Here is a 110,403-nt window from a genome sequence, read left to right as displayed (position 1 = left end):
TCCCACCACTGGCCACGCCGGCCGGGCCCACACAGCGGGGAACCACGACCGACGCCGGCAGGATCACCGACGTCCGTTGCGCCAATCGTCCCTGATAAGACCCGCGATTGCACGTACTAATCCCTCAACTGGTATGAGGATCATCCGCATCCGGGCGGATCGCCGCCCTGGCCTGGGCAAACTCTTCCGTCGCCTGACAGCGGTTTACAGCCCTTGTCGGCCTCAGTTGTGCCGGATCTGTGCCCGATGATCTTCGCCCGGCCCTGCTTCCGGCATGATCTTGGAAGCCTCCTCTTGCACCCGGGTTGGTGATCTTCTGGCAGAGTGATCTCGGCTGGTCGGCGGACGGGCGACCGAATTCCGCCTGTGGGCGGTCGAACGCCAAGACACGAAGGGGGAATCGGTGGCAACGCTGCTTCTGAGCCGGCCGTTCGACGCTGGCGCTGTGCTTAGGCGGATTTGGGTGACCGTGGATGGGCGTCGAGTCGCCGGGCTGCGACCTGGTCAATCCGTCAGCCTCAACATCGAGGATGGCCCGCGTGTCGTTCAGGCGGCCTTGGACTGGACCCGCAGTGAGCCCCTGTCCGTGCAGTTGAGCGACGCAGAGGCGGTTGCGCTGGAAGTGTCGGTCCCTGTCCGCGCCTACTGGCGAACATGGGTTAGACCGAGAACGGCTCTGGACATCCGGCGGTCCCCGCTGCCCCCTCCCCGTTAGGCCTCCTAGCCATCCCGTCAGCCTTCGTCCGCACACCGTGGAGTGGGTGGGGCCTGCCCGGTCAAGGTGGAGCACCCCACTGTCTGAACGACCTTGACCGGGCAGGCCCCACCCGCTCGGCTTTGCCCGGACGGAGGTTGTCGGGGTGGCGCCACCATCCCAGAGCGCCCGAGCGCCCCGCCGGAGGCACTGCCTTTGTCTCGACCAACTTGAAGCCCCGGAACTGCCATCGATCATGGCGGTCCGGGGCTTCTTCGTATGTCGCGCCGCCGGCGGGCTATCACCGTCGCGCCTCGGGCCTCCGGCCCGGCCCAGGTTCGGCGGCGCGAGCGGCCTGCGAAGCGGGCCGCCTTGATCTCGTACAGAAAGTTCTCACACGACACCACTGCACACCACTGTCGTGTCCCGGCTGATGCTTTACACCGGCGTCCCACCAGATGCTTGACATGATCGGATTTCGGCGCCGGGCGGTGAGGGATGCAGTCTCCTCCGGAGGGGTTGCCAAGGCCGAGCGCCTGTCACTGCTTCTTCCATCGAGCGGCCAACTGGTCGTGCTGCGCGACGAGTTCGTCGCGGGTCGCTCCTCCGCCGTAGACCGAACTCCACAGCAGGCCGCGGAAGCGTAGGTAGTCGTGGTCCTCCGCAGTCGCCTTCTCGTCATCGTCAAGCGGCCAGCCTCTGCTCGCCATGTACTTCTCGCGCGCAGCCCTGATGTCGGCCATACGAATCACTCGTTGGTAGTCGTTGAACGCCGGGTCGTCCGGGTTGATGACGGGCAAAACCTCAGTGCCTGCTGTGAAACCAAGAGCCGCGAACAGAGCCAATACGGCATCCTCCATCACCGGCAGCTCGTCCTGCTCGCTGCCAATGATGGCTGTGATGGCCTCCGTCGAAGGCGTCCGGCCTGCTTCCATCGCCCAGGTACCCAACGCATGCACCGCGAGGTCCGGGTCGACCCGCCTGGGCCTATCCTCCACGTGCTGGTAGCCGCACGGCTCATCGTTGTTGGGCAGGTGCAGCGAGAAGCTAGGGCCCGCCGGAGTCCGGCCCTCCAGATGGGCGCAGGAGCTGTTGGACACGTATGCCGCAACAGCTGGCGCCGCCGTGGCCGCCATGAGGTCGTCCACCCCCGCGGACAGCCGCAACTGCTCGGTGGCGAAGGGCCTGACGCCCACTCGCTGCCAGCCCTGGCCCAGGTCGTAGAGCCCAACCTTGTTGCCCCATGGGTTTGGCGTGGCGAAGTGAGAGCCGAACGCCTCACGCACCCCCGGCTGCATCGGAAGCGTGGCGGTAGTCGGCCTTGCCAACAGGAGCGTCCCGAACCAACCCATGGGGCCGAACTCTACGGGGGTAACGAGATCTAGGCCGTCAAGCATGTCCTGGGACGGATTCGTCAAGCCTCAGGTGGGACTAGACAGACGAATGATAGGGCACTCCCGGCCCACATCGACTTGCGTTTCATTGCTGTCGCTGAAAGCATACATCGCGACACTTAGGGGGCAGGATGGCAAGCGAGGTGGACGAACGAGTATCAGGACGCTTCTGGTTTGCGGACAACCCAGATGTTGTCGTACCAGGGTTACTAGACCTCACCGGGAACCGACCGAGGGTAGAGCTACTAGGCGCCCTGTCCAGCTTCGTCCAGGAGCTTCCTAGCGAGTCTCCCGGCACTAGGGTCTACGGGCCAGCTGACCTCTCGGGCCCTCGGACTATCCATGGTGCCCTTATTGGAGGCACAACAGCCGTCACCATCTGCAATGCCTATCAGGTCAACCACACCGTCAAAGGTTTTACCCTCAACTTCGATGAGCCGAATTCCGGGTTGCAGCGGGAGGTTCTAGAGGGCGCTTATGCAGTGGTCGGCGCTCATTTGGACGGACTCGATGCGCGAGTCCAGCAGGCGCGCTTTCGGATTGCGAAGCAAGACCCATGGTGTTACCACGTCGGACTGTCTATGACGAAAGGGCCGAATGGTATACATCTTCACTACGATGAACCGGACCCCCTCTCGACTCCATTGACTGACACAACAGGCACGTTGTCGCTGGAGGCTTCAGCGACATTCTGTCATCCGCGAATAGCTGGCGCCTTCATCGAAACGAAGACCTGGGTGCGGGTTGCGATAGACGAGGGCATTACAGTTCGCGAGGCCTGGCGGCGCTATGCCGTCGCATCCAGCGTTCTGCTTAGCCTTCTTCACGAGAGGGACTGCCCGCCGGTGGCCTTCGAAGTCCGCTCGCCAGAGGACGGGATATGGTGCAAGGTAGTAATGCCTGGCTTGAAGCCCGATCCTCTGGATATCCGCTCGGGCAAGATTGACGAGCCGGGTCTTATTAACCGGCAAACGTTCGGCATGGAGCGGCTTGCTAAGTGGTTCGAGCTCATCGAAGCACTCCGACCCCTTCCGCACCTTGCAGCCGGAACGATTGAACAAGCCGGCCGAACCGTCCAGAATCAGCTCCTGGAGCTGGCCACGGCTGCCGAAGGGCTGCATAGGCGCCTGTATCCAGATGAACGCCAACTGACGCAAGAGCAGGTAGATCAGGCGCTTGAGGTGCTTTCGACCTGCTCAATCGAGGATGAGGCAAAGGGACTCCTTTCTGGGGCTCTACGCATCTATCTCTTCGCCCCAAGCTTTCCCAAGCGTCTCCAACGCCTTGCACGGGATGTGTCCCCCGTTGCTCCTGGCATGACCGGGCGAACGAACAGATGGCACCGCTTGATTAGCAATGCCAGAAATGGGTTCGCTCACGCACTCGACAGCGACGAATCAGAAGATACAATTTTCTCACACCTCACGCTCACCAAGTCCCTTAGGTGGCTTATGACTGCCCGCCTACTGATAGAGCTAGGCGTGCCACACGAGATTCTGAAGCCAGCCTTCGAGCGGCATGAGAGATACCAGCAGTTCCTCCGGAGTGCGAAGCGGGATTGCCCTCAAGTGTATGGGGAGGCTTAGTGGGTGTCGGTCGTTGCGACCAGTTGGCTACTAGCGATAGGGACGCCACTGGCCGTAGGATTGTCGAGTGAACCTATCCGATCGGGCATCAGCTGTCGCTCAGCAGCATCTAGCCGAAGCGCTCCCGCGACGCTGGCGGCACGTTCAAGGCGTGGCGGCTAAGGCACGGAGGCTCGGATCACTCACCAATAATGACGATGAGATACTGGAAGCTGCGGCCTGGCTGCACGATATCGGGTATTCGCCGGGCATTGCGAATACCGGGTTTCATGCATTGGACGGTGCTCGGTGGTTGATTCGCCAGGGATTTGAGCCCCGTATGGCGGGTCTTGTTGCCCACCACTCGTGCGCTCTATACGAGGCCGAGGAGCGAGGATTGGCCGACACCCTGGCTGCTGAATTTCCATATGAGGAGTCATCTACGTCTGATGCTCTTGCATACGCCGACATGACAACTGGGCCGGACGGCCAGGATTTACGGGTCGAGGCTCGACTCGCTGAAATCCGGTTGCGATACGGCCCGGACCACCTCGTGACACGGTTCTGGCAACGAGCAGAGCCCGCCTTGATGGCATCGGTTCGCCGAACTGAGGCGAGGATGGCAGCTCAACCGATGTAGGGCTCGCGTCGCTGTTCGAAGCCGTGATCGATGCGGAGCCGCATCGAAGGGTGGATCGACAGGCTGTCCAGTTCGTCCTGCGGTACCCAACGCACAGCTGACGACTCGTCGCTGGTCGTCGGCTTGCCTCCGATGTACCGGCTCCGAAAGCAGATGGAGAACTGCTGCCGCACCTCGCCGTCGCTGTACTCGACCACGTGGTTCGGATTGGTGTAGATCCCGACCACGCCCATCACCTCGATCTCGATGCCAGCCTCTTCGCGGGTCTCCCGCACCGCCGTCTCGGCGATGTACTCACCGAGGTCCTGGGCGCCGCCGGGTAGCGCCCAGAGGCCGTTGTCGGTGCGCTGGATGAGCAGCACCCGTCCCTGCTCGTCCTGAACGAAGACGGTCACGGCAACGACGATGCTGTTCGGCTTCGGCGCATCGGGGTTGTTGAAATGCTCGAGCTGGCCCAAGGAGGGCACCTTCCACTCCCTCCGGCACTTCTTCGCCACCACGTTGATGAGCAACGGCGTCGAGCCCCAGGAGGTCCAGAAGGCACTGCGGCACGCCAGCCTGCGGATCACGCTTGAGACCTACGTGCACTGGCTGCCGAAGAAGGACCGGCCGCGCGGCCTGGTCGGCAAGATCCTCCGTCCCACGGCCACCAGCCAGCCGGGTAACTCGCCCGACCAAGACCCCCGCTAGGTTGTGCCCTACTTGCGCCCGATGATCTTTTCTAGGTGTTTTCCCAGCTAAATACCCCTCTACATCCTTCTATCAGGGATTGCACGTACTAATCCGGGCTCCCTCGTGATGTCCGGTTCGCCCGCGGCGGACCGTGGCGGGACGCAGGTCGCCCCACGGTGGGTCGGCGGCGGGCCGCCGACGGTGTTGCGGTACGAAAGCAGGGTGAGTGCCACCCGTGTGACCTTCCCCGCCGCCGTGCCGACCCCCGACCCCTCGCCGTCGGCCGAGTGCCTCCAGGACACCCTCTGCAAGGGCGTCCTGGACGTGACCGGCTCGGTCTGGTTCGCCGAGGGCAGCTACTGGATCCTGCTCAAGCCGCTGCGGGTCGTGCTGATCCTGCTGCTGGCGTTCACCGCCCGGTGGGCGTTGCACCGGACGATCAACCGGCTGGTCCGCACCACCACCGACGCGGCGGTGCCGACCGTGCTCCGGCCGCTGCGCGAGCGGATCCCGTCGGCCGCGCCCGACCCGGCGGAGTTCGTCCCCGAGCGGCGCCGGCAGCGGGCCGAGGCGATCGGGTCGGTGCTGCGCAGCCTGGTCACCGCGTTCGTCTTCGGCATCGCGCTGCTGATGGTGCTCAAGGAGTTCAGCTTCGACCTGGCCCCCCTGCTGGCCAGCGCCGGCATCGCCGGCGTCGCGCTCGGCTTCGGCGCGCAGAGCCTGGTGAAGGACCTGATCGCGGGCCTGTTCATGCTGATCGAGGACCAGTACGGCGTCGGCGACACGGTGGACCTGGGCGAGGCGATCGGCGTGGTGGAGTCGGTCGGGCTGCGGGTCACCACCGTCCGGGACGGTCGCGGGGTGCTCTGGTACATCCGCAACGGCGAGATCGTCCGGGTGGGCAACAAGAGCCAGGGCTGGGCCCTGGTGGTGGTGGACCTGCCGATCGGCTTCGCCAGCACCGAGCAGGCCAGCGCCGTGCTGCGGACGGCGGCGGCCTCGCTGGCGCTGGACCCGGAGCTGGCCCCGGAGATCGTCGAGGCGCCCGAGGTGCTGGGCGTCGAGCAGATGACGGTGGACGGCGCGGTGATCCGGACGGTGGTCAAGACGACCGCGGACGGGCAGTTCGCGGTGGGCCGGGAGCTGCGCCGCCGGCTGGCCGAGGCGTTGGAGAACTCGGGCATCACCGCGAAGATCGCCGCCGCCCGGCTCTATCCGGGCCTGCCACAGACCGGCGGGGCCGGTCCGGCGGGCCCGGTGGAAACCCCCGGCACCGGCCAGGGTGGGGCCACCTGATCCGCGCCTGACGACCGGAGACGGATTATCCGAAATCTGGGGGTCGCGGACCGCGCGGCCCCTCGGGTATCGTCCGTTCGTTCAGTCGGAGATGCGACGACCAATCCGTTCGCCCTAGCCAGTTGTCAGACGATCGGGCAGAATCCGGTGCACGCGCTCCCGCCGGAGCGTGATCATGTCCTCGCTGATCCGTAGTTCTGACGACGGGGTCCCGTCAGGCCGTCACGAGTGGCCGCTCGCGGGGCACGATGGAGGCGACGGTGTCCGACGAGCGACCCTCTCCGGACGGGCCGGCCACATTCCGGGAGGTGTTCGGCCAGTCCGAGTACCGGGCGGTCTTCGCGGCCACCATGTTCTCCTGGGTGGGCGACTACGTGGCCAAGGCCGCGGTCACCGTGCTGGTCTACCGGCAGAGCGAGTCGATCGCCCTCTCCGCCGCCGCGTTCGCGGTCAGCTACCTGCCCTGGCTCGTCGGCGGGCCGCTGCTGGCGGCGCTCGCCGAGCGCTACCGCTACCGGCAGGTCATGGTGGTCTGCGACCTGATCCGGATGGCGCTGATGGCGCTGATCGCCGTGCCGGGCGTGCCGGTGTGGGTGATCCTGGCGCTGCTCTTCGCCACCACGCTGGCCAACCCGCCCAGCCAGGCCGCCCGGTCCGCGCTCATGCCGGCCATCCTCACCGGGGACCGGCTGGTCCTCGGCCTGTCGCTGAACGCCAGCTCCGCCCAGGCCGCGCAGGTGGTCGGGTACCTCCTCGGCGCCGCGGTGGCGGCGGTGAACCCGACCGTCGCGCTGCTGATCAACGCGGCCACCTTCGCCGTCTCCGCCGCGCTGACCCGCTTCGGCGTCCGCGACCGGGAGCCGGCGATGACCGCCGCGCACCGCAGCCACCTGCTGCGCGAGACCGGGCAGGGCTTCCAGATCGTCTTCGGCACCCCGGTCCTGCGGGCCATCGCCGTGCTGGTCTTCAGCGCCATGCTCTTCTCGATCGTCCCCGAGGGGCTGGCCGCCGCCTGGGCCGGCGAGAGCTCCGGCGACGGGCTGGACAGCGGCGTCGCGCAGGCCGTCATCATGGCCGCGAACCCGGTCGGGTTCATCCTCGGCGGGCTGGTGGTGGGCCGGGCGGTCGCGCCGGCCCGCCGGCTCGCCCTGATGCGGCCGCTGGCGCTGATCGCCCCGCTGGTGCTGGTGCCCACGCTCCTCGATCCACCGCCGGTGGTGGTGGCCCTGCTCGCGGCCGCCTGCGGTTTCGCCGTCGCCGGCCTGCTCCCGACGGCCAACGGGCTCTTCGTCCGGGCCCTGCCCAACGGCTACCGGGCCCGCGCCTTCGGCGTGATGGCCACCGGCATGCAGGTGATCCAGGGCGCCTCGGTGCTGGTCACCGGGCTGCTCGCGGACCGCTTCTCCATTCCGCTGGTGGTCGGCCTGTGGAGCGCGGCGGGCGTACTGCTGATGCTCTTCACGGCCCTGCGCTGGCCGGACGCGGCGACCATCGACGCGGCCGTCGCGGCGGCCGACCGGGCCAACCAGGACGACGCCGCAGCCCGTGACGCGGCCCGTGACGCGGCGCACGCTCCCCGGCCCCGCGCCGGCCGGGCGGCGGACGGCCGCCCCGGCGAGCGGAGCCGCCACAGCCACGCTGTGACGTGATCGGCAGCCGTCCCGGCCGGTCCGCGGCGGTCGGCGCGCCGGGGCACCTGGCAGGATGGAACGGTGAATCCCGCAGCTGAGTCCGACCGGCCCGGTGCGTCGGTGACCCTCTTCGAGGCGGTCGGCGGCGAACCCACCTTCCGCAAGCTGGTCGACGAGTTCTACGCCGGCGTCGCCACCGACCCGCTGCTGCGCCCGTTGTACCCGGAGGAGGACCTCGGGCCGGCCGCCGACCGGATGACGCTCTTCCTGATGCAGTACTGGGGCGGCCCGAACACCTACTCCGCCCAGCGCGGGCACCCTCGGCTGCGGATGCGGCACGCGCCGTACCGGATCGGCGCGGCCGAGCGGGACGCCTGGCTGCACCATATGCGGCGGGCGGTCGACCGGCTGGACCTGCCGCCGGAGATCGCCAAGGCGCTCTGGGACTACCTCGAGCGCGCCGCGTACTTCATGGTCAACGTGATGGAGGACCCGGCCGGGGACGCCTGAGGCGCCGCAGCGGTCGCGACCGGCCCGCGCCGGCCGTCGACCGTCGGCTCAGAGCAGCGCGCCCTCGTCGTGCAGCCAGTCCACGAAGGTGGTCGCCACGGCCGCGCCGCAGTCGAGCATCTCGACCAGGAGCGCGTCGTGGGTGCCGGCGCCGAGCGGCACCTGGAGCTCGGCGTAGATCGGCAGCTGGCCCCGCTCGGTGGGGTCGCCGATGTACGCCTTGCAGAACCGGCGGGTGTGGTTCCACTCGTTGACCACCCGGTAGGCCCGGTCCGCCCAGTCCGGCGGCACCGTGGCGTGTGGACGGGCCCGCATCACCAGGATCTCGTCCTCGGGGCCCTCCAGGGTGACCAGCACCGCGTGCCGCTCCCACATGGCCAGCAGATTCCCGTCGCCGTCGGCCAGATACCGCACGTCGAGCAGGTCCAGAGCCTCACAGACCCGGCGCAGGGTGACCGGCTCCACGCTGACCGGCATGTCCGTGATCACGGGCCGGTCGGCGGACGGGCAGTCGTCCCCCGGCTGCCGGGGGGACGGTGGTCCGACCCGGACGGTGCTGTCCACTGTGATCCCGGTTCGAGTTTCCGGGTCGCCGCCAGCGGCGGGACCAGGGCGCCATGACCACCACGGCATCGCTCGCGCACCTCACTCCCCAGCGGATCCGAACGCCTACGGTGCGTTGGATCCGAGGATGGACGGTACCCGGACAGCCGGGTTGAAGCACCCCCCCAACGACAGCCCCAGGCCAGAAGAATGACCGTGGGTCATCCGTTCGGATGATCCTTCACCGGCCGGATCGCCAGCACCGAAACCTTGCGCGACCAGGCCGCTCCGTACGGTCCCACCAGGCCGACCCAGCGGCCCGCCACGCGTACCTGGACCTCGCCCGGGGCGTCGGCCGGCCCGAGGAAACCCATCCTGACCAGGCCCTGGACCAGGCGCTGGGTCACCTCGACCGGCTCCCCCGGCGGGTCGTCCGGGGTGACCACCACGGCCACGTGGTCCAGCAGCGCGTCGCGCAGCACCCGCTGACCCACCGCACGGCCGCCCACACCCTCGGTGGCGGCGGTGCGCAGGGTGCCCGCCGCCGCCTCGGCGATCCGCCGCAGCTCTCCGGCGGGCAGCGTCTCCACCCGTCGGCTCGCCGCCGGCGGCAGCGGCCAGCGCCACCGGTCGTCCCGCCGGCCCGGCAGCGCCCCACCGGCGGACGCCAGCTCGGCCAGCAGGTCGGCGGCGGCCACCGTGACGTCACCCGGCCCGGCGCCGGCCACCGTGCGGACCACCAGCACGTCCCAGGGGAGCCGGGCCCAGAGCGCGGTACGCCCGGCTCCGGCGGCCGGACGGAGCCGGACCACGGTGGCCGGGTCGAAGCGGACCAGCCGGGCCAGGAAGGCGCCCGCGTCGGCGACCCCGTCCAGCCCGTGCCCCGGCGTCACGACGGGCGCGCCACTCACGCCGCCCCGCCCGCGGGCGCGTACGCGAGCAGGAAGGCGTGCTCGTCGGAGGTGATGCGGCGGGGCCGCTTGGCCTCCAGGTCGAACGGCACCAGCACCGAGCGGGCGGTACTGGCCAGCACGTCGCCGTCGTACAGCTCGTAGGCGACGGTGAACCTCGACGCCCGGATCTCCTCCACCCAGAGTTCGATCCGGACCGTGGGGGCCGCCTCCGCGGTGGCCCGGCCCAGCGCGTAGTCGACCGGGCGCAGGTAGTCGACCTCGTGCCGACGGATGACCACCCCGTCGGCGAACGAGCCCACCCCCCACGCCCGGCCGCCGGCGAACATCAACGCCACCCGCGCCTCCTCGTAGAGGGTGAGGAAGCGCGAGTTGTTGACGTGGCCGTACGCGTCCAGGTCGGACCAGCGCAGCGTGCAGTGGTAGACGAACCGGTCAGACAAGGGTCAGCACCGGTCAGTCACGGGTGAGCTTGCGGTAGGTCACCCGGTGCGGGCGGGCCGCCTCGGCGCCGAGCCGGTCGACCTTGTTCTTCTCGTACGCCTCGAAGTTGCCCTCGAACCAGAACCACTTGGAGGGGTTCTCGTCGTCGCCCTCCCAGGCCAGGATGTGCGTGGCGACCCGGTCCAGGAACATCCGGTCGTGGGAGATGACCACGGCGCAGCCGGGGAACTCCAGCAGCGCGTTCTCCAGGCTGGAGAGCGTCTCCACGTCCAGGTCGTTGGTCGGCTCGTCGAGCAGGATGACGTTGCCGCCGATCTTCAGCGTCAGCGCCAGGTTGAGCCGGTTGCGCTCGCCGCCGGAGAGCACCTTGGTCGGCTTCTGCTGGTCCGGCCCCTTGAAACCGAACGCGGCGATGTACGCCCGGGACGGCATCTCGACCTTGCCCACCATGAGGTGGTCCAGCCCGTCGGAGACGACCTCCCAGACGGTCTTGTCGCCGTCGAGGCCCTGCCGGGCCTGGTCGACGTACGACAGCGAGACGGTGGGGCCGACCTTGACCTCGCCACCGGTCGGCTGCTCCAACCCGACGATGGTCTTGAACAGGGTGGTCTTGCCGACGCCGTTCGGGCCGATGATGCCGACGATGCCGTTGCGCGGCAGCGAGAACGACAGGCCGTCGATCAGCAGCCGCTCGCCGAAGCCCTTGCTCAGGCTGTGGGCCTCGATGACCGTGCTGCCCAGCCGCGGGCCCGGCGGGATCTGGATCTCCTCGAAGTCCAGCTTCCGGGTCTTCTCCGCCTCGGCGGCCATCTCGTCGTACCGGTCGAGCCGGGCCTTGGACTTGGTCTGCCGGGCCTTGGCGTTGGAGCGGACCCACTCCAGCTCCTCGGAGAGGCGCTTCTTCATCTTGGCGTCGCGGCGACCCTCGACGGCCAGCCGGGCGGCCTTCTTCTCCAGGTAGGTGGAGTAGTTGCCCTCGTAGGGGTAGGCCCGGCCGCGGTCCAGCTCCAGGATCCAGTTGGCCACGTTGTCGAGGAAGTACCGGTCGTGCGTGATGGCGACGACGGTGCCGGCGTACTTGGCCAGGTGCTGCTCCAGCCACTGCACGCTCTCCGCGTCCAGGTGGTTGGTGGGCTCGTCGAGCAGCAGCAGGTCGGGGGCCTCCAGCAGCAGCTTGCAGAGCGCGACCCGGCGGCGCTCACCACCGGAGAGCTGGGTGACGTCGGCGTCCGGCGGCGGGCAGCGCAGCGCGTCCATGGCCAGTTCGAGCTTGGAGTCGATGTCCCAGGCGTCGAGGTGGTCCAGCTCCTCCTGGAGCTTGCCCATCTCCTCCATCAGCTCGTCGGAGTAGTCCGTCGCCATCAGCTCGGCGATCTTGTTGAACCGCTCCAGCTTGGCCTTGGTCTCGGCGACCGCCTCCTCGACGTTGCCGAGGACGGTCTTGGCGTCGTTGAGCGGGGGCTCCTGGGCGAGCATGCCGACGGTGTAGCCGGGCATCAGCCGGGCCTCGCCGTTGCTCGGCCGGTCCCAGCCTGCCATGATCTTGAGCAGGCTCGACTTACCGGCGCCGTTCGGGCCGACCACACCGATCTTGGCCCCCGGCAGGAAGTTCAGCGTCACGTTGTCGAGCACGACCTTGTCGCCGTGCGCCTTGCGCGCCTTTTCCAGGACGTAGATGAACTGGGCCACGGTGCGGGCTACCTCCGTCGGTTGCTGTCGCCGATTGGCGGGCACGGCGCGGGCTGCGACCTCCACCCGCCGCCGCCGGCCGGGAGCCGGCCGCGCGCACGCCGTCGTCAATCCTGACAGGTACGGCGCGCTGCGCCCACATCACCCCGCCCGAGCAGTACGCCGCGGGTCGCGTCCCGGCGGGACGGCGGACTCTCCGGCGGGCCGGGGTACGGCCGATTCCCGGCCGGTCAGCAGGGGCTGTCACCATGATCACGAGGACGGTTCAGCGACCGTGGGACGGGTAGGAGACTCCGGCACAGGGTGCCAGAGGCCGCAGCTACGCTCAGTACGCTCAGCGCGGTGGACCCGTCAGTACCCGGAGGTGGCCGATCGTGACCGTCCGTAGCTCCTTTGTCGTTGTGGCGAACCGATTGCCGGTCGACGAGGTGAGCACACCCGAGGGACGGCAGTGGCGACGCAGCCCGGGCGGGCTGGTGACCGCGCTGCACCCCGTCCTCGTCGAGCACCAGGGCACCTGGGTCGGCTGGGCCGGGGGCACCGGGGCCGCCCCCGAACCGTTCGACCTGGAGGGCATCGGCCTGCACCCGGTGCCGCTGAGCGCCGAGGAGCTGGAGCGCTACTACGAGGGCCAGTCCAACGCCACCATCTGGCCGCTCTACCACGACGCGGTCGAGACCCCGGCGTACAAGCGGCGCTGGCGCGAGGCGTACCGGCTGGTCAACGCGCGGTTCGCGGAGGCCGCGGCGGACGTCGCGGCCGAGGGCGCCACGGTCTGGGTGCAGGACTACCAGCTCCAGCTGGTCCCGGCGATGCTGCGCGAGCTGCGGCCGGACCTGAAGATCGGCTTCTTCCTGCACATCCCGTTCCCGCCGATCGAGCTGTTCATGCAGATGCCGTTCCGCACCGAGATCCTGCGCGGGCTGCTCGGTGCCGACCTGGTCGGCTTCCAGCAGCGGCTGGCCGCGCAGAACTTCGTCCGGCTGGCCCGGCACCTGCTCGGCCTGCGCTACGAGGGCCAGATGATCCAGGTGGACGGCCGGCAGGTGAAGGCCGGCGCCTTCCCCATCTCGATCGACACCCAGGAGATGGAGCGGATGGCCGCCGACCCGGCGATCCAGGCCCGGGCCAAGCAGATCCGCGAGGAGCTGGGCAACCCGAAGACGATCATCCTGGGAGTCGACCGGCTCGACTACACCAAGGGCATCGAGCTGCGGCTCAAGGCGTTCCGGGAACTGCTCGCTGACGGAAAGCTGACAGTGCCGGACGCGGTCATGGTGCAGGTCGCGACGCCGAGCCGCGAGCGGGTGGAGCACTACCAGGCACTTCGCGTCAAGGTGGAACGCGAGGTTGGTCGGATAAATGGCGAATTCGGACGGGTGGGCGTGCCCGCGGTGCATTATCTGCATCAGTCGTACAGTCGCTCCGAACTGGCCGCGATGTACGTCGCGGCCGACGTGATGATGGTGACCCCCCTGCGAGACGGAATGAATCTGGTGGCCAAGGAGTACGTGGCATCGCGCGCCGACCAGGGCGGCGCGCTCGTGCTCAGCGAGTTCGCCGGCGCGGCCACCGAGCTGCGTCAGGCATTCCTGTGCAACCCGCACGACCCGGACGCGGTCAAGGACGCCCTGCTGCGGGCCGTACACGTGGAGAAGCCGGAGGCCCGTCGACGCATGCGGATCATGCAACGTCATCTGCGCGCCCACGACGTGGGGCACTGGGCGAAATCGTTCCTCACCGAGCTCGGTGCTCCCGGGGCGGAGGCCGCGTGAACGCCCCCACCGACATCCTGACCCCCGCCGCCGGGACGATGGACCCGGAGCTGCGCGCGGCGATCGGGCGGATCGCCCGGGTCCCCCAGCTCCTGGTCGCCTGCGACTACGACGGCACGCTCGCGCCGATCGTGGAGGACCCGAGCAAGGCCGTGCCGCTGCCGGAGTCGGTCGCTGCGGTCCGCGCGCTCGCCGCGCTGCCGCAGACCACCGTCGCGGTGGTCTCCGGTCGCGCGCTGCGCGACCTGGCCGCGCTCTCCCGGCTGCCCAGTGAGGTCCACCTGGTCGGCAGCCACGGCTCCGAGTTCGACATCGGTTTCGTCGAGCGGCTCTCCCCCGAGCTGGTCGCCGTCCGCACCCGGCTGCGCGACGCGCTGCGCGAGATCGCCGCGGCCCACCCGGGCGTCCGGTTGGAGCGCAAGCCGGCCAGCATCGCCATGCACACCCGCGGGGTCGACCCGCAGGTCGCGGCGGCGGCCATCGAGGCGGTCCGCAACGGGCCCGCGAAGTGGGGCGACGTCACGGTCACCCAGGGCAAGGAGGTCATCGAGCTGTCGGTGGTCGCCACCCACAAGGGCACCGCCGTCGACCAGCTGCGTACCCAGCTCTCGGCCAGTGCCGTGCTCTTCATCGGCGACGACGTCACCGACGAGAACGCCTTCGGCAACCTGCACGGGCCGGACATCGGCATCAAGATCGGCCCCGGGGACACCCAGGCCCACTTCCGGGTGGCCGAGCCGCTCGACGCGGCCCGGGCCCTGGGCCTGCTGCTGGAGACCCGCCGGCACTGGCTCTTCGGCGAGCGGGCCGTCCCGATCGAGCGGCACTCGATGCTCGCCAACGGCCGGACGGTCGCCCTGCTCACGCCCGAGGCCAAGGTGAGCTGGCTCTGTCACCCCAAGCCGGACTCGGCGGCGATCTTCGCCGACCTGGTCGGCGGCAGCCCCGCCGGCCACTTCACAGTGGGGCCGGAGCGCGGTGGCATCCCGCTCGGGCAGCGCTACCGCAGCGGCACCATGACCGTGGAGACCCGCTGGTCCGGGCTCACCGTCACCGACTGGCTCGACCTGCCGGCCCGGGAGACCACCCCCGACGGCCCGGCGATCATCACCGGCGACTCGACCCTGGTCCGGGTGCTGACCGGCTCCGGCAAGGCCCGCATCGACTTCGCCCCGCGCCCGGAGTTCGGCCAGGTCGCCGTCCAGCTCCAGCCGATGGACGACGGGCTGCTGGTGCTCGGCTCCAACGAGCCGGCCGCGCTCTACGCCCCCGGCGTCGAGTGGGACGTCACCAACGACGGCGGCTACGAGACCGCCCACGCGGTGGTTGACCTCTCCGCGGCCGGCGGTCAGGTGGTGCTGGAGCTGCGCTTCGGCACCCACAGCCTGGAGCACCACGCCGTCCCGATCCACGAGCGCCAGGCCAGGGCCGAGCAGCCGTGGAAGGACTGGGTGGCCTCGCTGCGGCTGCCGACCACCGCCCGTGAGCTGGTCGCCCGGAGCGCGCTCACGCTGCGCGGCCTCTGCCACGAGGCGACCGGCTCGATCCTGGCCGCGGCGACCACCTCGCTGCCGGAGGAGCTGGGCGGCGTCCGGAACTGGGACTACCGCTACTGCTGGCTGCGGGACGCGGCGATGACCGCCCGCGCGCTGGTCGACCTCGGCTCCATCGAGGAGGCGGAGGCGCTGCTGCGCTGGGTGGACGGCTGCATCGAGCGCACCGGCGGCCACCCGGAGCGGCTGCACCCGCTCTACACGGTCGACGGCTACGAGCTGGGTGCCGAGGCGGTCATCGACACCCTGCCCGGCTACGCCGGCTCCCGGCCGGTCCGGGTGGGCAACCTCGCCAACCACCAGCTCCAGCTCGACGTCTTCGGCCCGATCGCGGACCTGATCGCCGCCGTCGCCGACGCCCGGGGCTCGGTGCGCGACGACGAGTGGCGGGTGCTGGAAAACATGGTCGAGGCGGTCCGCCGCCGCTGGCACGAGCCCGACCACGGCATCTGGGAGGCCCGCCTCCCCCCGCGGCACCACATCTTCTCCAAGGTGATGTGCTGGATGACCGTCGACCGGGCGCTGCACGTCATGCGCCAGCACGGCGGCGAGGACCGGCCGGAGTGGGTGGAGCTGCGCGACCGGATCGGCGCCAACGTGCTCGACAACGGCTGGCACGAGGAGGTCGAGGCGTACAGCGTCGCGTACGGCGACGAGGACATGGACGCCTCCTCGCTCTGGATCGGCCTGTCGGGGCTGCTGCCGGGCGACGACCCGCGCTTCCTCTCCACCGTGCTCAAGATCGAGGCGGACCTGCGCAGCGGCCCGGTCGTCTACCGGTACCACTGGGACGACGGCCTGCCGGGCCGGGAGGGCGGCTTCCACATCTGCACGGCGTGGCTGATCGAGGCGTACCTGCGCACCGGCCGCCGCACCGACGCGGAGGAGCTGTTCATGCAGATGGTCGACACCGCGGGCCCGACCGGGCTGCTCCCCGAGCAGTACGACCCGCTCGCCGAGCGCGGCCTGGGCAACCACCCGCAGGCGTACAGCCACCTGGGCCTGATCAAGTGCGCGATGCTGCTGGACAACATGCTCAAGCAGTGACCTGAGCAGCGACGACGGCGGCCGGGGAGATCCCTCCCCGGCCGCCGCCGCGTCTCCGCCCACGCCCTCGCCCCGGTTTGCGGCGTGTCGGGGTTTCCCCGTGCGCGGACGCCCCGACACGCCGCAAATCGGGGCCGGGTGCGCGCGGGGCGCCGAGGGGGTCAGGTGTCGAGGGCGCCGACCACGTCGCCGATCACCACGATGGCCGGGGGGCGCAGGCCAGCGGCGACCACGTCGTCGGCGACCGCGCCGAGCGTGGAGCGCAGCGAGCGCTGGGAGCCGGTGGTGCCCTCCTGAATCACGGCGACCGGGGTGGCCGGATCCTTGCCGTGCGCGGTGAGCGTCGCGGTGATCGCGGCGAGGTTCTTCAGCCCCATCAGGACGACCAGGGTGCCGCGCAGCCCGGCCAGGGCGGGCCACCGCACCAGCGAGTCCGGCGAGTCCGGCGCGACGTGCCCGGACACCACGGTGAACTCGTGGGCCACCGCCCGGTGGGTGACCGGGACACCGGCCACCGCCGGCACGGCGATCGCGCTGGTCACGCCCGGCACCACGGTCACCGGTACGCCCGCCTCGGCGCAGGCCAGCAGCTCCTCGCCGCCCCGGCCGAAGACGTACGGGTCGCCGCCCTTGAGCCGGACCACGACCTTCCCGGCCAGTGCCCGGTCCACCAGGATGCGGTTGATCTCCTCCTGGGCGCGGGACGGCCCGTACGGGATCTTGGAGGCGTCCACCAGCTCGACGTCGGGGCGCAGCTCGTCCAGGAGCAGCCCCGGCACCAGCCGGTCGGCGACCACCACGTCCGCCTCGGTGAGCAGCCGCCAGCCCTTGACGGTGATCAGCTCCGGGTCGCCCGGACCGGCCCCCACCAGCGCCACCCGCCCGGGCGCGGCCTCCCCCGGCGTCGCGCCCCGTCCGGCGGCGGCCAGGCCGGTGCGGACGGTCAGCAGCTCCCTAACGGCGTCCCGGACGTCCATCGCCCGGCGCGGGTCGCCCCCGCCGAACACCGCCACGGTGACCGGCCCGTGCCGGGTCACCGCCGGCGTCCACGCGGTGGCGGCCAGGCGGTCGTCGGCCCGGACGCAGAAGATCCGGCGCTCGGCGGCGGCGGCGCTGACCGAGGCGGCGGCGAGCGGGTCGTCCACGGCGACCTGGACCAGCCAGGCGCCGTCCAAATCGGCGGGGGCGAACCGGCGCGGCGCCCAGTGCAGCCGGCCGGCGTCGACGTGGGCGTGCAGCGCGGGGGTCAGCTCCGGCGCGACGAGGAAGACGTCCGCCCCGGCGTCCAGCAGCGCCGGCACCCGCCGGGTGGCGACCGCTCCCCCGCCCACCACGACCACCCGCCGCCCGGTCAGCCGCAGGCCGAGAGGGTACGGGCTGGCGCTCACGCCGCCACCCCGCCGGGCTGCGCGGCGGCGCGCGGCGGCCCGCCACCGGGCCGGATGCCTCGCTCGTTCACTTCTCGGAGACCCCCGCCGAGTCGAAGGTGGCGACCTCGTGCAGCACCCGGACCGCGCCGGTGACCACCGGCAGCGCCAGCAGCGCGCCGGTGCCCTCGCCGAGGCGCAGGCCGAGGTCGATCAGCGGGTCCAGGCCGAGGTGGCGCAGCGCCACGGTGGCCCCCGGCTCGGCGGAGCGGTGCCCGGCGACCATCGCGCCGACCGCCGCCGGGGCCAGGGCCGCGGCGACGAGCGCGGCGCCGGCGGCGATCACCCCGTCCAGCAGCACCGGGACGCGGCGAGCGGCGGCACCGAGGATCAGGCCGGCCAGCGCCGCGTGCTCCAGCCCGCCGACGGCGGCGAGCACGCCGAGCGGATCGGCCGGGTCGGGCCGGTGCCGGGCGAGCGCGGTCCGCACCACGCCGACCTTGCGCCGGTACGTCTCGTCGTCCACCCCGGTGCCCCGCCCGGTGGTCTCGGCCGGGTCGGTGCCGGTGAGCGCGGCGACCAGCGCCGCCGACGGGGTGGTGTTGCCGATGCCCATGTCGCCGGTGAGCAGGATGCCCGCCCCGGCGTCGACGAGTTCGCCGGCGATCCGGATGCCGGTCTCCAGCGCCGCGCGGGCCTCGTCCCGAGTCAGCGCCGCCGTGACGGTCATGTCCCGGGTGCCCCGGCGGACGTTCGCGGCGACCAGGCGCGGGCCGAGGGCCCCGGCGTCGTCCGGGTCGACCGGGAGCGGGGTGGCCACGCCGACGTCGACCACGGTGACCGAGGCACCGGCCTGGCGGGCGAACGCGTTCACCACCGCACCGCCGGCCAGGAAGTTGGCGATCATCTGAGCGGTGACCTCCTGCGGCCAGGGAGTCACCCCCTGGGCGTGCACACCGTGGTCACCGGCGAAGATCGCCACCGCGGCCGGCTCGGGCAGCGGCGGCGGGCACGCGCCGGCCAGCCCGGCGAGGCGTACGGAGAGATCCTCGAGGGCGCCGAGGGAGCCGGCGGGCTTGGTCAGGCGGGCCTGGAGGTCGCGCGCGGCGGCCATCGCCGGCTCGTCGAGCGGCCCGATCGCCGCGATGGTGGTCTCCAGCATCATGCCTCCAGGATCTCGGCCAGTACCTCGATGAACGCGTCGGTGGTCGCCGGATCGCGTACGGCCACCCGCAACCAGTCCGGCCCCAGGCCGGGGAAGGTGTCCCCGCGCCGGACGGCCCAGCCGCGCTCGCGCAGCGTCTCCCGTACCCGGTCGGCACCGGCCAGGTGCAGCAGGACGAAGGCGCTGGCCGGGCGGCCCGCGACGCGTACCCCGGGCAGGGCCGACAGGCGCGCGACCAGATGGTCGCGGTCGGCGGCGAGCCGCGCGGCGATCTCGCGCTCGGCCGCGACGGCGGTGGGCGACGCGCAGGCGGTGGCGGCGGCGAGCGCCGGGGTGGAGACGGCCCAGAGCGGCTGGACGGCGGCAAGCCGGTCCAGCAGCGCGGCCTCGCCGAGCAGGTAGCCGATCCGCAGGCCGGCCAGCCCCCAGGTCTTGGTGAGGCTGCGCACCACCACCAGTCCGGGCAGGTCGCGCCGGCCGGCCAGCGACTCGGGCTCGCCGGGCACGCCGGGGGCTGCGGTGGTGTCGGCGAACGCCTCGTCGACGACGAGCACCCGGCCCGACCGGGCCAGGGCGGCCAGGTCGGCAGCGGGGTGCAGGACGGAGGTGGGGTTGGTCGGGTTGCCGATCATGACCAGGTCGGCGTCGGCGGGGACCCGCGCCGGGTCGAACCGGAAGCCGTCGGCGGGGTCGAGCAGCACCCGCTCCACCTGGTGGCCGGCGGCGCGCAACGCCGCCTCCGGCTCGGTGAACTGCGGGTGCACCACCACCGGGCGACGTACCCCGGCCAGCGCGCGGGCCAGCAGCACGAAGCCCTCGGCGGCACCGGCGGTGAGCAGTACCTCCTCCGGGGGACGGCCGTGCCGGGCCGCGACGGCCGCGCGGGCGGGCCCGGGGTCCGGGTACGCGGCCAGCTCCGCCAGCGAGGCGGTCAGCGGGTCGGCCAGCCAGTCCGGCATGGTGTCCCGGCGGACGTTGACGGCCAGGTCCACCAGGCCCGGGGTGGCCTCGACGTCCCCGTGGTGCCCCAGGTCGGGCACCGGCCCGGTGCCCAGGGGCACCTCGATCAGCTGACCACGCATGTCCGTGATCCTGCCGGGAAGCCGCCGTAGGGGACAGCGCATCCCGACGTGGGGCGCGTCACCGCTCGGCAGCAGGCCCGCCCGTTTATGAATTCTTCTCATTTCCGAATCGGAAATGTCATAACTTGACCATGTGAGCAACCGACCCCTTGCTGCCGCTGGTCGTTCCGTTCCCCTCCTTCGCGCCGGGCTGATCGCCGGCATCGTCGTCGCCGCCGTGGCCTACCCGTTGGCCGCGGTCACCGGCCTCGGCGCCAAGGCCACCGCCCACGCCGTGGAGCAGAAGACGAACATCCTGCGCACCGCGCTGCCGGCCGAGACGTCGTACCTCTACGCCCCCGACGGCAGGACGATCCTGACCATGTTCTACGAGGAGTACCGGCAGTACACGAAGCTGTCGGACATGTCGCCGAACATCCAGCAGGCGATCATCGCCGCCGAGGACAACCGCTTCTACCAGCACCACGGCGTCGACCCGAAGGGCGTCGCCCGCGCCTTCGTGGCGAACGCCCGCTCCAACGGCGTCTCCCAGGGTGCCTCGACGCTCACCATGCAGTACGTCCGGATGGCCCTGCGGGACAGCGCCACCACCCCGAAGGAGGTCCAGGAGGCCACCCAGCAGACCAGCCTGCGCAAGGTCCGGGAGATGCGGATGGCCCTGGACATCGAGAAGGAGCTGACCAAGGACGAGATCCTGGAGCGCTACCTGAACTCGGCGTACTTCGGCCACCGGGCGTACGGCATCTACGCCGCCTCGCAGATCTTCTTCTCCAAGACCCCGGCCACCCTCACCCCGGTCGAGGCGGCCACCCTCGCCGGGCTGGTCAAGTCCCCCTCCGAGTACGACCCGATCACCTCGGACCAGAAGGACGCCACCGGGCGCCGCAACTACGTGCTCGACCGGATGGCCCAGCTCGGCTACCTGTCGCCGGACGCCGCCGCGGCGGCCCGGTCCGAGCCGATCCGGACCCGGGTCACCAGCCCGGCGAACGACTGCGTCTCCCTGCCCAGCCGGTACCAGACCTGGGGCTTCGCCTGCGACTACGTGAAGAACTGGTGGAGCGCGCAGCCCGCGTTCGGCGAGAACCGGCTGGAGCGGATGGACAAGCTGCGCCGGGGCGGCTACCGGATCGTGCTCAGCCTCGACCCGAAGATCCAGGCGGCGGCGGAGAAGAACGTCGGCGCGAAGGAGAACGTCGGCAGCCCCTTCGCCAACGGCATCGTGGTCGCCGAACCGGGCACCGGCCGGATCAAGGCGATGGCGGTGAACCGGACGTACTCGCTGGACCTGGCCGAGAACGGGCCCAGCTCCAACCCGGAGGCCGGCCCCAACGTCAAGGCGAACTTCCCGAACACCGTGGCGCCCCTGCTCGGCGGCGGCAGCCTCCCCGGCTACCAGGCCGGATCGACGTTCAAGATGTTCCCGATGCTGGCCGCGCTGGACGCCGGGTTGCCGCTCTCCACCACCTACGACTCGCCGCACCGGTACCGGTCCGCCGTCTACGACGGGTGGTCCCCGTCCAACGCCAGCGGCGCGATGACCGGCCGGCAGACCATGTGGTCCGGCTTCGGCAAGTCGGTGAACACCTACTTCGTGCAGCTGGAGGAGCAGATCGGCGCGGACCGCGGGGTACGCCTCGCCGAACAGCTCGGGCTGCGCTGGCGTACCGACGTGGACCGGGACCACGCCTCCCCCGCCAAGGCCAAGAAGTGGGGCGCGTTCACCCTGGGCGTGTCCGACGCCACCCCGCTGGAGATGGCCAACGCGTACGCCGCGATCGCCGCCGACGGGCGGTACTGCGAGGCGATGCCGGTCGTGTCGATCACCAACCGGGACGGCACCCCGGCGACGTACCGGACGGCGTCCGGGATCGAGCGGGAGGTGGCCAAGCCGCGCTGCCGCCAGGTGGTCAGCGCGGACGCCGCCCGGGCCGCCACCGACGCCGCCCGCTGCCCGACCGGGGACACCCCGGCGAAGGGCAACTGCGGAGGCTGGTCCACGGCGGACAGCGTCCGCGGCACGGTGGGCCGCCCGGTGGCCGGCAAGACCGGTACCACGGACAGCACCCGGACGGCCTGGTTCGTCGGCTACACGCCCGAGCTGGCGGCGGCGAGCTTCATCGCCGACCCGGACAACCCGTTCAACGCGGTGGGCGACGGCCAGTCCCAGATCCCCATCGCCGCGGTCGCCCAGACGCTGCGCGACGGTCTCAAGGGCGCGCCCACCCGCCAGTTCACCCCACCGTCGGACCGCATCGTGGGGTGAGCCCGGCTCGCCCCACCCGGATACCGGGAGCGCTGCGTCAGGAACGGTGCGGTTCCTGACGCGGCGCTTCCGTCTCGCAGGCGGTGGCCGACTCCTTGCAGGTCGGCGGCCGGGGTCAGTGCAGGTCGGCGGCGACCAGGGACCAGAGTTCCAGGTCGACGCGGGCCCCCCGGACGAAGCCGGCATTGCGCAGCAGGCCCTCGTAGCTGAAGCCGGCCTTCTCGGCCACCCGGCGGGACGCCACGTTGCCCGGCGCCACCCGCAGCTCGACCCGCTGGAAGCCGTGCTCCAGGATCAGGGCGATGGCCAGCGCGTCCACCGCCTCGGCGGCCAGCCCGAACCCGCGGGCGTCCGGGGCGAGGGCGTACGACACCTCGGTGAGCCGGGCGCCCCAGTCGGTGCGCCGGGTCCAGAGGCAGCCGACCACCCGGGCGTCCTCGCGGCGCAGGACCGCGTAGTGGTCGCCGTCGCCGCTGTCGCGCCGCTGCCGGGCCAGGTCCGTGCACCAGGCCTGCCCGTCGATCTGCCCGGTGGCGTCGGCCAGCGGCAGCCAGCGCTGGGTCTGCCGGTCGGCGAAGACCTCGTCGACCGCGTCCGCGTCCGCCGCCACCAGCCGGCGCACCTCGATCCGCGGGGTGGAGACGGTCAGGTCCGGAAAGCGGCGCACCGCCACCTGCCCGATCACGCCGGCGCTCCGACGCCCTCGGCGATCCCGGCCGCCGACACCAGCCGGGTCGCGATCGCCGGATGGGCCGCCCAGTGCAGGCCCAGCTGGGAGGCGTGCACGCCCCGCCACACGAACCCCTCGGGTGACCCGCCCTCCCAGCTCCACGCCGGGCGCTCGCCGGCCCGGGGCGTGAGCACGGCGCCGTGCTGCTTGTAGCCGACCACCGTGGCACCGGCCTCGGCGACCACGCTGGCGGTGCGGGCAGTCGCCTCCCGGTACCCGACGACCAGGCCGTCGCGGCTGGCGCCGATCGCGTCCAGCACCCCGCACATCGGCCGGCCGTCCAGCTCGCGGGCCAGCCAGAGCAGGCCCGTCCCCTCGGCCAGCACCGGGCGGCCGGTGCGGGCCAGCTCGGCCACCGCGATGCAGAGCCTGCGGTTGGCGGAGAGCTCATCGGCGTACGACTCGGGCAGGCCGGCGCCGACGACCAGCGCGCGGGTCCCGGCGGGCAGCGCCTCGTCGCGCAGCGGGTCGACGGTGACCACCTCGGCGCCCGCCGCGCGCAGCAGCTCGGCGGTCTCCGCGTAGCTGTAGCTGCCGCCCGGCCCACCCGCCAGCGCGACCAGCGGACGACCCTCCACGGGCACGGCCGGCGACGGCGACCAGGGCTCGACGGAGAGCGCGGGCGCGGAGCGAGCCAGCGCGAGCAGCCGGTCCAGCTCGACGGTGCCGGCCACCGCCTCGCCGAGGCGCCGCACCGCGCGGGCCGCCTCGGCGTCGCCGCCGACCACCGGCAGCACGCCGTGCCGCCGGGCGGGCAGCACCGGGGGCAGCTCGTGCCGGCGCAGCGCGCCGTAGACGGGGACGTCGACGTCGTCCAGCGCCGCCCGCAGCATCGCCTCGTGCCGGGGCGACGCGACCTGGGTGAGGATCACCCCGCCCAACCAGAGCTGGTCGTCGTAGGAGCGGAAGCCGTGCACCAGGGCGGCCACCGACTGCCCCATCGCGGCCACGTCCACCACCAGCACGACCGGGCTGCGCAGGGTGGTGGCCACGGCCGCCGTGGACTCCGCCTCGGGGCGCCCGGCCACCGAGTCGTACAGCCCCATGGTGCCCTGCACCACGGCCAGGCCGGCGCCGGCGGCGCCGTGCGCGAAGAGCGGCCCGAGCCGGTCGGCGCCGACCAGCCGCGCGTCGAGGTTGCGCCCGGGCCGACCGGCGGCGAGCCCGAGGTACGCGGCGTCGACGTGGTCCGGGCCGACCTTGAAGCCGGCGACGTCCAGGCCCCGGTCGGCGAGGGCGGCCAGCAGGCCGATGGCCAGCGCGTTGGTGCCGTGTCCGGAGGACGGCGCGCTGAGCACGAGGCGCGGCACGGCGGTCATCATCGACTCCTCGCGGGCGACGGGTGGTGGTACGCGGACGACCGGGACGATCACGACCGGAAATCCGCTCGCGTGACCATACCCGTCCACACCGACGCGTGGCGGCCGCCGACCGGTCGACGCCCCGGGCCGGCGCGGTCAGTGGCGACGGTCATACGGGTAGCCTCGTGCTGTGTACCGGTTCCTCCTGACGCCACGATGGCTGGGCATCCTCGCGCTGACCCTGGTCGCCGCCGCGGTGATGGTGCAGCTCGGCAACTGGCAGCTGGACCGCTACGAGCAGCGCACGGCGGTCAACGAACGCATCGACGCCGGCAGCCGGGGCACCCCCGCGCCGCTGCGCGAGGCGCTGCCCGCGCCCACCGGCGGTGCCGGCTCGGTCGGCCCGGCCCCCGCCGAGCGCGCGGAATGGAGCCGGGTCACCGCCACCGGCCGGTACGACGCCGCGAACGTGATCCTGGTCCGGGGCCGGACGGTCGAGAGCAAGGTCGGCTTCGAGGTGCTCGCCCCGCTGGTGCTGGCCGACGGCACGGCCGTGCTGGTCGACCGGGGCTGGATCCCGCCCGCGCCGGGTGGCGCGATGGCCATGCCGCAGGTGCCCGCCCTGCCCACCGGCGAGGTGACCGTGGTCGGTCGGGTGCACCCCACCGAGACCGGCGGGGCCGGCGTGGACCGGCGCGAGGGCCGGCTGGAGACCCGCCGGGTCACCGTCGACAAGCTCGCCCGCGAGCTGCCGTACCCGCTGCACGGGGCGTACCTGCTGCTGGACGAGCAGACCCCGGCGGACGATCCGGCCTTCCGCGCGGTACCGATCGGGCACACCAACAACTGGCAGAACTTCGGCTACGTCGTCCAGTGGTGGCTCTTCGCCGCGATGTCGCTCTTCGGCTACGGCTGGGTCGCCCGGCGGGAGGCCCGGCGCGCGGCGGGGCTGGACGCGCCGAAGGGGCCGGTCGACCGGGCCGCCGAACCGGTCACCTGAGCCTGATCGCCCGGCCGGCGCGCTGCCCGGCCGGGTGGAACCGGACACTCGGGCGGCTCCCGGGACAGCGGGGGACGTTGTAGTGTCCGCCCGTGATCGACGAGCCGGTGAACCCTGACCCCACGATGCCCACGGCCGAGCCGGTGACGGCGACCTCCCCGGCCTACGACCCGTGGGGCGCCATGCCACCGGCACCGCCCACCGCGCAGTTCCCCCCGCACTCCCCGCCCACCGCGCCGCTGCCGGCGGTGCCGCCGGTTCCGCACTCCGCGCCGCCCGTGACGGCCCAGTTCGCCGCGCCGCCGGTCCATTTCTCGGCACCGCCGGCGATGCCGCCCGCGCCGTTCTCCGCGCCGCCCGGGGCGATCCGGCCCGGGCCGTACCCGCCGGTGTCCGCGCCGGCGCTGCCGCCCGCCGGTTACCACCCGGCCTGGCCGGAGGTGGTGGCGGTGCAGATCGCCGAGATCGTGGTGACCCCGCCGGTGATCCGGACGCCGGCCGGGGTGCTGCCGCTGGCCGGCGCGTCCTGGCACGTGGCGGACTACTGGCAGAAGGAGGAGAAGATCGCGACCTGGGCACTGGTCTGCGCCATCGTGGGCTTCTTCTGCCTGACGTTCTTCAGCCTGTTCTTCCTGCTGGTCAAGGAGACCCGCCACCACGGGACGGTGCAGGTGACGGTGGTCAACGGCGCCCACCAGTACGTGGCTCGCATCCCGGTGGTGGACCAGGGCCAGGTGCAGCACATCAACAACCAGGTCAACTACGCCCGATCGCTGTCGACCTCCTGATCCCGGGCGGCCCGAGCGTCACCGGCCGGCGGGCTCAGCCGCCGGCTCGCCCGGCGTGGATCGCCCGCACCATGTCGATGGTGTCCGCCTCGGCGGCGGTCTTGTCCTCCCGGTAGCGCACCACCCGGGCGAAGCGCAGGGCCATCCCGCCCGGGTAGCGGGAACTGGTCTGCACCCCGTCGAAGGCGATCTCGACCACCTGCTCGGGGCGTACCCGGACCACCCAGTCGCCGCGCTCGACGGCCAGCGCCAGGAACCGCTCGGTCTGCCAGCGCAGCAGCTCGTCGGTGAGGCCCTTGAACGTCTTGCCGAGCATGACGAAGTCGCCGGTGTGCGGGTCCCGTGCGCCGAGGTGCAGGTTGGAGAGCCAGCCCTGCCGCCGGCCGCTGCCCCACTCCACGGCCAGGACCACCAGGTCGAGGGTGTGCCGAGGCTTGACCTTCACCCACGCCGCACCGCGCCGGCCCGCGTCGTAGGGCGCGTCCGGCGCCTTCACCACGACGCCCTCCTGGCCCGCGTCGAGCGCGGCGGCGAAGGCCGCGCCGGCCTGCTCGGCGTCGTCCACCGTCATCCGCCCGACCAGCAGCGACTCGTCGACCGCGCCGGCCAGCGCCGCCCACCGCTGCCGGCCGGGCCGGTCGATCAGGTCCTCCCCGTCGAGGTGCAGCAAATCGAAGAAGTACGGCGTCAGCACGGTCTGGCCGGTCGTCTCGGCGGCGGCGAGCACCGCCGGGGCGACCGGGGCCGCGCCGGTGGTGCTGGGCGTGGTGCGGCGGGCGGCGCGGCTGGAGGTCTGCTGGAAAGGCAGCGGCCGGCCGGTGGCGTCCAGCCCGATCGCCTCGCCGTCGAGCACCAGCTCGCGGGCGGGCAGCGCGCGCACGGCCGCGACCACCTCGGGCACCCGGAAGGTGATCTCGTCGAGGCTGCGGGTGAAGACGGCGATGTCGCCGCCGGAGCGGTGCACCTGGATCCGGATGCCGTCGAGCTTGACGTCCACCACCGCCGGTACGCCGGTGGCGTCGAGCGCCGCGTCGACCGACGGGGCGCTCTGCGCCAGCATCGGAGCGAGCGGACGCCCCACCTGGAGCCCGAAACCGGCCAGCGCGGCGGCGCCGCCGGAGAGCGCGGCGACCGCCACCGCGCGCAGGTCGCCGGCGAGCAGCAGGGCGCGGCGGACGGCGGCCACCGGCACCTCGGCGGCCCGGGCGATGGCGTCGGCGAGCAGACCCGCCTGGGCCCCCTGGCGCAGCTCGCCGCTGAACAGCCCGACCAGCAGTCGCTGCTCCTCGGCGGTGGCGGCGGCGAAGAGCGCGCCCAGCAGCTCCCGTCGGCGGGCCTGCGAGCCCGGCCCGCGGACCGCCGCGATCCGGTCGATCGCCGCGTCCACGCCGGCCACGGTCAGCGTCGGCTCGGCGGCCGGTGCGGGGAGGTCGCGCAGGGCGGCCCAGCCGACGCCGGTCTGCCGCTGGCGCAGCTCACCGGAGAGGTAACCGGAGCCGGCCGGCACCTCGGACTCGTCGAGCGAGCGCAGCGCGGCGGCGAGCAGCTCCACCTTGGCCCGTCGGCCGCTGGTGGCGCCGACGGCCGCGGAGGTGGCTGCCAGGTCGAGGAACCGCACGGCCCCATCCTGCCAGCCACCTCCGACACCACCCGGGCATTGCCGTGCCCGGGCCGACCTGGTGGGCGGCGCGGGTCAGGCCGAGACGGGTTCCTCGATGCGCAGGCCCCGGGCGCGGACCTCGTCGGCGACCCGGGAGAGGACCCCGTCGAGGGCGACCAGCGCGGCCGAGAGCTCGCCGAGCTGGTCCTTGAGCGTGTCCTCGGGCCACGCGGAGACGTCGACGTCCCCCAGAGCACTCACGGCGGCTTCGAGCCGCGTCATCACGTCGTTCGTACGCATGTTCGAAAGGCTATAACAGCCCTGCGCCCGACACACCGCAAACTCCGACATCGACCCCGAAGTTACGGCTCCGTCACCTAACCGGCCTGGCGCCCCGCCTCGGCGACCCGGGCCAGCAGCAGCGCCTCGGCCAGGCACACCCGGGCGAACTCGCCGAGGTGCAGGCTCTCGTTCGGGCCGTGCGCCCGCGCGTGCGGGTCCTCCACGCCGGTGACCAGGATCGCGGCCTGCGGGAACATCTCCTGGAAGGTGGCGATGAACGGGATGGAGCCGCCGACGCCGATGTCCACCGGGTCGGTGCCGTCCCAGGCGCTGCGGAAGGCGTCCCGGGCGGCGTCGAACATCGGCCCGGAGGCGTCGATGACGCAGGGATCGCCGTCGTGCTCGAAGGTGACCGTCACCTGGGCACCCCACGGGGCGTGCTTCTCCAGGTGGGTGCGGAGCGTCGCGTACGCCCGCTTCGGGTCGTCGCCCGGTGCCAGCCGGACGCTGAGCTTGGCCTTCGCGGACGGGACCAGCGCGTTCGGCGCCTCGCCGGTGGCCGGGGCGTCGACGCCGAGCACCGCCAGGGCGGGCTTGGTCCAGAGCCGGTCGGTGATCCGGCCGGTGCCGAAGAGCGCGGCCCCCTCGACCAGCCCGGCCTCGGCGCGGAACCGGTCCTCCGGGTAGTCGACGACGGCGCCCTCCCGCCCGATGAGGCCCTCGACGGCCACGTCACCGGCGTCGTCGTGCAGGGTGGCCAGCAGCCGGACCAGCGCGGTCAGCGCGTCCGGCACCGCACCGCCGAACATGCCGCTGTGCACCGCGTGATCGAGGGTGCGCACCTCGACGAAGCAGTTGACGATGCCGCGCAGCGAGGTGGTCAGCGCCGGCACGCCGACGTCCCAGTTGGTGGAGTCGGCGATCACGATCACGTCGGAGGCGATCTCGTCGCGGTGCTCGGCGAGCAGCTGCTCCAGCGAGTCGGAGCCGTACTCCTCCTCGCCCTCGATGAAGAGGACCACGCCGACCGGGAGGCGGTCGCCGAAGGCGCGCAGCGCCGCGACGTGCGCCATGATGCCGGCCTTGTCGTCGGCGGCGCCCCGGCCGTAGAGGCGGCCGTCCCGCTCGACCGGCTCGAACGGGTCGGACTCCCACAGCGACAGGTCGCCGACCGGCTGCACGTCGTGATGGGCGTACATCAGGACGGTGGGGGCGCCGGGCGGGGCGGGCTTCGTCCCGATCACCGCCGGCTGGCCGCCGGAGCGCACGATCCGGGTGTCGAGGCCGCAGCCGCGCAGCAGCTCCGCGACCGCCTCGGCGGAGCGCTCGACGTGCGAGTGGTCGAAGCCCTCGAAGGCGATGCCGGGGATGCGGACGAGTCGTTCCAGGTCGGCACGGACACCGGGCAGTTCCCGCTCGACGGCGGCCCGCACCTCGGACTCGGACATGATCGGTGTGGTCATGACCGGCATCGTATTCCGCCCTTACCGCCGGGCACCCTTCGAGGCCGCGTCGGCGCAGCTGTCCGGGTGGCGCACGAGATAGCGCGCGGCGTCGTGCGGCAGCGCCGGCGCGCCGTCCACCACCAGGTCCGCGTGCGCGGCGGTGCGGTCGGCGGCGAAGTGTGCCCGCTCCCCGGCGTGCCAGCGGCGCAGCTCGGGCAGGATCTGCGGGCCGTCGCGGTCCAGCGCCCGGGCCCGCCGCAGCGGCGCCGGGGCGGTGACGAACACCGCCAGGCTCAGCTCCGGCCGGATCGCCGCCCGCGCCGCGCTCACCCCCTCCACCAGCAGCACCGGTGCCACCGGCACCGGCAGCACCCGGGGCAGGAAGCCGCGCCGCACCCAGCTGTAGCGCTGGTACCCGCCGGGTCGCCCGGCCCGCAGCGGCGCCAGCACCCGCTCCTCCAGCCGGGACCAGAAGGTGAACTGGTCGTCCCATCCGTCGAGCAGGTCGTCGGTGTGCACGACCGGTGGTCGCGCGCCGCCGGGCAGCGCGGCGAGGGCGTCCGCGAGGCGGGCGGCGAAGACGCTCTTGCCCGCGCCGCTGGGCCCGTCGACGGCCACCAGCCGGGTACGCCCCAGCCGCGCCGGCCGGGCCAGCAGCCGCCGGGCCACCGTCGCGTACGCCTCGACCACCGCCACCCGCGGCCGGCCGGGCCCCTCGCCGGCGTCCTCGCGCTCCCCCGTCACCCGGCCGACGCTAGCGCCGCCCGGACGGCCGCCGACGCCCGACCCGGTGGCCGCCGGCCCTGGTTCCGTCGGGCAATCGCAGTGTTGTCCCCCGTGAGCCTGGTTCCGTCCCCCGCCCGACCGTTCGCCCGCCGGTCGCTCGTGGTGACCGGCATGATCTGGATGTGCTGCATGACGTGATGAGTCCGGGCGTGGACGCCCTGCTGGAACAGGCCCGTGCCGGGCTGCGCCGGCTGAGTCCGCAGGAGACGGTCGAGGCGGTACGGGCCGGGGCACTGCTGGTCGACATCCGCACCGAGCCGCAGCGCCGCGAGCAGGGTGACCTGCCCGGCGCGATCGTCATCGAGCGGACGGTGCTGGAGTGGCGGCTGGACCCGGCGAGCGAGTGGCGCATCCCCGAGGCGACCGGGTACGACCGGGAGATCGTCGTGGTGTGCCGGCACGGCTACGGCTCCAGCCTGGCGGCGGCGAGCCTGCAGGCGCTGGGGCTGCGCAACGCGACCGACATGATCGGCGGCGTGCAGGCGTGGCGGGAGGCGGGACTGCCGCTCTCCGACGAGCCCGCCGACATCCGCCCCTGAACCCCTTGCCGGCCCGGCAGCGCCGCGCCTGCCTGCCCCGGCCGAACCGGGCCGCGCCTGACTGCCCCCGCCGGGCCGGGCCACGCCTGACCGGACGGCCCGTCGGCGGCGCCGGTCAGGGCGCCGAAGGGGCGCCGGGCGGAATGAAGGGCAGGCCGGCCGGCGGGCCGGTCTCGATCAGCCGCCAGAGCGCGTCGGTGTCGAGGTGTTCGGCGACCAGGTCGCCGAGCAGGTCCAGCGAGCGCTCGCGGGCGGCGGCGAAGGCGGTGTCCGGTGCCACCTGGAAGCCGTGCCGCCCGGCCGTCCGGGCCACCTCGGTGAGGAACCGGCGGCGGAACTCGTCGGACTCGAACGCGCCGTGCCAGTGGGTGCCGTACACGGCCCCGAGCCGCGCGCCCTCGCCCTGGCCGTCGGCGTAGGTCAGCAGCGGGGGCAGGGTCTCCTCAGCGGTGGAGACGTACCCGTGGTGGATCTCGTAGCCGCGCACGGGGACGCCCTCGGCGGCGGTGCCGACGGCCTGCCGGACGGTCTTGCGCCGGTCGAAGGTTATCTCGACGGGCAGCAGGCCCAGCCCGGGGACGCTGCCCCGGCGGCTCTCCACCGGGTCGTGGATCGCCCGGCCGAGCATCTGGAAGCCGCCGCAGATGCCGAGCAGCGGCCGACCGCCGGCGGCGTGCGCGGTGACCGCGTCGGCCAGGCCGGTCTCGCGCAGCCAGGCCAGGTCGGCGACGGTGGACTTGGACCCGGGCAGCACGACGAGGTCGGCGGCGGCCAGCTCGGCGGGCTCGACGGTCAGCCGGACCCGTACGCCGGGCTCGGTGGCGAGCGCCTCGACGTCGGTGGCGTTGCTGATCCGGGGCAGCCGGACCACGGCGACGTCCAGCCAGTCGGTGCCGCGCGGCGCGGCCGGCCGGCCCAGCACCCGCCCGTACGCCAGGGAGTCCTCGGCGTCGAGCCAGAGGTCGAGGTGCCAGGGCAGCACCCCGTACGTGGGGCGGCCGGTGACCCCGTGCAGCATGTCCAGCCCCGGCTGGAGCAGGCCCAGGTCGCCCCGGAACTTGTTGATCACAAAACCGGCGACGAGGGCCTGGTCGGCCGGGTCGAGCAGGGCGAGGGTGCCGAACATCGAGGCGAACACCCCGCCCCGGTCGATGTCCCCGACCACGATCGTGGGCAGGCCGGCGTGGCGGGCCAGCCCCATGTTCACGTAGTCGCCGGCCCGCAGGTTGATCTCGGCCGGGCTGCCGGCGCCCTCGCAGATCACCACGTCGTACGCCTCGCGCAGCTCGGCCAGGGCCGCGTACGCGGTCTCGGCGAGCTTCGGCCGCAGCTCGCGGAAGTTGCCGGCGGTGACGGTGTCGACGGCCTCCCCGAGCAGGACCACCTGGCTGGCCAGGTCGCTGCCGGGCTTGAGCAGGACCGGGTTGAAACGCAGGTCGGGGGCGAGCCCGCAGGCCGCGGCCTGCATCGCCTGGGCGCGGCCGATCTCCCCGCCCCGGCCGTCGGGGCCGACGACCACGGCGGAGTTGTTGGACATGTTCTGCGCCTTGAACGGCGCCACCGCGACCCCCTGGCGGTGCAGCCAGCGGCAGATGCCGGCGGTGAGCACGCTCTTGCCGGCGTCGGAGGTGGTGCCGGCGACCAGCAGCCCGCCGCTCACCGCCCGCTCCCCCGGCCGACGGCAGCCGCAGCGCCGGCAGCAGTCGGGCGTGCCGCCCGGATCCGGGTGACCGCCGAGCCGGTCGGTGCCCCGCCCGGCGTTGCGCCGATCGCCGGAGCAGGCCGGGCCGCGCCGCCGGCGGTCCGCGCCGCCACGGCGGCAGCCAGGCCGCGCAGCCCTCGCCGGCCCACCGCCTGCACCAGCCGCCCGCCCGTCAGCGGCCAGGCGGCGGCGATCCCGAGCGCGGCCAGCCCGACGGCGCCGGAGATCCGGGCGGCCCGCTTGAGGTGCCGCGCCTCGGGGCGGGGGCCGTCGCCGAGGAACGGCCGCACCTCGGAGCGGCCGAAGTACACGTTGCGCCCGCCGAGCCGGACGCCGAGGGCGCCGGCCATCGCGGCCTCGCACTGGCCGGCGTTCGGGCTCGGGTGGTCGGCGCGGTCGCGTCGCCACACGTGCCAGGCGCGGGCCCGGTCGCCGTGCGCCGTCGGCGCGACGGCGATGGTGAGCAGGCCGGTCAGCCGGGCGGGGACGAGATTGAGCACGTCGTCGAGGCGGGCCGACGGGGTGCCGAAGCGGGCGTAGCGCGGCGAGCGGTGGCCGACCATGGCGTCGAGGGTGTTGGCGGCGCGGTAGCCGAGCAGGCCGGGCAGCCCGGCGACCGCTCCCCAGAGCAGCGGGGCGACCACCGCGTCGGAGGTGTTCTCGGCGACCGACTCGACGGTGGCCCGGGCCAGCTCGGACTCGTCGAGCGCGGACGGGTCCCGCCCGCAGAGGTGACCCAGGCGGCGCCGGGCGGCCGGCAGGTCGCCGCCACGCAGGGCGGAGCCCATCACGGCGGCCTCGTGCCGCAGCGTGCGCCCACCCAGCACCGTCCAGGTGCCGGTGGCCACGAGCAGGCCGCGCAGCACCGGGTGCCGCCGGGTCGCCACGGTGGCGGCGGCGCCGAGCAGCACCGGCGCGCCGACGGCGAGCGTGGTGAAGACCGTTCCGGCGGCCCGGTCGGGGCGGTAGACCCGCCGTTCGAGGGCGCCGGCCGCGTGGCCGAAGCCGGCCACCGGATGCCACCGACGCGGGTCGCCGAGCAGGGAGTCCAGGGCGTACCCCGCCACCAGCCCGGCCGCGTTCGCCACGGCGGTCGCCTGACGCACCTCGCACCACCTCCGGCCGGCCAGCCTAGCCGTACGGCGGGGTGGCCGACGCCGCCGCGTCACCACCCCGCCCCCGTCCGTACGCCCCCGTCGGGCCGGAGCCGGAACCACCCCGCAGCTCACCGGCTCCGGCCCGTCGGCTCAGGCGGGCACCGGCACCCGGCCGCGCCCACGTCGGCCCCGCCCGGCCGGCGCGACGGGGCTCTCCTCCGATGCGGCGTCCAGCTCACCCTCCCCGGCCTCCCCGGCGGCCGGATCGCCGTCCCCCGGCACCGGGGCCAGCTCGTCGTCGGCGGCCGGGGTGTCGCCGACCTCCTCGTCGAACGGGTCGGTCAGCCCCTCGAAGCCGGCGCCGGGCAGCTCCGCACCGGCCCGGGACGGGGCGAACCCGGCGAACTCGATGTCGTCGTCGAACGGCCGGTCGTCCGGCGCGGCCGGGGCCTGCTCGTACGGCACCGGCTCGGTCGGCTCGCCCTGCACCCGGACCGCCGCCTCGGCGTCCTCGACGGTGCTGGTGGCCATGGTCGGCTTGTTGCGCAGGAAACGGCCCCGTCCCCGGGACAGGTCGTGCCCGACCGCGATCGCCTCCAGCTCGTAGAGGGTGCGGTGGTTGCCGGCGTCGTCGGTCCAGTCGCGGGTGTAGAGGCGGCCGGCCACCACCACCGGGTCGCCGACCATCACCGAGGCGGCCACCCCCTCGGCCAGCTTGCGCCAGCAGTTGACCCGGACCCGGAGGCTGTTGCCGTCCACCCACCGGCCGCTGTCCCGGTCGAGCCGGCGGGCGGTCGAGGCGACCTTGAAGTTGGCGACCAGGGTGTTGCTCTGCGTGGTGCGGCGCCACTCGGGGGCCGTCAGCACATTACCGACAATTGTGACGTACGTATCGAACATCGTCCCCTCCCAGGGGTTTCCAGGGCCTGCCGTGGCGAGTCGACTCGGTGCCGAGCCTGGCCGGGTGGACGCTGCGGGGCGAGCGGGCGGGCCCCGGGCTGTGGACGACGGGACGGCCTGTGGACAACGACCTGATCAAGGTCTTGATCTGCTAGGGCGTGGCCGGCCAGGGCGGGCCGCACCGGGGGTGACCAGGATCGGAAGGCGGGTTCGCGGCGTGGGAACGACCCGGACTGGGTATGGATTTGATCAACCGAGAGCCAGCACGGCACGAGGTCCGATGGGAGAAAGGTCAGTGACGATGATTCTCAGCCCGCGTACCACCGGCTCCGTCCGCACCGAGCGGGAGGTGCGGCGATGAGCGCGGTGAGCAACCCGGCGACCGTGGCCGAGTGCCTGCGCGTCGGCGCCGGCTTCTCGCAGGGTGACCGGAACTGGATCGTGGAGCAGTTCGCCACCCTGGACGCGCGGCTCGCCGCGTTCCACGCCGACGCCACCGAGCTGGAGGTGTCGGTCAAGGACCGCGAGGCGCGCGGTCAGAAGGTCACCCTGGAGTGCTGGATCGCCGGTCGGCAGAAGATCGTGACCACCTCCAGCGAGGAGGACCTGCGGGCGGCGCTGCACGACGCCCGCGACGACCTGCGCCGGCGGCTCAACGACGCCAAGACGAAGCAGGAGCCGCGGCACAACAAGCACATCCGGGAGATGGGTCAGCCCGGCCCCGACCAGGTGGCCGACGCCGACCTCGACCTCACCCGGGCCGACGCCGAGACGGTTTGAGCGGCGCACCGCCGTCCCCGTCCGACCGGTGCGACCGGACGGGGACGGCAGCGGGGGCTACCGCCCGGTAGCTTCCGGGCGTACCGTCGCCTTCGTGGAACCGGACGTGCTGGGGCCGCCGTACGAGCGGCAGACGATCGACCTGGGCACCGACGACGAGGGGCCGGTGGTCGCCACCCTGGTCCGGCGGCGCGCCGAGCGGCCCACCGGGCGGGCCGTGCTCTACGTGCACGGTTTCGTGGACTACTTCTTCCAGACCCACGTCGCCGACTTCTTCGCCGAGCGCGGCTGGGACTTCTACGCGCTCGACCTGCGCAAGTACGGCCGCAGCCTGCTGCCGCACCAGACCCCGAACTTCTGCCGCGACCTCGGCGACTACTTCCCGGAGCTGGACGCGGCCGCGAAGATCATCCGCGCGGACGACGGGCACGACACCCTGCTCGCCATGGGCCACTCCACCGGTGGCCTGATCCTCTCGCTCTGGGCACACGCCCGACGCGACGCCGGCCTGGTCGACGGGCTCTTCCTGAACAGCCCGTTCTTCGACATCAACGCCCCCTGGGTCATCCGTCGACCCCTCGCGGCCGCCGTCTCCCGGCTGGGCCGCCGCGCGCCGCAGCGCGTCCTCCCCTTCGGCCTCGGCACCGTGTACGGCGAGAGCCTGCACGCCGAGCACCGCGGCGAGTGGACCTACGACCTGACCTGGAAGCCGCTCGCCGGATTCCCCGTCCGGGCCGGCTGGATCACCGCCATCCGCACCGCCCAGCGGCAGCTGCGCGCCGGGCTGGAGATCCCGGTGCCCGTGCTGCTGGCCTGCTCGACCCGCAGCTTCAAGGGCACCAAGTGGCAGGATGCCGCGGCCCTGGCCGATGCCGTCCTGGACGTCGAGCACATGGTCCGCTGGGCGCCCCGGCTCGGCCACCACGTCACCCTGGCCCGCTTCGACGGCGGCATGCACGACCTGACGCTCTCCGGCCCGGCCGTACGCGAAAAGGTCTTCGCCGAGGTCGGGCGGTGGGCCGAGGCGTTCCTCGGCGCGGGCCCGACGGACGCCGGCCCCGCCGCGACGGAACCCGGCGCGACCACGGTCCCGGGCAGCCGGAAGCCGGCCGGGGAGGGCGAGCCCGCGCAAGCGTCGCAGGCCGGCTGACCGCCGCTCAGCCGCCGGTCGGCAGCTCGGCGGTGATCCGGTCGAAGGTGGCCACCGGGTGGCCGCCGTCGCCGGGCAGCACCAGGCCCAGGCAGCGCAGCCCGACCTCACCCGAAGCGTCGGCCCGCACGCCGAACACGGGCGCACCGACGTACCCGGCGGGCAGCTCGCCGGTGATCCGCAGGCCGTCGTCCGCGCGGACCGCCCGCTCGACGGCGACCTCCAGCGGGCGCGAGCCGTCGTCGCGGACACCCAGCGCCAGCACGATGGCGGAGACCGGCTCCGCGCCGATCCCGGCCACGTCGTCCGCGCCGGCCGCGACCGCGTCCGGCACCGATTGGGTACGCCAGCGCCAGCCCTGCCCGGCCGCCCGCTCGTGCAGCTCGCCGGTCGGCAGCACCGCCACTCCGAGGTCGGGCCGGTGTGCCCACCGGTCGGCGAAGTGCGGCAGCACCAGCGCGTCCGGGGCCACCCCGGCCGGCTCGGTGACGCTCGGCCGCAGCCCGACCTCGCCGGCCTCGACCTGGGTCACGACGTCGGCGGTCAGCAGGTACTCCCCCGTCCGGTGCGCGAAGAGGAACGCCGTCCCGGCGGGCCCGTCGTCGGCCGGCCCGGCCGGGCGGATCGGCAGGATGGCCCGCCCCAGGAGCTGGCACAGCTCGTAGGCGACCTCGTTCTCGGCGTCGGGTTCCAGCAGCACGAGACCGAGGGTACGGGGCCTGTCCGGCCGGAACCGGGATGACCGCGGCTGCGGTGGCGTGCGACGCTGATCACCGCGCCGCGCGCGGGCACCCGTTCCCCCGCGGCCCGAGGGTGCGGCGGTACCCTCTTGGCGCGACACGCACGCGCGCGCCCGTAGCTCAGCGGATAGAGCAGGGGACTTCTAATCCCAAGGCCGCAGGTTCGAATCCTGCCGGGCGCACCTTCTCCACCGCAGGTCAGCGGCGTGCCGCTCCCGGTCGAGACGACCACCACGGCCTCCGTAGTGCCACGTCCGGTCCCTGTAATCCGGGTTGATCGGCGTACCGACCTTGGATGGGAGGACCAGGCCATGATCCTGCCATCGCTCCCCCGCCGCCAACCGATCCGCGGCTTGCTGCCGACGGTGCACGCGGAACAGGGCGAGGGTCTGCGCCGACACCGGATCCGTCCGCCGGGACCGCTCATCAATATCGGCGCCTGCCAGGAGAAGGCAACTGCCCGGCGACAGGGCGGGTTCCACCGTCGGACATCAGCTGGCGGACGCGTGTCGCACATCAGCCGACAGAGGACACTGACGCAAGTCCGAGCACTGCCGAATTCCGCTCTGTCAGATCAAGGCGGCCCGCAAAGCGGGCCGCGGCGGCCCGGCCCCGGCCTGCTGGCGACCTCCGGCCGGCATCGGCCGGGCCGGCCGGCCACGCTTGGGGACGACCAGAACCTTGAGGACCTCGGGGCGCTGCCCCGAACCCCGACCCTCCTCAGAGATGCCGGGGCGGATCACCTGGTCGGGCACCACAAGGGCTACCAGCCTCCCCGGACGGGGCCAAGGTCGTTCGGACGTAGGGCGCTCCACCTGGTCCCCGTCCGGGGAGGCTGGACGGTCTACGACTGCCCGACGAGGAGATCCGCCGCTACTGGCACACTCCCCGCATGACCTACGACCTGGCGTCTGAAAAGGCGACCAGCCCGCAGACGATGGTGAGGGCAGGCGCATCTTCAGCCACCGACCGCTTTCCGTACCTCGTACCTATGGGATGACGAGTAGCTTGCCGGTAGTACGCCGAGCCTCCAGATCGCGGTGAGCCTGGGCGACCTCGGCGAGCGGGTAGCGGGCCGTTACGGTGACCTCAAGCGCCTTGGTGCGCACCCATTCAAGCACGTCAGTGGCGCGCCGGAGCAGCTCGGACCGATCGGCGATGAAGTGCCCGAGACTTGGCCGGATCAGGGTCAGCGAACCACCTTGGGCGAGCCGGATGGGGTCAAAGGGCGGCACGGCACCACTCGCGGCGCCGAAGAGCACCAGGTGGCCGCGGGTTCGCAGGCTGGCGAGGCTCGCTTCGAAGGTGTCCCTGCCGACGCCGTCGAAGACGACAGGCAGTCCTTGGCCGCCGTTGAGCCGCTTCACCTCGGCCGTGAGATCGTCCACCGTGGAGTAAAGAATCACCTCGGCGGCCCCGGCGCGCCGCGCTAGCTCGGCCTTCTCCGGTGTCGAGGTCGTGCCGATCACTCTGCCGCCGAGATGGGTGATGAGCTGGGTCAACAGAAGCCCCATGCCGCCGGCAGCAGCGTGCACGAGCACCGTATCGTCTGGCTGGACCGAGTAGGCGTCCTTGACGAGGTAGTGCGCCGTCATGCCCTGCAGCAGCACGGCGGCGGCGGCCTCGAAGTCGACGCCGTCGGGCAGTGGCACGAGCCGGGAGGCGTCCACCACAGCTTGCTCGGCATAGGTGCCGGGAATCTCCACCCAGCCGACCCGGTCTCCCACGGCGACGTCGGCGACGCCTGGTCCAATCTCGACGACCGTGCCTGCGCCCTCAGTGCCCGGGGTGAAGGGCAGCGGGAGGGTGTACCGGCCCTGGCGGTGGTAGACGTCGAGGAAGTTGACGCCGGACGCGGCGACGTCCACGACCGCCTGGCCGGGACCTGCCACCGGTTGATCAACATCGACTAGTCGCAGTGCCTCGGGACCGCCCACTTCGGAAACCTGAATCGCTCGCAAGACCTCTCCTGAAACGGCTCTTCCCGCACGAACTCCGGTTGCGGCGATCCGATTCCCGCTGCGTCGAGGTGTCGTAGCCGTCACATTCAGGTCAGCGGCAGCCGCCCCACTGGTTGTCCGCTGCGGTGATCAGGCTCAGATTGCCGCAGCCGCCCGGCCTCATGCCTCGCTCGCGACGGGGGCACTCCTTGTCGAGCCACCCTGCCCGACAGCAGCGGACGGGCCGACCAGGCGTGCTCCCGACCGACCAGCCATCCGCGATCTTCTTCTAATCCCAAGGCCGCAGATTCGAATCCTGCCGGGCGCACCTCCCCACCACAGGTCAGCGGCTTTCCGCTCCCGGTCGAGACGACCGCACGTGGGCCGACATGCTGCCGTCGCCCGTCGAGCCCACGTTCTGACGCAAGCCCGATGTGATCCGACAACCGATGTGCGGCGCAGCTCCGCCAGGTGACGTACGGCAGGTTCCAGCGGGCTGCGGCGGCCGGTCAGCCACCGACGAAACGCCCTGTCATGCCGATGAGCAGGGATGGTCTCCGGACCGCTCGGCGATGCGGCTGTCCGTGCTTCATCGCGACGAGGCAGCCGGTCAGGCTCAGGCAGAGAACGAACCAATGCCGCCAAGTCGCCGAACACGAGGGGAAGGTCCCTCAGCTCGCTGATCCCGACCCACGCGATGTCGTCATGCTCGTCAGGTGCACGGTTGGTCGGAGAGCCATCCCGGTCTCCGATGTGCCAGACGCCCACGCGAACGGCGTCCTCACCACTGCCGGCATGCAAGTAGCCCAACCGTGAAGAGGACTCCGCCACGATGTGAACACCGAGCTCCTCGCGCATCTCACGCGCAAGGGCTTGTAGTTCCGACTCACCCGCTTCGACATGCCCCCCGGGCAGATCCCAGAGATCTGGGTACGCCCGGCGGATCGGACTGCGGTGTACCAGCAGGACCGCTCCGTTCTCAACGAGTGCGCCTGTGACGACGACATGCATGGCGGAATGAGAGCACGGGGATACGACAAGCTCGCTCCGACCAAAGGGGGACGCGCAGACGGCCGGATCTGCCGCCTAGCGCGCCGCGGACGAGCGTCGCGTATCAGTCGACGGAGGACACTGGATCTGCGGCAGAGATGGGGGAAGCCCGTCCAGACGTTTCGGTGGTGGGGGGTTGCACGGGTCGGGGACGATCTGGCACGCCTGGGCGATTTCTCCTTCGCGGACAAGCCCGTCGATCGCCTCGATCATCGCGGTGATGCCTGCCCGGGGCGTGATGACCAGGTCCGTGGACCAGAAGTACCGTCCGCCAGCGGCTTCCCCGGTCCGTGTCCACCGGCGGAGTGCTGCATCGATCGCTTGGAGGGTCATGACGGTCGCGTAGTAGGTAGGGCCTCCGGTGACGGTCACGTAGATGTCTTGGTCCTGAAGTCGTTCCAGGTCACTGCTCGGGTCGGCGGAAAAGCGTGCAACGAAGCGCTCACGTTCGACGACGAGGAAGGGGCCGTCTTGGGTGATCTTCATGGTGTGCCTCGCTCGGTGCATCGATGTCGCAGAAGCAACTCGATCCTCGCAATGAGCAGGTCTTCCATACCATCGACATCGGCCGTGATCTTCGACCTTTCGCCGACCCTGGACGGGTCTACCATCGCCACCGTGCAGGACGACGACAGCAGCGGGTACGTCTGGCGCGAGGAGGCGGCGAAGAGGCGGCGACCTGCGCAGGATGCCGAGGCGCTCGGTCGGCTGATCGAGCACGACCAGGACCCGGCCGAGGTGTCCTACCACGAGGCGTTCGCAGATCCAGATGCTCAGGCGCTGGACGATGCGCAGCGCTCCTACGCGGGGCAGTACCTCCGGCGGTTGCGGCGGCTTCGCGAGCGCGACAGGCACCGGCGGACAGGCTGAGCACGGGGGCGTCACCCGACCAGCCATCAGCGATCTGCAGTGCGGCCGGGGCGGATCACCTCAGGTAACTTGCTCCTGCCACCAGTGGCTTGGGGGTCACATGACTGCACCAGAGGACTCCGCGTTCGAGCTTCGCCTGCGGGAGCTGACGACCGCCCTGGAGGAAGTCGCAGATCTCCTACGGGACAACGAGCCTAAGTTCTGGGCAGGGTGGGTCAGGCAGATTCTCGCCCGCCTCAAGCGGTACGACGCCGGCGCCTTGGATCAGCTGCTCGCCGGCTATCGAGGAGGGATGGGCAGCTTCCAGGATCTCGTGCTCGGAGCGCCGAGCTCCGTCGTCCTTAGACCGATGGGAGCGCGAGGGCTTGGTCATGGGGACGCTCAATGCGCCTCGTCTCCGTTGCGGATGCGGGTCTTGAACTCGGGACACTCGACGAGTGGCGTGTGGGTGCACGTGGCGGCGTGCCGGAGGCTGTCTCGCATCCGGGTGAGACGGTCGATGTCCTGGTCCAGCGCGTGCGCCTTCGCCGCCATCCGCTCGCGCAACTCGGCGTCGCCGGGGCTCGCGACGAGGAACACCGCGATCTGCGCCAGGGTGAACCCGGCGGCCTGTGCGCAACTGATGAGAGCGATCCGGTCGACGACGTCCGGGCTGAACGTTCGGCGCAGGCCATTGCGGCCGCTGGACCGGATCAGTCCACGCCGTTCGTAGAACCTCAGCGCCGACGCCGTCATCCCGGTCCGCTCGGCGACCTCGGCGATGTCCAACGCTGCCGTGAGCGGCACGTGGAAGCTCCTCTCCCCGACGACCTTGACTTGAACCACGGTACAAGTCAGAGGCTTTCCGAGCACGTTCCCGTGTTCTCGGATCGGAGACCCCGCACCATGCCACTACACCCACAGGCCCAGGCCCACCTCGATCGACTCGCCGCCGTCAACTTCGCCGGCCTGCACACCGCCTCACCGGAGCAGGCCCGCGCCGGAGCCCGCCGCCTGACCGCGGCATCGGTCCGCGAACCGGAACAGGTCGCCGACGTACGCGACCAGGTAGCCGCGACCGACGCAGGCGAGATACCCGTTCGCGTCTACCGCCCGCTCGGCGTCCCGACCGACGATCGAACGCTGCCCGTGGTGGTGTTCTTCCACGGCGGCGGCTACGTCCTGGGCGACCTGGACTCCCATGACGGCCTCGCCCGCGCCCTCGCCAACGGCTCACACAGTGTCGTCGTGTCGGTCGACTACCCCCTGGCGCCCGAGCACAGGTTCCCCGCCCCGATCGACGCCGGCTACGCCGCCACCAGATGGGCTGCTGACCACGCCACCGAGCTCGGCGTCGACCCCGCGCGGCTCGCCGTCGCCGGTGACAGCGCCGGCGGCAACCTCGCCGCCGCCGTCACCCTGAAGGCACGCGCCGCCGGACGGCCGCACATCGCATTCCAGCTGCTCATCTATCCGGACCTCGACTTCCGGCGCAGCGACCATTCGATCACCGAGCTCGCCGGAAAACACGGCAACATCACCCGCGAGGCCCAGGAGTGGTTCATGAACCACTACCTCAGCTCCACGGACGAGAGGCTCAACCCTCTCGTGTCCCCGCTGCTCGAACCGGACCTGACCCGACTCCCAGCAGCCTTCATCATCACCGCCGAGTACGACGCCCTGCGCGACGAGGGCGAAGACTACGGCCGGCGCCTGGCCGCCGCCGGCGTACCGGTCACCGTCAAGCGCTACGACGGCATGATCCACGAATTCCTGCGCCACCCGTTCGACGACGCAAGAACCGCCGTCGACGACGCCACCGCCGCCCTCAGACACGCCCTCGACCGCAACGACACCCTCAAGACGTAGCCCGGCAGCCGTTCGTGCCGCCACGTCATCCGAATGGGTCCTTCGCGGCCTCGCGCACAACCGCCCCCTGCTACCAGGTCGGCAGGTTCTCTCCCTGCTCAGGGGCACGGAGGGACGGGCGATCAGCACGAAAGCGCCTAGACACGGTCAGGATCGGGCGCTTCACCCAAAGTGCTCAAGCCGCCTGCTTTACCGCACCAGTACCCCATAGGTCTCAAAACCCGGAAAACCTTCCGATACGGCATGAGCCGCCCTAACGTTTCGGGTGGCTCGCCTCCAGAGCCGACCCGAAGGGAGTGAGGGATCATGTCGATGAGGTTTCTGACCAAGATCGCCGGCGGAGTGGCGCTGGGTGGCGCCGCCCTGCTGCTCGGTGCGCCCGCCGCCGCGCTCGCCGCGCCCGACGACACACCCAAGGAGCCCAAGGCCAAGAGCCAGGGGCAAGTGACGAAGAGCCAGGGGAAGACGTCGAAGAAGAAGCCAGACGACAAGGTCGAGACGTTCAGCCTGCGCGACAAGGAGGGCAACGGCGTCACCTGTGCGACCAACAAGCAGATCAACAAGCTGAACGTCCAAAACATCATCAGTGACAACACCATCACCGACAGCGTCGTCGTGTTCAACCAGGCCGCAGCCGGCGCGGCGGCGAACACGTCCGGCCAGACCCTCATCGTCTGCATCCGCGACCTCGACGTGGAAGTGGATGTGGAGACCGACCTCCTGGCCGACCTTCTCCGGATGGTCGAGGCCGGCATCGGCGGAGTCGCCGCGCCGGCAGGCCAGCGGGCCGGCACCCTCCCCTCGGCGGGCGGCGCGTACGCGGGTCCGGAGGGGGCCTGGGCGCTGCCGAAGACGGGCGGCGTCGCGGCCGGTGACGGTGGCGCGTTCTCCGACACGAACACCGGTGCTCTGACGGCGACCGGTGCCGGCATGTTGGGCGCGGCCGCGATCGGTGGCATCGCGCTGCTGCGTCGGCGGTCCACCAATGGCACCCGCGCCTGAAGTGACCAGAGGTGCCAGCGGCCGCCACGGTTTTCCGTGGCGTGCCGCGGGCCTCGCCCTGGTCGTCCTTCTCACCCTCACCGGTGGAGGATTGATCGGGCTCGCGGCCATGGCTCCTGAGCCGGTCCGGCCACCACAGCCGGACTCCGCCGCCGCACCGCCGTTCCTGCTCGCACCGGTGGCGGGGGAAACCAGCACACCGGAACCGGTCCCGAGCACGGCCGGCGCCTCGCCGGCCGCCGGCCAGACGGGCGATGCCGGGGGCGGTCCCGTCGCCGGTCGCGAGTCCGCCGCGACCGGTCCGTCTCCTGCACCGGCAGGGGCCGGGATGCCGCGCTCGCAACCCACCCGCATCTCGATCCCGCGGATCGGCGTCGACGCACCGACGGCTCCGCTCGGGCTGGACCGCAACCAGCAGATCGCGGTCCCGCCGCTGCAGCAGGCCGACACGGTCGGGTGGTACAAGCTGGGACCCAGCCCCGGCGAGGCCGGCACTGCGGTGGTGGTGGGCCACGTCGACTCCCGCGCCACCGGTCGGGCGGTCTTCTTCCGGCTGGGTGCGCTCCAGCCGAAAGACACCATCGAGGTGCTTCGCAAGGACGGCAAGAAGGTCCGATTCACCGTCGACGGGGTGGTCCGCTACCCGAAGAAGAAGTTCCCGTCCGCGCTGGTCTACGGCCACACCGGCAAGGCACAGCTCCGCTTGATCACCTGTGGTGGCGCCTACGACAAGGCGGCGAAGTCGTACAAGGACAACATCGTGGTGTTCGCGAGCCTGACCACGGGCCGCGCCGCCTGAGGGCGCTTGCCACGAGAAGGACGACCCAGAACAAGGCCAACGGCCCGCCACGGGAGAACCGTGGCGGGCCGTTGGCGCTCGGCCGGCTCAGACGAGGGTGCGGCGGGATACCCTACGCTCGCCAGACCCGGGCATGTCCCGGGCCGCAGGCGCCCCCGGCTAGCGAGCCGATGGGGCGTCAGTCTTCGATCTCGAGGTCCAATTCCACGTCCCCGACACAGAAGACGTCCTGCACCGCGCCGGCGTTCGTCACGTCGGCGGTGGCCTCCTGTTCGACCTCCACCTCGCTGTCCTCGACGTCGTTGCCGACGATGAAGTTGCCGACGAACACCTCGTTGTCCTGGACGAGGTTGCCGCAGACGACGCCACCGCGGTCCCGGTCCTTGGAGTCGTCGTACCCGTACTCGTCCGACGCGAACGCGGCGGCGGGCGTACCGAGCAGCAGCGCGGCGCTCCCCAGCGCCACCCCACCAGCGAGCCTGGCCAGAAACTTCTTCGACACGTCCCTCACTCCCTCCACTGGTTGGCTCAGGAAGTCGAGCCACGACAAACGTTAGGAACACTCATGTTCGTTTGAGAGGGTTTCCGGGTTTTTGGGCCAAGCATGCTTCCAGATGATATGTCTAGTTGTTCATGAGTTCGGGCGGTCCGACGGGCGTTGTCTCGTCTGAGCGAACCTGTACCGCCTGAACCGAACCGCGGCATCCGGAAGACACCTCGAACCGGTACGTCCCGCGCCGCTGATCACCCAGCGGAAACCGACCACCCGGACCGGCTACCGCGAGATCGCCGTACGGGACGGCGAGGCGCCGCGTCCGATCGCCGATCTTGACCAGGGCTCGGCTGCCGTCGACAACCGCCCGAGCCATCGGCAGGTTCGACGGACCGTGGTGGCCCGGTGGAACGCCGGAACCGCGAGCGCCTGACTGACGAACAAGTCAGGAGCACCAGCGCTCGAAGTGGATCCGGACTGGAAGTTCGCGGAGCAACTCGGTGCCGGCGGCCACAGTGGATGCAGGTCTACGTCGCAGACACGACGTGGCCGGGCGCCGCGTGTCGCATGATCCAGGTGGGCAGGGGCTCCGTGATGGCGCGCACCACCTCCCAGCCGGCGCGGCCGTACACCTCGACGTTGTCGGGGTTGCTCGTCTCCAAGATCGCCGGCAGGCCGTCCGCGGCGGCACGGAGCAGCCCGACCCGCATGACGGCGTGGCCCCACCGGCGGCCGGCGTACTGCGGATGGGTACCCAGGACGCCGAGGTACCAGTAGGGAGCGGCCGGCAGCGCGGCGTGCACGGCCTCGTCGTAGGCGTGGACGCGAGCCAGTGCGTCGGCGGGGAGTTGAGCGGCCAGGCCGTCGTCCGGCCACTCGCCCTGCATCGCCGGAGGCTCCCAGATCGCGACCGACGCACCGCCCTCGATCGTCCAGATCGTTCCCATCTGGACCCGCTTGTCGAAGAGGCGCCCGAAGAAGGCGGCGGCGTACCGCGGGTAGCTCGCCTCGTCGGGGAACAGGTGCCGCAGGACGGAATCCTTGGTGAACGCGGCGACCAGCGAGCCGATGACCCGTTCACGGTCCTTCGCGGTGGCGACGGTGATCTCAGGCGCGGTCACAGCCTCCGACCGTAGCGCAGGCCGGCCGCACGCACACCCGGCCGATCAGACCCGAACACGGCTGCCCGTCCAGGACGCCGGTGCCATATGCTGCGCCCGTCGTCACGGGGACACGGGGAGAATCAGATGCGAAGCCAGGGCAGGGCGGCGGTCACGGCTGCGCTGATCACGATGGTGCTGACGGGTTGCGGCGCGCCGGCCGGCACCGACGCGGACCTGACCGACGAGTGGCGGCCGATGGCAGCGGCGCAGCAGTTCAGCCCGCAGGCCGGCGAGTGCCACCTGATCCCCAATCCGTCCGCGTACCTCACCAGCTACGCCCCGGTGGACTGCGCCAGGACCCACCTGGTGGAGACCTTCCACGTCGGCACCTTCACCGGCGCCCTGGCCGCGCGGCCCATTCCGCCCAAGGTGGAGTCGTCCGCCATGCGCACCGCCTTCGCCGACTGCGACAAGCAGGCCAAGCAGTTCGTGGGCGGCGACTGGCGGGACGCCCGCCTGTCGGTGCAGGTCGCGCCGGTCTCGCCGGCCGGCTGGACGGGCGGCAGCCGCTGGTACCGCTGCGACATCTTCGAGGTGGACGAGGTGGACGGCGCCAACGGCGACAACGACCGTGCGATCGGCCGGGCCGGCACGCTGCGCGACGCGGTGGGCAGTCGCTCCCCACTGCGGCACGGCTGCCTGAACGAGGACGACTGGGGTCGGCTGCGCCCGGCCGGCTGCACCACCGCGCACCAGTTCGAGTACGTCGGCATCTGGACCGCCCCGGACCGCTCCTACCAGGCCACCGGCCGGGATGCGAAGACCATCCACGCCGGCTGCCGCGCGGTCGTGGCCCGGTACGCCAAGGTGCCGGTCGACGGCAACCTGCGGTACCGCACCGGCACCTCGTACCGGCTGCCGTCGCCTCAGCTGTGGGCGCGCGGTGACCGGGGTGTGCGCTGCTACTACTGGTCCAGTGGCCGCAAGGTCACCCGGTCGATCGCCGGCGGCGGGCCGAACGTGCTGCCGGTCAACTGAGCCGCGGTGACCAGGGCCGGACGGGTCAGTGGTCGGCGAGTACCTGCGTCAAGGCGTGCGAGGCCTGGCGGATCATGCCGGGGTTGGTCTCCCAGTAGTAGGGCAGCGCCGACACGGCCTGGTAGAGCGCCCAGCCCCGCCCGCGTAGCCACGACGCGTCGTCCACGTCGAGTTCGGCGCGGAACCGGGTACGGCTGGCACCCGCGAACACGTTCCACGCCGGTTGCAGGTCGCAGGCGGGGTCACCGACGTTGAGGGCGCCGAAGTCGATGACCGCGGAGAGCCGCCCGTCGACGACGAGCAGGTTGCCCGGGAGCAGGTCGCCGTGGACCCAGACCTCCGGCCCGTTCCACGCTGGTGCGTCGAGCGACTCCTGCCACGACCGGAGGGTCGCCGCGCCGTCGATCCGGTCACCGAGCTGCGCCACCGACCGGCGCACCGAATCGTCGAGTTCCGCGAGCGCGCCTCCCCGGCTACGGGGCGGACGCGGGAAGGCGCCGGTGGTGTCGATCCGGCGCAGCGCGGTCACGAAGGCGGCGAGGTCGACCGCCGCCTGCTCCAAGTCGCCGATGGTGCCGTCGGCGTTCTCGCCGGGCAGCCACTCGCACACCGACCAGTCGAAGGGATAACCCTCCGCCGGGCGGCCCATCGCCACCGGCACGGGCAGGGCGAGCGGCAGGTGCGGTGCGAGCTTCGGCAGCCACTGCGCCTCCTTGGCCGCCTGCCGGGTGGCCCAGCCGATCCGCGGCAGCCGGGCGACGAGGTGGTCACCGAGTCGATAGATGTCGTGGTCGGTGCCGTACGAGGCGACCGGACGGATCGACAGCTCGGCCCAGTGGGGGAACTGCCCGGCCAGCAGGCGACGCACGAGCTCCACGTCGGTCTCGACCTCGTCGGCATGCATCTTGATCGCGCCCATTCGGGTCATCCTGGGGCGGCCAGGCCACCGGGGCAACCGAGTTCCGGCCGGGCGGCCATCGCGCCGGCGACGGGAACGGGTCGACGGTCCGGCTCGCTACCTGCGCAAGGTCGGCTCGCGTCGCACCGACGGCTCGGGGGGTTGAGTGGCCGGTGCGACGCGGCCTGGCCGACGACGGGGCGGGGCAGGAGGGGGGTGGGAGTGGCCCCGCCCGGCGTCGGAGATCAATTGACCTTCCGTGCCCCTCAGCGCCGGCCTCCCCCGATACGTCACACGGCCACGGTCCCGCACCGGCCCGCTGAGCTGTCAGCGACATGACGCCTACCGACGGTGATCGCGGTGGACGTTGCGTGCTATTCTCCGTCGTCGATCCACCGCTGCGCGGACCCGGACGGGTCGCTGCCCGAAGGACGCCCCGATGTCGGCCGTACCCGCTCCGACCTCGCCGCCGTCGTTGCTGGACCGGCCGGCCGGTGGCGCGTTCACGCTGATCTTCACCACCCTGCCGGCCCTGCTGCGGCTCACCTGCGGGCTGGTCGGGGCGGTCACCGCACTGGCCGTGCGCACCCCGCCGGTGCGGACCGGGGTGCTGCTGATCGTGGTCGCGGTGCTCACCGCCTGGTCGGTGGGGTACGCGGTCCGCGCCCTGCGCACCGGGATCGGTAGCGCGCTGGTCGCCGGGGACGTCGCGCTCACCACGGCGGCGTGCCTGCTCATCCCCCAGCTGGTCGCGCCGGAGGTGCTGCCGGGCGAGGGGAGCTGGATCGCGGTGCTGGCCAGCACCACGGTGATCAACGCGCAGGCCACCGCACCGGCCCGCTGGTCGGTCCCGGCCGGCCTGCTGGTCACCGCCGCCTACGCCACCGGCGCCACCGCCGCCGGCAACGCCGCCGAGGCCGCCGCCCACGCGGCGACCCTGCTCGGGCAGACCGGGCTGGCGGCGATGATGACCGCCGTCATGCGCCGGCGCATCGGCCGGGCCGATCGGGCCTTCGCCGAGTACCAGGGCCTGCGCCGGGACGCGCTGCTCGCCCGTACCGCCCGGGAGGCGGAGCGGCGGCAGAACCGGGACCTGCACGACACGGTTCTCGGCACACTCACCATGGTCGGCCTGGGCGCGGTGCCCGACGGGTCACCGGCGCTGCGCCGGCGGGCCGCGGCGGACCTGCGTACCCTCGTCGGGCTCGCCGACGCGCGGTCCGCGCCGGTCGACGGCCGGGTCGCGCTCGACCAGCGGCTGCGGACGGTCCGCGACGCCCACCCGGAACTCACGGTGACCGCCGAGCTGGCGCCCCGCACCGCCCCCGCGCCGGTCGCCACGGCGCTCGCGGACGCCACCGCCGCCGCGCTGGCCAACGTGGCCCGGCACGCGCCCGACGCCACCGTCACGCTGCGGCTGACCGCAGACGCGGAGACCTTCGTGGTCGAGGTGGTCGACGACGGTCCCGGCTTCGACCCGGCCGCCGTCCCGGCCCACCGGTACGGGCTGCGCGAGTCGGTACGCGGGCGGCTGGCCGAGATCGGCGGGCACGCCGAGGTGACCTCCGCCCCTGGCGAGGGCACCCGCATCCGGCTGGAATGGCCGCATGTCGGCTGACCTCGACGCCGCCCCGGTCGCCGTACCCCGGCCCGGCCCGTCCCCGGCGGACCTTGTGCGCCCGGACGACGTCCGGGCGGTGGATGTGGCCCGCGCCTCGGACCGGGGCGCCCGGATCGCGGCGGTCGCCATCGCGCTGGTCTGGCACGCGGTGATCGCGCTGCCGGCGCTGCTGGGGGCCTGGTCGGAGCTGGCCGCGCCGGCCGTGGTCGGGGCCGGCTGGCTGGTCGTCGCCGCGACCGGCGGGTACGCCGGCGTCCGGCTGCTACGCGGCGGCCTACCGCCGGTGGCACCGCTGGTCGTGGTGCTGCTGACGGTGGACGCGGTGGTCTTCGCGGCCAGCGGGCGGGAGCAGTTGTTCACCGCCGCCAACTGGGTCTGGGGCACCCTCGGCTGGTTCTTCGTGGTGGCGCTCTGGGGGCGGCGGCTGACCTGGCTGCTCGTCCTGCTGACCGCCCACTCGCTGATCGCTCTGGTCGCGCTGCTCGGGCACGGGACGACGGCCCCCGCCGACCTGACCCGGTACGCGATGTACGTCTACGGCACCTCGTCGCTGCCGATCGCCGTCCTCACCGGCGCGGCGGTGATCGCCCGCCTCGCCCGGGACCGCGCCGCGACGGCGGCGGCTACCCTCGCCGTGGCCGCCGAGCGGGACGCGGCGGAGTGGGCCGGGCGGGAGCGGCGGGCCCGGCTCGCCCTGGTCAGCGGGGTGGCCGAGGGGGTGCTGGCCGAGCTGGCCGACGGGCGCGCCGACCCGGCCGACCCGCTGGTGCAGCGCCGGTGCGTGCTCGCCGCCGCCCGGCTGCGCCGGCTGATCGCCGAGTCGGACGACGTGCCGGACCCGCTGCTGCACGAGCTGCGCGCCGCCGCCGACCTGGCCGAGCGGAACGGCCTGCCGATCGACCTGGTCGCCATCGGTACGCCTCCGCCGCTGCCGGTGGAGGTCCGTCGCCGGCTGGTCGATCCGCCCACCGCCGCGCTGGCCGAGGCGGCGCGCTGGGCGCGGCTGACCGTGGTCGCCTCGCCGGACGAGGTGGCGGTCAGCCTGGTCACTCCCGAGGTGGACGGTCCGGAGGCGACCGGTCCACCGAGCCACGTCGAGGACGACGGCCGGGTGGAGCACGTGCAGGAGCGGGACGGGGAGATCAGGTGGACGCAGACCCGGTGGCGCAGGACGTGAGCGGGGACGGGCCGGTCGGGGTGGCCATCGTGGACGACCACCCGGTGGTGATCGACGGGGTGCGTGCCTGGCTGGCCACCGAGCCCCGGCTGCGCGTGCTGGCCACCGGCGACGACCCGGACCAGGTGCTGCGGGACGCCCCGGACGCCGACGTGGTCCTGCTGGACCTGCGCCTGCACGGGCGGATGGTGATCGACAAGCTGGCCGAGCTGAGCGCGGCCGGCCGGCGGGTGGTGGTCTACTCCGAACACACCGACCCGGCGACGATGCTGGCCGCGCTGGACGCGGGGGCGGCGGCGTTCCTGGCCAAGCACGAGGGACGGGAGCACTGCGTGGCCACCGTCCTGGCCGCCGCCAGCGACCGTCCGTACGTGCCACCGGCGCTGGCCGGCGCGATGGTCGGCGACCCCCGCCCGGACCGGCCGGCCCTGTCGGACAAGGAGCGGGAGGCGCTGCTGCTCTGGTTCCAGTCGATGTCGAAGGCGTCGGTGGCTCGCCGGATGCGGATCAGCGAGCACACCGTCAAGCAGTACGTGGACCGGGCGCGGATCAAGTACACCCGGGCGGGCCGGCCGGCGGCCACCAAGGCGGCGCTGCTGGCCCGGGCGATCGAGGACGGCCTCATCCGACCGGAGGAGATCGGCATCTACCGGTCCCAGGCGGCGGCCGATTGGCCGACCCCCTAACGGCTGTCATGACAGGCCCGGCGCGCTCGGCGAGGCTTACCGGCAGAAGGCCAACTGCCCGGGGGAGGTCGTCACGATGCGCGAGGACGCGTCTCCGTTCTTCATCGCGCCGCACCGCTTCGACGCGCCGGACGACGAACTCCGACCGGTGCTGGACCGGCGCTACGAACTGGTCCCGGAGCCGGGCGAGCGGGTGTTGCGGCGGCTGCGTACCCCGGTGGCCGGTTGTCTGCTCAGTCCCACCGGCGCCCGGCGGCAGTGGGTGCTGCCCGCGCCGGCCACGGTGACCGTCACCGACCGCCGCCTGGCGTACGTGTGCGCCGGCGCGGAGTTGTCCGTGGTCTCCGGGCGGGACGGCCGCGACGGCGCCCGGCACCGGCGCGGTCTGCGGCTGTCCCGCCTGGTCAGCGGGCATATCCGCTGGCAGTGGCCGTCCCGGGTGGAGCTGCTGCCACCCGCGGCCGGGCCCGCCGTGGCGGGGCCCGGCCTCCCGGCGCCCGACGGTGAGCTGCTGGTGGTCTGCGACGCGTTGCGGACCATCCAGCAGCCGGCGCTCGCCCTCGGCGGTCCGCTCGACACGGTGGCGGAGCTGGCCCGGCTGGTCCGCCGGTCGGTGGCCGCGTTCCGGCTGGCCCATCCGGACCTGGTGGAGCTCTCCCCGCCGGAGCGGGACGAGCTGGCCCGGCGGGCCCTGTCCGGGCCGTTCGGCGGCGCGGCCCGGGTGACGCTGCCCGGTTCGCTGCCGGTGGAGTTCCTGTCCCGCGACGACTACTACCGCGCGCCGACGGTGTCGGCGCGGGACGCGGTCGGCGAGTGAGCCCGGGCGCGTAGCCGGCGCAGCATCCGGGCGTCGGTGAACCCGACGGCCCGGGCGGCGGACTCGACGGTGGCGCCGTGCCCGATCAGGTGCTCGGCCCGCTCGACCCGGAGCAGCTGCTGGTAGCCGAGCGGGGTGAGCCCGGTGGCCTGGCGGAACAGCCGGGTCAGGGTGCGTTCGGCGACCCCGCCGGCGGCGGCCAGGTCGGCCAGCGGCAACGGCTCGGAGAACCGGCTGTCGATCAGGTCCTGCACCCGGTGAGCGGCGTCGGACAGGTGCGAGCGGTACCGCATCATCGCGCTGGCCTGCTGTTCGTGCCCGTTGCGCCGGGCGTAGACCACCAGGGTGCGGGCGATCCTGGCGGCGGCGGCCGGGCCGTGCCGGGTGGCCACCAGGTGCAGCGCCACGTCGATGCCGCTGGCGATGCCGGCCGAGGTCACCACCCGGTCGTCCACCACGTAGAGCACGTCCCGGGCCACCCGGGCGGCCGGGAAGACCCGGGCCAGGTCGTCCTGCACGTCGTGGTGGGTGGTGCAGCGCCGGCCGTCCAGCAGGCCGGCCCGGCCGAGCGCGAACGCGCCGGCGCAGATACTCGCCACCGTGCCGCCCCGGGCGTGGTGCTCGGCCAGGCGCCGCAGGTCGTCCCGGCCGACCGGCCCCGCCGGGCCGTGCGCCCTGAGCCGCCATCCGGGTACGACCACCAGGTCGCCGGCGTCCAGCTCCGGCCACTCGGTGGCAGCCCCCAGCGGTACGCCCTGCACGGTCGGCACGGTGTCCCGCTCGGCGACGTAGTGCAGCCGGTAGTCGTACCCGTGGTCGGCGGCGGTGGAGAAGACCTGGGCCGGGCCGGCCAGATCCAGCAGGTGCAACTGCGGCGCCAGCAGGAAGACGACCCGGGCCACGGCGTCAGCTCCGCGCGCCGACCGGGCTCGCTCCGGTCACCTCGGAGACGGTGCGCACGGTGGCGAAGCGGCCGGCGAGGGCGTACTCGGTGCGGGCGATCATCTCCTCGGTCGACAGGGTGCGCGGGTCGGCGAGGATCTCCTCGACGGTGGCGGTGGGCGGCAGGTCCCGGTGCGGGGTCGGGAAGGTGACGGTCGCGTCGGTCACGAAGGTCATCTCGTAGCCGAGGTCGCAGCCGATCCGGGCGGTGGTCTCCACGCACTGCTCGGTGCGGATGCCGCAGACGGTCAGGTCGCGGATGCCGGCCAGGGTGAGAATCTGCTGGAGGTTGGTGGTGGTGAAGGCGTTGTGGGCGGTCTTGACCAGGGTGGGCTCGCCGGCCGCCGGGGTCAGCCCCTCGATCAGCCGGACGTGGCCGAGCGCCGGGTCGAAGACGCCGGCGCTGCCCGGCTCGGCGTGCAGGACCCAGACCACCAGATCGCCCCGGCGCCGGGCGGCGTCGACCAGCCGGTCGACCTGGCGGACGATGTCGGGCTGCGACGCGTGGGCCCAGATCGGTCGCTGACGGAAGGACTCCTGGACGTCGATGACGACGAGTGCTGCTCTGCTCATGGATCTGATCCTGGCTGGGTGGCGGCCGGGGCGGCAGACACCATCCTGCCCGGGTGCGGAACGATCCGGCCACCGCCCCGGCCCCTCCCCGGCAGCACCGGTCCTGCCGCGGCCCCGGGCCCTGGCCGCGGCCCGGCGCCAGGCCCGGCGGGTCAGGAGGTGGCGGTGCGCCGGCCGCGGCGGTCCAGCTCGGCGGCCTCCTCCAGGGTGGGGGCGGTGCCGCCGAGGTGGGCCGGCTGCCACCAGGAGTCCTCCGGGCCGGCGGGCTTGTCCGGGTACTCCTGCTGGGCGCGGTCGACCAGGGCCGACAGGCGGCTCTTCAGCTCGACCGTCATGGTGTTGGCGTCCGGCCAGTCCGCCGGGTCCATCGGCTCGCCGACCAGGATCGTGATCGGGGTGTGCCGGCGGGTCAGGTTCTTCGGCCGGCCCTTGGTCCAGAGCCGCTGGGTGCCCCAGAGGGCCACCGGCAGCAGCGGCACGGCGGCCTGCTGCGCCATCCGGGCGGCACCGCTCTTGAGCTCCTTGACGGTCAGCGAGCGGCTGATCGTCGCCTCGGGGAAGACGCCGACCACCTCGCCGCGCTGCAACGCACCCACCGCCGCGTTGTACGACCCGGCGCCGGCCCGGCGGTCCACCGGGATGTGCTTCATGCCGCGCATCAGGGGGCCGGAGACCTTGTGCGCGAAGACCTCGTGCTTGGCCATGAACCGGACCAGCCGGCGGGACTCGTGCGCGCCGTAGCCGCAGAAGATGAAGTCGAGGTAGCTGACGTGGTTGCTGGCCAGCACCGCCCCGCCGGTACGCGGGACATGGTGGCTGCCCTCGACGGTCAGGCGCAGGTCGAGGACCCGGAACATCGTCTTGGCGGCGGCGATCACAGGGGGGTACACGAGTTCCGACATTCGCCAACTTTACCCCGCGTAGGTTACGCAGCCGTAGGCCCGCGACACCGCCCCCGGTGGCCCCCGGTCCTGCGGCCACCGCTCTGCCGCCGGCAGAAGGGCTCGCCGGAGGCGGTGGCCGCGACCCAGGATGGCGGGATGACGCAACGTGCGGTGGTGCTCTGGATTCACGCCGGCGGTTGGCGCGGCCGGTCGGACGAGGACGGCGCCGCCCTGGCTGGGCTGGGGCTGCGGGTGGTGGCGGCGACCTACCGCTTCTCCCACCAGGCGCACTGGCCGGCGCAGCTCGACGACGTACGCCGGGCGGCGCGGGCCGCCCGCGACGGCGCCGGCGGGCTGCCGCTGCTCGTCGCGGGCGACTCGGCCGGCGGCACCCTGGCCCTGCACCTGGCGCTGCGCGGGATCGACCGGCCGGACGACGTGGCGGCGGCGCTGGCGTACTGGCCGGTGAGCGACCCGCTGGACGACCAGTGGCGGCGGGCGCGGGCCGACGACGACCCGTGGGCCACGTTGCTGGGCCACCCGCCGGCCGCCGGGGACCCGGCCACCGTCGATTCGACCGTCGCCAGTCACCTCGGCAACGGGGTGCCGGTGCTGCTGGTGCACGGCACCGACGACGCGGCCGTACCGGTGGGGCAGTCGATCGCGCTCACCGGGGCGCTGGTCGCCGCCGGCCACCCCACCCACACCTGGGTCACCCACGGCGGGCACGGCCTGGCCCTGGACCGGCCGGACGTCCGGGCGGTCACCGCCGCGTTCCTCGACACCGTCCTGCCGGCCCGCTGACCGGCTCCGGAATCATCCGCCCCCGGCGGGCCGGCGGGGCTACCGTCGACGCATGCCGGAGCTGCACTCCATCGTGATCCACTGCCGCGACCCGTACCTGCTCGCGCCTTTCTGGAGCGTGGTCACCGGGCTGCCGGTGGTGGCCGAGGACGAGGCGAAGCTCGCCGATCGGTCGCTGGCGCCGGGCGAGTCGGTGCTGCTGCGCGACCCGCACCGGCACCGGCCCGACGTGTGGATCTCCCCACTGACGGAGCTGCCGGCCCCCGGCCGGATCCACCTGGACCTGGTCGCCGACGCCGAGGAGCGGGCCGCCGTGCTGGAGGCCGGCGCCACCGTGGTCCGGGAGCTGCCTGGCTGGACGGTCTTCGCCGATCCGGAGGGCAACGAGTTCTGCCTGCTCCCCCACCAGAGCTGAGCGGGCGGGAGAGCAGGCGGAACGGGTCAGTCGCCCAGTTTGTCGATTTCCAGGCGGCCCCGGGCGAAGGCGTCCACCCGGCCCCAGCGACCGGGGATGTCCAGCACCTCGAGCCGGCCCATACCCACCGGCAGCACCGGCTCGACCGCCAGGTGCCCCTCGTGCGGCTCCAGCCCCAGCATGGTCCGCAGCAGCAGCAGGGGCGCGCCGGTGGACCACGCCTGCGGGCTGCACGCGGTCGGGTACTCCACCGGGAACTTCGTCTGCTCCCGGGGGTAGCCGCCGAACGCCTCCGGCAGCCGCCCGTCGAAGTACCGGGCGGCGTCCAGGATCCCGCTGGCGATGGTGCCGGCCTCCTCGGCGAAGCCGTACCGGCGCAGGCCCCAGGCAATGAAGGAGTTGTCGAAGGGCCAGATCGTGCCGTTGTGGTAGCCGATCGGGTTGTACCGGACCTCGCCCTCGGCGAGGGTACGCACGCCCCAGCCGGTGAAGAGCCGGGGACCGACCAGGTGGTGGGCGATCTTCTCGGCCCGGTCGTCGTCGACGATGCCGCTCCACAGCAGATGCCCGATGTTCGAACTCAACGTGGCGCACTGGCGCCCCTCCGGGTCCAGCGCGAGGGCGTAGTACTCGCCGTCCTCCACCCACCAGTCCCGGTTGAACCGCTCCTTGAGCTGCGCCGCCTCCCGCTCCAGCTGGTCGGCGTACGCCGGGTCGCCCCAGAACTCCCGGGCCATCCGCGCGGCGCGCACCTTCGCGTCGTACGCGTAGCCCTGCACCTCGCAGGTGGCCCGGGGGAACGGCGGCAGCGTGCCGTCGCGGTACTGGATCGAGTCCCAGGAGTCCTTCCAGCACTGGTTCTCCAGGCCGGTGTCGCTGTTGCGCCGTTCGTACCAGATGTAGCCGCTGCCGACCAGGTCGGCGTAGTCGTCGATCCAGTGGAGCGCGGCCCGGCACTCCCGTTCCAGCTCGCGTACCAGCGCGACGTCCCCGCTCCACTTCTCGTACTCGTCGAGCAGGATCACGAAGAGCGGCGTGGCGTCGACCGACCCGTAGTACGGCGAGTGCGGCTGCTCCTCGAAGGCGGCGGTCTCGCCGTAGCGCATCTCGTGCAGGATCCGGCCCGGGTCCTCGTCCCGGAAGTCGTCGAACCGGGTGCCCTGCAACGCGCCGAGGATGCGCAGCGTGGTCTTGGACAGCTCGGGGGCGAACGGCAGCACCTGCAGGCAGGTCAGGATGCTGTCCCGCCCGAACATCGTCATGAACCAGGGCAGGCCGGCCGCGGGGAGCGCCTGGCCACCGAGGGACAGCGGCGAGAAGCGCAGGGCGGCCAGGTCGATCAGACTGCGCCGGTAGGTGGACGCCAGTTCGGGGTGCTCGCTGTTGACCTTCGGAGCCTTGGCCACCCACTCCTCGAGGTCGTGCTGGAGGGCGAGCCGCTCGGTGCCGTGCGCCCGCACACCCATCCGCAGGTCCCGGCCGCCGGGGCCGAGCGCGAACGTGTTCACCTCGATGTCGGTGTCCCACTGCTCGTTCGGTTCCAGGTGGACGCTGAACGCGAACCCGTTCTTGTCGTAGCGGGCGGGTCGGGACGCCGAGATCACCGTCTCCCGCCGGAAGTTGCCTCGCCGGTAGCCCAGTCGCAGCCGGTCCGCCTCCACCTCCGTGTAGATCTCGCCCTTCTTGTTGACGATCTCGTCCTTGACCTGGAACAGGTCGGCGAAGTCGGAGCCGGCGTCCATCCGGATCTCCAGGTCCACCGCCTTCTCGTCGTGGTTGAGGATGGTCACCTGCTCGCGGAAGCTCCCGCCGACCGCACGCTCCCGGATGATCGACAGCTTGGCGTCGATGTAGTGGGTGGCCATGCCGGGCACCAGGAAGAACCGGGCTTCGTAATACTGCAGGTCGTCGTAGGAGAGCGTGTTGAGCCGCTCGCCGTTGACCGTCAGCACCCACTTCGACAGGAAGCGGGTGTCGAGGTTGAACAGGCCGGTCGGTTCGCTCGGCGTCGCCTCGATGTCGCCGGTGTCCTCGGAGACGACGAAGGTATTGCCGTCGAGGATCCGGATCGTGTTGCTCTGCGCCATCAGCGGGCCTCCCTGCGGTATTCGTGACGGGGGCCGCGGGAGCTGGCGGGACCGGGGAAGATCCGCTCCACCTGGAGCAGCAGTCGCGGGTTGCCCGAGACGGTCATGTCGCCCCGCAGCACCGCGGCGATCGCGTTCTCGCGGCCCGCGACCATGTCCCCGAAGAACCGCGGGTCGGTGCCGATCACGGTGTCGGCCTCCCGGTCCTCCCGGCTGACCTCCAGCCGGCCCCGGTCGACCCGGAGCAGCCAGTGGGTGGTCTGCGCCCCCTCGTGCAGGTCGAAGCGCAACGTTCCCGAGGTCTTCTCCAGCAGGGGCTCGTAACCGCGCCGGTCGAGATCCTCGAAGAACCTCGTGGTCTGGTCCACCGTCCACTCCCCCCGTCGATCCACGGCATTACGACGTACGCCGACCGGGTCCCCCTCCCCCGCGCCGTCAACCTCGCCCGGTTCGGGTGAGCCGGGGCGGGACGTCGTACCGGCGCAGCAGCCCGCGGCTCGGACGACGGGAGGGGTCGATCGCGGCCGGGTGCTCGCCCACCGGGCCGCGGCGCAGCAGCTCGACCGGCCCGGGCTGCGCCCGGCCGGCCTGGCGGTGCTCGACCTGGGCGTGCAGGACACCCCCTACGGTTCGGCTCGGCTGGCGCTGGCCGCGCGCGGGGCGCGGTGAGCCGGGCGCAGATCGGCGACCCGGGCGCGCTGCTGGTCGGCGGCGAGATCGTGGGCACCTGGCGCGCCAGGCAGTCCGGCCGCAGCGGCCTCGACCGGGCCAGGCGGAGGCGGTACGACTGGCCCGCGGGGCGTCCGCCGTGACGGTACGGGTGGAGCCGTCCCGAGGGCGGAGAGCCGGACGCCGGCCCCCGGGAACGGGAGCCGGCGGCACAGCCCGCGGCGGGCGGGTCAGTTGTTGGGCTCGTCGGCGCTGATGTCCGCCAGCACCGACTGCGGCTCCCGCTCGACGGCCAGGTCACCCATGGACACCAGGCCCACCAGCTTCCCGTCGTCGATCACCGGCAGCCGCCGTACGGCGTAGGTGCGCATCAGGTCGGCCGCGGCGACCGCGTCGTCGTACTGGCTGACCGTCACCACGTCCTTGCTGGTGATCTCGTTGAGCTTGGTGGTGTTCGGATCCATGCTCTCGGCCACCCCACGGACCGTGATGTCCCGGTCCGTCACGATGCCGACCACGTCGTCTCCCGCGGTCACCACCACGTCGCCGATCGCGCTGTCTCGCATCTCCTGCGCCGCCGCGGTCAGCGTGTCGTCGCCGTCCATCGTCACCAACCGGGTCGTCATGAACTCTCCGACCGTTGTCATGGTGCTCCCCTCTCGGTGTCGGCAGGCCCCGTCTACCCGCCGCCCCGCAGCAGGTAACGCCACCCTCACCCGGGCCGCCGCATCCGCCGCCGCAGGTCGTAGAAGCCGTTGCTGGACAGCGCGTAGAACACCGGCAGGAGCAGGAAGATCCCCAGTGCCACCGGCACGCTGCCCAGCGCGCCGACCAGCGCGGCCACCGCGTACGCGACGATGCCGAACAATGCCCGGCCGCGTTCGACGCCGAAGAACCGCGCCGGGACGTGCTGCTGCAACAGGTCCTGGTGCCGGCTGAGGTAGTGGTAGAGCCCGAGCCAGGCGACGGAGAGCAGGACGCCCACCAGGGCGTAGAGCACCACCGCGAGCACCTCGTCGGCCCGGTCGCCGGCCTGCACCGACCGGGAGAGGACGACGGTGGCGAACGGCAGCAGCGCGGTGGTGAAGAGCACGGCCAGGTTCCACCAGTGCAGCCCCCGGTCGGTGCAGCGGACGCGGTGGAAGGTCCCCTTGTGGTTGAGCCAGCCCACCGCCACCCAGAGGTACGACGTCACGTAGGCCAGGTAGGTGGGCCACTGTTCGGCCAGGGCGTGAGCCATCCCGCCGGGCTGCACCTCGGGCGGGCTCAGCTCCAGCACGAGCACCGTGATGATGATCGCGAAGACGGCGTCGCTGAACCCGACGGCCCGGCCGATGTCCGACCGCAGCGCCGCCTCCTCCTGCGCCTGGGCCGGTTCCGCTCGTCCCCGCTCGGCGCCCATCGGCTCCCCCGTTCCCGCCGACGGTGCGGTCGCCGGCGCTGTGCAGGAGCCGGGTATACCCGCCGGGCCACCGCCACACCGCCGGGGTGTTCAGCGGGGCGGCGCCATGCCGTAGATCCGCTCGACGTGCAGGCGCAGCACGAGGCGCCGCTCGGCGACCATGGCGGCGCGGAAGTCGTCCCAGTCGGGGTGTTCGCCCTGCACCGCCCGGTAGAGCCCGATGAGTTCCTCGACGGTGGGGTCGTCCGGTCGCTCCGCCACCGGCGTCAGTTCGGCCCGGGCCTCCGCCACCGCGTACGCCCAGCCGTCGTCGTCGCTGACGTGGAAGCTGGCCCGGGGGTCACGGCGCAGGTTGGCGGTCTTGGCCCGGCCGTCGGTGACCGAGACCCGGATCAGCTCCCGGTCCCGGTCGAAGGCGTAGACCACGTTGGACAGCTGCGGCCGGCCGTCCCGTTTGACGGTGGCCAGCACGCCGATCCGGCCGCCGGCGATGAGGTCGGTCAGGGCCGCCGCGTTCCGTTCGTCCGCCATCAGATCCTCCGCGTCGAGTAGCCGCATCCGGCCCCCATCCCACCGCACCCAGCCGCTGCACCACCATCCGACACGCCTCGGGTCCCGCCCCGTCGACGGCGCGACGGGACGGGACCGAGAGGTCGGCGGGGTGGAGCGGCCGCTCAGCGGAGTTCGGCGGCGACCAGCTCGGCGAGCTGAACGGCGTTCAGGGCTGCGCCCTTGCGCAGGTTGTCGTTGGCGCAGAACAACGCCAGGCCGTGCTCGACGGTCTCGTCGGCGCGGATCCGGCCCACGTAGGTCGGGTCCTGGCCGGCGGCCTGCAGCGGGGTGGGCACGTCGGAGAGGGCCACGCCGGGCGCGTCGGCGAGCAGCTCACGGGCCCGCTGCGGGGTGAGCGGCCGGGCGAACCGGGCGTTGATCTGGAGCGAGTGGCCGGTGAAGACGGGCACCCGGACGCAGGTACCGGAGACCTTCAGCCCCGGGATGTCCAGGATCTTGCGGCTCTCGTTGCGGAGCTTCTGCTCCTCGTCGGTCTCGAAGGAGCCGTCGTCGACGATCGAACCGGCGAGCGGAAGCACGTTGAAGGCGATCGGCCGGGCGAAGGAGCGCGGCTCGGGGAACTGCACGGCGGCGCCGTCGAAGGCGAGCCCGGCGGCGTCCTCGGCGACCTTGCGGACCTGCTCGTCCAGCTCGGCGACGCCGGCCAGGCCGGCTCCGGAGACCGCCTGGTACGTCGAGACGACCAGGCTGACCAGCTCCGCCTCGGCGTGCAACGGGCGCAACACCGGCATCGCGGCCATCGTGGTGCAGTTCGGGTTGGCGATGATGCCCTTGGGGCGGACGGCGGCGGCGTCCGGGTTGACCTCGGCGACCACCAGCGGCACCTCGGGGTCCATCCGGAACGCCGAGGAGTTGTCGATCACCACGGCGCCCGCGGCGGCCACCCGGGGGGCGAGCTCCTTGGCGGTGCCCTTGCCCGCCGAGAAGAGCACGATGTCCAGCCCCGAGTAGTCGGCGGTGGCCGCGTCCTCGACCGTCACCTCGCCGTCGCGCCAGGGCAGCGTGCGCCCGGCCGACCGGGCCGAGGCGAAGAGCCGTACCTGCTCCGCCGGGAAGTCGCGCTCCGCCAGCACCTGCCGCATCACGCCACCGACCTGGCCGGTGGCTCCCACAATGCCGATCCTCATGCCCGCGAGGCTACCCAGCCGGCCGGCCCGGGCGGGAATGCTTTCCCACCGCCCGGACCGGATCCGGCCCGATCAGAGCGTGGCGTCGGTCACCTCGCCGAGCCCGGTGGCCAGGAGTTCGTCGCGGATCATCGCCGCGTCGCCCTCCACCACCAGGGTCAGCGACTCCGGGTGCAGGTGGGCGGCGGCCGCGGCGGAGACCTGCGCCACGTCCGCGGCGAGCAGCGACTCGCGCAGCCGGGCGTGGTAGTCGTCCGGCAGGTCGTGCACCACCAGGGTGGTCAGCGCCGACGCGATCGCCCGGGGGCTCTGCAACTCGACGGAGAGCTGGCCGGCCCGCCAGGAGCTCGCCACCGCCAGCTCGTCGGCGGTCACCCCGCCGACCTGGGTACGGGTGATCTCCCCGACCGCCTCGACCAGGGCCGGCGCGGTCACCGCGGTCTGCACCCCGGAGCTGACCGCGAACCGGCCGAAGCGGCGCGACGAGGCGAAGTCGCCCCGGATGCCGTAGGTGTAGCCGCGCACCTCGCGGATGAGGTGGTTGAGCCGGGAGGTGAACGCCCCGCCGAGCACCGTCCCGGCGAGCGTCATCGGCACGTGGTCCGGGTGGGCGCGGTGCGGCGACGGGTGCCCGAGCCGCAGCGTGGACTGCACCGAGCCGGGCCGGTCCACCAGGAGGATCCGCCGCCCGGTGTGCAGCGGCACCTCGATCGGGCCGCCGCGCTCGGCCGGACCGCCGCCGGTGCCGGCGAACGCCGCCGCGGCGAGCGCGTCCAGGTCCAAGCGGTCCAGGTCACCGGCGACGATCAGGGTGCCGGGCCGGAGGAACCACTCGGAGTGGAAGACGGTGACGTCCTCGACGTCCAGCCCGGCCACCGAGTCCGGGTCGCCGTACATGGGGCGACCCCACCGGTTGTCGGCGCCGAACAGGTCGGCGCGCAGCGCCGCGTCGGCGCGCGGGCCGGGGTTGGCCCAGTCCATCCGCAGCGCGGTCGCCTCGTCGTCGCGGACCCGGCGCACGTCGTCGGGGTCGAGCCGGGGCGTGCGGACCGCCTCGGCGAGCAGGTCCACCGCCGCGCTCAGCCGGTCCACCGGCACCTGCACGCTGACCTGGAAGGAGTCCCAGTCCAGGCCGGTCACCAGCTCGGTGCCGAGCCCCTCGACGGCCAGCGCGAAGGTCGTGGCGTCCCGCTGGGCGGTGCCCTCCTCCAGGGCCTTGGCCAGCACCCCGCCGAGCCCTTCCTTGCCGACCGGCTCCCGGCCGGCGCCCGCGTCGAGCAGCAGCACCGCGACGGCGAGGTTCTGCCCGGGCAGGTGCGCGGCGACCACCCGGCCGCCGGCGACCTCCCGGCGGATCACGGCGGGGAACCGGTACGGGCGGGGGGTGCCCGCGCCGGGACGGGCGGCGATCAGCGTCATGGGGTCTCCTCCGGCAGGTAGGTCAGGGTCACCCGGTCGTCGGCGCCGAGCAGTTCGGCGGCCAGCTCGGCGATCTGGTCGGCGGTCACCGCCAGCCAGGCCGGCAGCCGCTCGGCGGCCTTGGCCGGGTCGCCGAACTGGGTGGCGTACCGGCCGAGGGTGTCCGCCCGGCCGTCCACCGTGGACATCTGCCGCCACCAGGCGGTGCTGAGCAGCGCCTTGGCGCGGTCCAGCTCGGCGTGGGTCACCGGCACGGTGGTCAGCTCGTCGACGACCTCGGCGACGCCGGCGGCCAGCCGCTCGGCGCCCACCCCGGGGCGGGCGGTGGCGGTGGCGATCAGCGGCGCCGGGGCGTGCGCCAGGTCCACCCCGTACGCCCCGACCAGGTCCGGCTGGGCGATCCGCTCACCGTCGGCCAGGCGCTGGTAGAGCCGGCTGCCCCGGCCGCTGCCGAGCACCGCGGCGAGCACGGTGGCCACGTCGTACCCGGGGGTGCCGAAGGGGTGGGTGCGGTGCGCGACGTACACCCGGGGCGCGGGGACGTCGCCGGTGACCGTCTCGACGGCGGCCCGGCCGGTGGCCGCGACGGTCCGGCCGTCCGGCGCGGCGGGGATCTCCTCGCGCGGCGGGATCGCCCCGAAGTACTTGTCGGCGAGGGCGAAGACCTCGGCGGCGGAGGCGTCGCCGACGACGGTGAGCACCGCGTTGTTCGGCGCGTAGTAGGTGGCGTGGAACGCCTGGAAGGTGGCCAGGTCGGCGGCGTTCAGGTCGGCCATCGAGCCGATCGTCGCGTGGTGGTACGGGTGGCCGGGCGGGTAGAGCAGCGGCAGCAGCCGCAGCCAGGCGTCGCCGTACGGCACGTTCTCGTAGCGCTGGCGGCGCTCGTTCTTCACCACGTCGCGCTGGTTGTCCAGCGTCTCCTGGGTGAGCGCGGGCACCAGGCCGCCCATCCGGTCGGCCTCCAGCCAGAGCGCCAGCTCCAGGTGCTCGGCCGGGACGGTCTCGAAGTAGTTCGTCCGGTCCGGGTTGGTGGTGGCGTTGAGCGAGCCGCCGGCGCCCTGGACCAGCCGCATGTGCTCGGTCTTGGCGACGTTGATCGACCCCTCGAACATCAGGTGCTCGAAGAGGTGGGCGAAACCGGTCTGCCCCGCCGGCTCGTGCCGGGATCCCACGTCGTACCAGAGGTTGACCGCCACCGCCGGGGCGGTGCGGTCCTCGCTCACCACCACGCGCAGGCCGTTGTCCAGTCGGGTCGTCTCGATGGGCCAGGGGTAACCGCTGTCGGGCATGACCCGACGCTATCCGATCTCCCGGGCGGAAAGTGGACTCGTCGTCGGTCGGCGAGCCCGCGCGGCGCGGCGGGCATCGACCGGGCGGCGGGCGGGTACCGCAGGGGCATGCCGAGCCCCTCCCCCCGCCTCGCCGCCGGCGCGGCCGCCGCCGTCGCCGGGGCCGCCGCCGTCCTGACCCGCCGGCGCGGGGCCCGCCTGCTGCATCCGGCCGGCCGCTCGTTCACCGCCGAGGTGATGATCTGGGGTACGCCCGGACCGCCGACCGGCGTGGCGCTGCTCGACGAGCCGGGCCGGTACCCGGCCACGGTGCGGGTCTCCCGGGGAGTGCCCACGCCGGACGGCTGGCCGGACGTGCTGGGGCTGGCTGTCCGGCTGCACCTGGCCGGCGCCCGGGCGTTCGACCTGCTGGTCAGCTCCAGCGGGGCCGCTCCGGTGCTGCGCAACGTGCCACTGCCCCGGCGGCGCTTCGCCGGGACGTACAGCACGATCATGCCGTTCCGGGCCGGGGCGCGGCGGCTGTGGCTGGCGGCGCTGGCCGACCCGGACTCGCCCGACCTGGGCCGGAGCCTGGCCGAGGTGGCGGCGGCGACCCGGGCGGACGCGCCGCGGCTGGTGCTCGCGGTCGCGTCCGCCGTCGGGCCGTGGCGGCCGATCGGCCAGGTCACCCTCGGCGGGCAGCTGGACGCCCGGACGGACGCCGCGCTGGCCTTCGACCCGGTCCGGAACCTGCCGGCGGGCCTGCGGGCGGCGGGCCCGCTCGCCTGGTTACGCGAGCAGACCTACCGGGGTTCCCGCCGGGCCCGGGGGGCGGCCGATCAGTCGGGGGGTTCGATCGAGGTCGCGGTCTGATCGGAGGTGCGCTGCTCCAGCACGGTGTCCGGGGCGGCGTTGCGGTCCTCCTCCCGGATGTCGGACTCGGTGAGGATGGCGTCGGCCTGCGCCTGCGGGTCGTCGCTGCCGACCGCCGCCTCCTCGGGCAGCAGGTGGGCACGGGACTCCACCCGCTCCTGGTCGCTCTGCTCGTGACTCATGCCGAACCTCATACCCCGCGGGACCGCCCGACACGCCCGCAAGATCGCGCGCGGCCGGGCCGGCGCCGGGCGGCGCCGGACCGGCCGCGCCGGAGGCTCAGCGGAACGGGCCGCGCACCTCGTAGGTGATCCCGCCGGAGGAGGACCCGGAGGTGCCGCGCTGGGACGAGAAGTAGAGCCGGCTGCCGTCCGGGGAGAAGGCCGGGCCGGTGATCTCCGACGAGGACTGCCCCGTAAGCCTGACGAAAGGCGTGACAACGGCGTCCGGAGTGATCAGATTGATTTCCATGTTGCCGCCGTCCTCGGCGACGTAGAGGTCGCCGGAGCGGGTGCCGGTGATGTTGTCCACCCCGGTCAGCGGCGCGGCCCCGCCGGTCACCAGCGAGTCGTCGTACGCCAGGTCGATGCGCTGGTTGACCGCGTCGTACGCCCAGACCCGGTTGTCGCCCTTCGTGGTGAACCAGCAGGTGCCGTCGGCGTACCAGCAGCCCTCGCCGCCGTTGAACTTCTTCGCACCGGAGACCTGCTGCCGGGTGGCGGTCGGATAGCCGTCCGGGTCGGGCACCCGCGCCCAGCTCACCGGGCCGCTGGTGGCGGTGCCGGCGACCAGCACCTCCAGGGTGCCGGCCGAGAGGTCGCCCCAGACGGTCGGGCGGAACCGGTAGAAGCAGCCGCTCGTCTCGTCCTCGGTCAGGTAGATCACCTGGCGGATCGGGTCGGCCGCCGCCGCCTCGTGGTTGAAGCGGCCCAGCGCCGGCAGGCGCACCGCCGCCCGGCCGCCCTGCGGGTACGTCTCGTAGACGTAGCCGCGGCTGACCTCCTCGCAGGAGAGCCAGGTCCCCCACGGGGTCGCCCCACCGGCGCAGTTGCGGTTGGTGTTGGACAGGATCCGGTACGCCGAGGCGATTGTCCCGTCGGCGTTGAACCGGATCGCCGAGGCGCCCCCGGTGGTGGAGATCTCCGAGTTGGAGACGTAGATCCAGCCGGTGCCGGCGGCGAAGCAGGCGCCGCCGTCGGGCGCGTCGTGCCAGGTGTACGACGTGCCGGACACCACCTGCCGGGACCGGGCGACGATCCGGCTGGTGAAGCCGGCGGGCAGCTGGATGCCGCGGGCGTCCGCGGCCCCGAGCGGCCCGTACGGGCCGACGCCGGGCTGGGCCGGGGCGGCGAGCGCGGCGCCGGACCAGAGACTGCCGGCGAAGGCGGCGGCCCCGCCGGCGACGGTGGCGCGCAGGACGGTTCGACGGTCCATCGGTTACCTCCGGAAGGGTACGAGCGGTGCGCTGAAGTTACCGCCGATCCCATCGATCAAGGTAAACATCCGACGAGGCTTTCCGGACGACCCGGTGAGCCTTTCGCGTCCGGTCGGGTAGGCTGGTCGACGTGACGCGCTCGTATCGATGGTTTAGGCAGCCGGCTCCGACGCCGGTGACCTCGCCATGAGCTGACGTCACCTGAGTTTTCGAGCCGGCCGGGCAGGAGCTTCCGCTCCTGCCCTTCGCTGTTAGAACAGCCGGCTCGACCCGGGCACCGGCCCCGGGCACGGTCGGCGGAAGGATGCCCACCGTGACCACTCCGGAGACCCCCGCGGTCGTCGATCAACGGATCGACCGCGTCGTGCCGTTGACCACCCCCGCCCTGCTCCTGCACGACCTGCCGCTGGACGCTCCGCTCGCCGCCGCCGTGCTGGCCGGTCGCCGCGCGGTGGGCCGGGTGCTGGACCGCGCCGACGACCGCCTGCTGGTGGTGGTCGGCCCGTGCTCGGTGCACGACCCGGCCGCCGCGCTCGACTACGCCCACCGGCTGCGCGAGGCCGCGGAACGGCACGCCGACGACCTGCTGGTGGTGATGCGGGTCTACTTCGAGAAGCCGCGTTCGACGGTGGGCTGGAAGGGCCTGATCAACGACCCCGCGCTGGACGGCTCCGGCGACGTCAACCGTGGCCTGCGCACCGCGCGGGCGCTCCTGCTCGACGTGCTGCGCCTCGGCCTGCCGGTGGGCTGCGAGTTCCTCGACCCGATCACCCCGCAGTACATCGCCGACACGGTGGCCTGGGGTGCGATCGGCGCCCGGACGGTGGAGAGCCAGGTGCACCGCCAGCTCGCCTCCGGGCTGTCCATGCCGATCGGCATGAAGAACCGCCCCGACGGCAGCATCGGCACGGCGGTGGACGCGATCCGGGCGGCCGGCGTGCCGCACGTCTTCCCCGGCATCGACGTCTCCGGCACCCCGGCGATCATGCACACCCGGGGCAACGCCGACGGGCACCTGGTGCTGCGCGGCGGCGGTGACCGGCCGAACTACGACGCGGAGTCGGTGGCGGGCGCGCTCGACCTGCTGCGGGCGGCCGGCCTGCCCGAGCGGGTGGTGGTCGACGCCAGCCACGCCAACAGCGGCAAGGACCACCGCAACCAGCCGAAGGTCGCCGCCGACGTGGCCGCCCAGCTCGCCGCCGGCCAGCGCGGCGTCGTCGGCATCATGCTGGAGAGCTTCCTGCTCGACGGCCGCCAGGACCTGGACCCGACCCGGGAGCTGACCTACGGCCGGTCGGTCACCGACGCCTGCATCGGCTGGGACACCACCGCCGAGGTGCTGGAGCACCTGGCCACCGCCGTCCGCGCCCGCCGGGCCACCCTGCCCACCCCCGCCTGACCTGGTTTGGGCGATTCGGGCGGGGGTAGCTGGGCGGTGTGACCGATGACGCACCGGTGACCGACGAGGTCGACACCCGACAGCTCGACGAGCTGCTCGACGACATCTACCACGGCCAGGAGCGGATCAGCCAGGCGAACATCTACCGCCGGGCGGTCGCCGCGGAGCTGCCGCCGGCCCTGCTCGCCCGGATCGCCGCGCTCCCGCAGGGCGAGTACGCGGCGGACGAGGTGGCCGACCTGCTGGGCGGGTCGTCGGGGTGAGCGACCGGCGCACGGGGGTGGACGAGGACGAGGAGAGGACAGCGGCATGACGCACCACGAGGGCCACGAGGACGATTCCGTGCCGGCGCTCGGCCAACCCCCGGAAGGACTGGACACCACCCCGGAGCCGGACTTCGCCAACGAACACGACCGCACTGCCGTCGACCGCGAGGTGATCACCGACGAGGACTCCGACGAGCGGGAGCCGGAGGCGTCGCGCGGTTGGGCCGGGGAGGACCACGGCACCACCCCCACCTGACGAGCCACGCGAAGAGGGGGCCGGCGCAGCCGGCCCCCTCTTCGCGCGTACGGGTCACTTCTCCTCGTGGTCTCCGCCCTCGGCGGCCCGCTGCGCGACGGCGTACCCCATCTGGAGGAAGTCCGAGGCGGCGACGGCGGTCAGCGCGGTGGCCACCAGCCGGGTCAGCCGGGGCGTCAGCACCAGCCCGGCGGTGAGGCCGGTGGCGACCCAGACGGCCAGGCAGAACGGGCAGCTCAACAGCTCGCCGATGGCGTGCCGCGTCGAGCTGCCCTGGTCGCGGACCTCCTCCATCACCTCGCCGCTGCCGATCGGGTGGTCGTAGCGGGTGAACGGGGCCCGCAGCGGGCTGGTGATCGCGTCCTTGGAGAGCAGCCGGCTGAGCTTGTGCGTGGCGATGGAGAGCAGCACCACGTCGGCCGGGGCGGGACGCTCCGGCACCGGGCGCCCGGTCGCCCGGACCAGGCCGGCCAGGGACGCGGTGACCGTGGCGTACGTGCCCATGGCCGCCAGGTAACTGCCCAGCGGCCGATACTCGTGCGGCGCGTACGCCTGGCGCAGCCGCGCCACCCTCTGCTTCAGACCACCCTGGGTCACCGGCGTCTCCTCATTTCTCGTCACGGTCCGCTCAACCGGCGGTCAGGTTGTCGGCCACCTCGCCGGCGAGGTTGGCCAGGGCCTCGTCGGCCAAGCCGTCGTCCCCGCCGGTCAGGTCGAGCCGGACCCGGGACCCCCCGGCGTCGCCCGGCTCCACCTGCAGCTCCGCCGACCAGCCGGGGGCGGAGTCGGTGCTCCACCGGGCCCGCAGCTCCTCGGCGCTGGCCTCCTGGGGGCGCTCGCCGCCGTCGGCCCGCAGCGGCTCCGGCAGCCACGCCGAGACCCGGTCCGGGTCGGTCGCGGTGCCGAAGACCACCTCGGGCGGCGCGGACATGCCGATCTCGGCGCGCGTGCCCATCAGGCGTCCCGCAGCCGGTGCGGGTCGACCTCGCGGCCGGGGTGCCGGGCCAGGTATTCCGTCTCCAGCTCGGCGGTGCGGCGCAGGTGGTGGGCGAGCGCGGAGTCGGCCGCGTGGCGCAGGGTGTCCAGCCGGGTACGGTGCAGGCTCTGCAGCTCCCGGATCAGGTCCTCGTCGCTCAGCTCCGCCGGGTCGATGCCGAGCTCACCGTCGACCTGCCCGCCGGAGTCCGACGTGTCGCGGACGTGGTCGCCGTCCCACTCCGTCATCCGCTGCTCCGGGCTGACGTCACCGGACTGACGTACTGATTCGGTCATGTCGTCCCCTCGGGCTCGTTCGGGCTGGCGTCTAGACGGATGCCCAGCGGAGATGCCGCCAAACCCTCCTACGACACCGCGTCGGAGACGCCGGGGTGTCCCGGTACGCTCGACGCCATGAAACGGCTCTGGACACCGGCGTGGATCGCCCGCCACGTGGCCATGGTCGTGCTGGTCGTCGGGTTCCTGGCGCTGGGCTGGTGGCAGATCAGCCGGGCGGCCTCGGGAAACACGCTCAGCTGGGCGTACGCGGTGGAGTGGCCGATCTTCGCCGGGTTCGTGGTCTTCGTGTGGTGGCGTGAGGTCCGCCATACGCTGCGTGGCCCGGCCGCCACCGCACCGGAGGCGGCCACCGGCGCGGGCGGCACGCCGGACCCGGCCGTCCGGGGGGTACGCCGCCCGGTGCGGGTGACCCGGGTGCCGGTCGCGGCCGACACCACGGACGACGCCGACCTGACCGAGTACAACCGCTACCTCACATGGTTGAACGCCAATCCGGGCGCGAGGCCCGGCGACTATCCCGGCTGAGGCCGGTGCGGAAGGACGGACGACGGTGGGCGGAGCCCTTACCCGGTACCGCGTGATCGCCTGGATCGTGGGCGTGGCGCTGGTCGTGCTGGTGCTGATCGGCATGCCGCTGAAGTACGCGTTCGACGAGCCGATCGTGGTGGCGGTCGTCGGCACCGCGCACGGCTGGCTCTACATGCTCTACCTGGCTGCCACCTTCGACCTGGGCCGCCGGGTGAACTGGCCGCTGAAGCGGATGCTGCTGGTGATGCTCGCCGGCACGGTGCCGTTCGTGTCGTTCGTCGCCGAGCGCAAGGTCACCCGGGAGCTCGCGGCCCGGCAGACCCGGGCGCCCGAGCCGGTCGCCGCGCGCTAGCCCGCCGTGCGCTCCGGTCGCCAGTAGCCGGCCGCGGCGGCCGGGTCCTCGGCGTCGGGATAGCGGTGCAGCTCCCGGGCCCGCCGCAGCGCCCGGCTGACCTGGCCGAACTGCTGCTCGTCGTCGCTGCTGAAGAGCAGCACCTCGACGCCGCCGCAGTGCCCCCACAACTCGTACGCCGGCGGCCGCCAGCGGTCGCCGGCCAGGACCAGCAGCACCGGCAGCAGGAAGACCACCCCGAGGGTCAGGTACGCCCCGGCGGTGAGCCGTTGCAGCCCGCCGGTGAAGCCGAGCAGCACGCCGACGGCGGTGATCAGGGCGGCGGTCACCGCCATCGCCCGCACGGCCAGCCGGTCGTGCGGGCCCCGCCCGACGCGCAGGTGGGTGAGGTCGGCGACGGCGAAGGTGTTCCGGCCGACGGTGAACCGTTCGGTGGTCACCACGATCCCCGGGCGCGCATAGAGCAGGTTCGTCCCGCGCGACGAGCGCGGCGGGCGGGTGGCGGATCGGTCTGCCTGCTGCACGGCGTCCTCCCAGGGGCCGGCGGTGCCGGCGCTCCCACCGTGCCGTGCCTGTTCACGGCGGGATTCCCGGCTCCGGGTCCCATTGTGTTGCCACCCCGCCAGCCCTGTCGGTCGGATTTCCGCCTCAGCACCGGCGACATGAGCCGGGCATGCCGTGATCTGCCATCCATGTCGGTTTTATCGGACGTATCGCGGGCGCAACCTGCGACATCCGCCGAGAACGACGAATCCGGTCATACGCCACCCAAGCGCCGCGAAGCACGCACGACACGCCGCGCGCCACGCCTCAGCGGTGTCACCGAAGGTCACGCTGCGCAGCCGCCTTTCCTGCCCCTTTGCCAACTTTCGCCCCGGCTTCCCCTGCGCGTGACTTCCGTCCCGGGTTAGGTTGGGCGGGCCGGCGCGGTCGACCGCCATCCGTCCGGATGGCCCCGCCGCCGGTGCCGTCGGGGGCGTCAGCATCCCCCGAGGGCCCGTGGAGAGGAGCCTTCCGCTCTTGTCGTCCTTACGGATGCTGGTGCGAACGCTCACGGTCGCCGGCCTCACGGCCGCGCTGATCGCCCCGTCGGCGGCGGCTCGGGCCGAGCCGTCGGTGGCCGAGCTGACCGCACGGATCGAGAAGTCCTCGACCGAGCTGGAACGGGTCGTCGAGTCCTACAACAAGCTCAACGAGGAGATCAAGGCCAACAAGAAGACCGCGGCGGAACTGCAGGCGAGGATCGGTCCGCTGGAGGAGCAGGCCGCGCGGAGCCGGGCGGACGTCGGCGCGATGGCCGCCACGGCGTACAAGACCGGCGGCCTGCGGACCGCCGAGGCGCTGCTCGAACCGGGTGGGTCCGCCGCCCTGATGGACCGGCTCAGCACGATCGACCGGCTCACCCGGGAACGTCAGGACCGCATCGCCGGGTTCACCACCAGCCAGCGCAAGCTGCTCGACGAGAAGGCCCGGCTGGAGACGACGCTGGCCCGGGAGGCCGCACAGGCGCGCGGCATCGCGAAGACCCGGAAGAAGATCGAGGGCGATCTGGCCCGGCTCTACGAGCTGCGCCGGGCGGCGTACGGCCGGGCGACCGAGGAACCGGCGCCCCGACCCGCCGCCCGCTCGGCCCCGGACGCGCCCGCCGTCTCCGGCAGCGCCGGGCCCGCGGTGCGCTACGCGTACGGGGCGATCGGCAAGCCGTACGCCTGGGGCGCGGACGGCCCGGGCGGCTACGACTGTTCCGGCCTGACCTCGGCCGCCTGGCGGGCGGCGGGCAGGTCCCTGCCGCACAACACCCGGATGCAGTGGGGCGTGGTGACCCACATCGGCCGCGGCGACCTGCGCCCGGGCGACCTGGTCTTCTACAGCGGGCTGGGCCACGTGGCCCTGTACGTCGGAGGCGGCCAGATCATCGACGCGCCCAGCGCCGGGCGCAACGTGCTCAAGCGCGACATGGACATCATGTCGATCCAGGGTTACGGCCGGGTCCGCTGACCCGGCCCGGAAACGGCGAACGGCCGGCGTCCCCCTATCGGACGCCGGCCGTTCGTTGTCATTACTACCAGCTCAGGCCGCCTGCAGCCCCTCGGCGCGGGCCAGCTCACGGAGCCGGCCGAGGGCCTGGATCTCCAGCTGGCGGATCCGCTCCCGGGAGAGCGAGAAGCGCGACGCGACCTCGGTGAGCGAGTGCTCCCGACCGTCCTCGAGGCCGTACCGGGCCCGCATGATGCCGGCCGACCGGTCGTCGAGGTGGTTGAGCAGACCCTCGATCCGCTGCCGCTCCAGGCCGGTGAGGACGATCTCCTCCGGCGACGGGGCGTCGCTGTCGGCGACCAGGTCACCGAGGTTGGTGTCGCCGTCGTCGCCGACCGGGGTGTCCAGCGACACCGTGTCCTGCGACCAGCGGACCAGCTCGTTGACCCGCTCGACGGTGACGCCGAGGGCCGCCGCGATCTGCTCCGGCTCCGGGTCGCTGCCCAGCTCACGGGTGAGCTGCCGGGCCACGTTGCGCATCCGGTTGACGTCCTCCACCAGGTGCACCGGCAGTCGCACGGTGCGCTCCTGCTGGGCGATCGCCCGGCTGATGGCCTGGCGGATCCACCACGTCGCGTAGGTGGAGAACTTGTAGCCGCGCTCGTAGTCGAACTTCTCCACCGCGCGGACCAGGCCGGTGTTGCCCTCCTGGATCAGGTCCAGCATGGGCATCCCGGACCGGACGTAGCGCCGGGCGATGGAGACGACCAGCCGCAGGTTGGCCCGGATGAAGAGATCCTTGGCGCGCTCGCCCTCGACGACCAGGCGCTCCAGGTCCTCCCGGTCGACGCCCTCGGGCACCCGGTCCTCGCCGAGCAGGTGCTCGGCGTACAGGCCGGCCTCGATGGCCTTGGAGAGGTCGACCTCCTTGGCGGCGTCCAGCAGCGGCGTCCGGGAGATCTCGTGAAGGTAGACGCCGACCAGGTCACGCTCCTCGGCGACCTCGTCGGTGCGCATGCCGATGTTCTTGTCCACGTTGCCCACGGTCCCCTCGCTCGCGCCGGTTGCCCGGTTCCTTGCCATCCCCACGTCCATCGCTTCTCCCCCGTAACCTCCGCTGTGCCCGTCGGTGCTGACACCTACACAACAGATGAGACGTGTCGGGGATTCCATGTCGTGAGTCGAAAGTGTCACGAATGCCTGAGTATCAGCTGAAAGCCAAGTCCACGTTTGCTGTCAGCACCCCGTTCGGGGCTCACCGACCCCGCACCACGAACAGGCTGGCGGATCAGGAGAAATCGACCTCCGCCCCCGGCAATCGCACCATTGCGACGCCGACGGCACAGCGACCCTCGTCACCGCCCGGCTGCGATCCTGGTCACTGCCAGATACGCGCCGGCACGCCGGTCGGTTCATCCACGGGACATTGATTACCCCGCCCCCTGGACAACAATCAGGGGCGCGTGGGACGTCCCGTCCGCGACGTGTTCCGCGTCTCACCCCGTCCGGGGAGCGCCCCGGGGGTGGTACGGCTCAGGAGGCGAGCAGGGCGAGCGCGCCGCGCACCTGATGCGCGGCCCGGGCCAGGGCCGCCCGAGCGGCGGGCACCTCGGCCCCGGAGACCAGGGAGACGAGGGCGGTCTTCAGGTCGCCGTCGGCCTCGTGCAGGGCGCGCCGGCAGATCTCCTCGGAGCAGCCGGTGGCCTCCATCAGGATCGAGATCATCCGGCCGCGCAGCTTCGCGTTGGTGGCCACCATGTCGATCATGAGGTTCGAGTAGACCCGGCCGAGGCGCACCATCACGGCCGTGGAGAAGGTGTTCAGCACCAGCTTCTGCGCGGTGCCCGCCTTCATCCGGGTCGAGCCGGTGACCACCTCCGGTCCGGTGTCCACCCCGATGAACACGTCGACGGAGGAGGCGGCCGGGGCGTCCGGGTTCGCGCAGAGCAGCACCGTCGCGGCACCCTGCGCCCGGGCTGCGGCGAGCGCCCCGAGGACGTACGGGGTGCGCCCGCTGGCCGCCAGGCCGACGACCAGGTCCCCCGGCCGTACGCACTCGGCCGCCTCGGCGGCACCGGCCCGCTCGTCGTCCTCGGCGTCCTCGACGGCGCGCCACATCGCGTCCGGGCCGCCGGCCAGGTGGGAGCAGAACCAGTGGCGCGGGGAGTTGAAGGTGGGGGCCAGCTCGGCGGCGTCGAGCACCCCGAGCCGGCCGGACGTGCCCGCGCCGAAGTAGTGCACCCGGTGCCCGCCGCGCAGGGCCGCCACGGCCAGGTCGACGGTCGCGGCGATCTCGTCGAGGACGGCCGCGACGGCGGCCGGCACCCGGCGATCGGCGTCGTTGATGACGGTGAGCACGTCCCGGGTCGACATCAGGTCGAGGTCGGCGCTGTCCGGGTTGCGGCGCTCGGTCGGGGCGCCCACCCGCACCACGGGTCGGGCCACCACCGCTGCCTCGTCCGGCTCCACCCGGCCGGCGGTCACCCGCGCCTCCGCCCCGGGCCGACCCGGTGCGACTGGACCGCCTCGGCGGTCGCCTCCAGGGCCTTGCGCGCCCGCGCCCGGTTGCGCGCGGCCACCCCGACGAAGAGCACGTCGACGACGGTCAGCTGGGCCAGCCGGCTGGCCATCGCGCCGGAGCGGTAGGTGGTCTCGCGGGCGGCGGTGGTGAGCACGAAGTCGGCGACCTCGGTGAGCGGCGAGCGGGGGAAGTTCGTCAGCGCGACGGTCGACGCGCCCCGCGCCCGGGCCTGCTCCAGCACCTCGATCACGTCCGAGGTGGTGCCGGTGTGCGAGATGCCGACGGCGACGTCCCCCTTGCCGAGCAGCGCTGCGGAGGTCAGCGCGGTGTGCACGTCCGGGAAGTAGAAGGCGGTGCGACCGATGCGGTGCAGCTTCTGCTGGAAGTCCGAGGCGACGAAGCCGCTGGCTCCGGCGCCGTAGACGTCGATGCGGCCGGCGGCGGCGATGGTGTCCACCACCCGCTCGCAGATCGCCGGGTCGAGCTGCTCGGCGGTCTCCTCCACGGCCCGGGCGTCGTTGAACGCGATGGTGGCGATGATCTGGGCCAGGTCCGCGCCGGGCGGGATGTCACCACCGACGACCCGGGCGTCCGGCGGTTCGACCCGGCGGGCGGCCTCGGCGGCGAGCCGGATCCGCAACTGCGGGTAACCGTCCATGCCCACCGACCGGCAGAACCGGATCACGGTGGCCTCGGAGGTCTCGGCGGCGGTGGCGAGGTCGGTGATGGTCCGCCGCGCGGCGTCGGCCGGGTTCGCGACCACCAGCCGGGCCACCCGCTGCTCGGCGGGCGACAGCGAGGGGAGCAGGCCGCTGATGTGGACGATCAGCCCACCCTGCTCGTGACTCACAGAAATCTTCGGACTCTTCGCCACGGATGAAACTTACTTTCATGAGCTGCGGCCCGTCAACCATCACCGCACGTATCCGACACAAGTATCCCCCGCGCAGGCCCGGATGCGGCAGCGTTCCCCCTTCCGGCGTACGACGCGTCCGCCCACCACCACGCTACGGTGTCCCGCATGGCGGATCGCAGCGTGCTGGTCACCGGTGGGACGGGCGGACTCGGCGGGGCGGTCACCGCCGCCTTCGTCCAGGCGGGCTGGCGGGTGGTCGTACCCCGGCGGGAGAGCGACACCCCGGCGGAGCCGGCCGCGGCCGGTCCGGTCCGGGTGACCGCGGACCTGATGGACCCGGCGGGGGTCGACCGGGCCGTCCGGGTCGCCGCCGACGACCCGGCCGCGCCGCTGCGCGCGGTGGTCAACCTGGTCGGCGGGTACGCCAGCGGGGGCCGGGTGCACGAGACCCCGGTCGAGGAGTTCGAGCGGATGCTCGCGATCAACCTGCGCCCCACCTACCTGGTCACCCAGGCGGCGCTGCCGCACCTGATCGCGGCCGGCGGCGGCGCGGTGGTCTGCGTCTCGGCCCGGGCGGCGCTCGCGCCGTTCCCCGGGGCCGCCGGCTACGCCACCGCCAAGGCGGCCGTGCTGGCCTTCGCCAACGCGGTGGCGGTGGAGTACCGGGCTTCCGGCGTCCGCTGCAACACCGTGCTGCCCAGCGTGATCGACACTCCGGCGAACCGGACCGCCCAGCCGGGCGCCGACCACCGCCGCTGGGTGACCCCGGCCGAGATCGCCCCGGTGGTCCGCTTCCTCGCCTCGGACGAGTCCGCGCCGACCAGCGGGGCGGCCGTCCCCGTCTACGGGCGGGCCTGAACGGCCAGCCGTTCCCGGAGCAGCGCGGCGGCCGGCGGGTCGGGAAGCGGGTCCGGAGCCGGCGGGTCGAGAGCCGGCGGTTCGGCCTCCGGCGGCAGCCAGGCCGCCAGGTGGGCGCGGATGCGCCGCGCCACGTCGTCCGGCGTGCCACCGGCGTCGACCAGCACGAAGCTCGGGTAGTCGGGCAGGGTCCGGTACGCGGTGTCGGCGGCGGTCAGCCAGCCCATCGTCTCGTGGTCGTCGCCGCGCCGCTCGATCCGCCGGTACGCCTCCGCCGGGTCGACGGTGAGCAGGAAGGTCACCTGCGGGGGCGGGAACACCCGGTAGCCGATCCGGGCCAGCCGCTCCCAGCGCTGCCCGCCGTGCGCCCGGATGCTGGCGTACTGGCAGGCGGAGTAGCGGTCCATGACGGCCGTGCGGCCGGTCACCAGGCAACTCACCAGCGCGGCGGCGATGGCCAGCCAGCGCAGCACCGACTCGACCGCGAGCACCCCGTTGCGCCCGATCAGGCGCTGGGCGTCGGGGCGGCCGAGCCGGTTGGCGAGCCGACCGAGCCAGCGCCGGCCGCCGGCGTTGCGGTGGTAGGTGGCGGGCCGGCCGGCCGCGGTGAGCGCGGCGGCGAGCCGGTACGCCTGGGTGGTCTTGCCCGAGCCGTCGATGCCGATCAGGGCGACCCGGCGTAGTCGGGCCGTGCCGCCGGTCGCCCGCAGTGATCTGGCCACCTTGCACAGGTTATCCGACCCGCGCTCCCGCTCGGCGGTTTGCCCGTTTCCGGGTCCGGTGCCCCGTGTCCGGGCGCGGCGAGGTGTGGGTGGCGGGCAGGCCGGGTACGCAACGTCATTTCCGACCGCCTGTCCACCTTCACGACGACGGGAGAACCACATGGCCGAGCGCGGGGACGAGAGCCTGTTGTACACCTGCAAGCGGGTCGCCGCCGTGCTCAAGCAGAACGACATCCCCTTCGCCCTCGGCGGCAGCTTCGCCGTCTACGCGCACGGCGGCCACTCCAGCGAGCACGACGTCGACTTCCTGCTCCGCGAGGAGGACGTCGAGCGGTCCCTGGAGGCGCTGGTCGCCGAGGGCTTCACCGCCGAGCGCCCCCCGGAGGACTGGCTGGTGAAGGTCTACGACGAGGGTCGGATGGTGGACCTGATCCACCGGCCGGTGGAGACGCCGGTGACCGAGGAGACCTTCGCCGACACGGTGGTGCGCCCGGTGGACGCCATCCACATGCCGGTGCTCTCCGCGACCCGGCTGATGGTGCACAAGCTGCTGAGCTTCTCGCAGCACTACTGCGACTTCGCCCGCGGCCTGCCGCTGGCTCGTTCGCTGCGGGAACAGATCGACTGGGAACGGGTACGGAAGGAGACGCGGCACTCGCCCTACGCGGAGGCGTTCCTGGTGCTGCTGGACCGGCTCGACGTGGTCCCGTACTCCGGCACGCCCGTGCCGTACGCCCGCACCCCCGAGGGAGAGGAGACACCGTGACCGAGCATGGCGCCGGCCCGCCGGACGAGTACGTCGAGGCGGAGATCCACCGGATGCTCGCCGAGGACCCGGACGTCGCCGAACAGGGCATCACCGTGCTGCGCCGGGAACGCGGCCTGGTCCTCTACGGCGAGGTCGAGAGCCCGCACCGGCGGGAGGAGATCCTGCGCCGGGTGTCCGAACGCTTCCCGGACGTGCCGATCACCAGCGACATCGGCGTGATCCGGACGCAGGCACCGACGCAGGTCGAGGAGCTGCCGTGAGGGGGGCCCGACGATGATCCGGATCGCCGCCGTCGGCGACGTGCACGTGGACGAGGACGTGGTCGGCCGGTTCCGGCCGGCTCTGGAGGAACTGCCCGACTGCGCCGACGCGCTGCTGCTCGCCGGCGACCTGACCCGGCACGGCACCGAGTCCGAGGCGCGCTGCGTGGCCCGCGAGTTCGGCGGGCTCGGGGTGCCGGTGATCACCGTGCTCGGGAACCACGACCATCAGTGCGACGAGGTGCCGCAGGTGGTCAAGGTGCTGGAGGATGCCGGGATCACCGTGCTGGAGGGGACGAGCACGGTGGTGGAGTGCGCCGGCGGCCGGCTCGGCGTGGCCGGGGTCAAGGGCTTCGGCGGCGGCTTCGCCGGCCGGTGCGCCAGCGACTTCGGCGAACCGGAGATGAAGGCCTTCGTCCGGACCACCAACGAGAGCGCGGAGGCGCTGGGCAAGGCGCTGCGCGGGCTGGACTGCGACCTGCTGGTCGCGCTCACCCACTACTCCCCCGTACCGGACACGCTCGCCGGTGAGCCGCTGGAGATCTATCCGTTCCTGGGGTCGTACCAGCTGGGTCAGGCGATCGACTCGGCGCCGACCGCGCTGGCCCTGCACGGGCACGCCCACGCGGGCACCGAGCGGGGCACCACCCCGGGCGGGGTCCGCGTCCGCAACGTCGCGCACCCGGTGATCAAGCAGGCCTACAGCATCTTCCACCTGGGCGACCACGTCGAATGATCTCCCAGGTTTCCCGGATCGGCGAGCCGGGTATTCAGCCGCCATGGAGCTGATTCTCTGGATTCTCGCAGTCGTACTCGTGGTCGCCGGCATCCTCGCGCTGTTCCGCCGGCAGATCCTGTGGGGCGTCGTCCTCATCGTGGTGGGCCTGCTGGTCGGCCCGGGTGGTGTCAGCATCTTCAATTGACGCTGGTTCGCGTCACCGGACCCGCCGGGGTCGTCGCCGCCGGAAATCTCCGTCCTCCCAGACCTGGAGATCCGGAAGCGACGACCCCGGCGCCGTGCGTGCCGGGTCTGCCGGACGTGGTCGCGGCGTCGGGTTTGTGGCGGCGAGCGGACGGAAACATCTCGACCATGGAGATAACGCAGAGCACCCCGCGGACCCACGGCGCGCGAACCTGGTGGGCACTGCTCGGCTTCGGCGCGGCCGTGACGGTCGCCGCCGCGATCGGCGGGCTGGGGGTACGCGGCACCGCCGAGGAGTACGCCGGTCTCCGGCAGCCGGACTGGGCCCCGCCCTCGTGGCTCTTCGGCCCGGTCTGGACGCTGCTCTACGCGCTGATCGCGATCGCCGCCTGGCTGGTCTGGCGCCGGGTCGGCTTCGGTCCGGCGCTCTGGGCGTGGAGCGCGCAGCTCGTGCTGAACGCGATCTGGACGCCGCTCTTCTTCGGCGCCGGGCGGTACGGCCTGGCCTTCGCCGAGATCGTGCTGATGTGGGCGGCCATCGGGGTGACCGTCGTGCTGTTCCGGCGGGTCTCCCGGCCGGCGGCGGCGCTGCTGCTGCCCTACTGGGCCTGGGTCACCTTCGCCGCCGCGCTCAACTTCTCCATCTGGCAGCTCAACAGCTGACCCGGCGCCGCGGGGTCCGGCGCGGCCGGGGCCCCGCGACGCGTCCGCGCCTCAGCAGCGGGGCACGTTCGGGATCCAGCCGTCGTGGCCGGTGTAGACGTACGCGTCGGAGATGAACCGGCCGGAGCCGATCCGGTCCCAGATCGAGCTGGTGCCGTACGTGCCGGTGACCGTGGTGCCGGTGGTCTGGCAGTAGATGGTGACCTGGGCGCCGTCGGCGACCGAGCCGACCGCGCTGTAGCCGGTGCCCGGGCCGGAGCGCACGGTCAGGTCCGCGCCGGCGGTGTTCACCGTGCCCGACGCGGTGCCGCCGGAGCAGGCGTTGTCGCTGGTGTAGCTCCTGGTGCCCCAGTACAGCGCCAGCGTGCCGTTGAACCGGACCTGGATGTCGTTGCCGTTGAGCCGCTGCTCGTAGTGCAGGTGCGGGCCGGTCGAGCCGCCGGTGCTGCCCACCCAGCCGATCACCTTGCCGTAGCCGACGCTCTGGCCGACCGAGACGTTGAAGCCGTTGAGGTGCGCGTAGTAGGTGGTGTAACCGCCGCCGTGGTCGATCCGGACGTACTTGCCGTAACTGGTGCCACCGAGGTCGGTGACCCGGTCGACCGTGCCGGGGGCACTGGCGACCACCGGGTCGCCGAGGTCGTCGGTGCGGTTGAGGTCGAGCGCGTACGCCGGGCTGTGGTCGGACCGGGTCTGCCCGGACCAGGACTGCCCGCAGGGGAACGGCACCTTGAAGGTCGGCGCCGCCAGCGCGGGGCTCGCCGGGGCCACCAGGGTCACCGCGGCGAGCAGCGTGGCCGCGGCCAGACTCCACCACCGTCTACGCATCCAGCACCTCCGATGTCGAGATTCTTCAATGCCCTGCGCTCAGCGTGGCAGAAACCTCCATCGATGGGAAGTGGCTCCGCGTGCACGTCACGGCTACTACGCGGGAGCGCGCCCACGGCCGGTGAGCGGGTTTCTGGATTGTTACCGGGCCGTGTCCGGCCAGGGCTGGACCGGAACTGATGCAAGCGCTTACATGTGGAGACGACCATCGGACCGGCGCCGGGCCCCCACCCGTTACGCGCCGGCAAGGAAGGAGAACGGCATGGCGTTTGCCAGATCACGCCAGGCTCTCGCGATCGCCGGCGTACTCGGCCTGGCGCTGGGTGCCACCGCCTGCGGCACCGGCAACGACAAGAAGAGCAGCAAGGCGGGCTCCGCCGAGTGCGCCGCATACGAGAAGTACCAGGGCAACGACGGCAAGAAGGTCTCGATCTACGCCTCGATCCGGGACGCGGAGGCCGACCTGCTGGAGCAGTCCTGGAAGCAGTTCGTAGACTGCACCGGAATCAAGATCGACTACGAGGGCAGCGGCGAGTTCGAGGCGCAGCTGCCGGTCCGGGTCGACGGCGGCAACGCCCCCGACATCGCCTTCGTGCCCCAGCCGGGCCTGGTGAAGCGGTTCGCCGACGCCGGCAAGCTGAAGTCCCTCGGGGCCGACACCAAGGCCCTGGCCGAGCAGAACATGCCGGCCGACTGGCTGAAGTACGGCACCGTGAACGGGACGCTCTACGGCGTGCCGCTCGGCGCGAACGTCAAGTCCTTCGTCTGGTACTCGCCGAAGACGTTCAAGGAGAAGGGCTGGGAGGTTCCGACCTCCTGGGAGCAGCTCGTCTCCCTGAGCGACAAGATCGCCGCCAGCGGCATGAAGCCGTGGTGCGCGGGCGTGGAGTCCGGTGACGCCACCGGCTGGCCGGCGACCGACTGGATCGAGGACGTCCTGCTGCGCACGGGCGGCCCCGAGGTCTACGACCAGTGGACGACCCACGCCATCCCGTTCAACGACCCGCGGGTCGCCGAGGCGGTCGACCGGGCCGGCAGCATCCTCAAGAACGAGAAGTACATGAACGGCGGCTTCGGCGGCGTCAAGAGCATCACCACCACCTCGTTCCAGGAGGCGGGCGTTCCGGTCACCACCGGCAAGTGCGCCATGCACCGCCAGGCGTCCTTCTACGCCAACCAGTTCCCCGAGGGCACCAAGGTGGCCGAGGACGGCGACGCGTTCGCCTTCTACTTCCCGGCCATCGACCCCGCCAAGGGCAAGCCGGTGCTGGGCGCGGGCGAGTTCGTCGTCGGCTTCGCCGACCGCCCCGAGGTGCAGGCCGTGCAGACCTACCTCGCCTCCGGTGAATACGTCAACAGCCGCGCGAAGCTGGGCAACTGGCTCACGGCGAACAACAAGCTGGACATCGCCAACGTGGCCAGCCCGATCGACAAGCTCTCCGTCCAGATCCTGCAGGACAAGAGCGCCGTCTTCCGCTTCGACGGATCCGACCTGATGCCGGCCGGCGTCGGCGCCGGGACGTTCTGGAAGGGCATGGTCGACTGGCTCAACGGCAAGGACACCGCGACGGTGCTCAAGGGCATCGAGAGCAGCTGGCCGAAGTGATTCTCCGTCGGTGGTCCGGCCCACGCCGTGGGCCGGACCACCGACCGAGCGGACCCCTGAGGGAGGGTTGATGGACTTCGACTTCGCGGCGGAACAGCCGAAGCTCTTCATGCTGATGTACGGGCTGCTCGCGTTCGTCGGCGTGGTGGGCGGCCTGCTCCTGCTCCTCGACGTGGTGCCGGCCTGGTTCGCCCGCCGCCGGGAGGCCCAGCTGGTCGCCGCCTCGGCCAGCGGCGCGCCGCTCCCCGGGCGCCGGAAGCCGCGCGAGGGCATGTTCGCGTTCTTCTTCCTGCTGCCGACGCTGCTGCTGCTCATGATCGGGCTGGTCGTGCCGGCCATCCGCACCACGCTGCTCTCCTTCATGGATGCCGGCAGCAACAACTGGGTGGGGCTGAGCAACTACGGCTGGCTGTTCTCCGAGGACTCGATCGTCCGAGTGCTGATCAACACCCTGATCTGGGTGCTGCTGGTCCCGCTGGTGGCCACCTCGTTCGGCCTGCTCTACGCGGTGATGGTGGACAGGGCCCGGTTCGAGGCGGTGGCCAAGTCCCTGATCTTCCTGCCGATGGCGATCTCGTTCGTCGGCGCCAGCATCATCTGGAAGTTCGTCTACGCGTACCGCGGCGACGAGCAGGAACAGATCGGCCTGCTCAACCAGATCGTGGTCAGCCTGGGCGGCGAGCCGAAGCAGTGGCTGCTCGAGTCGCCGCTGAACACGTTCCTGCTCATCGTGATCATGGTGTGGATCCAGGCCGGTTTCGCGATGGTGGTGCTCTCGGCCGCCATCAAGGCCATCCCCGCCGACATCGTCGAGGCCGCCCGCCTGGACGGGGTCACCCCGTGGCAGATGTTCTGGCGGATCACCATGCCGAGCATCCGCCCCGCGCTGATCGTGGTGGTGGTGACGCTGTCGATCGCCACGCTCAAGGTGTTCGACATCGTCCGTACCGCGACCAACGGCAACTACGACACCAGCGTGATCGCCAACGAGATGTACAACCAGGCGTTCCGGTACGGCCAGAACGGGCAGGGTTCCGCCCTGGCGGTCTTCCTCTTCGTCCTGGTCATCCCGATCGTGATCTACCAGATCCGCAACCTGCGTCAGCAGCGGGAGGGCTGAGATGACCACCGCCACGCCCACCGTCGGAGTCGGCACCCAGAGCACCGGGAAGACCACCGCCGCCGGCCGCGTCCGCAAGCGGCTCAACACCCGTACCGCGACGCTGATCTCCATCGTCATCGCGGTGCTCTGGACCATCCCCACCTTCGGCCTGCTGGTCTCGTCGCTGCGGCCGGAGGACCAGCTCAAGACCACCGGCTGGTGGACGGTCTTCAGCGACCCGCAGTTCACCCTGGAGAACTACCAGGAAGTGCTTTTCGGGAGCTCGTCGTCCTCCGGTCAGCTGGCCAGCTACTTCATCAACTCGCTGGCCATCACGATCCCGTCGGTGCTCTTCCCGCTGGCCTTCGCGTCGCTCGCCGCGTACGCGCTGGCCTGGATCAACTTCCGGGGACGGGACTGGCTCTACATCGCGATCTTCGCGATGCAGATCGTGCCGCTCCAGATGGCCCTCGTGCCGCTGCTCAAGTTCTTCTCCACCGGCGTCACGGTCGCCGGCGTCACCCTGATGCCGGCCTGGGACCTGGTCGACGAGCAGAAGTTCGCCCAGGTGTGGTTCGCGCACACCTGCTTCGCGCTGCCCTTCGCGGTGTTCCTGCTGCACAACTTCATCTCGCAGCTGCCCAAGGACCTGATGGAGGCAGCCCGGGTCGACGGGGCCACCCACCCCAAGATCTTCCGCACCATCGTCCTGCCGCTGATCACCCCGGCCCTGGCGGCCTTCGGCATCTTCCAGTTCCTCTGGGTCTGGAACGACCTGCTGGTCGCGCTGATCTTCGCCGGGGGCGGCAACGAGACCGCCCCGCTGACCGTCCGGCTGGCCGAGATGGCCGGCACACGCGGCAACGAGTGGCAGCGGCTCACCGCCGGCGCGTTCGTCTCGATCGTCGTGCCGTTGATCGTGTTCCTCTCCCTGCAGCGCTACTTCGTGCGAGGCCTGCTCGCCGGCAGCGTCAAGGGCTGACCGTCGTACCGCCGCCGCCCGGCACCCCCGGGCGGCGGCGGAACCGACGCGGAGCGGGGGAAGACCGTGACCAGGATTGATGACGTCGCCCGGCTCGCCGGGGTGTCGACCGCCACCGTCTCCCGGGCGCTGCGCGGGCTGCCGACGGTCTCGGCCGCGACGCGCCGCCGGGTGCTCGCCGCCGCCGAGCAGCTGGACTACGCGGTCTCGCCGAGCGCCTCCCGGCTCGCCGGCGGCCGGACCGGGACGGTGGCCGTGGTGGTCCCCCGGATCACCCGCTGGTTCTTCAGCACCGTCGTCGAGGCCGTCGAGGAGTTCCTCCACCAGGCCGGATACGACCTGCTCCTGTACAACCTGGGCGGGCGCGAGCAGGTCCGCCAGCGGGTGCTGCGCACCGCCAACCTGCACAAGCGGGTGGACGCCATCATGCTGGTCGCCACCCCGCTGCGCTCGTCCGACCTGACCGCGCTCGCCGCCCTGGACCTGCCCGGCATCACCATCAGCTCCGGCACGGTGGTGCCCGGCTGGCCCTGCGTCCGGATCGACGACGTGGCCGCGGCCCGGACGGCCACCCGGCACCTGCTCGACCTGGGCCACCGGCGGATCGCCCACATCTCCGGCGACCCGGACGACGAACTGGCCTTCACCACCCACCTGGACCGGCGCCAGGGCTACCGGGAGGCGCTCCGCTCGGTCGGGATCCGCCTCGACCCGAGCCTGGACGTGGAGTCCCAGTTCACCATCGACGGCGGCACCCGGGCCACCGCCGAGCTGCTGGCCCGGGGCGAACCGCCCACCGCGATCTTCGCCGCCTGCGACGAGATGGCGATGGGCGCGATGACCGCGCTGCGCGACGCCGGCCTGCGCGTGCCGCAGGACGTCAGCGTGATCGGTGTCGACGACCACGACCTCGCCGGGGTGCTCGGGCTGAGCACCATCGCCCAGCCCGCCGCCGAGCAGGGGCGGCTCGCCGCCCGGCTGCTGCTCGACCCGCTCGGCGCGCGCACCGCCGAGGCGTACCCCCATCGGGTTCCCGACCCCCGCGGCGGCGCCGACTGCGACCGCGCCGGCGGGCCGGTGATCCTACCCACTCGCCTGGTGGTGCGGGAATCGACCGCGCCACCGCGGGCACACTGAATGGATCCGACCGCAACCACAGCTCGACCCAGGGAGAAGGCTCTGAACACCGACGCGACGCAGCAGGACGCCTCCGGTGGCCCCGCCACCGGATGGTGGACCGAGGCCGTCATCTACCAGATCTACCCGCGTTCCTTCGCCGACTCCGACGGCGACGGCATCGGTGACCTGCCGGGCATCACCGCCCGCCTCGGTCACCTCGCCGAGCTGGGCGTGGACGCCGTCTGGCTGTCGCCGTTCTACCCGTCGCCGCAGGCCGACGCGGGGTACGACGTGGCCGACTACCGGGACGTCGACCCGCTCTTCGGGCGGCTGGAGGACGCCGACAAGCTGATCGCGGAGGCCCGCGCCAAGGGGCTGAAGGTGATCGTCGACCTGGTGCCCAACCACACCTCCTCGGCGCACACGTGGTTCACCGCCGCCCTGGCCGCCGCCCCCGGCAGCCCCGAGCGGGCCCGGTACGTCTTCCGCGACGGCCTCGGCCCGGACGGCGACCAGCCGCCGAACGACTGGCAGAGCGTCTTCGGCGGTCCCGCCTGGACCCGGATCACCGACCCGGACGGCCGTCCGGGCCAGTGGTACCTGCACCTGTTCGACACCGGCCAGCCCGACCTGAACTGGGACAACCCGGAGGTCCGCGAGGAGTTCCTGGACGTGCTGCGGTTCTGGCTGGACCGCGGCGTGGACGGCTTCCGGGTCGACGTGGCGCACGGCCTGATCAAGCAGGCCGACCTGGCCGACTGGCAGGAGCCGCAGGAGATCCTCTCCGGCAACGAGGTGGCGAAGCCGCGGCCCCCGATGTGGGACCAGGACGGCGTGCACGAGATCTACCGGGAGTGGCGCCGGCTGCTCGACTCGTACGACGGCGAGCGGATCCTGGTCGCCGAGGCGTGGGTGGAGCCGGCCGAGCGGCTGGCCCGCTACGTGCGCCCCGACGAGATGCACCAGGCGTTCAACTTCGAGTACCTGCTCGCCTCGTGGACCGCACCGGCCCAGTACGCGGTGATCACCCGCTCGCTGGAGGCCACCGACTCGGTCGGCGCCCCGACCACCTGGGTGCTCTCCAACCACGACGTGGTGCGGCACGCCTCCCGGCTCGGCCTGACCGTCGGCGGCGGACGGCCGAACGGCATCGGCATCGGCGACCCGCAGCCGGACGCCGCGCTCGGCCTGCGCCGGGCCCGCGCCGCCAGCCTGCTGATGCTGGCCCTGCCCGGCTCCGCCTACCTCTACCAGGGTGAGGAGCTGGGCCTGCCGGAGCACACCACGCTCCCCGACGAGGTCCGGCAGGACCCGACCTGGGAGCGCAGCGGCCACACCCAGCGGGGCCGGGACGGCTGCCGGGTGCCGATCCCGTGGGAGGCCGACGCCCCGTCGTACGGCTTCGGGCCGACCGACGCGAGCTGGCTGCCCCAGCCGCCGCTCTGGGCCGAGTACGCCCTCGACCGGCAGCGCGAGGTGCCCGGCTCGACGTACGAGATGTACCGGACGGCACTGCGGCTGCGCCGCGAGCACGGGCTGGCCCGGGGCCCGCTGGAGTGGCTCTCCTCCGGCGACGAGGTGCTGACCTTCCGCAACGGTGACCTGGTCGTGCTGACCAACTTCGGCGACGCCGCGGTGCCGGCGCCGGCCGGAGAGGTGCTGCACAGCAGCACGCCGCTGGACGCCGACGGCCGGGTGCCCACCGACGTGACGGTCTGGGTCCGCGCCTGACGTACCGCCTGGTCCGCCGGCCCCGCGCGCAGCGCGCGGGGCCGGCGGAGCGGCCCGGCACCGGATGCCGGGCACTGTCTCCGTCGCTACCGACCTGATGTCGTGAATAAATCAGCGGGTTACCGTCAGGCCCCCACTCTCTGCGCGTGGGGTCGGCGGACGGGCCCGGCACCTGGTTGCGTGCCTACCAATCTGATGTCGTAGATGACTCAGCCGCCGGCGCACCGGCAACCGTCGCCTCCGCCACGGTCGGCGAGCGTGTTGCAGTGCCGCTACCGCCAGGCGACGGGACAGGCTAGCCGCCTCGGGACGGCGGCGGGGGTCCCACCGGAGCCTGGCGCCGGGGGTGCGGCACGGCGTCGTGGACCTCTGAGTCATCTACGACATCAGATTCGTAGCCTCCACGGGAAGCCCGACCCGGTGGGAGGCACGGGCCCGCCGACTCGGATGAAGGCGCGGGCCCGCCGACCCCGATGAAAGCACGGGCCCGCCGACCCGGATAAGGGCACGGGCCCGCCGACCCGGGGGAAGCCACACGCCCGCCGACCCGGATGAAGCCACACGCCCGCCGACCCGGATGAAGGCACGCGCCCGCCGACCCGATCGGGCGGTGCGGAGCGACCCCGCAGCCCGAACCCGGCGGTCCGGGCGCGGGTCCGGCCCGGGCGGCCCGGGGGTGCCCATCGGTCAGAGGCGTTCGGCGCGGGCGTGCAGCAGGTCGTGTACCGCCTCGATGTCCCCGGGTGAGGTGCGCGCGGCGCGCCAGTACATCCAGCCGGTGGGGATGAAGAAGAGCTGGAAGGCGGCCAGCCCGACGGCGTAGTTCAGCGGCGGCGGGAAGGCCGCCCGCAGGCCGTGGAAGGCCACTCCGACCAGTCCGTTGCCGGCCGCCCGGCCGACCCCGTTGACCAGGTTGCCCAGGCTGTAGACGGTGCCCCGGTGTTCGGGCGGGTTCACGTCGGCGATCAGGGCGAACCAGTTCGGCGAGTTCGCCGAGGTCAGCGCCAGCGCCACCACGGCGGCGAGCAGGCTCAGCCCGACCGTCGGCTCGGTCACCACGCTGGCCAGCACCGCCCGGACCACCGCCCCGCCGCCGGCGCCGTCGGGCACCACGATGCGGACCGGGACGAAGAACAGGACCAGGTAGAACGGCACGGCCGCGAGGATGCCCACCGCCGCGACCAGGGCCCGGCCCCGCGGGGTACGCCGTTGCAGCGCGTCGCCGGCCAGGCCGCCGATGATGGAGAGCACCCCGCCGAGCTGGAACAGCGTGGCGAAGACGCTGCCCACCACCACCGCGGTGGCCGGCGAGTAGCCCTGCGCCTCGGCCCGCTCGGCGAAGAGCACCGGCAGCCAGACCAGCGACCCGAACGCCGCCTGCGCGGTCAGCCCCTGCAGGATCAGCCAGTGGTTGGTCCGCCGGGCCAGGATCCGGGGCACGTCGCTGGGGCTGATCCGGTAGTCGTACTCGGCCCCGGCGTCGAGCGCCCCGGCCAGCTCCGGCTCGCTCTGCCCGCGCCGGATGTCGTACGTGAACAGGTAGGCCAGGGTGGCCGCCAGCCCGACCACGGTGAGCGCCAGGAACGGGCGCCGCCAGTCGGTGGCGCCGAGCAGGCCGCCGGTGAGGGTGCCGGCCAGCGTGCCCACCCCCTGCGACAGCCCCCAGAAGCTCATCACCAGCCCCCGGCGGCGGGGCGAGATCAGGTCGGTGACCACGGAGAAGCCGACCGAGCCGACCGCGCCCAGCCCGATCGCGGCCACCAGTTGCGCGGCCAGGAACGCCGGGTAGTTCCCGGCGAGCGCGCTGCCGCCGGTGCCCGCCGCCCAGATCAGGGTGCCGACCATGAGCAGCGGCTTGCGGTTGGTCCGGTCCCCCACGTACGCCCAGGCCACCGCCGCCACCGCGCTGACCAGGAAGCTCACCGCGGTGACCAGGCCGAGCAGCCGCTGCGACACGCCCAGCGCCCCGGAGATCGGCCCGTACAGCGGCGGGACCAGGCCGATCGCCACGTTGTCCAGCGAGGCGAGCACCACGAAGACCACGACGCTGTAGAACCGGTGCGTCGCGCCGCCGCCCCGGGCCCGCGCCGCCCCACCCCTGGTCAAGGTCATTGCGGCAGCCAATCAGGGCGAGGTCACGAACGCGTCACCGGGGCCCGCCCCCGGCGTTCAGGGCACCGGGGTCGGCCGGTCGACGGTGCGGTCGCGGGCCTGCGCGTACCGCTCGCGGACGGCGGGGACGGGTTCGGCGGCGTACTCCCGGGTGCCGGCGACCGCCCACTGCGGCGGCGCCGCGCCGCCCAGGGCGACCCAGGCGGCCTGGCGGGCCGCGCCGTCGGCGACGTACTCGCCCGGCGGCGGGACCACCACCGGCCGGCCGAAGACCTGCGGGGCGATCCGGCGCACCGCCGCCGAGCGGGCCCCGCCGCCGACCAGGATCACCCGACGGGCCTCGGCGCCCTGGGCGGTCAGCGCGTCGAGCCCGTCGGCGAGCGCGCAGAGCATCCCCTCGACGGCGGCCCGGGCCAGGTGCGCCGGGGTGGCGGTACGCAGCGTGAGCCCGTGCAGCGCGCCGGTGGACAGCGGCCGGTCGGGCGTGCGCTCCCCCTCCAGGTACGGGACCATGACCAGCCCGTCCGCGCCGGGCGGGGCGGCGAGCGCCAGCTCGGTCAGCTCGTCGAGCCCGACGCCGAGCATCGCGGCGGCCGCGTCCAGCACCCGGGCCGCGTTGAGGGTGCAGACCAGCGGCAGGTACCGGCCGGTGGCGTCGGCGAAGCCGGCGACCGCGCCGCCCGGGTCGGCGGCCGGCACGTCGGCCACGCTGAACACGGTGCCGGAGGTGCCGATCGAGACGACCACGTCGCCGGGGCCGGCACCCACGCCGAGAGCCGCGGCGGCGTTGTCTCCGGTGCCCGGGCCGAGCCGGATCCCGCCGGGCGCGGACTGCGGCGGCGCGGCACCGGCGCCCGCCGCCGCGCCGAGCACGGCCGGGTCCAGCACCCCGGCGACCTCGGCCGGGCCGAGCACCGCCGGCACCGCCACCACCCGCCCGAAGGCCTGTTCCAGCAGGTCGAGCCGGTAGTCGCCGGTGCGGGGCGACCAGTAGCCGGTGCCGCTGGCGTCGCCCCGGTCGGTCCGCAGCCCGGCCAGACCGGGCGCGCCCGCCAGCCGCCAGGTGAGCCAGTCGTGCGGCAGGCAGACGGCCGCGACCCGGGCCGCGCGCTCCGGCTCGTGCCGGGCCAGCCAGCGCAGCTTGGTGCCGGTGAAGCTCGCCACCGGCACGCTGCCCACCGCCTCGGCCCAGAACCGGCGGCCCGCCGCGCCGCCGCCGGCCTCGGCGACGAGGTCCCGCGCCGCATCGGCGGAGCGGGTGTCGTTCCAGAGCAGGGCGGGCCGGACCACCTCGCCCGCCTCGTCCAGGCAGACCATGCCGTGCTGCTGGCCGGCGATCGAGACGGCCGCGACGTCGGCCAGCCCGCCGGCGGCGTCTACCGCGGTGCGCAGGGCGTCCCACCAGGCCTGTGGGTCCACCTCGGTGCCGTCCGGGTGCGGCGCCCGGCCCTGGCGGACCAGGGCGCCGGTCTCCGCGTCCCGGACGACCACCTTGCAGGACTGGGTGGACGAGTCGACGCCGGCGACGAGCGGCATGACGGCCGGCCTCAGCGCGCGCCGAGCACGTGCTCGACGGCGAGCTGGTTGAGCCGGACGAACCCGAAGCCCCGGGCCGCGACCGTGTCGACGTCCACGTCCTCGTACGCGGAGCGGTCGGCGAGCAGCTCGGCGTACCCCTCCCCCGGGTGCAACGTCGGGGTGGCCAGCTCGGCGACCTTGGCGGCGGCCAGTGCCTCGGCCACCTCCGGGTCGGCGCGGAACGCCGCAGCCCGCTCCTTGAGCAGCAGGTAGGTGCGCATGTTCGCCTCCGCCGAGGCCCACACCCCGGCGAAGTCCTCGGTGCGCGAGGGCTTGTAGTCGAAGTGCCGGGGCCCGTCGTACGCGGGCCCGCCGTCCGGACCGCCGTGCTCCAGCAGGTCGACCAGCGCGAAGGCGTTGAGCAGGTCGCCGTGGCCGAAGACCAGGTCCTGGTCGTACTTGACGCCGCGCTGGCCGTTGAGGTCGATGTGGAACAGTTTGCCCTGCCAGAGCGCCTGGGCGATGCCGTGCGCGAAGTTCAGCCCGGCCATCTGCTCGTGCCCGACCTCCGGGTTCAGGCCGACCAGGTCCGGGTGGGCCAGGGTGGAGATGAACGCCAGCGCGTGCCCGACGGTGGGCAGCAGGATGTCGCCGCGCGGCTCGTTGGGCTTGGGCTCGATGGCGAAGCGCAGGTCGTAGCCGGAGTCCACCACGTACTGGCAGAGCAGGTCGACCGCCTCGCGGTAGCGGTCCAGCGCGGCCCGGACGTCCTTGGCCACGTCGTACTCGGCGCCCTCCCGGCCGCCCCACATGACGAAGGTGCGGGCACCCAGCTCGGCGGCGAGGTCGACGTTGCGCAGCACCTTGCGCAACGCGTACCGGCGCACGTCCCGGTCGTTGCTGGTGAACCCGCCGTCCTTGAAGACGGGGTGGGTGAAGAGGTTGGTGGTGACCATCGGGACGACCAGGCCGGTCTCGTCGAGCGCCTTGCGGAACCGGGTCAGGTGGGCCTCCCGGCCGGCGGCGTCGGCCCCGAAGGGGACCAGGTCGTCGTCGTGGAAGGTGATCCCGTACGCGCCGAGCTCGGCGAGGCGGTGCACCGCCTCCACCGGATCGAGCGCGGGGCGGGTGGCGTCGCCGAACGGGTCGCGGGCCTGCCAGCCCACCGTCCAGAGACCGAAGGAGAACTTGTCGGCGGGGGTGGGACGGGGTGCCATGGCAGACCTCCGGGGTGTCGCCGCAATTAGTTCAGTGGATGGATTAAATGACCACGCTGTGGCAGTGTCAAGGGGTGACCAGCACCAGCACCGCGGGCGCGGTCCGGCAGGGCAGCCTGCGCGAGCTCAACCTCGCCGTGGTGCTCGGGCGGATCGCCGCCGCCGACCAGCCACCGTCACGGGCCGGCCTCGCCGGCCAGACCGGCCTCACCCGGGCGACCGTCTCGGCCGTGGTGGACGACCTGATCACCGGCCGCCTGGTCGCCGAGGCCGAGCCGGCGCCGCGCGGCGGGGCCGGCCGCCCCGCCCGCGGGCTGCGGCTCGCCACCGACGGCCCGGCCGGGCTGGGGCTGGAGATCAACGTCGACTACCTCGCCGCCTGCGTGGTCGACCTGGCCGGCACCGTCCGGCACCACGAGGTACGCCGGGCCGACCTGCGCCCGGTCACCCCCGCCGACGCGCTGGCCCGGCTGGTCGAGCTGGCCGGGCGGGCCCGCGCCGCCGCCGCGCGGCAGGGACTCACCCTGGCCGGGGCGACGCTGGCCGTGCCCGGGCTGGTCGACGCCCACGGCCTGGTCCGGCTCGCACCGAACCTCGGCTGGCGCGACGTCGACGTCCCCGGGCTGCTCGCCGCCCATCCCCCGCTCGCCTGGCCGGTCGACGAGGTGCCCGCGCTGGTGGTCGACAACGAGGCCAACCTGGCCGCCCTCGGCGAGCTGCACGCCGGGCCCGCGACGGCCAGCTTCCTGCACGTCTCAGGTGAAATCGGCATCGGCGCGGGGATCGTGCTCGACGGTGCGCTGTTCCGGGGCGCCCGGGGCTGGAGCGGTGAACTGGGCCACGTGCCGGTCGACCCGGACGGGCCGCGGTGCCGCTGCGGCGCGCGGGGCTGCCTGGAGACGTACGCCGGCCAGGAGGCCGTCCTCGGCGCGGCCGGCCTCTCCGGGGCAGATCTGCCGGCCGACACGGCGGCGCGCCGACTGGCCGACCTCGCCACCGAGGGCGACCCGGCCACCCTCGACGCGCTGCGCGCGGCCGGCACCGCCCTCGGGGTGGCCGTCGCCGGCGTGGTCAACCTGCTGGACCTGGACACCGTGGTGCTCGGGGGCGGCTACGCCACGCTGGCGCCCTGGTTGCGCCCGCCGGTGGAGGCCGAGCTGACCGACCGGGTGCTCACCGCCGCCTGGTCGCCGGTGACGGTGCGCGCGGCGGCACTCGGCCCGGCGTCGGCGGCCGTCGGCGGAGCCGGGTCCGTGGTCCGCCGGATCATCGCCCGGCCGTCCGGTTGGCTCGCCGGCCGGCCGTGAGCCGACCTTCCTCGATGGGCGTCGGCCGGTTCGCCTCGGTACCCTTTCCCTGAGGCAACCGTTCCCGTCCGAGGAGTCACTACCAGCATGCGCACAGGTCGACAGGCCGTGGCGCCCGGCGACCGGCGGTGACGACGACCCACGACGGCGGGCACACCGGGCCGGTGACCGCCGACCCCCGGCTCGCCCGCGAGCTGCTGGACGGTCTCGCCGAGGCGGTGGTCACCACCGACCACGCCGGGATCGTCGCGCTGGTCAACGCGACGGCGGGCCGACTCCTGCCCGAGCTGACCCCCGGGACCGACCTCGTGCTCTGCTCGGTGCCGGCGCTGGCCGGCGCCGTCGGCCAGGGGGCCGAGACCTTCGACACCGAGCACCGTGGCCGCCGGCTGCGCGGGGTCTGCCGCCGGCTGGCCGCCGACCGCTGCGCCTGGTACGTCCGGGACGTCACCGAGGAACAGGCCCGCAGCGACGCCCTCCTCGCCGAACGGTCCCGCACCGCCTTCCTCGCCCAGGCGGGCAGCCGGCTCGGCCTCTCCCTGCACCGTGACCAGACGCTGCGAGCCACCGCCACCCTGCCGGTGCCGTACCTGGCCGACGCCGCGCTGATCGTGCACCACCCGCCACCGCCCGTCGCCGCCCTGCCGCACTGGGTCCGCTACGCGGAGGGCGACGCCGCCCCGGTCACCGGGATCGGCTCCCCGGAGCTGACCGGCGCCGTCCCCGGCCTCGCCGAGGCGCTCGACGGCGAGAGCACCGACCCGCACCCCTGGGTCGGCGCCGCGCCGGCCGACCTGGCCGACGTGCTGCCCGCCTCCTTCGGCCGCCCCGGCACGATGCTGATCAGCCCGCTGCTCAGCGCCGGCGGGCCGGCCGGCGCCCTGATCCTCGTCCGGTGGGCCGGGCGCGCGGGCTTCGACCAGCGCGACGTCGAGCTGGCCCGGGAGTTCGCCGCCCGGGCCGGCGCGTCGCTCGCCGCCGCCCAGCTCTACGGCGAGCAGGCCCACCTGGCCCGGGTGCTGCAGCACAGCCTTCTCCCGCCGGAGCTGCCGCCGCTGCCCGGGCTCGCCCTCGCCGGCGGCTACCGGGCCGCCGGGGACAGCCTGCGCATCGGCGGCGACTTCTACGAGGTGTTCCGCACCGAGCGGGGCGGGATGTTCGCCCTCGGCGACGTCTGCGGCAAGGGCGTCGGCGCGGCCGTGCTCACCGGCCGGGTACGCCAGTCGTTGCAGACGCTCCGCCTGGTCGAGCAGCGTCCCCTGGAGTTGATGCGGCTGCTCAACCGGGCGCTCTTCGACTCCCCGGACGGTGCCCGGCGGGCCCAGTTCACCACCCTGCTGCTCGGCACCGTCGAGCCGGACCGCGACGGCGGCGCGCGGGTGCGCGTCGCCGGCGGTGGGCACCCCGCTCCGCTGCTGCTTCGGCCCGACGGTGACATCAGCCCCGTACCGGTCGGGGGCATGCCGATCGGCGCGTTCACCACCGCGACGTTCGCCGAGGCCGAGGTGCGACTGGCTCCGGGGGAGCTGCTGCTGGCGTACACCGACGGGGTGACCGAGGCGCGCGGCGGCCCGGCGGCGGTGGAGATGTTCGGCGAGCGGCGGCTGCGTCAGGCGCTCGCCTCGGCGGCGGGGCTGCCGCCGAGCGCCGTGGTCGAACGGCTGCTCCAGCTGGTGGACGAGTGGCTGGACGGGCAGAGCCACGACGACGTCGCCATGCTCGCCGTCTGCGCTGCAGAGCGGGCGTGACCGGCGCCGACCCGGCCGGGGCGGGCACGGCGGGCTGAACCGGTCAGGCGGTGCGGGCCACCGGCGGGTCGTCGAGCGTCGCGTCCGGCGGCGGGGTGTCGCTGCCCTGCCAGGGCACCGCCGGCGGCGCCGCCTCCTCCAGGTCGCGGGCGACCCGGTCGAACTCGCGGATCCCCCGCAGCAGGGCCTGCCGGCCCTCACCGGTCATCCCGTCCAGCACGTCGGCGAGCCGCCGCCGGCGGTCCCGGCGCAGCTCGACGAGGAGCTCACGGGCCTCCGGGGTCAGGTGCAGGGAGATCTCCCGCCGGTCGAGGCGGCCCGGCTCCCGCTCCAGCATGCCGGCCGCCACCAGCCGGTCGCAGAGCCGGCTGGCCGAGGAGAGCAGCATGTCGAGCAGGGTGGCGAGCCGGCGGAGGTTGATGCCGTCGTGCCGCTCCACCACCATGACCGCGCGCAGCTGGGCGGCGGAGAGGCCACTGGTCGTACTCTCCCGCGCGGCCTCCCACACGGACAGCAGGGCACCCGCCGCGTCGTCCAACTCGGCGGCCATACTCGGTTCTGGTCCCCGCGGACCATGTTCGTCGGCCATGGTGGGGCCGAGACTACCCGGAGTGCCTGGTGGTCGGCCGCTGTCAGGAGGAGTGAAGATGAGCGAACCGGACGATCGGGCCCGGCGGGTGCTGGTCGAGGCGCCGGCCGACCTCCTGCTCGACCGGCTCGCCGCCGAACTTGAACGGACGTTCGGGATCACGGAGAGCGAGCTTTTCCAGGTCGACTACCGCCTCTCGGTGCTGCTGCCGCTCAGCGACGGGGACCCGATCACCGAGGCCGGTCACCCGGCCTGGCGATGCTTCGATCACCAGGAGCCGATCCTCACCGACGGCGTCGGCTGGTTTCCGGTCGGCATGCGCGGCGAACGGCGCGGCGTGCTGCGGCTGGCCCCGGTCGCCGACGACCCCGGTACGGTCGGGGAACTGGCCGCCATCGCCACCGCCCTCGGCCACGAACTCGTCGCCGTCAGCCCTGGCACCGACGTCTACCGGGCGTCCCGTCGGGCCCGCCGGCTGACCCTCGCCGCCGAGATGCAGTGGGAGCTGCTGCCCGGGCGCAGCCGGATCCGCCCGTCGTTCAGCCTCGCCGGGCAGCTGGAGCCGGCGTACGCGGTGCGCGGTGACAGCTTCGACTGGTCCGACGACGGGCACCGGCTCTGGCTCGCCACGATCAACGGGTCGGGCGAGGGGGTGGCCGCCGCGATGCTCACCTCGCTGGCCACCTACGCGCTGCGCAACGCCCGCCGGGGCGGACTGGGGCTGGCCGACCAGGCCGCCCTGGCCGACCAGGCGATCTACGCCCTGCACCGGGGCGAGCAGCACCTCTCCGCGCTGCTGATGGAACTGGACCTCGCCTCCGGGAAGCTGACCGTGGTGGACGCCGGCTCGCCCCGCCTGGTGCGGCTGCGCGATGGGGAGATCAGCGAGCAGGTCCTGGAGAAGCAGTTCCCGCTCGGCATGTTCGAGAGCACCGACTACCAGGAACAGACCTTCGAGCTGCGCCGGGGCGACCGGCTCTTCGTGCTCAGCGACGGTGTGATCGACGCGACCAGCCAGAACGTCCGGTACGGGGAGACCGCACTGGACCGCTTCCTGCGCCGTACCGGCCGGATGGAGCCGCTGGACGCCGTCCGGTCGCTCCTCGGCGATCTGCGGGCGTTCGTCGCCGGTGACCTGATCGACGACGCGGTGGTGGTCTGCCTGGACTGGACCGGCCCACAGCCGTGACCGCGCCGCCGGTCAGTACGCCCCGCGCCCCCGCAGCACCGCGCCGAAGGTCTTCCAGAGGATGGTCAGGTCGGCGGCGAGCGACCAGTTCTCGACGTAGTACAGGTCGAGCCGGATGCCGTCCTCCCAGCTCAGGTCGGAGCGGCCGCTGACCTGCCAGAGCCCGGTCATGCCGGGCTTGACCAGCAGCCGCCGGGCCACGTCGCCGTCGTAGCGGGCCACCTCGGAGGGGAGCGGCGGCCGGGGGCCGACCAGGCTCATCTGCCCCAGCAGCACGTTGACCAGCTGCGGCAGCTCGTCGAGGGACCACTTGCGCAGCAGCCGCCCGACCCGGGTCACCCGCGGGTCGTCGCGCATCTTGAACATCAGCCCGTCGGTCTCGTTGCGCATGGCCAGCCCGTCGAGCAGGGCGTCGGCGTTGACCACCATGGTGCGGAACTTCAGCACGCCGAACTCGCGGCCGCCCCGCCCGACCCGGGTCTGCCGGAACAGCACCGGCCCCGGGCTGCCCAGCCGGATGGCCAGCGCGACCGCCGCCCCGAGCGGCAGCAGGAGCAGCAGCGCCAGCGCGGCGGCGGCCCGGTCGACGAACTCCTTGACCAGCTTGCGGGCCCCCCGGAACTCGGGCGCCTCCACGTGGATCAGCGGCAGGCCGGCGACCGGCCGGGTGTGGATGCGGGGGCCGGCCACGTCGGTGAGCGCCGGCGCGACCACCAGGTCGATGCCGGTCCCCTCCAACTGCCAGCCGAGCCGGCGCAGCCGGGCCGCGGTCAGCTCGCCGGAGGGGGTGACGGCGACGGTGTCCGCGCCGATCGCGGTGGCCGCCTCGGGGACGCCGCGCAGCGAGCCGACCACCGGCACGTCGCTGAGCCGCTGCGGCACCGGTGCGAGCAGCGCGTCCGGGATGCAGGCGCCGACCACCTGGTAGCCGGCGTACGGCTCGCGGCGCAGCGTGTGCACGAGTTCCAGCACGTGGGCGGTGTCGCCGACGACGAGCACCCGGCGGGACCAGCCGACGCCCCGACAGCGGGCCCGGTGCAGTCGCTTGCGCGCGACGAAGCGGTTGACCTCCAGCGCCACCGTGCCGACGGCGAAGGAGATGGCCAGGAATCCCCGGGACACGTCGGCCTCGGCGACGTAGCCGACGATGGCGACGCCGCCGGCCAGCCGCAGGCTCGCCGCGCTCACCCGCCGGTACTCGTCGGCGCCGTAGCCGAGCACCCGGTCGTCGTAGCAGCGCAGCACCCGCAGCGAGAGCAGCCAGGCGAGCACCAGGCCGGGGGCCACCAGCACGTACGGGATCTCGGAGCCGACCGGCGCCCGGTCACCGAAGCGGGCGGCGTACCCGGCCAGGACGGCGAGGGAGAGCACGGTGGTGTCGAGCACCACCAGGAGCCGCACGTACGCGCGCTGGTCGGCCCGGGCGATCGGGCTCGCCGGCCGGCCGCTCGGCGCCGGCGGGATCCGGACCGGCGTGGACAGCGTCGCCGAGGTCACCCAGCCTCCCCACATCGCGTGCACCGGCTCCGGTCGGCGACCGCCCCGGGACGGGGACGCGACGCCGGAGCGTACCGGACATCCTGCCTTACAATGATGCTCGCCGATTGATTCGGACGTGTTGCCGTCACTTTGCCGAGCGACCCGGACACCGGAAAGGCGAACCGCCGCACCGGAAACTTCCGGTACGGCGGTGTCCCCGCACTGTCCGAAGACTCAGCGCGGCGCGTTCGGGCGCAGCGCGATCGCCTTCAGGAAGATGTCACCGATCTTGCTCGGGTCCTCGGTGACGAAGGTGCCGCCGCCGGTGACGTTGGTGATCGACTGGAGCTCGGTCTTGGAGACCTCGTTGCCGATGCCGATGATGACCACCTGCACCGGACGCTCCGGATCGTTGAGCTGCTTGAGCTGGCTGATCAGCGAGGCCTGCGAGACGCCGTCCTTGTCGTCGTTCTTGCCGTCGGTGAAGAGCACCACCGAGTTCACCCGGCCGGGCTCCCAGTCCTGCTGCACCGTCTTGTACGCCTCCAGCACGGTGTCGTACAGACCGGTGTTGCCGTCGGACGGGCGGATCGTGGCGAGGCCCTGCTCCAGCCGGCCCCGGTTGGTGGAGAGGGGGTTTATCGGCACGAGCTCGCGCCAGTCCCGGGAGCCCACCAGCTCGGTGGAGAACGTCCAGAGGCCGATCGACCAGGAGTCGTCGAACAGGTTCAGGCCTCGGCTCGCCGCCGTCACGGTGACCTGCTCCCGGGTGGCACCGCCCGCGGAGGGCACCTTCGCCTTCATCGAGCCGGAGACGTCGATGACGGCGAGCATCCGACCGGACTGGGTGGCGATGGACCAGCCGGAGACCGCACGGTCTATCGCGAACGGGTCCAGGCCGCCCACGGCACCGACTCCCGCCGGCGCCGCCGTCGACTGACCGCCGGCCGGGCTCGGCGCCCCCTGCGGCGCCTTGAAGCCGTTGCCCCAGTTGCCGTCCGGCGCCCGCAACGACTGAGCGGCCAGCCGGTTCTTGAAACCCTGCGTGGTCAGCAACTCGAAGAGCACCTTGGCCGCGGACTGCTTGGCCGGCTCGATGCCGGGCAGCACCGCGAACGGGTAGTCCAGCGGCATCGGCGCCGGCTCCAGGTAGAGCGCGGCCAGCGGGATCGGCGGCTTGGTGCTGTTGTACGCGATGACGTCTTCCTCGGACAGCGCGGCGGCACCGAGCCCGCTGGCGATGGCCGTCGGGTCGTTCGAGCGCGGGAAGCGGGCGAGCAGGTCCTGCCGCAGCGCGGAACGGCCGGTGGCCAGCGCCCGCAGCGCACCGGTGGTCGCCTTCTGGGTGTCGCCGCCCGAGGCGCTCGCCGCGGCGGTGAGGGAGAGCAGGCCGGAGAGGCCGGCCGCGTCCTGCGTCGGCTCGACGATCCCGGCGCGCAGCCCCTTGCCGGTGCTGACCGCCTTCAGCAGGTCGGTCCAGCCGAGCTTCTTGTCCGGCCAGCCGAAGCGGGAGGCGACCGGCTCCGGCATCGCCACCACCACCGGGCTGCGGGCGACCGAGGCCCCGTTGCCCGGCGCGAAGGCGGTCGCGCCGTTGTTCTTCAGCCGCAGCAGCCAGGTGGAGGAGTCCGGGATCCAGACGTCGGGCGTGGCCACCGTGCCGCTGGCCTGGCCGACGCCGGCCAGCGTGGCGCCGTGCTTGCTGGCGACCGCCGCGGCCACGTCCACCGGCTCGGAGGCGCTGACGTTCACGGCGATGCAGGTGCCGCCCACCGCCGCGCCGTCCTCGACCCACTGCGCCGAGGCCTTCTCCACCGCCGGCGCGAGCTCGGGAGCGGCGGCCACCGACAGCTGGATCTCGCCCGAGCAGGACGGCCCGGACAGCTGCTGGTAGCCGAACCAGGTACCCCCGACCACGACGACGAGAGCAGTCGCCGCTGCGGCGGCTCCTGCTCCACGGATACTTGAACGCATGCGATGGCGGCCAGACACGCTGACCATCTTGCGTATCTCGTTCGGATAGTGCCACAACCGTTCGGACGAAAGTTACGCAGGAGAAACAGTTGATCGCACTTTTGCAACAGTGAGTAATCAGTCAGTGCCGCGGCGTCGCCACGATCCACATCGGGCGGCGCCGTTCAGGGCAGGACACAGGTCGGGCTCGGCACCGGCACCGGCTCGCCGAGCGGCTCCGGCACCCCCGAGCCGGGATCGACCCGGAACACCCGGACCATGTCGGCCCGTTCGTCGGCGACGTAGAGGTGGGCTCCGGTCAGCGCGAAGTGCCGGGGCCACTCGCCCCCGGTGTCGACCTCGGCGACCAGCCGGGGCAGCTCCCCGTCGAGGGCGAAGACGGCGACCGTGCCCACCCCCCGGTTGCCGACGTAGAGGAAACGGCCGTCCGGCCCCACGGCGATCTCTGAGGGCTGGACGTGCCCGGTCCGGCCGCTGGCGTCCACCCGCCCCCGCTCGTGCAGCGCCCCCTCCGGCGTCGCCTCGTACGCGGTCACCGTCGCGTCCAGTTCACCGGCCAGCCAGTAGCGCCGTCCGTCGGGGTGGCGGGCGAGGTGGCGGGGCCCGGTTCCGTCGGCGGTGCGGGTCCGGGGCGCGCGGGGCACCAGCCGGCCCGCGCCGGCGTCCAGGTCGTACCGGTAGACCGAGTCGGTGCCGAGGTCGACGGCGAGCAGCGGCCCGCTCCCCGGGTCCGGGGAGACCATGTGGCAGTGCGCCTTCTCCTGGCGCTCGGGGTCGGGCCCGTGCCCCTGGTGCACGACCAGGTCGCTGCGCTCGGCCGGCACCCCCCGCTCGTCGAGCGGGAGGACCGCCACGCTGCCGCCGCCGTAGTTGGCCACGAAGAGGTGCCGCCCGTCGGGCGCGACCGCCAGGTGGCAGGGATCGGCCCCGCCGGTCGACCGGACGGCCAGCGGGGTCAGCTCGCCGTCGGTGCCCACCCCGAAGGCGCTGACCTGCCCCTGCGGCAGCTCGTTCACCGCGTACAGGACCGGCAGGACGGGATGCCGGACGAGGAAGGAGGGCGAATCGGTCACGGCGGCCGTGCCGAGCGGGGTGAGTTCCCCCGAGCCGGGGTCCCGGCGAGCGGCGACGATGCCGTCCCCCCGCCCGCCGCTCGCCGCCGTGTAGCCGCCGATGTGGACGATCGTGTTCGTCACCGGTACACCCTCCGCCGCTCTTGTCGTCGATCCAACCAGAGGCTTCCCGGCCGGCCCGGGCGTTAGCCCTGTTTTCCGGAATTCCCGCCGGCGGAGCGCCGACGGCGAGGCGGTGCGGTCGCACCGTCCCGCCGTCGCCGGCCACGGGTCAGGCGACCGGGACCGGCTCGCCGCGCTGCCGGGCCACGTGCTCGACCAGGGAGATCAGTACCAGCTTGGCGGACTGCCGGTCCCGGGCGTCGCAGAGCACCACCGGCACGTCCGGGTCGATGTCCAGCGCCTGGCGCACCGCCTCGATGCCGAACCGGCGGGACCCGTCGAAGCAGTTCACCCCGACCACGAACGGGACGCCCCGCTGCTCGAAGTAGTCGATCGACGGGAAGCAGTCGGCCAGCCGCCGGGTGTCGGCGAGCACCACCGCGCCGAGCGCGCCGAAGGCCAGCTCGTCCCAGAGGAACCAGAAGCGGTCCTGCCCGGGCGTGCCGAAGAGGTAGACCTGGAGGTCCTCGTTGATCGTGATCCGGCCGAAGTCCATCGCCACGGTGGTGGTCGACTTCGTCTCCACCCCGGAGAGGTCGTCGGTGCCGACGCCGGCACCCGTCAGCACCTCTTCGGTCTGCAACGGTCGGACCTCGCTCAACGCGCTGACCAACGTCGTCTTGCCCGCGCCGAAGCCCCCGGCGATGAGGATCTTGAGAGCCAGCGGCAACCGGGGCTCCGAGGAGTCCCGGTCAGAGCGCACGTAGTCCACTGACCACCGCCTTGAGGATGTCGTTGTCGGGAATGCCGGCGGCCGGCGGCTCGTGCACCGAGACCAGGCCCCGGGTGAGCAGGTCGCCGAGGAGCACCCGGACCACGCCCACCGCGAGGTCCAGGTCGGCGGCGAGGTCGGCCACCGCGACGGGGCGCCGGGCCAGCTCGACCAGGCGCCGGTGCTCCGGCTGGAGCCCGGACTGACCGGACGGATCCGCACCCGCGCCGGCCAGCACGAACGCGACCAGGTCGAAGCCGTCGACGGCGGGCCGCACCCGGCCGCCGGTGAGGGTGTACGGACGGACCACCGGGCCGGCCGCGGCGTCCAGCCACTCGTGCTGGGCACCCGGCGGTTCAGCCCGCATCGACGGCCCCCACCGTCGTGCGGGCCGGCGCGGCGAGGCTCTCCCCCACCCGGATGACCAGCATCGCCATCTCGTACGCCACCAGGCCGATGTCCGCGTCGGCGGCGCTGACCACCGCCAGGCACGCGCCCTGGCCGGCGGCCGTCACGAACAGGTACGCGGACTCCATCTCCACCACGGTCTGCCGCACCCCGCCGCCGGCGAGGTGCCGGCTGGCGCCCTTGGCCAGGCTGGAGAAGCCGGAGGCCAGGGCACAGAGGTGCTCGGCGTCGGTGCGGTCCAGCTCGGCGGAGGCGCCGAGCAGCAGCCCGTCCGCGGAGAGCACCACGGCCTCCCGGGCAGCGGGTACGCGGTCGACCAGCTCGTCGAGCAACCAGCCGAGGTCGACGTTCTGCCTCGTCGTGTCCACCACTAGGCGTCCCTCTCAGTCACGGTCGGGGAATCGGGGGAAGCCGCCGCGGCATCGGGCGGCGTTAGCGGCGCGGGCGGCCCGCTCCGCCCTTCGGCACGGCTGCCGGCCGGGGCGGGCACGGCGTCGTCTCCTCGCCCCGGCGGCACGGAACGGATCGCGCCGTCGCGCCGGCCCCGGGCCGTGCCGGCCTGGAGCGCGGACATCTGCCGGCGTACCTCGTCCGGGGAGCGGACGGCCGGCTCGGCGGCCTGCGGGCGGGGGCGGACGGCCGGGCCGCGCCGGCGGACCCGCCGGGGCAGGCCGTCGCCGTCGGGAGCGGCCTCCACCGCGGAGGCGCGGGCCGGGGCGAACGGCAGCACGGTCGGCTGGCGGTCCCGCCCGGCGCGGGTGGAGCGGGGCCGGGGCAGGGTGGTCAGCCGGGTGACCGACGCGGCCGGCCGGCTCGCGCTGACCGGCAGGGCCGGCGGCTCGTCGGTGACCAGGTCGGCCGGGACGAGGACCACGGCGGTGACCCCGCCGGGTGCCTCGGAGCGCAGGGTGACCCGGACGCCGTGCCGGGCGGCGAGCCGGGACACCACGAACAGGCCGAGCCGGGCGCTGTCGGCCGGGTCGAACTCGGGCGGCCGGGCGAGCCGGCGATTGGCGTTCTCCACCGCCTGCGGGGTCATCCCCAGGCCGTGGTCGGTGATCTCCACGACGTAGCCGCGGGACACCTGCTGGCCGGAGACCTCGACCCGGGTCTCCGGCGGGGAGAAGGCGGTGGCGTTCTCGATCAGCTCGGCGAGCAGGTGGATGACGTCCGCGACGGCCCGGCCGACCACTCCGGCCGGCTGCACCGTCCCGATGTCCACCCGGTCGTACGCCTCGACCTCGGAGACCGCGCCGCGCACCACGTCCAGCAGGGCCACCGGCTGCCGCCAGCCGCGGCCCGGCGCGGCACCGGCGAGGATGACCAGGTCCTCGGCGTGCCGGCGCAGCCGGGTGGCCAGGTGGTCGACCTGGAACAGCTCGGCCAGCTCGTCCGGGTCCTCGGCGCGCCGTTCCATCCGGTCCAGCAGGGCCAGCTGGCGGTGCACCAGGCCCTGGCTGCGCCGCGCGATGTTCAGGAACACCTCGTTGAGACCCCGGCGCAGGGTGACCTCGTCGACCGCCGCGCGGACGGCCGTCCGGCGTACCTCGTTGAAGGCGCGCCCGACCTCGCCGATCTCGTCGGCGCCGTACTCCAGCGGCGGCGCCTCCCGGGCCACGTCCACCTGCTCGCCCCGGCGCAGCCGGGCCACCACGTCGGGCAGCCGCTGCTCGGCCATCTCCAGGGCGGCGCTGCGCACGCCGGTCAGGCGGCGGGCCAGGGTGCGCCCGACCCGGACGGCGACCAGCAGCGACACCACGATCGCGGCCAGGCCGAGCAGCCCGGCGACGGCGAGCCGGACCAGGATGCCGACGGCCACCGGCACGGACCGCTCGGCCAGCCCATCGGCCTGGCTCAGCTCGAAGTCGCGCAGCGCCTGCTGGACGGCGTCGTGGCTGGTCTGCCACGTACGGGCGTCGACCGGCGGACGGACGGCCGGGTCCGCCCGCAGCAGCCCCTCCTGCATGGTGCGCAGCTGGACGAAGGCGGGGGCCTCGGTCAGCCGCTGGTAGGCGCTGCGGGCCTCCGGCGGCAGGTCGGCCACGGCCGTGTCGACCAGGAACCGCTCGTTGCCGATGGTCTGCGTCAACAGCAGGTGCTCGTCGTCGGCGAGGCGGCCACCGACGAGCGCGCCGGCCACCAGCGCGTCGGCCTGACCGAGCAGGTCGCGGGAGCGGCCGAGCGCGGTGAGCGCCAGCGCCTCCCGGTTGAGTTGCGCATCGGGCAGGTCGGCCATCGCCGCGAAGGCCTGGAAGGCGAAGGAGATCATGCCGCTGTAGAGGCCGACGGCGCCGGCCCGGTCGACCTGCCGGCGATCGATGAAGCCCCGCCCGGCCGGCAGCGCGTCGAGGGCGGCGGACAACTTGTCGAGCCGGGCGTCGAGCAGGTCGTCGGCCGCGTCGCGCAGCTTCTCCCCGCCGGTCCGCCGGCGCAGCTCGGCGACCGCCGCGTCGGTGCGGCGGCGCTGCTCGGCCAGGGCCGGCAGGTCCGCCGGGCCGGCGAGCTGCACCACCGAGAGGCGGCGTTCGCGTTGCAGCTCGGCGACCACCGCCTCGCCCGGACGGCCCAGGTCGTAGAGGAGGGTCCGCGCGGAGAGCAGGTCCAGCGCCGGACCGAAGGTCAGCGTGGTGGCGAAGATCCAGAGTGCGAGCAGGGCGGCCACCGGGGTGACGACCAGGGCGGTCAGCTTGGCGCGGATCGGCCAGTCGCGGGTGTCCATGAGTCCTCGCCCGAAGGGGTGGCAGCGGTGGCGCCCACACCGGCCGGGCAGCGTCCCGGGCGCACCGGGCACCGGCTCGGGCGCCTTGGGCAGGATACGTAATCCGGGGCCGCAGCACTACCGTCCGTCTCGGAGGTCACTACCAATCCGTTGTGGACCGTCCTCACCCGACTCCCTGCCGCCGCAACGGCGAACGCCCCGCCGGGGTCGGCAGGGGCGTCGCGTCGCGAGCGGGACGGCCGGTGGCTGACCGAGCTGCCGAGGCCCCCGGCGACCCGACGCCACGTCCTCGCGTGGCCGGTTCACCCGTACGTGACCTCGGCGACTCCACCGCTTCAGGCGGCGGCCGAGGGGCCGAGGCAGCGCCCCGGATCCGGACTCCGGTCGGTGCCGGTGATCGCCCCGCACCCTGCCCCAGGCGCGTTTTCTGGGGTGGGTCAAGTTTCGGCGGCGGGCCGCGCCGTGGGGCTCGCCGTGCCCGGTCGGGAATGGCCCAGGAAAGTGCCCGGGATCGGGATTGGCAGCCAGTATGCCGAGGGAATACCAGGTGGCGAAGGAGGAGCCATGTCGCCCACGCAGGTAATCGTTGCGGTTCTCGTCGTACTGGTGGTCGCCGCGCTGGTCGCCGCGGCCGTCATGGCCGGTCGCCGGCGCGCCCTCAAGCGCCGCTTCGGCCCGGAGTACGACCGGGTCGTCGCGGAGCAGGACAGCCGCGGCGCCGCCGAACGGGAGCTGCGCGACCGGGAACGCCGGCACGCCCAACTCGAACTCACCCCGCTGGACCCCGCGTCCCGGGCCCGGTACGCCGCCGCCTGGGAGGAACTCCAGGTCCGCTTCGTCGACTCCCCCGGCGAGACCGTGAGTGACGCCGACGAGCTGGTCAGCCGGCTGATCGCCGAGCGCGGCTACCCCACCGGGGACTTCTCGGACCAGATCGCCCATCTCTCCGTCGACCACGCCCGCACCCTCACCCACTACCGCGACGCGCACGAGATCCGGGTGCGCAACGAGCGCGGTGAGGCCGGCACCGAGGAACTCCGCCAGGCCGTCGTGCACTACCGGGCCCTCTTCGCCGACCTGCTCGGCGAGGAGCCGGTCGGGCACCGGCCGCCGGAGCAGCGCCATCCGGACAGCCCGCACGACGTCACGAGCCGCTGAGGAGACGACGATGCGCCAGGAAGAGCAGCAGAGCAGCACCGACCACCCGGAGGCGGTCCGCTCCGCCCCGGTGCCGGTCCCCGCGCCGGACGCCGTACCCCGGACCACCCGGGACGGCCGGGACGGCCGCGCGGACATCCCCGACGACGTACTGGACGACCGGGGCACCTACGACGGCCCCCGGGCGACCGCCGACCGGCCCGCCGACGACCTCGACGACACCCGCCCCTACGACGTGCGCGACGACCGCGACGAGCGGCCGGAGTTCCACGAGCCGGCCCCGCTGCCGACCGTCTTCGGGGCGGCCGCCGTCGGCGACGCGGTCGCCGCGTCGGCGCTGGCCGGCGGCCGTCCCGAGGACGAACGGGACGCCCGGCTGGAGGACACCGTGGCGCCGGGTGACGGCGCACCGGGGCGGACCGAGCCCTTCGACGACGAGCGGGCCGACCCGACCGCCGCCGACCGCATCCACGACCGGCAGCGGTGGCGGGACGAGCACGCCTCGGGCACCCCGTCCGGGGGACGCTCCGACGCTGTGGCGGCCGGCGCCGCCGGATACGGCAGCGCCGAGCCGACCATGGTCGACCCGGACGCGGAGGCCCCGGAGGGCGGCGCGGCAGGCGCGGCGGCCGGCGTGGGCGCGGCCGGGGTGACCGGAACCGGAGCGGCGGCGGTCGCCGAGGCGGCCCGGCCGACCGGCGCGAACGTCCCCACGCACGCGGCGACGCTGTTCGAGGCGGACGCGGCGCAGGCCTTCCGGGACCGCTGGCGGGAGGTGCAGCTGCGCTTCGTGGACGACCCCCGGGCGGCCGTCGGCGAGGCCCAGTCGCTGGTCGAGGAGGCGATCAAGGCGCTCTCCGACGCGCTCGCCGCGCAGAAGGAGAAGCTTGGCGGCTGGCAGACCGCCGGCTCGGCGGACACCGAGCAACTGCGGGTGGCCGTGCGCCAGTACCGCGACTTCCTGGACCGGGTCCTCGGTCGCTGACCCTCGCCGCGGGCCCCGGCCGGATCACCGGCCGGGGCGCGCTCGTGCGCGGGACCCGATGACCGGAATGAAAATTCCGACCTGGGGGTATCAGCACGCCCACGTGCCACGCGGACGGAGGGTGACGGGCGGTCCCTCCGCCGCGGCCCGGCTCTTCGACATCCGCCGGGTGATCGGTGGCCTGTTCGTCGTGTACGGGCTGATCGTGGGCCTGATCGGGCTCTTCGACGGGCCGTCGGAGATCGACAAGGCGCAGGGTGTCCGGATCAACCTCTGGGCCGGCCTGGCGATGCTGGTCTTCGGTCTGCTCATGCTGCTCTGGCAGTGGCTGCGCCCGGCCGAGCCGCCCGCGGCGGAGGAGGCTGGCAAGGTCTGACCTCGGTCGGCATGGGCCGGTCCCAGCGGGGTACGCGAGATCAGGGAACGCGCCTGGGACAGGAGGTCAGCACCATGACGGATCGTGAGCCGAACCGCCGGCCGCTGGAGGAGAGCCCGGAGGTGGCCGCGGCGGTCGACGACGAGACCACCGTGCCGCAGTTGGTCACCGGGGGCGGCCCCGACCGGGACAACCCGTCCTTCACCGAGCCCGCCGACCGGACGGGCGACGCGTCGACCGAGGAACTGATCGGCGACCCGTACGCGGCCGGCACCGGGGCGACCGGGACCGGCACGGGCGCCGGTGGGGACAACATCCGCACCGGCGCCGAGCAGCCCTGGGAGCCGGAGGACCTGGTGATGGCCCGCGGGCAGGACATGACCCCGCACAACCTCGAGCGGGCCCGCCGCGACCTGGCGGAGATGGGCCAGGGGCCCGTGGGAACCCGCTCGCGGCAGTGCCTCACTCCCACCGCGGCGGGTGGGCCGTCCGCCCGGTGCTCAGAGCGCCGGGTAGGCGTTCCTCATCAGCTCCTGGAACTGTGCGGAGAACCAGGCGCCGGAGATCGGCGCGTTCGGCAGGGCGCCGCTGAGGCTGTTGCCGTTGCGGGCGTTGCCGGTGTAGGTCGGGTCGCACATCCGGTCGAAGCCCTTGCCCTCGTTGTTCGGGATCAGGCTGCTGGAGCCATCCGACTCGCCCGGGGGCTTGACCCAGACGTAGGCGTCGATGCCCGGCTCCGGCGCGGCCTTCGGCCGCTCGCCCAGGCCGGCCCCGGCCTGGTTGCACCAGTTGCCGGCGTGGATGCGGCGGTCGATGCGGCCACCGTTGACGTAGGTGTCCACGCTGGTCGTCGCGCCCGGGCCGGTGGGCCGGGCGGTGCCGCCCCAGCCGTTGCGGGAGGTGTCGATCAGCATGCCGATGTTGGCGTCGAAGCCGGTGGAGACCAGCTTGTTGCGGAAGCCCTGTGCGAACGAGAGCTCGTCGACGTACTGGTTCCAGTCGATCCACTTGGACTGGCGGACGGTCTGCCCGTTCACCGTGTCGGTGATCTTGATGTACGGCTCCCGCAGCGCCGAGTAGTTCGCCGTGTTGACGATGAAGCCGTGCACGTTCTTCACGGTGCTGCCGGAGGCGGTGGCCGCCTGGTAGAGCTGGGTCGCGGTCGGGCCGAAGTTGCTGTCCCAGCCGATCCAGCCGTGGTGGGCGGCGTCGATGTAGTTGTAGACGTTGCCGATGGCGCCCAGCTTGGCCAGGGCGTACCCGACACCGTTGACGTACGCGCCGTTGGCCTTGACCGTGTCGCACATCGCGGTGCCGCCCGGCTGGCCGGAGGTGTTGGTGACCAGGTTCGGCAGCGAGTCGATCTCGATGATGTTCACGATCCGCAGGCCGGCGTACTTCGGGTCGCCCTGGATCGCCGCGATCGGGTCGATGTACTCGGCCTTGTAGCGGGGCAGCTCGTCCGGGCCCAGCTCACCGTTGGAGGCGAGCGCCGCGCAGTCGCGGCCGGGCAGGTTGTAGATGACGAACTGGATGTAGCCCGCGCCCTGCCTCAGCGCCGCGTCCAGGTGGTCCCGCACGCCCATCGCGCCGTTGGAGCTGCTGCCGGTGGTGCCGTTGATCGCGGCGATCCGGTCCAGCCAGACGGCGGTGGGGTTGTTCGACACCCGGCTGCCGCCGGGCTCGGCGTCCGCCTTCGCCTTCCACTCCGGGTTCACGTACCCCTTGGCCCCGGCGTACGGGTTGTCCACCTTCTGCCCCGGCGTGGGGGTGGTCGGGGTGGGGGTG

109 protein-coding genes, 1 tRNA gene and 4 pseudogenes are annotated in these 110,403 nt (G+C 73.1%); 54 read left to right on the top strand and 60 right to left on the bottom strand.

All coding sequences use genetic code 11. From position 1 onward, the window contains the following. Window positions 1–1,233: 1,233 nt before the first annotated feature. Window positions 1,234–1,980 (bottom strand): hypothetical protein, encoded by a 747-nt coding sequence (locus ACSNN7_RS02790; RefSeq protein WP_436678913.1) that lies wholly within the window; start codon window positions 1,978–1,980, stop codon window positions 1,234–1,236. A 239-nt stretch (window positions 1,981–2,219) separates the two neighbouring features. On the opposite strand from ACSNN7_RS02790, the gene ACSNN7_RS02785 reads away from it, so the two are divergent. Both ACSNN7_RS02785 and ACSNN7_RS02780 read left to right on the top strand, forming a co-directional pair. After that, window positions 2,220–3,674 (top strand): HEPN domain-containing protein, encoded by a 1,455-nt coding sequence (locus ACSNN7_RS02785; RefSeq protein ID WP_436678912.1) that lies wholly within the window; start codon window positions 2,220–2,222, stop codon window positions 3,672–3,674. Between the two features lie 67 nt (window positions 3,675–3,741). Beyond that, a complete protein-coding gene (locus tag ACSNN7_RS02780; protein WP_436678911.1) occupies window positions 3,742–4,293 on the top strand; it encodes an HD domain-containing protein in 552 nt (183 codons plus the stop codon). On the opposite strand, the gene ACSNN7_RS02775 is transcribed toward ACSNN7_RS02780, so the two are convergent. After that, entirely contained in the window at window positions 4,281–4,751 is a 471-nt protein-coding gene (locus ACSNN7_RS02775; protein WP_436678910.1) for an NUDIX hydrolase, read from the bottom strand. The two genes, ACSNN7_RS02780 and ACSNN7_RS02775, sit on opposite strands and share 13 nt — an antisense overlap. On the opposite strand from ACSNN7_RS02775, the gene ACSNN7_RS02770 reads away from it, so the two are divergent. From ACSNN7_RS02770 to ACSNN7_RS02755, 4 genes are all read left to right on the top strand, one after another. After that, a complete protein-coding gene (locus ACSNN7_RS02770) occupies window positions 4,729–4,983 on the top strand; it encodes a tyrosine-type recombinase/integrase (RefSeq protein ID WP_436678909.1) in 255 nt (84 codons plus the stop codon). The genes ACSNN7_RS02775 and ACSNN7_RS02770 overlap by 23 nt on opposite strands. A gap of 204 nt (window positions 4,984–5,187) precedes the next feature. Beyond that, window positions 5,188–6,261, top strand: a complete 1,074-nt coding sequence (locus tag ACSNN7_RS02765) for a mechanosensitive ion channel family protein (RefSeq protein ID WP_436678908.1) — start codon at window positions 5,188–5,190, stop codon at window positions 6,259–6,261. 248 nt (window positions 6,262–6,509) lie between these two features. Further along, window positions 6,510–7,910 (top strand): MFS transporter, encoded by a 1,401-nt coding sequence (locus ACSNN7_RS02760; protein ID WP_436678907.1) that lies wholly within the window; start codon window positions 6,510–6,512, stop codon window positions 7,908–7,910. A 63-nt stretch (window positions 7,911–7,973) separates the two neighbouring features. Further along, the gene (locus tag ACSNN7_RS02755; protein ID WP_436678906.1) at window positions 7,974–8,402 is read left to right on the top strand and encodes a globin; all 429 of its coding nucleotides are present in this window, start codon (window positions 7,974–7,976) and stop codon (window positions 8,400–8,402) included. Window positions 8,403–8,450: 48 nt separating this feature from the next. Here the strand turns inward: ACSNN7_RS02755 and ACSNN7_RS02750 are convergent, their stop codons facing one another. The 4 genes from ACSNN7_RS02750 to ettA all read right to left on the bottom strand — a co-directional run bounded on the left by ACSNN7_RS02750 (window position 8,451) and on the right by ettA (window position 11,989). Continuing rightward, window positions 8,451–9,035: a YbjN domain-containing protein gene (locus ACSNN7_RS02750; protein ID WP_436678905.1), complete on the bottom strand. Its 585-nt coding sequence runs from the start codon at window positions 9,033–9,035 to the stop codon at window positions 8,451–8,453. Between the two features lie 131 nt (window positions 9,036–9,166). Then, window positions 9,167–9,856 carry a hypothetical protein gene (locus ACSNN7_RS02745; RefSeq protein ID WP_436678904.1) on the bottom strand — a complete coding sequence of 230 codons (690 nt, stop codon included), beginning with the start codon at window positions 9,854–9,856 and terminating at the stop codon, window positions 9,167–9,169. Then, the gene (locus ACSNN7_RS02740; RefSeq protein ID WP_436678902.1) at window positions 9,853–10,299 is read right to left on the bottom strand and encodes an acyl-CoA thioesterase; all 447 of its coding nucleotides are present in this window, start codon (window positions 10,297–10,299) and stop codon (window positions 9,853–9,855) included. Before ACSNN7_RS02740 ends, ACSNN7_RS02745 begins: the two co-directional genes overlap by 4 nt. 13 nt (window positions 10,300–10,312) lie before the next feature. Continuing rightward, window positions 10,313–11,989, bottom strand: coding sequence for an energy-dependent translational throttle protein EttA (ettA, locus tag ACSNN7_RS02735; protein ID WP_436678901.1), 1,677 nt, complete (start codon window positions 11,987–11,989; stop codon window positions 10,313–10,315). Between the two features lie 374 nt (window positions 11,990–12,363). Here ettA and ACSNN7_RS02730 point away from each other — a divergent pair, with 374 nt between their 5' ends. Next, window positions 12,364–13,764, top strand: coding sequence for an alpha,alpha-trehalose-phosphate synthase (UDP-forming) (locus tag ACSNN7_RS02730; RefSeq protein ID WP_436678900.1), 1,401 nt, complete (start codon window positions 12,364–12,366; stop codon window positions 13,762–13,764). Window positions 13,765–13,802: 38 nt separating this feature from the next. Further along, window positions 13,803–16,364, top strand: coding sequence for a trehalose-phosphatase (otsB, locus tag ACSNN7_RS02725; protein WP_436678955.1), 2,562 nt, complete (start codon window positions 13,803–13,805; stop codon window positions 16,362–16,364). 161 nt (window positions 16,365–16,525) lie between these two features. Here otsB and cobA read toward each other — a convergent pair whose 3' ends face one another. From cobA to cobC, 3 genes are all read right to left on the bottom strand, one after another. Continuing rightward, window positions 16,526–17,752 (bottom strand): uroporphyrinogen-III C-methyltransferase, encoded by a 1,227-nt coding sequence (gene cobA, locus ACSNN7_RS02720; RefSeq protein WP_436678899.1) that lies wholly within the window; start codon window positions 17,750–17,752, stop codon window positions 16,526–16,528. A 67-nt stretch (window positions 17,753–17,819) separates the two neighbouring features. Beyond that, window positions 17,820–18,893: a nicotinate-nucleotide--dimethylbenzimidazole phosphoribosyltransferase gene (gene cobT, locus ACSNN7_RS02715; RefSeq protein WP_436678954.1), complete on the bottom strand. Its 1,074-nt coding sequence runs from the start codon at window positions 18,891–18,893 to the stop codon at window positions 17,820–17,822. Next, window positions 18,893–19,978: an Rv2231c family pyridoxal phosphate-dependent protein CobC gene (cobC, locus tag ACSNN7_RS02710; RefSeq protein ID WP_436678898.1), complete on the bottom strand. Its 1,086-nt coding sequence runs from the start codon at window positions 19,976–19,978 to the stop codon at window positions 18,893–18,895. Before cobC ends, cobT begins: the two co-directional genes overlap by 1 nt. A 133-nt stretch (window positions 19,979–20,111) precedes the next feature. Here cobC and ACSNN7_RS02705 point away from each other — a divergent pair, with 133 nt between their 5' ends. After that, window positions 20,112–22,244: a transglycosylase domain-containing protein gene (locus ACSNN7_RS02705; protein WP_436678897.1), complete on the top strand. Its 2,133-nt coding sequence runs from the start codon at window positions 20,112–20,114 to the stop codon at window positions 22,242–22,244. 115 nt (window positions 22,245–22,359) lie between these two features. On the opposite strand, the gene ACSNN7_RS02700 is transcribed toward ACSNN7_RS02705, so the two are convergent. Together ACSNN7_RS02700 and ACSNN7_RS02695 are read right to left on the bottom strand one after the other, a co-directional pair. Beyond that, complete coding sequence (locus ACSNN7_RS02700; protein WP_436678896.1) at window positions 22,360–22,929, bottom strand: GNAT family N-acetyltransferase; 570 nt, start codon at window positions 22,927–22,929, stop codon at window positions 22,360–22,362. After that, the gene (locus ACSNN7_RS02695) at window positions 22,926–24,293 is read right to left on the bottom strand and encodes a cobyrinate a,c-diamide synthase (protein WP_436678953.1); all 1,368 of its coding nucleotides are present in this window, start codon (window positions 24,291–24,293) and stop codon (window positions 22,926–22,928) included. Before ACSNN7_RS02695 ends, ACSNN7_RS02700 begins: the two co-directional genes overlap by 4 nt. Before the next feature lie 172 nt (window positions 24,294–24,465). Here ACSNN7_RS02695 and ACSNN7_RS02690 point away from each other — a divergent pair, with 172 nt between their 5' ends. Together ACSNN7_RS02690 and ACSNN7_RS02685 are read left to right on the top strand one after the other, a co-directional pair. Beyond that, window positions 24,466–25,275 carry an SURF1 family cytochrome oxidase biogenesis protein gene (locus tag ACSNN7_RS02690; protein WP_436678895.1) on the top strand — a complete coding sequence of 270 codons (810 nt, stop codon included), beginning with the start codon at window positions 24,466–24,468 and terminating at the stop codon, window positions 25,273–25,275. 92 nt (window positions 25,276–25,367) lie between these two features. Next, window positions 25,368–26,063 carry a hypothetical protein gene (locus tag ACSNN7_RS02685; protein ID WP_436678894.1) on the top strand — a complete coding sequence of 232 codons (696 nt, stop codon included), beginning with the start codon at window positions 25,368–25,370 and terminating at the stop codon, window positions 26,061–26,063. A 34-nt stretch (window positions 26,064–26,097) separates the two neighbouring features. On the opposite strand, the gene ACSNN7_RS02680 is transcribed toward ACSNN7_RS02685, so the two are convergent. The 4 genes from ACSNN7_RS02680 to ACSNN7_RS02665 form a co-directional block, all read right to left on the bottom strand. Further along, the gene (locus ACSNN7_RS02680; RefSeq protein WP_436678893.1) at window positions 26,098–27,681 is read right to left on the bottom strand and encodes an ATP-dependent DNA ligase; all 1,584 of its coding nucleotides are present in this window, start codon (window positions 27,679–27,681) and stop codon (window positions 26,098–26,100) included. A gap of 75 nt (window positions 27,682–27,756) precedes the next feature. After that, window positions 27,757–27,963 (bottom strand): hypothetical protein, encoded by a 207-nt coding sequence (locus ACSNN7_RS02675; RefSeq protein WP_425751994.1) that lies wholly within the window; start codon window positions 27,961–27,963, stop codon window positions 27,757–27,759. 77 nt (window positions 27,964–28,040) lie between these two features. Next, the gene (locus ACSNN7_RS02670; RefSeq protein WP_436678952.1) at window positions 28,041–29,393 is read right to left on the bottom strand and encodes a dipeptidase; all 1,353 of its coding nucleotides are present in this window, start codon (window positions 29,391–29,393) and stop codon (window positions 28,041–28,043) included. A 36-nt stretch (window positions 29,394–29,429) separates the two neighbouring features. Then, window positions 29,430–30,134: a uridine kinase family protein gene (locus ACSNN7_RS02665; RefSeq protein WP_436678892.1), complete on the bottom strand. Its 705-nt coding sequence runs from the start codon at window positions 30,132–30,134 to the stop codon at window positions 29,430–29,432. 179 nt (window positions 30,135–30,313) lie between these two features. Here ACSNN7_RS02665 and ACSNN7_RS02660 point away from each other — a divergent pair, with 179 nt between their 5' ends. Further along, entirely contained in the window at window positions 30,314–30,715 is a 402-nt protein-coding gene (locus ACSNN7_RS02660) for a rhodanese-like domain-containing protein (protein ID WP_436678951.1), read from the top strand. Window positions 30,716–30,832: 117 nt separating this feature from the next. On the opposite strand, the pseudogene ACSNN7_RS02655 reads toward ACSNN7_RS02660, so the two are convergent. From ACSNN7_RS02655 to ssb, 3 genes and pseudogenes are all read right to left on the bottom strand, one after another. After that, window positions 30,833–32,375, bottom strand: a pseudogene (locus ACSNN7_RS02655) (cobyric acid synthase); the annotation flags it as partial. Next, window positions 32,372–33,523 carry a cobalamin biosynthesis protein gene (locus ACSNN7_RS02650; RefSeq protein WP_436678890.1) on the bottom strand — a complete coding sequence of 384 codons (1,152 nt, stop codon included), beginning with the start codon at window positions 33,521–33,523 and terminating at the stop codon, window positions 32,372–32,374. The pseudogene ACSNN7_RS02655 and the gene ACSNN7_RS02650, both read right to left, overlap by 4 nt. A 141-nt stretch (window positions 33,524–33,664) precedes the next feature. Continuing rightward, the gene (ssb, locus tag ACSNN7_RS02645; RefSeq protein ID WP_436678889.1) at window positions 33,665–34,414 is read right to left on the bottom strand and encodes a single-stranded DNA-binding protein; all 750 of its coding nucleotides are present in this window, start codon (window positions 34,412–34,414) and stop codon (window positions 33,665–33,667) included. A gap of 357 nt (window positions 34,415–34,771) precedes the next feature. On the opposite strand from ssb, the gene ACSNN7_RS02640 reads away from it, so the two are divergent. Together ACSNN7_RS02640 and ACSNN7_RS02635 are read left to right on the top strand one after the other, a co-directional pair. Beyond that, a complete protein-coding gene (locus ACSNN7_RS02640; protein ID WP_436678888.1) occupies window positions 34,772–35,194 on the top strand; it encodes an HPF/RaiA family ribosome-associated protein in 423 nt (140 codons plus the stop codon). Window positions 35,195–35,288: 94 nt separating this feature from the next. Next, complete coding sequence (locus ACSNN7_RS02635) at window positions 35,289–36,344, top strand: alpha/beta hydrolase (RefSeq protein WP_436678887.1); 1,056 nt, start codon at window positions 35,289–35,291, stop codon at window positions 36,342–36,344. A 7-nt stretch (window positions 36,345–36,351) separates the two neighbouring features. Here the strand turns inward: ACSNN7_RS02635 and ACSNN7_RS02630 are convergent, their stop codons facing one another. Continuing rightward, a complete protein-coding gene (locus ACSNN7_RS02630) occupies window positions 36,352–37,044 on the bottom strand; it encodes a hypothetical protein (protein ID WP_436678886.1) in 693 nt (230 codons plus the stop codon). A gap of 149 nt (window positions 37,045–37,193) precedes the next feature. Between ACSNN7_RS02630 and ACSNN7_RS02625 the strand changes: the two genes are divergently transcribed. After that, a tRNA-Arg gene (locus ACSNN7_RS02625) sits at window positions 37,194–37,266 on the top strand. Window positions 37,267–38,073: 807 nt separating this feature from the next. On the opposite strand, the gene ACSNN7_RS02620 is transcribed toward ACSNN7_RS02625, so the two are convergent. From ACSNN7_RS02620 to ACSNN7_RS02610, 3 genes are all read right to left on the bottom strand, one after another. Then, window positions 38,074–39,045, bottom strand: coding sequence for a quinone oxidoreductase family protein (locus ACSNN7_RS02620; RefSeq protein WP_436678885.1), 972 nt, complete (start codon window positions 39,043–39,045; stop codon window positions 38,074–38,076). 159 nt (window positions 39,046–39,204) lie between these two features. Then, complete coding sequence (locus tag ACSNN7_RS02615; RefSeq protein ID WP_436678884.1) at window positions 39,205–40,035, bottom strand: NUDIX domain-containing protein; 831 nt, start codon at window positions 40,033–40,035, stop codon at window positions 39,205–39,207. 75 nt (window positions 40,036–40,110) lie between these two features. Continuing rightward, window positions 40,111–40,560 carry a hypothetical protein gene (locus ACSNN7_RS02610; RefSeq protein ID WP_436678883.1) on the bottom strand — a complete coding sequence of 150 codons (450 nt, stop codon included), beginning with the start codon at window positions 40,558–40,560 and terminating at the stop codon, window positions 40,111–40,113. Between the two features lie 84 nt (window positions 40,561–40,644). Here ACSNN7_RS02610 and ACSNN7_RS02605 point away from each other — a divergent pair, with 84 nt between their 5' ends. Together ACSNN7_RS02605 and ACSNN7_RS02600 are read left to right on the top strand one after the other, a co-directional pair. Beyond that, on the top strand, window positions 40,645–40,944 hold the full coding sequence (locus ACSNN7_RS02605) for a hypothetical protein (RefSeq protein WP_436678881.1): 300 nt from the start codon (window positions 40,645–40,647) through the stop codon (window positions 40,942–40,944). Beyond that, window positions 40,844–41,254: pseudogene (locus ACSNN7_RS02600) on the top strand (DUF6966 domain-containing protein); the annotation flags it as partial. The gene ACSNN7_RS02605 and the pseudogene ACSNN7_RS02600, both read left to right, overlap by 101 nt. Before the next feature lie 71 nt (window positions 41,255–41,325). On the opposite strand, the gene ACSNN7_RS02595 reads toward ACSNN7_RS02600, so the two are convergent. Beyond that, complete coding sequence (locus ACSNN7_RS02595) at window positions 41,326–41,730, bottom strand: MerR family transcriptional regulator (protein WP_436678880.1); 405 nt, start codon at window positions 41,728–41,730, stop codon at window positions 41,326–41,328. Between ACSNN7_RS02595 and ACSNN7_RS02590 the strand changes: the two genes are divergently transcribed. The 3 genes from ACSNN7_RS02590 (at window position 41,731) to ACSNN7_RS02580 (ending at window position 44,593) form a co-directional block, all read left to right on the top strand. Then, window positions 41,731–42,792: an alpha/beta hydrolase fold domain-containing protein gene (locus ACSNN7_RS02590; RefSeq protein WP_436678879.1), complete on the top strand. Its 1,062-nt coding sequence runs from the start codon at window positions 41,731–41,733 to the stop codon at window positions 42,790–42,792. It begins immediately after the preceding gene. 312 nt (window positions 42,793–43,104) lie between these two features. Beyond that, entirely contained in the window at window positions 43,105–43,794 is a 690-nt protein-coding gene (locus tag ACSNN7_RS02585) for a hypothetical protein (protein WP_436678878.1), read from the top strand. A gap of 328 nt (window positions 43,795–44,122) precedes the next feature. Further along, on the top strand, window positions 44,123–44,593 hold the full coding sequence (locus tag ACSNN7_RS02580; RefSeq protein WP_436678877.1) for a class F sortase: 471 nt from the start codon (window positions 44,123–44,125) through the stop codon (window positions 44,591–44,593). A gap of 178 nt (window positions 44,594–44,771) precedes the next feature. Here the strand turns inward: ACSNN7_RS02580 and ACSNN7_RS02575 are convergent, their stop codons facing one another. Together ACSNN7_RS02575 and ACSNN7_RS02570 are read right to left on the bottom strand one after the other, a co-directional pair. Next, complete coding sequence (locus ACSNN7_RS02575; RefSeq protein ID WP_436678876.1) at window positions 44,772–45,095, bottom strand: hypothetical protein; 324 nt, start codon at window positions 45,093–45,095, stop codon at window positions 44,772–44,774. 518 nt (window positions 45,096–45,613) lie between these two features. Then, window positions 45,614–46,207, bottom strand: a complete 594-nt coding sequence (locus ACSNN7_RS02570; protein ID WP_436678875.1) for an N-acetyltransferase — start codon at window positions 46,205–46,207, stop codon at window positions 45,614–45,616. Between the two features lie 126 nt (window positions 46,208–46,333). On the opposite strand from ACSNN7_RS02570, the gene ACSNN7_RS02565 reads away from it, so the two are divergent. After that, entirely contained in the window at window positions 46,334–47,227 is an 894-nt protein-coding gene (locus ACSNN7_RS02565) for a septum formation family protein (RefSeq protein ID WP_436678874.1), read from the top strand. A gap of 25 nt (window positions 47,228–47,252) precedes the next feature. Here ACSNN7_RS02565 and ACSNN7_RS02560 read toward each other — a convergent pair whose 3' ends face one another. Then, the gene (locus ACSNN7_RS02560) at window positions 47,253–48,146 is read right to left on the bottom strand and encodes an aminoglycoside phosphotransferase family protein (RefSeq protein ID WP_436678873.1); all 894 of its coding nucleotides are present in this window, start codon (window positions 48,144–48,146) and stop codon (window positions 47,253–47,255) included. Between the two features lie 418 nt (window positions 48,147–48,564). Between ACSNN7_RS02560 and ACSNN7_RS02555 the strand changes: the two genes are divergently transcribed. The 4 genes from ACSNN7_RS02555 to ACSNN7_RS02540 all read left to right on the top strand — a co-directional run bounded on the left by ACSNN7_RS02555 (window position 48,565) and on the right by ACSNN7_RS02540 (window position 52,426). Further along, window positions 48,565–49,743 (top strand): sensor histidine kinase, encoded by a 1,179-nt coding sequence (locus ACSNN7_RS02555; protein WP_436678872.1) that lies wholly within the window; start codon window positions 48,565–48,567, stop codon window positions 49,741–49,743. Then, window positions 49,733–50,923 (top strand): hypothetical protein, encoded by a 1,191-nt coding sequence (locus tag ACSNN7_RS02550; RefSeq protein ID WP_436678871.1) that lies wholly within the window; start codon window positions 49,733–49,735, stop codon window positions 50,921–50,923. The genes ACSNN7_RS02555 and ACSNN7_RS02550 overlap by 11 nt, the downstream gene beginning before the upstream one ends. Beyond that, a complete protein-coding gene (locus tag ACSNN7_RS02545) occupies window positions 50,893–51,609 on the top strand; it encodes a response regulator transcription factor (protein ID WP_436678870.1) in 717 nt (238 codons plus the stop codon). Before ACSNN7_RS02550 ends, ACSNN7_RS02545 begins: the two co-directional genes overlap by 31 nt. A gap of 76 nt (window positions 51,610–51,685) precedes the next feature. Further along, window positions 51,686–52,426, top strand: coding sequence for a hypothetical protein (locus ACSNN7_RS02540; protein WP_436678869.1), 741 nt, complete (start codon window positions 51,686–51,688; stop codon window positions 52,424–52,426). Here ACSNN7_RS02540 and ACSNN7_RS02535 read toward each other — a convergent pair. The 3 genes from ACSNN7_RS02535 to ACSNN7_RS02525 form a co-directional block, all read right to left on the bottom strand. Further along, entirely contained in the window at window positions 52,381–53,328 is a 948-nt protein-coding gene (locus ACSNN7_RS02535) for a GlxA family transcriptional regulator (RefSeq protein WP_436678868.1), read from the bottom strand. The two genes, ACSNN7_RS02540 and ACSNN7_RS02535, sit on opposite strands and share 46 nt — an antisense overlap. A gap of 4 nt (window positions 53,329–53,332) precedes the next feature. Next, on the bottom strand, window positions 53,333–53,941 hold the full coding sequence (locus ACSNN7_RS02530; RefSeq protein ID WP_436678867.1) for a cysteine hydrolase family protein: 609 nt from the start codon (window positions 53,939–53,941) through the stop codon (window positions 53,333–53,335). Between the two features lie 152 nt (window positions 53,942–54,093). Further along, window positions 54,094–54,843, bottom strand: a complete 750-nt coding sequence (locus tag ACSNN7_RS02525) for a lysophospholipid acyltransferase family protein (RefSeq protein WP_436678866.1) — start codon at window positions 54,841–54,843, stop codon at window positions 54,094–54,096. Window positions 54,844–54,981: 138 nt separating this feature from the next. Between ACSNN7_RS02525 and ACSNN7_RS02520 the strand changes: the two genes are divergently transcribed. After that, window positions 54,982–55,629 carry an alpha/beta hydrolase gene (locus tag ACSNN7_RS02520; protein WP_436678865.1) on the top strand — a complete coding sequence of 216 codons (648 nt, stop codon included), beginning with the start codon at window positions 54,982–54,984 and terminating at the stop codon, window positions 55,627–55,629. Window positions 55,630–55,681: 52 nt separating this feature from the next. After that, window positions 55,682–56,044 (top strand): VOC family protein, encoded by a 363-nt coding sequence (locus tag ACSNN7_RS02515; RefSeq protein ID WP_436678864.1) that lies wholly within the window; start codon window positions 55,682–55,684, stop codon window positions 56,042–56,044. Window positions 56,045–56,070: 26 nt separating this feature from the next. Here the strand turns inward: ACSNN7_RS02515 and ACSNN7_RS02510 are convergent, their stop codons facing one another. Together ACSNN7_RS02510 and ACSNN7_RS02505 are read right to left on the bottom strand one after the other, a co-directional pair. Then, on the bottom strand, window positions 56,071–58,131 hold the full coding sequence (locus tag ACSNN7_RS02510) for an amylo-alpha-1,6-glucosidase (RefSeq protein ID WP_436678863.1): 2,061 nt from the start codon (window positions 58,129–58,131) through the stop codon (window positions 56,071–56,073). Continuing rightward, a complete protein-coding gene (locus ACSNN7_RS02505) occupies window positions 58,131–58,499 on the bottom strand; it encodes an SCP2 sterol-binding domain-containing protein (RefSeq protein WP_436678862.1) in 369 nt (122 codons plus the stop codon). Before ACSNN7_RS02505 ends, ACSNN7_RS02510 begins: the two co-directional genes overlap by 1 nt. 160 nt (window positions 58,500–58,659) lie before the next feature. On the opposite strand from ACSNN7_RS02505, the gene ACSNN7_RS02500 reads away from it, so the two are divergent. Both ACSNN7_RS02500 and ACSNN7_RS02495 read left to right on the top strand, forming a co-directional pair. Next, window positions 58,660–58,800, top strand: a complete 141-nt coding sequence (locus ACSNN7_RS02500) for a hypothetical protein (protein WP_436678861.1) — start codon at window positions 58,660–58,662, stop codon at window positions 58,798–58,800. Then, window positions 58,797–58,943: a hypothetical protein gene (locus ACSNN7_RS02495; protein WP_436678860.1), complete on the top strand. Its 147-nt coding sequence runs from the start codon at window positions 58,797–58,799 to the stop codon at window positions 58,941–58,943. The genes ACSNN7_RS02500 and ACSNN7_RS02495 overlap by 4 nt, the downstream gene beginning before the upstream one ends. 87 nt (window positions 58,944–59,030) lie before the next feature. Here ACSNN7_RS02495 and ACSNN7_RS02490 read toward each other — a convergent pair whose 3' ends face one another. The 6 genes from ACSNN7_RS02490 to ACSNN7_RS02465 all read right to left on the bottom strand — a co-directional run bounded on the left by ACSNN7_RS02490 (window position 59,031) and on the right by ACSNN7_RS02465 (window position 64,610). Continuing rightward, window positions 59,031–59,447 carry a CBS domain-containing protein gene (locus tag ACSNN7_RS02490; RefSeq protein WP_436678859.1) on the bottom strand — a complete coding sequence of 139 codons (417 nt, stop codon included), beginning with the start codon at window positions 59,445–59,447 and terminating at the stop codon, window positions 59,031–59,033. 65 nt (window positions 59,448–59,512) lie between these two features. Then, a complete protein-coding gene (locus ACSNN7_RS02485; RefSeq protein WP_436678858.1) occupies window positions 59,513–60,202 on the bottom strand; it encodes a TMEM175 family protein in 690 nt (229 codons plus the stop codon). Window positions 60,203–60,292: 90 nt separating this feature from the next. Next, window positions 60,293–60,733 carry a PPOX class F420-dependent oxidoreductase gene (locus ACSNN7_RS02480; RefSeq protein WP_436678857.1) on the bottom strand — a complete coding sequence of 147 codons (441 nt, stop codon included), beginning with the start codon at window positions 60,731–60,733 and terminating at the stop codon, window positions 60,293–60,295. Window positions 60,734–60,876: 143 nt separating this feature from the next. Continuing rightward, complete coding sequence (locus tag ACSNN7_RS02475; RefSeq protein ID WP_436678856.1) at window positions 60,877–61,902, bottom strand: aspartate-semialdehyde dehydrogenase; 1,026 nt, start codon at window positions 61,900–61,902, stop codon at window positions 60,877–60,879. A 72-nt stretch (window positions 61,903–61,974) separates the two neighbouring features. Next, entirely contained in the window at window positions 61,975–63,321 is a 1,347-nt protein-coding gene (locus tag ACSNN7_RS02470; RefSeq protein ID WP_436678855.1) for a M16 family metallopeptidase, read from the bottom strand. Next, complete coding sequence (locus ACSNN7_RS02465) at window positions 63,318–64,610, bottom strand: M16 family metallopeptidase (protein WP_436678854.1); 1,293 nt, start codon at window positions 64,608–64,610, stop codon at window positions 63,318–63,320. Before ACSNN7_RS02465 ends, ACSNN7_RS02470 begins: the two co-directional genes overlap by 4 nt. Window positions 64,611–64,718: 108 nt before the next feature. On the opposite strand from ACSNN7_RS02465, the gene ACSNN7_RS02460 reads away from it, so the two are divergent. Continuing rightward, window positions 64,719–65,462: a phosphodiesterase gene (locus ACSNN7_RS02460; RefSeq protein ID WP_436678853.1), complete on the top strand. Its 744-nt coding sequence runs from the start codon at window positions 64,719–64,721 to the stop codon at window positions 65,460–65,462. Here ACSNN7_RS02460 and ACSNN7_RS02455 read toward each other — a convergent pair. Both ACSNN7_RS02455 and ACSNN7_RS02450 read right to left on the bottom strand, forming a co-directional pair. After that, window positions 65,429–65,644, bottom strand: coding sequence for a hypothetical protein (locus ACSNN7_RS02455; protein ID WP_436678852.1), 216 nt, complete (start codon window positions 65,642–65,644; stop codon window positions 65,429–65,431). The genes ACSNN7_RS02460 and ACSNN7_RS02455 overlap by 34 nt on opposite strands. 97 nt (window positions 65,645–65,741) lie before the next feature. Then, window positions 65,742–66,896: an alkaline phosphatase PhoX gene (locus ACSNN7_RS02450; RefSeq protein ID WP_436678851.1), complete on the bottom strand. Its 1,155-nt coding sequence runs from the start codon at window positions 66,894–66,896 to the stop codon at window positions 65,742–65,744. Between the two features lie 305 nt (window positions 66,897–67,201). On the opposite strand from ACSNN7_RS02450, the gene ACSNN7_RS02445 reads away from it, so the two are divergent. The 3 genes from ACSNN7_RS02445 to ACSNN7_RS02435 are packed head-to-tail and all read left to right on the top strand — an operon-like array spanning window position 67,202 to window position 68,818. After that, complete coding sequence (locus tag ACSNN7_RS02445; RefSeq protein WP_436678849.1) at window positions 67,202–68,296, top strand: 3-deoxy-7-phosphoheptulonate synthase; 1,095 nt, start codon at window positions 67,202–67,204, stop codon at window positions 68,294–68,296. A gap of 38 nt (window positions 68,297–68,334) precedes the next feature. Beyond that, entirely contained in the window at window positions 68,335–68,559 is a 225-nt protein-coding gene (locus ACSNN7_RS02440) for a hypothetical protein (protein ID WP_436678848.1), read from the top strand. A gap of 46 nt (window positions 68,560–68,605) precedes the next feature. Further along, window positions 68,606–68,818, top strand: coding sequence for a hypothetical protein (locus tag ACSNN7_RS02435; protein ID WP_436678847.1), 213 nt, complete (start codon window positions 68,606–68,608; stop codon window positions 68,816–68,818). A gap of 54 nt (window positions 68,819–68,872) precedes the next feature. On the opposite strand, the gene ACSNN7_RS02430 is transcribed toward ACSNN7_RS02435, so the two are convergent. From ACSNN7_RS02430 to ACSNN7_RS02420, 3 genes are read right to left on the bottom strand one after another with little or no spacing between them, the layout of a single operon-like run. Further along, window positions 68,873–69,415, bottom strand: a complete 543-nt coding sequence (locus ACSNN7_RS02430) for a DUF1360 domain-containing protein (RefSeq protein ID WP_436678846.1) — start codon at window positions 69,413–69,415, stop codon at window positions 68,873–68,875. Between the two features lie 31 nt (window positions 69,416–69,446). Next, on the bottom strand, window positions 69,447–69,773 hold the full coding sequence (locus ACSNN7_RS02425; protein WP_436678845.1) for a hypothetical protein: 327 nt from the start codon (window positions 69,771–69,773) through the stop codon (window positions 69,447–69,449). Continuing rightward, on the bottom strand, window positions 69,773–70,090 hold the full coding sequence (locus ACSNN7_RS02420) for a DUF6158 family protein (protein ID WP_436678844.1): 318 nt from the start codon (window positions 70,088–70,090) through the stop codon (window positions 69,773–69,775). Before ACSNN7_RS02420 ends, ACSNN7_RS02425 begins: the two co-directional genes overlap by 1 nt. A gap of 117 nt (window positions 70,091–70,207) precedes the next feature. On the opposite strand from ACSNN7_RS02420, the gene ACSNN7_RS02415 reads away from it, so the two are divergent. After that, window positions 70,208–70,618, top strand: coding sequence for a hypothetical protein (locus ACSNN7_RS02415; protein ID WP_436678843.1), 411 nt, complete (start codon window positions 70,208–70,210; stop codon window positions 70,616–70,618). A 25-nt stretch (window positions 70,619–70,643) separates the two neighbouring features. Beyond that, complete coding sequence (locus ACSNN7_RS02410) at window positions 70,644–70,973, top strand: DUF3817 domain-containing protein (protein WP_436678842.1); 330 nt, start codon at window positions 70,644–70,646, stop codon at window positions 70,971–70,973. On the opposite strand, the gene ACSNN7_RS02405 is transcribed toward ACSNN7_RS02410, so the two are convergent. Continuing rightward, window positions 70,970–71,497: a DUF6232 family protein gene (locus tag ACSNN7_RS02405; RefSeq protein ID WP_436678841.1), complete on the bottom strand. Its 528-nt coding sequence runs from the start codon at window positions 71,495–71,497 to the stop codon at window positions 70,970–70,972. The genes ACSNN7_RS02410 and ACSNN7_RS02405 overlap by 4 nt on opposite strands. Before the next feature lie 496 nt (window positions 71,498–71,993). On the opposite strand from ACSNN7_RS02405, the gene ACSNN7_RS02400 reads away from it, so the two are divergent. Beyond that, a complete protein-coding gene (locus ACSNN7_RS02400; protein ID WP_436678840.1) occupies window positions 71,994–72,971 on the top strand; it encodes an NlpC/P60 family protein in 978 nt (325 codons plus the stop codon). 72 nt (window positions 72,972–73,043) lie between these two features. Here ACSNN7_RS02400 and ACSNN7_RS02395 read toward each other — a convergent pair whose 3' ends face one another. The 3 genes from ACSNN7_RS02395 to ACSNN7_RS02385 form a co-directional block, all read right to left on the bottom strand. After that, entirely contained in the window at window positions 73,044–74,033 is a 990-nt protein-coding gene (locus tag ACSNN7_RS02395) for a sigma-70 family RNA polymerase sigma factor (protein ID WP_436678839.1), read from the bottom strand. A 450-nt stretch (window positions 74,034–74,483) separates the two neighbouring features. Next, window positions 74,484–75,434 carry an N-acetylmuramic acid 6-phosphate etherase gene (gene murQ / locus ACSNN7_RS02390; protein WP_436678838.1) on the bottom strand — a complete coding sequence of 317 codons (951 nt, stop codon included), beginning with the start codon at window positions 75,432–75,434 and terminating at the stop codon, window positions 74,484–74,486. Next, window positions 75,431–76,345 (bottom strand): MurR/RpiR family transcriptional regulator, encoded by a 915-nt coding sequence (locus ACSNN7_RS02385; protein WP_436678837.1) that lies wholly within the window; start codon window positions 76,343–76,345, stop codon window positions 75,431–75,433. The genes murQ and ACSNN7_RS02385 overlap by 4 nt, the downstream gene beginning before the upstream one ends. Before the next feature lie 147 nt (window positions 76,346–76,492). Here ACSNN7_RS02385 and ACSNN7_RS02380 point away from each other — a divergent pair, with 147 nt between their 5' ends. Next, complete coding sequence (locus ACSNN7_RS02380) at window positions 76,493–77,185, top strand: SDR family NAD(P)-dependent oxidoreductase (RefSeq protein ID WP_436678836.1); 693 nt, start codon at window positions 76,493–76,495, stop codon at window positions 77,183–77,185. Here ACSNN7_RS02380 and ACSNN7_RS02375 read toward each other — a convergent pair. Continuing rightward, window positions 77,170–77,907 (bottom strand): dTMP kinase, encoded by a 738-nt coding sequence (locus tag ACSNN7_RS02375; RefSeq protein WP_436678835.1) that lies wholly within the window; start codon window positions 77,905–77,907, stop codon window positions 77,170–77,172. The genes ACSNN7_RS02380 and ACSNN7_RS02375 overlap by 16 nt on opposite strands. Before the next feature lie 160 nt (window positions 77,908–78,067). Between ACSNN7_RS02375 and ACSNN7_RS02370 the strand changes: the two genes are divergently transcribed. From ACSNN7_RS02370 to ACSNN7_RS02350, 5 genes and pseudogenes are all read left to right on the top strand, one after another. Beyond that, window positions 78,068–78,673: a nucleotidyltransferase family protein gene (locus ACSNN7_RS02370; protein WP_436678834.1), complete on the top strand. Its 606-nt coding sequence runs from the start codon at window positions 78,068–78,070 to the stop codon at window positions 78,671–78,673. Between the two features lie 53 nt (window positions 78,674–78,726). After that, a complete protein-coding gene (locus ACSNN7_RS02365) occupies window positions 78,727–78,936 on the top strand; it encodes a hypothetical protein (protein WP_436678950.1) in 210 nt (69 codons plus the stop codon). Between the two features lie 13 nt (window positions 78,937–78,949). Further along, a pseudogene (locus ACSNN7_RS02360) lies at window positions 78,950–79,725 on the top strand (metallophosphoesterase family protein). Continuing rightward, complete coding sequence (locus ACSNN7_RS02355) at window positions 79,716–79,859, top strand: GPGG-motif small membrane protein (protein WP_165947907.1); 144 nt, start codon at window positions 79,716–79,718, stop codon at window positions 79,857–79,859. Before ACSNN7_RS02360 ends, ACSNN7_RS02355 begins: the two are co-directional and overlap by 10 nt. A gap of 167 nt (window positions 79,860–80,026) precedes the next feature. Then, entirely contained in the window at window positions 80,027–80,521 is a 495-nt protein-coding gene (locus ACSNN7_RS02350; RefSeq protein WP_436678833.1) for a TspO/MBR family protein, read from the top strand. 51 nt (window positions 80,522–80,572) lie between these two features. Here the strand turns inward: ACSNN7_RS02350 and ACSNN7_RS02345 are convergent, their stop codons facing one another. Then, entirely contained in the window at window positions 80,573–81,349 is a 777-nt protein-coding gene (locus ACSNN7_RS02345; RefSeq protein ID WP_436678832.1) for a peptidoglycan DD-metalloendopeptidase family protein, read from the bottom strand. A gap of 262 nt (window positions 81,350–81,611) precedes the next feature. Here ACSNN7_RS02345 and ACSNN7_RS02340 point away from each other — a divergent pair, with 262 nt between their 5' ends. The 5 genes from ACSNN7_RS02340 to ACSNN7_RS02320 all read left to right on the top strand — a co-directional run bounded on the left by ACSNN7_RS02340 (window position 81,612) and on the right by ACSNN7_RS02320 (window position 87,889). Then, window positions 81,612–82,955: an ABC transporter substrate-binding protein gene (locus tag ACSNN7_RS02340; RefSeq protein WP_436678831.1), complete on the top strand. Its 1,344-nt coding sequence runs from the start codon at window positions 81,612–81,614 to the stop codon at window positions 82,953–82,955. Between the two features lie 70 nt (window positions 82,956–83,025). After that, window positions 83,026–84,075: a carbohydrate ABC transporter permease gene (locus ACSNN7_RS02335; protein ID WP_436678830.1), complete on the top strand. Its 1,050-nt coding sequence runs from the start codon at window positions 83,026–83,028 to the stop codon at window positions 84,073–84,075. A gap of 1 nt (window position 84,076) precedes the next feature. After that, window positions 84,077–85,039, top strand: a complete 963-nt coding sequence (locus ACSNN7_RS02330) for a carbohydrate ABC transporter permease (RefSeq protein ID WP_436678829.1) — start codon at window positions 84,077–84,079, stop codon at window positions 85,037–85,039. Between the two features lie 66 nt (window positions 85,040–85,105). Further along, a complete protein-coding gene (locus tag ACSNN7_RS02325) occupies window positions 85,106–86,176 on the top strand; it encodes a LacI family DNA-binding transcriptional regulator (protein ID WP_436678828.1) in 1,071 nt (356 codons plus the stop codon). 42 nt (window positions 86,177–86,218) lie between these two features. Continuing rightward, window positions 86,219–87,889: a glycoside hydrolase family 13 protein gene (locus ACSNN7_RS02320; protein ID WP_436678949.1), complete on the top strand. Its 1,671-nt coding sequence runs from the start codon at window positions 86,219–86,221 to the stop codon at window positions 87,887–87,889. Window positions 87,890–88,576: 687 nt separating this feature from the next. On the opposite strand, the gene ACSNN7_RS02315 is transcribed toward ACSNN7_RS02320, so the two are convergent. From ACSNN7_RS02315 to xylA, 3 genes are read right to left on the bottom strand one after another with little or no spacing between them, the layout of a single operon-like run. Then, the gene (locus ACSNN7_RS02315; protein WP_436678827.1) at window positions 88,577–90,001 is read right to left on the bottom strand and encodes an MFS transporter; all 1,425 of its coding nucleotides are present in this window, start codon (window positions 89,999–90,001) and stop codon (window positions 88,577–88,579) included. Between the two features lie 57 nt (window positions 90,002–90,058). Continuing rightward, window positions 90,059–91,537 carry a xylulokinase gene (xylB, locus tag ACSNN7_RS02310; protein WP_436678826.1) on the bottom strand — a complete coding sequence of 493 codons (1,479 nt, stop codon included), beginning with the start codon at window positions 91,535–91,537 and terminating at the stop codon, window positions 90,059–90,061. Window positions 91,538–91,548: 11 nt separating this feature from the next. Next, window positions 91,549–92,736: a xylose isomerase gene (xylA, locus tag ACSNN7_RS02305; RefSeq protein ID WP_436678825.1), complete on the bottom strand. Its 1,188-nt coding sequence runs from the start codon at window positions 92,734–92,736 to the stop codon at window positions 91,549–91,551. A 47-nt stretch (window positions 92,737–92,783) separates the two neighbouring features. On the opposite strand from xylA, the gene ACSNN7_RS02300 reads away from it, so the two are divergent. Both ACSNN7_RS02300 and ACSNN7_RS02295 read left to right on the top strand, forming a co-directional pair. Then, the gene (locus ACSNN7_RS02300; protein WP_436678824.1) at window positions 92,784–94,043 is read left to right on the top strand and encodes an ROK family protein; all 1,260 of its coding nucleotides are present in this window, start codon (window positions 92,784–92,786) and stop codon (window positions 94,041–94,043) included. 128 nt (window positions 94,044–94,171) lie between these two features. After that, on the top strand, window positions 94,172–95,791 hold the full coding sequence (locus ACSNN7_RS02295) for a SpoIIE family protein phosphatase (protein ID WP_436678823.1): 1,620 nt from the start codon (window positions 94,172–94,174) through the stop codon (window positions 95,789–95,791). Window positions 95,792–95,834: 43 nt separating this feature from the next. On the opposite strand, the gene ACSNN7_RS02290 is transcribed toward ACSNN7_RS02295, so the two are convergent. After that, window positions 95,835–96,341, bottom strand: a complete 507-nt coding sequence (locus ACSNN7_RS02290; RefSeq protein WP_436678822.1) for a MarR family winged helix-turn-helix transcriptional regulator — start codon at window positions 96,339–96,341, stop codon at window positions 95,835–95,837. A gap of 97 nt (window positions 96,342–96,438) precedes the next feature. Here ACSNN7_RS02290 and ACSNN7_RS02285 point away from each other — a divergent pair, with 97 nt between their 5' ends. After that, entirely contained in the window at window positions 96,439–97,569 is a 1,131-nt protein-coding gene (locus tag ACSNN7_RS02285) for a PP2C family protein-serine/threonine phosphatase (RefSeq protein WP_436678821.1), read from the top strand. A 12-nt stretch (window positions 97,570–97,581) separates the two neighbouring features. On the opposite strand, the gene ACSNN7_RS02280 is transcribed toward ACSNN7_RS02285, so the two are convergent. From ACSNN7_RS02280 to ACSNN7_RS02250, 7 genes are all read right to left on the bottom strand, one after another. Continuing rightward, window positions 97,582–99,066 carry a sugar transferase gene (locus ACSNN7_RS02280; protein WP_436678820.1) on the bottom strand — a complete coding sequence of 495 codons (1,485 nt, stop codon included), beginning with the start codon at window positions 99,064–99,066 and terminating at the stop codon, window positions 97,582–97,584. A 216-nt stretch (window positions 99,067–99,282) separates the two neighbouring features. Next, entirely contained in the window at window positions 99,283–101,022 is a 1,740-nt protein-coding gene (locus ACSNN7_RS02275; RefSeq protein WP_436678819.1) for a substrate-binding and VWA domain-containing protein, read from the bottom strand. 164 nt (window positions 101,023–101,186) lie between these two features. Beyond that, window positions 101,187–102,218, bottom strand: coding sequence for a lactonase family protein (locus ACSNN7_RS02270; RefSeq protein ID WP_436678818.1), 1,032 nt, complete (start codon window positions 102,216–102,218; stop codon window positions 101,187–101,189). Between the two features lie 148 nt (window positions 102,219–102,366). Then, window positions 102,367–102,969: a GTP-binding protein gene (locus ACSNN7_RS02265; protein WP_436678817.1), complete on the bottom strand. Its 603-nt coding sequence runs from the start codon at window positions 102,967–102,969 to the stop codon at window positions 102,367–102,369. Next, window positions 102,950–103,336, bottom strand: coding sequence for a DUF742 domain-containing protein (locus ACSNN7_RS02260; RefSeq protein WP_334448867.1), 387 nt, complete (start codon window positions 103,334–103,336; stop codon window positions 102,950–102,952). The genes ACSNN7_RS02265 and ACSNN7_RS02260 overlap by 20 nt, the downstream gene beginning before the upstream one ends. After that, window positions 103,326–103,748, bottom strand: coding sequence for a roadblock/LC7 domain-containing protein (locus tag ACSNN7_RS02255; protein WP_436678816.1), 423 nt, complete (start codon window positions 103,746–103,748; stop codon window positions 103,326–103,328). Before ACSNN7_RS02255 ends, ACSNN7_RS02260 begins: the two co-directional genes overlap by 11 nt. Then, window positions 103,748–106,096 carry a nitrate- and nitrite sensing domain-containing protein gene (locus ACSNN7_RS02250; RefSeq protein WP_436678815.1) on the bottom strand — a complete coding sequence of 783 codons (2,349 nt, stop codon included), beginning with the start codon at window positions 106,094–106,096 and terminating at the stop codon, window positions 103,748–103,750. Before ACSNN7_RS02250 ends, ACSNN7_RS02255 begins: the two co-directional genes overlap by 1 nt. Window positions 106,097–106,660: 564 nt before the next feature. On the opposite strand from ACSNN7_RS02250, the gene ACSNN7_RS02245 reads away from it, so the two are divergent. The 4 genes and pseudogenes from ACSNN7_RS02245 to ACSNN7_RS02230 all read left to right on the top strand — a co-directional run. After that, complete coding sequence (locus tag ACSNN7_RS02245; protein ID WP_436678814.1) at window positions 106,661–107,254, top strand: hypothetical protein; 594 nt, start codon at window positions 106,661–106,663, stop codon at window positions 107,252–107,254. 10 nt (window positions 107,255–107,264) lie between these two features. Further along, window positions 107,265–108,239 (top strand): hypothetical protein, encoded by a 975-nt coding sequence (locus tag ACSNN7_RS02240; protein ID WP_436678813.1) that lies wholly within the window; start codon window positions 107,265–107,267, stop codon window positions 108,237–108,239. Window positions 108,240–108,360: 121 nt separating this feature from the next. After that, window positions 108,361–108,615, top strand: coding sequence for a hypothetical protein (locus ACSNN7_RS02235; RefSeq protein ID WP_436678812.1), 255 nt, complete (start codon window positions 108,361–108,363; stop codon window positions 108,613–108,615). Between the two features lie 74 nt (window positions 108,616–108,689). Beyond that, window positions 108,690–109,055, top strand: a pseudogene (locus tag ACSNN7_RS02230) (hypothetical protein); the annotation flags it as partial. A gap of 60 nt (window positions 109,056–109,115) precedes the next feature. On the opposite strand, the gene ACSNN7_RS02225 reads toward ACSNN7_RS02230, so the two are convergent. Next, window positions 109,116–110,403 (bottom strand): glycoside hydrolase family 6 protein (locus ACSNN7_RS02225; RefSeq protein ID WP_436678811.1); only part of this gene is annotated, 1,288 nt, incomplete at its 5' end.

The organism is Micromonospora sp. URMC 105 (assembly GCF_051386295.1).
Taxonomy (GTDB): Bacteria; Actinomycetota; Actinomycetes; order Mycobacteriales; family Micromonosporaceae; genus Micromonospora.
The sequence above is the reverse complement of the archived record's forward strand: the minus strand, read 5'-3'. Positions and strand labels throughout refer to the sequence as shown.

Excerpts from the sequence above, each read along its gene's own strand:
- ACSNN7_RS02785 (WP_436678912.1), top strand. The coding sequence starts at position 2,220 with ATGGCAAGCGAGGTGGACGAACGAGTATCAGGACGCTTCTGGTTTGCG.
- ACSNN7_RS02760 (WP_436678907.1), top strand. The coding sequence starts at position 6,510 with ATGGAGGCGACGGTGTCCGACGAGCGACCCTCTCCGGACGGGCCGGCC.
- ACSNN7_RS02750 (WP_436678905.1), bottom strand. The coding sequence starts at position 9,035 with ATGCCGTGGTGGTCATGGCGCCCTGGTCCCGCCGCTGGCGGCGACCCG.
- otsB (WP_436678955.1), top strand. The coding sequence starts at position 13,803 with ATGGACCCGGAGCTGCGCGCGGCGATCGGGCGGATCGCCCGGGTCCCC.
- cobT (WP_436678954.1), bottom strand. The coding sequence starts at position 18,893 with ATGCTGGAGACCACCATCGCGGCGATCGGGCCGCTCGACGAGCCGGCG.
- cobC (WP_436678898.1), bottom strand. The coding sequence starts at position 19,978 with ATGCGTGGTCAGCTGATCGAGGTGCCCCTGGGCACCGGGCCGGTGCCC.
- ACSNN7_RS02695 (WP_436678953.1), bottom strand. The coding sequence starts at position 24,293 with ATGACCGCCGTGCCGCGCCTCGTGCTCAGCGCGCCGTCCTCCGGACAC.
- ACSNN7_RS02675 (WP_425751994.1), bottom strand. The coding sequence starts at position 27,963 with ATGCGTACGAACGACGTGATGACGCGGCTCGAAGCCGCCGTGAGTGCT.
- ACSNN7_RS02670 (WP_436678952.1), bottom strand. The coding sequence starts at position 29,393 with ATGTCCGAGTCCGAGGTGCGGGCCGCCGTCGAGCGGGAACTGCCCGGT.
- ACSNN7_RS02660 (WP_436678951.1), top strand. The coding sequence starts at position 30,314 with ATGAGTCCGGGCGTGGACGCCCTGCTGGAACAGGCCCGTGCCGGGCTG.
- ssb (WP_436678889.1), bottom strand. The coding sequence starts at position 34,414 with ATGTTCGATACGTACGTCACAATTGTCGGTAATGTGCTGACGGCCCCC.
- ACSNN7_RS02640 (WP_436678888.1), top strand. The coding sequence starts at position 34,772 with ATGAGCGCGGTGAGCAACCCGGCGACCGTGGCCGAGTGCCTGCGCGTC.
- ACSNN7_RS02615 (WP_436678884.1), bottom strand. The coding sequence starts at position 40,035 with ATGCATGTCGTCGTCACAGGCGCACTCGTTGAGAACGGAGCGGTCCTG.
- ACSNN7_RS02610 (WP_436678883.1), bottom strand. The coding sequence starts at position 40,560 with ATGAAGATCACCCAAGACGGCCCCTTCCTCGTCGTCGAACGTGAGCGC.
- ACSNN7_RS02585 (WP_436678878.1), top strand. The coding sequence starts at position 43,105 with ATGAGGTTTCTGACCAAGATCGCCGGCGGAGTGGCGCTGGGTGGCGCC.
- ACSNN7_RS02580 (WP_436678877.1), top strand. The coding sequence starts at position 44,123 with ATGCCGCGCTCGCAACCCACCCGCATCTCGATCCCGCGGATCGGCGTC.
- ACSNN7_RS02565 (WP_436678874.1), top strand. The coding sequence starts at position 46,334 with ATGCGAAGCCAGGGCAGGGCGGCGGTCACGGCTGCGCTGATCACGATG.
- ACSNN7_RS02560 (WP_436678873.1), bottom strand. The coding sequence starts at position 48,146 with ATGGGCGCGATCAAGATGCATGCCGACGAGGTCGAGACCGACGTGGAG.
- ACSNN7_RS02555 (WP_436678872.1), top strand. The coding sequence starts at position 48,565 with ATGTCGGCCGTACCCGCTCCGACCTCGCCGCCGTCGTTGCTGGACCGG.
- ACSNN7_RS02550 (WP_436678871.1), top strand. The coding sequence starts at position 49,733 with ATGTCGGCTGACCTCGACGCCGCCCCGGTCGCCGTACCCCGGCCCGGC.
- ACSNN7_RS02540 (WP_436678869.1), top strand. The coding sequence starts at position 51,686 with ATGCGCGAGGACGCGTCTCCGTTCTTCATCGCGCCGCACCGCTTCGAC.
- ACSNN7_RS02530 (WP_436678867.1), bottom strand. The coding sequence starts at position 53,941 with ATGAGCAGAGCAGCACTCGTCGTCATCGACGTCCAGGAGTCCTTCCGT.
- ACSNN7_RS02525 (WP_436678866.1), bottom strand. The coding sequence starts at position 54,843 with ATGTCGGAACTCGTGTACCCCCCTGTGATCGCCGCCGCCAAGACGATG.
- ACSNN7_RS02520 (WP_436678865.1), top strand. The coding sequence starts at position 54,982 with ATGACGCAACGTGCGGTGGTGCTCTGGATTCACGCCGGCGGTTGGCGC.
- ACSNN7_RS02515 (WP_436678864.1), top strand. The coding sequence starts at position 55,682 with ATGCCGGAGCTGCACTCCATCGTGATCCACTGCCGCGACCCGTACCTG.
- ACSNN7_RS02510 (WP_436678863.1), bottom strand. The coding sequence starts at position 58,131 with ATGGCGCAGAGCAACACGATCCGGATCCTCGACGGCAATACCTTCGTC.
- ACSNN7_RS02490 (WP_436678859.1), bottom strand. The coding sequence starts at position 59,447 with ATGACAACGGTCGGAGAGTTCATGACGACCCGGTTGGTGACGATGGAC.
- ACSNN7_RS02485 (WP_436678858.1), bottom strand. The coding sequence starts at position 60,202 with ATGGGCGCCGAGCGGGGACGAGCGGAACCGGCCCAGGCGCAGGAGGAG.
- ACSNN7_RS02480 (WP_436678857.1), bottom strand. The coding sequence starts at position 60,733 with ATGGCGGACGAACGGAACGCGGCGGCCCTGACCGACCTCATCGCCGGC.
- ACSNN7_RS02475 (WP_436678856.1), bottom strand. The coding sequence starts at position 61,902 with ATGAGGATCGGCATTGTGGGAGCCACCGGCCAGGTCGGTGGCGTGATG.
- ACSNN7_RS02470 (WP_436678855.1), bottom strand. The coding sequence starts at position 63,321 with ATGACGCTGATCGCCGCCCGTCCCGGCGCGGGCACCCCCCGCCCGTAC.
- ACSNN7_RS02465 (WP_436678854.1), bottom strand. The coding sequence starts at position 64,610 with ATGCCCGACAGCGGTTACCCCTGGCCCATCGAGACGACCCGACTGGAC.
- ACSNN7_RS02460 (WP_436678853.1), top strand. The coding sequence starts at position 64,719 with ATGCCGAGCCCCTCCCCCCGCCTCGCCGCCGGCGCGGCCGCCGCCGTC.
- ACSNN7_RS02455 (WP_436678852.1), bottom strand. The coding sequence starts at position 65,644 with ATGAGTCACGAGCAGAGCGACCAGGAGCGGGTGGAGTCCCGTGCCCAC.
- ACSNN7_RS02450 (WP_436678851.1), bottom strand. The coding sequence starts at position 66,896 with ATGGACCGTCGAACCGTCCTGCGCGCCACCGTCGCCGGCGGGGCCGCC.
- ACSNN7_RS02445 (WP_436678849.1), top strand. The coding sequence starts at position 67,202 with ATGCCCACCGTGACCACTCCGGAGACCCCCGCGGTCGTCGATCAACGG.
- ACSNN7_RS02435 (WP_436678847.1), top strand. The coding sequence starts at position 68,606 with ATGACGCACCACGAGGGCCACGAGGACGATTCCGTGCCGGCGCTCGGC.
- ACSNN7_RS02425 (WP_436678845.1), bottom strand. The coding sequence starts at position 69,773 with ATGGGCACGCGCGCCGAGATCGGCATGTCCGCGCCGCCCGAGGTGGTC.
- ACSNN7_RS02420 (WP_436678844.1), bottom strand. The coding sequence starts at position 70,090 with ATGACCGAATCAGTACGTCAGTCCGGTGACGTCAGCCCGGAGCAGCGG.
- ACSNN7_RS02415 (WP_436678843.1), top strand. The coding sequence starts at position 70,208 with ATGAAACGGCTCTGGACACCGGCGTGGATCGCCCGCCACGTGGCCATG.
- ACSNN7_RS02395 (WP_436678839.1), bottom strand. The coding sequence starts at position 74,033 with ATGGCAAGGAACCGGGCAACCGGCGCGAGCGAGGGGACCGTGGGCAAC.
- ACSNN7_RS02380 (WP_436678836.1), top strand. The coding sequence starts at position 76,493 with ATGGCGGATCGCAGCGTGCTGGTCACCGGTGGGACGGGCGGACTCGGC.
- ACSNN7_RS02370 (WP_436678834.1), top strand. The coding sequence starts at position 78,068 with ATGGCCGAGCGCGGGGACGAGAGCCTGTTGTACACCTGCAAGCGGGTC.
- ACSNN7_RS02365 (WP_436678950.1), top strand. The coding sequence starts at position 78,727 with ATGCTCGCCGAGGACCCGGACGTCGCCGAACAGGGCATCACCGTGCTG.
- ACSNN7_RS02355 (WP_165947907.1), top strand. The coding sequence starts at position 79,716 with ATGGAGCTGATTCTCTGGATTCTCGCAGTCGTACTCGTGGTCGCCGGC.
- ACSNN7_RS02350 (WP_436678833.1), top strand. The coding sequence starts at position 80,027 with ATGGAGATAACGCAGAGCACCCCGCGGACCCACGGCGCGCGAACCTGG.
- ACSNN7_RS02345 (WP_436678832.1), bottom strand. The coding sequence starts at position 81,349 with ATGCGTAGACGGTGGTGGAGTCTGGCCGCGGCCACGCTGCTCGCCGCG.
- ACSNN7_RS02340 (WP_436678831.1), top strand. The coding sequence starts at position 81,612 with ATGGCGTTTGCCAGATCACGCCAGGCTCTCGCGATCGCCGGCGTACTC.
- ACSNN7_RS02335 (WP_436678830.1), top strand. The coding sequence starts at position 83,026 with ATGGACTTCGACTTCGCGGCGGAACAGCCGAAGCTCTTCATGCTGATG.
- ACSNN7_RS02330 (WP_436678829.1), top strand. The coding sequence starts at position 84,077 with ATGACCACCGCCACGCCCACCGTCGGAGTCGGCACCCAGAGCACCGGG.
- ACSNN7_RS02315 (WP_436678827.1), bottom strand. The coding sequence starts at position 90,001 with ATGACCTTGACCAGGGGTGGGGCGGCGCGGGCCCGGGGCGGCGGCGCG.
- xylB (WP_436678826.1), bottom strand. The coding sequence starts at position 91,537 with ATGCCGCTCGTCGCCGGCGTCGACTCGTCCACCCAGTCCTGCAAGGTG.
- xylA (WP_436678825.1), bottom strand. The coding sequence starts at position 92,736 with ATGGCACCCCGTCCCACCCCCGCCGACAAGTTCTCCTTCGGTCTCTGG.
- ACSNN7_RS02300 (WP_436678824.1), top strand. The coding sequence starts at position 92,784 with ATGACCACGCTGTGGCAGTGTCAAGGGGTGACCAGCACCAGCACCGCG.
- ACSNN7_RS02290 (WP_436678822.1), bottom strand. The coding sequence starts at position 96,341 with ATGGCCGCCGAGTTGGACGACGCGGCGGGTGCCCTGCTGTCCGTGTGG.
- ACSNN7_RS02285 (WP_436678821.1), top strand. The coding sequence starts at position 96,439 with ATGAGCGAACCGGACGATCGGGCCCGGCGGGTGCTGGTCGAGGCGCCG.
- ACSNN7_RS02275 (WP_436678819.1), bottom strand. The coding sequence starts at position 101,022 with ATGCGTTCAAGTATCCGTGGAGCAGGAGCCGCCGCAGCGGCGACTGCT.
- ACSNN7_RS02260 (WP_334448867.1), bottom strand. The coding sequence starts at position 103,336 with ATGCGGGCTGAACCGCCGGGTGCCCAGCACGAGTGGCTGGACGCCGCG.
- ACSNN7_RS02250 (WP_436678815.1), bottom strand. The coding sequence starts at position 106,096 with ATGGACACCCGCGACTGGCCGATCCGCGCCAAGCTGACCGCCCTGGTC.
- ACSNN7_RS02245 (WP_436678814.1), top strand. The coding sequence starts at position 106,661 with ATGTCGCCCACGCAGGTAATCGTTGCGGTTCTCGTCGTACTGGTGGTC.
- ACSNN7_RS02240 (WP_436678813.1), top strand. The coding sequence starts at position 107,265 with ATGCGCCAGGAAGAGCAGCAGAGCAGCACCGACCACCCGGAGGCGGTC.